Annotated in this window: 123 protein-coding genes and 1 pseudogene (1 of these 124 running past the window's edge); 51 read left to right on the top strand and 73 right to left on the bottom strand. The window is 68.2% G+C overall.

Going from position 1 to position 110,096, the window contains the following annotated elements; all coding sequences use genetic code 11:
* A protein-coding gene (locus tag QM693_RS16470) for a flavin reductase family protein (RefSeq protein ID WP_283352873.1) crosses the window boundary here: on the top strand, positions 1-458 show its 3' portion. The gene continues 139 nt to the left of window position 1, outside the view; only the last 458 of its 597 coding nucleotides appear in the window; its start codon lies off the left edge, out of view; it ends in the stop codon at positions 456-458.
* Between the two features lie 61 nt (positions 459-519).
* Complete coding sequence (locus QM693_RS16465; RefSeq protein ID WP_283352872.1) at positions 520-1,347, top strand: siderophore-interacting protein; 828 nt, start codon at positions 520-522, stop codon at positions 1,345-1,347.
* 54 nt (positions 1,348-1,401) lie between these two features.
* Here the strand turns inward: QM693_RS16465 and QM693_RS16460 are convergent, their stop codons facing one another.
* Genes QM693_RS16460 through QM693_RS16450 form a run of 3 tightly spaced genes read right to left on the bottom strand, consistent with a single transcriptional unit; the run spans position 1,402 to position 3,553 of the window.
* On the bottom strand, positions 1,402-1,848 hold the full coding sequence (locus tag QM693_RS16460) for a DUF6918 family protein (RefSeq protein ID WP_283331045.1): 447 nt from the start codon (positions 1,846-1,848) through the stop codon (positions 1,402-1,404).
* Between the two features lie 45 nt (positions 1,849-1,893).
* A complete protein-coding gene (locus QM693_RS16455; RefSeq protein ID WP_283352871.1) occupies positions 1,894-2,895 on the bottom strand; it encodes an o-succinylbenzoate synthase in 1,002 nt (333 codons plus the stop codon).
* Between the two features lie 4 nt (positions 2,896-2,899).
* Positions 2,900-3,553, bottom strand: coding sequence for a PaaI family thioesterase (locus QM693_RS16450; RefSeq protein WP_005258299.1), 654 nt, complete (start codon positions 3,551-3,553; stop codon positions 2,900-2,902).
* A 73-nt stretch (positions 3,554-3,626) separates the two neighbouring features.
* Here QM693_RS16450 and QM693_RS16445 point away from each other — a divergent pair, with 73 nt between their 5' ends.
* On the top strand, positions 3,627-4,520 hold the full coding sequence (locus tag QM693_RS16445) for a 1,4-dihydroxy-2-naphthoyl-CoA synthase (protein ID WP_005252069.1): 894 nt from the start codon (positions 3,627-3,629) through the stop codon (positions 4,518-4,520).
* A gap of 4 nt (positions 4,521-4,524) precedes the next feature.
* Here QM693_RS16445 and QM693_RS16440 read toward each other — a convergent pair whose 3' ends face one another.
* Positions 4,525-6,852 carry an arylsulfatase gene (locus tag QM693_RS16440; RefSeq protein ID WP_283352870.1) on the bottom strand — a complete coding sequence of 776 codons (2,328 nt, stop codon included), beginning with the start codon at positions 6,850-6,852 and terminating at the stop codon, positions 4,525-4,527.
* Positions 6,853-7,005: 153 nt separating this feature from the next.
* Between QM693_RS16440 and QM693_RS16435 the strand changes: the two genes are divergently transcribed.
* From QM693_RS16435 to QM693_RS16385, 10 genes and pseudogenes are all read left to right on the top strand, one after another.
* Positions 7,006-7,455, top strand: coding sequence for a hypothetical protein (locus QM693_RS16435; protein WP_037233459.1), 450 nt, complete (start codon positions 7,006-7,008; stop codon positions 7,453-7,455).
* A gap of 3 nt (positions 7,456-7,458) precedes the next feature.
* On the top strand, positions 7,459-7,854 hold the full coding sequence (locus QM693_RS16430) for a VOC family protein (RefSeq protein ID WP_280779914.1): 396 nt from the start codon (positions 7,459-7,461) through the stop codon (positions 7,852-7,854).
* Positions 7,855-7,933: 79 nt separating this feature from the next.
* Entirely contained in the window at positions 7,934-9,142 is a 1,209-nt protein-coding gene (locus tag QM693_RS16425) for an inorganic phosphate transporter (protein WP_280779913.1), read from the top strand.
* 10 nt (positions 9,143-9,152) lie between these two features.
* Entirely contained in the window at positions 9,153-9,419 is a 267-nt protein-coding gene (locus tag QM693_RS16420; RefSeq protein ID WP_105415923.1) for a hypothetical protein, read from the top strand.
* Positions 9,420-9,464: 45 nt separating this feature from the next.
* Positions 9,465-9,818, top strand: coding sequence for a DUF3349 domain-containing protein (locus tag QM693_RS16415; RefSeq protein WP_105415925.1), 354 nt, complete (start codon positions 9,465-9,467; stop codon positions 9,816-9,818).
* A gap of 2 nt (positions 9,819-9,820) precedes the next feature.
* Positions 9,821-10,120, top strand: a complete 300-nt coding sequence (locus tag QM693_RS16410; protein ID WP_009474690.1) for a DUF3349 domain-containing protein — start codon at positions 9,821-9,823, stop codon at positions 10,118-10,120.
* Positions 10,117-11,262 carry an o-succinylbenzoate--CoA ligase gene (gene menE / locus QM693_RS16405; RefSeq protein WP_283352869.1) on the top strand — a complete coding sequence of 382 codons (1,146 nt, stop codon included), beginning with the start codon at positions 10,117-10,119 and terminating at the stop codon, positions 11,260-11,262. Before QM693_RS16410 ends, menE begins: the two co-directional genes overlap by 4 nt.
* A gap of 170 nt (positions 11,263-11,432) precedes the next feature.
* Positions 11,433-12,346: pseudogene (locus QM693_RS16395) on the top strand (hypothetical protein).
* Positions 12,347-12,492: 146 nt separating this feature from the next.
* Positions 12,493-13,479, top strand: a complete 987-nt coding sequence (locus QM693_RS16390) for a daunorubicin resistance protein DrrA family ABC transporter ATP-binding protein (RefSeq protein ID WP_005252054.1) — start codon at positions 12,493-12,495, stop codon at positions 13,477-13,479.
* Entirely contained in the window at positions 13,476-14,306 is an 831-nt protein-coding gene (locus tag QM693_RS16385; protein ID WP_009474694.1) for an ABC transporter permease, read from the top strand. Before QM693_RS16390 ends, QM693_RS16385 begins: the two co-directional genes overlap by 4 nt.
* Positions 14,307-14,359: 53 nt before the next feature.
* On the opposite strand, the gene tatA is transcribed toward QM693_RS16385, so the two are convergent.
* From tatA to QM693_RS16370, 3 genes are read right to left on the bottom strand one after another with little or no spacing between them, the layout of a single operon-like run.
* Positions 14,360-14,527, bottom strand: coding sequence for a Sec-independent protein translocase subunit TatA (tatA, locus tag QM693_RS16380; RefSeq protein ID WP_005252050.1), 168 nt, complete (start codon positions 14,525-14,527; stop codon positions 14,360-14,362).
* Positions 14,527-15,201: a Rid family hydrolase gene (locus tag QM693_RS16375; RefSeq protein WP_283331036.1), complete on the bottom strand. Its 675-nt coding sequence runs from the start codon at positions 15,199-15,201 to the stop codon at positions 14,527-14,529. The genes tatA and QM693_RS16375 overlap by 1 nt, the downstream gene beginning before the upstream one ends.
* A gap of 29 nt (positions 15,202-15,230) precedes the next feature.
* Positions 15,231-16,811: a flavin monoamine oxidase family protein gene (locus QM693_RS16370; protein WP_283331035.1), complete on the bottom strand. Its 1,581-nt coding sequence runs from the start codon at positions 16,809-16,811 to the stop codon at positions 15,231-15,233.
* A gap of 226 nt (positions 16,812-17,037) precedes the next feature.
* On the opposite strand from QM693_RS16370, the gene QM693_RS16365 reads away from it, so the two are divergent.
* Positions 17,038-18,552: an APC family permease gene (locus tag QM693_RS16365; RefSeq protein ID WP_283352866.1), complete on the top strand. Its 1,515-nt coding sequence runs from the start codon at positions 17,038-17,040 to the stop codon at positions 18,550-18,552.
* Complete coding sequence (locus tag QM693_RS16360) at positions 18,552-19,295, top strand: IclR family transcriptional regulator (protein WP_280779905.1); 744 nt, start codon at positions 18,552-18,554, stop codon at positions 19,293-19,295. The genes QM693_RS16365 and QM693_RS16360 overlap by 1 nt, the downstream gene beginning before the upstream one ends.
* 9 nt (positions 19,296-19,304) lie before the next feature.
* Here the strand turns inward: QM693_RS16360 and QM693_RS16355 are convergent, their stop codons facing one another.
* Entirely contained in the window at positions 19,305-22,556 is a 3,252-nt protein-coding gene (locus QM693_RS16355) for an AfsR/SARP family transcriptional regulator (protein ID WP_283352865.1), read from the bottom strand.
* Positions 22,557-22,632: 76 nt separating this feature from the next.
* Between QM693_RS16355 and QM693_RS16350 the strand changes: the two genes are divergently transcribed.
* Entirely contained in the window at positions 22,633-23,502 is an 870-nt protein-coding gene (locus tag QM693_RS16350; protein ID WP_280779903.1) for a 1,4-dihydroxy-2-naphthoate polyprenyltransferase, read from the top strand.
* 12 nt (positions 23,503-23,514) lie between these two features.
* Here the strand turns inward: QM693_RS16350 and QM693_RS16345 are convergent, their stop codons facing one another.
* The 4 genes from QM693_RS16345 to QM693_RS16330 form a co-directional block, all read right to left on the bottom strand.
* Positions 23,515-23,895: a phage holin family protein gene (locus tag QM693_RS16345; RefSeq protein WP_009474702.1), complete on the bottom strand. Its 381-nt coding sequence runs from the start codon at positions 23,893-23,895 to the stop codon at positions 23,515-23,517.
* Between the two features lie 60 nt (positions 23,896-23,955).
* Positions 23,956-24,522 carry a Clp protease N-terminal domain-containing protein gene (locus QM693_RS16340; protein WP_283352864.1) on the bottom strand — a complete coding sequence of 189 codons (567 nt, stop codon included), beginning with the start codon at positions 24,520-24,522 and terminating at the stop codon, positions 23,956-23,958.
* A gap of 6 nt (positions 24,523-24,528) precedes the next feature.
* Positions 24,529-24,744 carry a hypothetical protein gene (locus tag QM693_RS16335; RefSeq protein WP_005258323.1) on the bottom strand — a complete coding sequence of 72 codons (216 nt, stop codon included), beginning with the start codon at positions 24,742-24,744 and terminating at the stop codon, positions 24,529-24,531.
* A 65-nt stretch (positions 24,745-24,809) separates the two neighbouring features.
* Positions 24,810-25,562 carry a lysophospholipid acyltransferase family protein gene (locus QM693_RS16330; protein WP_283352863.1) on the bottom strand — a complete coding sequence of 251 codons (753 nt, stop codon included), beginning with the start codon at positions 25,560-25,562 and terminating at the stop codon, positions 24,810-24,812.
* A 127-nt stretch (positions 25,563-25,689) separates the two neighbouring features.
* Here QM693_RS16330 and QM693_RS16325 point away from each other — a divergent pair, with 127 nt between their 5' ends.
* Positions 25,690-26,235 carry a GNAT family N-acetyltransferase gene (locus QM693_RS16325; RefSeq protein ID WP_283352862.1) on the top strand — a complete coding sequence of 182 codons (546 nt, stop codon included), beginning with the start codon at positions 25,690-25,692 and terminating at the stop codon, positions 26,233-26,235.
* Here the strand turns inward: QM693_RS16325 and cds1 are convergent.
* Complete coding sequence (gene cds1, locus QM693_RS16320) at positions 26,223-27,332, bottom strand: L-cysteine desulfhydrase Cds1 (RefSeq protein WP_283352861.1); 1,110 nt, start codon at positions 27,330-27,332, stop codon at positions 26,223-26,225. The two genes, QM693_RS16325 and cds1, sit on opposite strands and share 13 nt — an antisense overlap.
* Positions 27,329-27,706, bottom strand: coding sequence for a DUF4229 domain-containing protein (locus QM693_RS16315; RefSeq protein WP_009474707.1), 378 nt, complete (start codon positions 27,704-27,706; stop codon positions 27,329-27,331). The genes cds1 and QM693_RS16315 overlap by 4 nt, the downstream gene beginning before the upstream one ends.
* 187 nt (positions 27,707-27,893) lie before the next feature.
* Here QM693_RS16315 and QM693_RS16310 point away from each other — a divergent pair, with 187 nt between their 5' ends.
* Together QM693_RS16310 and QM693_RS16305 are read left to right on the top strand one after the other, a co-directional pair.
* Positions 27,894-28,121 carry a BldC family transcriptional regulator gene (locus tag QM693_RS16310; protein ID WP_005252019.1) on the top strand — a complete coding sequence of 76 codons (228 nt, stop codon included), beginning with the start codon at positions 27,894-27,896 and terminating at the stop codon, positions 28,119-28,121.
* Positions 28,122-28,299: 178 nt separating this feature from the next.
* The gene (locus QM693_RS16305; protein WP_009474708.1) at positions 28,300-28,503 is read left to right on the top strand and encodes a hypothetical protein; all 204 of its coding nucleotides are present in this window, start codon (positions 28,300-28,302) and stop codon (positions 28,501-28,503) included.
* 47 nt (positions 28,504-28,550) lie between these two features.
* Here the strand turns inward: QM693_RS16305 and QM693_RS16300 are convergent, their stop codons facing one another.
* The 10 genes from QM693_RS16300 to hppD form a co-directional block, all read right to left on the bottom strand.
* The gene (locus tag QM693_RS16300) at positions 28,551-29,873 is read right to left on the bottom strand and encodes a MinD/ParA family ATP-binding protein (RefSeq protein WP_283331028.1); all 1,323 of its coding nucleotides are present in this window, start codon (positions 29,871-29,873) and stop codon (positions 28,551-28,553) included.
* A gap of 94 nt (positions 29,874-29,967) precedes the next feature.
* Entirely contained in the window at positions 29,968-30,945 is a 978-nt protein-coding gene (gene ccsB / locus QM693_RS16295) for a c-type cytochrome biogenesis protein CcsB (RefSeq protein WP_283331027.1), read from the bottom strand.
* Positions 30,942-32,606 carry a cytochrome c biogenesis protein ResB gene (resB, locus tag QM693_RS16290; RefSeq protein ID WP_283352860.1) on the bottom strand — a complete coding sequence of 555 codons (1,665 nt, stop codon included), beginning with the start codon at positions 32,604-32,606 and terminating at the stop codon, positions 30,942-30,944. The genes ccsB and resB overlap by 4 nt, the downstream gene beginning before the upstream one ends.
* Complete coding sequence (locus QM693_RS16285; protein WP_037233399.1) at positions 32,603-33,433, bottom strand: cytochrome c biogenesis CcdA family protein; 831 nt, start codon at positions 33,431-33,433, stop codon at positions 32,603-32,605. Before QM693_RS16285 ends, resB begins: the two co-directional genes overlap by 4 nt.
* Positions 33,430-34,029: a TlpA disulfide reductase family protein gene (locus QM693_RS16280; protein WP_005258349.1), complete on the bottom strand. Its 600-nt coding sequence runs from the start codon at positions 34,027-34,029 to the stop codon at positions 33,430-33,432. Before QM693_RS16280 ends, QM693_RS16285 begins: the two co-directional genes overlap by 4 nt.
* Positions 34,026-34,685, bottom strand: a complete 660-nt coding sequence (locus QM693_RS16275; RefSeq protein WP_005566498.1) for a histidine phosphatase family protein — start codon at positions 34,683-34,685, stop codon at positions 34,026-34,028. The genes QM693_RS16280 and QM693_RS16275 overlap by 4 nt, the downstream gene beginning before the upstream one ends.
* A gap of 79 nt (positions 34,686-34,764) precedes the next feature.
* Positions 34,765-36,090 (bottom strand): glutamate-1-semialdehyde 2,1-aminomutase, encoded by a 1,326-nt coding sequence (gene hemL / locus QM693_RS16270; RefSeq protein WP_283352859.1) that lies wholly within the window; start codon positions 36,088-36,090, stop codon positions 34,765-34,767.
* Between the two features lie 61 nt (positions 36,091-36,151).
* Positions 36,152-36,664: a VOC family protein gene (locus tag QM693_RS16265; RefSeq protein ID WP_283352858.1), complete on the bottom strand. Its 513-nt coding sequence runs from the start codon at positions 36,662-36,664 to the stop codon at positions 36,152-36,154.
* Positions 36,661-37,425 carry an SDR family NAD(P)-dependent oxidoreductase gene (locus QM693_RS16260; RefSeq protein ID WP_283352857.1) on the bottom strand — a complete coding sequence of 255 codons (765 nt, stop codon included), beginning with the start codon at positions 37,423-37,425 and terminating at the stop codon, positions 36,661-36,663. The genes QM693_RS16265 and QM693_RS16260 overlap by 4 nt, the downstream gene beginning before the upstream one ends.
* 33 nt (positions 37,426-37,458) lie before the next feature.
* A complete protein-coding gene (hppD, locus tag QM693_RS16255; RefSeq protein ID WP_283352856.1) occupies positions 37,459-38,667 on the bottom strand; it encodes a 4-hydroxyphenylpyruvate dioxygenase in 1,209 nt (402 codons plus the stop codon).
* 115 nt (positions 38,668-38,782) lie between these two features.
* Between hppD and QM693_RS16250 the strand changes: the two genes are divergently transcribed.
* The gene (locus QM693_RS16250; RefSeq protein WP_283331021.1) at positions 38,783-39,298 is read left to right on the top strand and encodes an Lrp/AsnC family transcriptional regulator; all 516 of its coding nucleotides are present in this window, start codon (positions 38,783-38,785) and stop codon (positions 39,296-39,298) included.
* On the opposite strand, the gene QM693_RS16245 is transcribed toward QM693_RS16250, so the two are convergent.
* Positions 39,258-39,716: a MarR family winged helix-turn-helix transcriptional regulator gene (locus QM693_RS16245; protein WP_280779891.1), complete on the bottom strand. Its 459-nt coding sequence runs from the start codon at positions 39,714-39,716 to the stop codon at positions 39,258-39,260. The genes QM693_RS16250 and QM693_RS16245 overlap by 41 nt on opposite strands.
* 74 nt (positions 39,717-39,790) lie before the next feature.
* On the opposite strand from QM693_RS16245, the gene QM693_RS16240 reads away from it, so the two are divergent.
* The gene (locus QM693_RS16240) at positions 39,791-40,645 is read left to right on the top strand and encodes an alpha/beta fold hydrolase (RefSeq protein ID WP_283331020.1); all 855 of its coding nucleotides are present in this window, start codon (positions 39,791-39,793) and stop codon (positions 40,643-40,645) included.
* 16 nt (positions 40,646-40,661) lie between these two features.
* Positions 40,662-41,165: a DUF427 domain-containing protein gene (locus QM693_RS16235; protein WP_283331019.1), complete on the top strand. Its 504-nt coding sequence runs from the start codon at positions 40,662-40,664 to the stop codon at positions 41,163-41,165.
* 5 nt (positions 41,166-41,170) lie between these two features.
* Here QM693_RS16235 and QM693_RS16230 read toward each other — a convergent pair whose 3' ends face one another.
* Positions 41,171-41,503 (bottom strand): DUF3099 domain-containing protein, encoded by a 333-nt coding sequence (locus tag QM693_RS16230; protein WP_283331018.1) that lies wholly within the window; start codon positions 41,501-41,503, stop codon positions 41,171-41,173.
* 155 nt (positions 41,504-41,658) lie between these two features.
* On the opposite strand from QM693_RS16230, the gene QM693_RS16225 reads away from it, so the two are divergent.
* The gene (locus QM693_RS16225; protein WP_283331017.1) at positions 41,659-43,605 is read left to right on the top strand and encodes an acyl-CoA dehydrogenase family protein; all 1,947 of its coding nucleotides are present in this window, start codon (positions 41,659-41,661) and stop codon (positions 43,603-43,605) included.
* Here QM693_RS16225 and QM693_RS16220 read toward each other — a convergent pair.
* From QM693_RS16220 to QM693_RS16180, 9 genes are all read right to left on the bottom strand, one after another.
* Positions 43,537-43,872 (bottom strand): hypothetical protein, encoded by a 336-nt coding sequence (locus QM693_RS16220; protein ID WP_283352855.1) that lies wholly within the window; start codon positions 43,870-43,872, stop codon positions 43,537-43,539. The genes QM693_RS16225 and QM693_RS16220 overlap by 69 nt on opposite strands.
* The gene (gene mce1N, locus QM693_RS16215; RefSeq protein WP_271213146.1) at positions 43,869-44,351 is read right to left on the bottom strand and encodes a transport-regulating membrane protein Mce1N; all 483 of its coding nucleotides are present in this window, start codon (positions 44,349-44,351) and stop codon (positions 43,869-43,871) included. The genes QM693_RS16220 and mce1N overlap by 4 nt, the downstream gene beginning before the upstream one ends.
* A 255-nt stretch (positions 44,352-44,606) precedes the next feature.
* The gene (locus QM693_RS16210) at positions 44,607-45,215 is read right to left on the bottom strand and encodes a hypothetical protein (protein ID WP_283352854.1); all 609 of its coding nucleotides are present in this window, start codon (positions 45,213-45,215) and stop codon (positions 44,607-44,609) included.
* A gap of 28 nt (positions 45,216-45,243) precedes the next feature.
* Positions 45,244-46,218 (bottom strand): porphobilinogen synthase, encoded by a 975-nt coding sequence (hemB, locus tag QM693_RS16205; RefSeq protein ID WP_283352904.1) that lies wholly within the window; start codon positions 46,216-46,218, stop codon positions 45,244-45,246.
* Positions 46,219-46,296: 78 nt separating this feature from the next.
* Positions 46,297-47,862, bottom strand: a complete 1,566-nt coding sequence (locus QM693_RS16200) for a bifunctional uroporphyrinogen-III C-methyltransferase/uroporphyrinogen-III synthase (protein WP_005251986.1) — start codon at positions 47,860-47,862, stop codon at positions 46,297-46,299.
* Positions 47,863-47,937: 75 nt separating this feature from the next.
* Entirely contained in the window at positions 47,938-48,903 is a 966-nt protein-coding gene (gene hemC / locus QM693_RS16195; protein ID WP_007300748.1) for a hydroxymethylbilane synthase, read from the bottom strand.
* Positions 48,900-50,339: a glutamyl-tRNA reductase gene (locus tag QM693_RS16190; protein ID WP_016882766.1), complete on the bottom strand. Its 1,440-nt coding sequence runs from the start codon at positions 50,337-50,339 to the stop codon at positions 48,900-48,902. Before QM693_RS16190 ends, hemC begins: the two co-directional genes overlap by 4 nt.
* Complete coding sequence (locus QM693_RS16185) at positions 50,336-51,190, bottom strand: redox-sensing transcriptional repressor Rex (RefSeq protein WP_029539322.1); 855 nt, start codon at positions 51,188-51,190, stop codon at positions 50,336-50,338. The genes QM693_RS16190 and QM693_RS16185 overlap by 4 nt, the downstream gene beginning before the upstream one ends.
* Before the next feature lie 140 nt (positions 51,191-51,330).
* Positions 51,331-51,591 carry a glutaredoxin family protein gene (locus QM693_RS16180; protein WP_283352853.1) on the bottom strand — a complete coding sequence of 87 codons (261 nt, stop codon included), beginning with the start codon at positions 51,589-51,591 and terminating at the stop codon, positions 51,331-51,333.
* A 179-nt stretch (positions 51,592-51,770) separates the two neighbouring features.
* Here QM693_RS16180 and QM693_RS16175 point away from each other — a divergent pair, with 179 nt between their 5' ends.
* Complete coding sequence (locus QM693_RS16175) at positions 51,771-52,757, top strand: HAD family hydrolase (RefSeq protein ID WP_283352852.1); 987 nt, start codon at positions 51,771-51,773, stop codon at positions 52,755-52,757.
* A gap of 15 nt (positions 52,758-52,772) precedes the next feature.
* Here QM693_RS16175 and QM693_RS16170 read toward each other — a convergent pair whose 3' ends face one another.
* From QM693_RS16170 to QM693_RS16125, 10 genes are all read right to left on the bottom strand, one after another.
* Positions 52,773-53,792 (bottom strand): lysophospholipid acyltransferase family protein, encoded by a 1,020-nt coding sequence (locus QM693_RS16170; protein ID WP_016882763.1) that lies wholly within the window; start codon positions 53,790-53,792, stop codon positions 52,773-52,775.
* Entirely contained in the window at positions 53,789-54,832 is a 1,044-nt protein-coding gene (locus QM693_RS16165) for an NAD-dependent epimerase/dehydratase family protein (protein WP_009474737.1), read from the bottom strand. The genes QM693_RS16170 and QM693_RS16165 overlap by 4 nt, the downstream gene beginning before the upstream one ends.
* Positions 54,833-55,031: 199 nt before the next feature.
* A complete protein-coding gene (locus QM693_RS16160; protein WP_003402602.1) occupies positions 55,032-55,133 on the bottom strand; it encodes a 30S ribosomal protein bS22 in 102 nt (33 codons plus the stop codon).
* 220 nt (positions 55,134-55,353) lie between these two features.
* Positions 55,354-55,590, bottom strand: coding sequence for a helix-turn-helix domain-containing protein (locus QM693_RS16155; protein ID WP_005258384.1), 237 nt, complete (start codon positions 55,588-55,590; stop codon positions 55,354-55,356).
* Positions 55,591-55,715: 125 nt separating this feature from the next.
* Positions 55,716-56,531, bottom strand: a complete 816-nt coding sequence (gene proC, locus QM693_RS16150; protein WP_105415988.1) for a pyrroline-5-carboxylate reductase — start codon at positions 56,529-56,531, stop codon at positions 55,716-55,718.
* A 36-nt stretch (positions 56,532-56,567) separates the two neighbouring features.
* Entirely contained in the window at positions 56,568-57,410 is an 843-nt protein-coding gene (locus QM693_RS16145) for a thioesterase family protein (protein ID WP_283352851.1), read from the bottom strand.
* Complete coding sequence (locus tag QM693_RS16140) at positions 57,407-58,042, bottom strand: MerR family transcriptional regulator (RefSeq protein WP_283352850.1); 636 nt, start codon at positions 58,040-58,042, stop codon at positions 57,407-57,409. Before QM693_RS16140 ends, QM693_RS16145 begins: the two co-directional genes overlap by 4 nt.
* Positions 58,043-58,148: 106 nt before the next feature.
* The gene (locus QM693_RS16135) at positions 58,149-59,090 is read right to left on the bottom strand and encodes a sugar phosphate isomerase/epimerase family protein (RefSeq protein ID WP_280780020.1); all 942 of its coding nucleotides are present in this window, start codon (positions 59,088-59,090) and stop codon (positions 58,149-58,151) included.
* Between the two features lie 7 nt (positions 59,091-59,097).
* Positions 59,098-60,330, bottom strand: a complete 1,233-nt coding sequence (locus QM693_RS16130; protein ID WP_283352849.1) for an Rv0497 family membrane protein — start codon at positions 60,328-60,330, stop codon at positions 59,098-59,100.
* Complete coding sequence (locus QM693_RS16125; protein WP_105415996.1) at positions 60,327-61,280, bottom strand: Ppx/GppA family phosphatase; 954 nt, start codon at positions 61,278-61,280, stop codon at positions 60,327-60,329. Before QM693_RS16125 ends, QM693_RS16130 begins: the two co-directional genes overlap by 4 nt.
* A gap of 66 nt (positions 61,281-61,346) precedes the next feature.
* Between QM693_RS16125 and QM693_RS16120 the strand changes: the two genes are divergently transcribed.
* Together QM693_RS16120 and QM693_RS16115 are read left to right on the top strand one after the other, a co-directional pair.
* Positions 61,347-62,132 carry a DUF3109 family protein gene (locus QM693_RS16120; protein WP_280779880.1) on the top strand — a complete coding sequence of 262 codons (786 nt, stop codon included), beginning with the start codon at positions 61,347-61,349 and terminating at the stop codon, positions 62,130-62,132.
* Positions 62,133-62,201: 69 nt separating this feature from the next.
* Positions 62,202-62,537, top strand: a complete 336-nt coding sequence (locus QM693_RS16115; RefSeq protein ID WP_280779879.1) for a hypothetical protein — start codon at positions 62,202-62,204, stop codon at positions 62,535-62,537.
* A gap of 86 nt (positions 62,538-62,623) precedes the next feature.
* Here QM693_RS16115 and QM693_RS16110 read toward each other — a convergent pair whose 3' ends face one another.
* The 8 genes from QM693_RS16110 to QM693_RS16075 form a co-directional block, all read right to left on the bottom strand.
* Complete coding sequence (locus QM693_RS16110) at positions 62,624-63,313, bottom strand: winged helix-turn-helix domain-containing protein (protein ID WP_283352848.1); 690 nt, start codon at positions 63,311-63,313, stop codon at positions 62,624-62,626.
* Complete coding sequence (locus QM693_RS16105; protein WP_280779878.1) at positions 63,310-64,503, bottom strand: sensor histidine kinase; 1,194 nt, start codon at positions 64,501-64,503, stop codon at positions 63,310-63,312. The genes QM693_RS16110 and QM693_RS16105 overlap by 4 nt, the downstream gene beginning before the upstream one ends.
* A gap of 149 nt (positions 64,504-64,652) precedes the next feature.
* Positions 64,653-65,408 carry a phosphoglyceromutase gene (locus QM693_RS16100; protein ID WP_206031898.1) on the bottom strand — a complete coding sequence of 252 codons (756 nt, stop codon included), beginning with the start codon at positions 65,406-65,408 and terminating at the stop codon, positions 64,653-64,655.
* Positions 65,409-65,451: 43 nt separating this feature from the next.
* Positions 65,452-67,044 carry an AMP-binding protein gene (locus QM693_RS16095; protein ID WP_283352847.1) on the bottom strand — a complete coding sequence of 531 codons (1,593 nt, stop codon included), beginning with the start codon at positions 67,042-67,044 and terminating at the stop codon, positions 65,452-65,454.
* A 150-nt stretch (positions 67,045-67,194) separates the two neighbouring features.
* Complete coding sequence (locus QM693_RS16090) at positions 67,195-67,686, bottom strand: type III secretion system chaperone family protein (protein ID WP_105416006.1); 492 nt, start codon at positions 67,684-67,686, stop codon at positions 67,195-67,197.
* Positions 67,683-69,041 carry a D-inositol-3-phosphate glycosyltransferase gene (mshA, locus tag QM693_RS16085; RefSeq protein WP_179443231.1) on the bottom strand — a complete coding sequence of 453 codons (1,359 nt, stop codon included), beginning with the start codon at positions 69,039-69,041 and terminating at the stop codon, positions 67,683-67,685. The genes QM693_RS16090 and mshA overlap by 4 nt, the downstream gene beginning before the upstream one ends.
* Before the next feature lie 12 nt (positions 69,042-69,053).
* Positions 69,054-69,881, bottom strand: coding sequence for an alpha/beta fold hydrolase (locus QM693_RS16080; protein ID WP_283352846.1), 828 nt, complete (start codon positions 69,879-69,881; stop codon positions 69,054-69,056).
* Complete coding sequence (locus QM693_RS16075) at positions 69,827-71,029, bottom strand: MFS transporter (RefSeq protein WP_280779873.1); 1,203 nt, start codon at positions 71,027-71,029, stop codon at positions 69,827-69,829. Before QM693_RS16075 ends, QM693_RS16080 begins: the two co-directional genes overlap by 55 nt.
* 56 nt (positions 71,030-71,085) lie before the next feature.
* Here QM693_RS16075 and QM693_RS16070 point away from each other — a divergent pair, with 56 nt between their 5' ends.
* Positions 71,086-71,859, top strand: coding sequence for a PIG-L family deacetylase (locus QM693_RS16070; protein WP_283352845.1), 774 nt, complete (start codon positions 71,086-71,088; stop codon positions 71,857-71,859).
* Here QM693_RS16070 and QM693_RS16065 read toward each other — a convergent pair.
* Positions 71,796-72,440 (bottom strand): hypothetical protein, encoded by a 645-nt coding sequence (locus QM693_RS16065; protein WP_283331004.1) that lies wholly within the window; start codon positions 72,438-72,440, stop codon positions 71,796-71,798. The two genes, QM693_RS16070 and QM693_RS16065, sit on opposite strands and share 64 nt — an antisense overlap.
* Before the next feature lie 63 nt (positions 72,441-72,503).
* On the opposite strand from QM693_RS16065, the gene QM693_RS16060 reads away from it, so the two are divergent.
* Positions 72,504-72,908, top strand: coding sequence for a PaaI family thioesterase (locus QM693_RS16060; protein ID WP_005251933.1), 405 nt, complete (start codon positions 72,504-72,506; stop codon positions 72,906-72,908).
* 3 nt (positions 72,909-72,911) lie between these two features.
* Complete coding sequence (locus QM693_RS16055; RefSeq protein ID WP_280779870.1) at positions 72,912-73,943, top strand: tocopherol cyclase family protein; 1,032 nt, start codon at positions 72,912-72,914, stop codon at positions 73,941-73,943.
* Here QM693_RS16055 and QM693_RS16050 read toward each other — a convergent pair.
* Positions 73,936-74,601: a cysteine hydrolase family protein gene (locus QM693_RS16050; RefSeq protein ID WP_280779869.1), complete on the bottom strand. Its 666-nt coding sequence runs from the start codon at positions 74,599-74,601 to the stop codon at positions 73,936-73,938. The two genes, QM693_RS16055 and QM693_RS16050, sit on opposite strands and share 8 nt — an antisense overlap.
* Positions 74,602-74,721: 120 nt before the next feature.
* On the opposite strand from QM693_RS16050, the gene QM693_RS16045 reads away from it, so the two are divergent.
* Positions 74,722-75,309 carry a DUF742 domain-containing protein gene (locus tag QM693_RS16045; protein WP_283352844.1) on the top strand — a complete coding sequence of 196 codons (588 nt, stop codon included), beginning with the start codon at positions 74,722-74,724 and terminating at the stop codon, positions 75,307-75,309.
* A gap of 91 nt (positions 75,310-75,400) precedes the next feature.
* Here QM693_RS16045 and QM693_RS16040 read toward each other — a convergent pair whose 3' ends face one another.
* Both QM693_RS16040 and QM693_RS16035 read right to left on the bottom strand, forming a co-directional pair.
* A complete protein-coding gene (locus QM693_RS16040; RefSeq protein ID WP_502942645.1) occupies positions 75,401-76,675 on the bottom strand; it encodes an ROK family protein in 1,275 nt (424 codons plus the stop codon).
* Between the two features lie 633 nt (positions 76,676-77,308).
* The gene (locus tag QM693_RS16035; protein WP_283352843.1) at positions 77,309-77,461 is read right to left on the bottom strand and encodes a hypothetical protein; all 153 of its coding nucleotides are present in this window, start codon (positions 77,459-77,461) and stop codon (positions 77,309-77,311) included.
* Between the two features lie 243 nt (positions 77,462-77,704).
* Here QM693_RS16035 and QM693_RS16030 point away from each other — a divergent pair, with 243 nt between their 5' ends.
* From QM693_RS16030 to QM693_RS16020, 3 genes are all read left to right on the top strand, one after another.
* Positions 77,705-77,833 (top strand): hypothetical protein, encoded by a 129-nt coding sequence (locus QM693_RS16030; protein ID WP_272942754.1) that lies wholly within the window; start codon positions 77,705-77,707, stop codon positions 77,831-77,833.
* A gap of 80 nt (positions 77,834-77,913) precedes the next feature.
* A complete protein-coding gene (locus tag QM693_RS16025) occupies positions 77,914-78,861 on the top strand; it encodes a TauD/TfdA dioxygenase family protein (RefSeq protein WP_283352842.1) in 948 nt (315 codons plus the stop codon).
* Positions 78,862-78,870: 9 nt separating this feature from the next.
* Positions 78,871-79,617 carry an SDR family NAD(P)-dependent oxidoreductase gene (locus QM693_RS16020; RefSeq protein ID WP_037237881.1) on the top strand — a complete coding sequence of 249 codons (747 nt, stop codon included), beginning with the start codon at positions 78,871-78,873 and terminating at the stop codon, positions 79,615-79,617.
* 290 nt (positions 79,618-79,907) lie between these two features.
* Here QM693_RS16020 and QM693_RS16015 read toward each other — a convergent pair whose 3' ends face one another.
* Both QM693_RS16015 and QM693_RS16010 read right to left on the bottom strand, forming a co-directional pair.
* Entirely contained in the window at positions 79,908-81,092 is a 1,185-nt protein-coding gene (locus QM693_RS16015) for a L,D-transpeptidase (RefSeq protein ID WP_283352841.1), read from the bottom strand.
* Positions 81,093-81,124: 32 nt separating this feature from the next.
* Positions 81,125-82,216: a UDP-N-acetylmuramate dehydrogenase gene (locus QM693_RS16010; protein ID WP_280779863.1), complete on the bottom strand. Its 1,092-nt coding sequence runs from the start codon at positions 82,214-82,216 to the stop codon at positions 81,125-81,127.
* A 25-nt stretch (positions 82,217-82,241) separates the two neighbouring features.
* Between QM693_RS16010 and QM693_RS16005 the strand changes: the two genes are divergently transcribed.
* From QM693_RS16005 to QM693_RS15990, 4 genes are all read left to right on the top strand, one after another.
* Positions 82,242-82,739 carry a DUF2505 domain-containing protein gene (locus tag QM693_RS16005; protein WP_283352840.1) on the top strand — a complete coding sequence of 166 codons (498 nt, stop codon included), beginning with the start codon at positions 82,242-82,244 and terminating at the stop codon, positions 82,737-82,739.
* A 51-nt stretch (positions 82,740-82,790) separates the two neighbouring features.
* Positions 82,791-83,291, top strand: a complete 501-nt coding sequence (locus tag QM693_RS16000; protein ID WP_005560412.1) for a DUF2505 domain-containing protein — start codon at positions 82,791-82,793, stop codon at positions 83,289-83,291.
* A 21-nt stretch (positions 83,292-83,312) separates the two neighbouring features.
* On the top strand, positions 83,313-84,110 hold the full coding sequence (locus QM693_RS15995; RefSeq protein WP_283352839.1) for a class I SAM-dependent methyltransferase: 798 nt from the start codon (positions 83,313-83,315) through the stop codon (positions 84,108-84,110).
* A 337-nt stretch (positions 84,111-84,447) separates the two neighbouring features.
* Positions 84,448-85,995, top strand: coding sequence for a TROVE domain-containing protein (locus tag QM693_RS15990; RefSeq protein WP_283352838.1), 1,548 nt, complete (start codon positions 84,448-84,450; stop codon positions 85,993-85,995).
* A gap of 18 nt (positions 85,996-86,013) precedes the next feature.
* On the opposite strand, the gene QM693_RS15985 is transcribed toward QM693_RS15990, so the two are convergent.
* Positions 86,014-86,631 carry a type IV toxin-antitoxin system AbiEi family antitoxin domain-containing protein gene (locus QM693_RS15985; protein ID WP_105416033.1) on the bottom strand — a complete coding sequence of 206 codons (618 nt, stop codon included), beginning with the start codon at positions 86,629-86,631 and terminating at the stop codon, positions 86,014-86,016.
* A 113-nt stretch (positions 86,632-86,744) separates the two neighbouring features.
* Between QM693_RS15985 and QM693_RS15980 the strand changes: the two genes are divergently transcribed.
* Positions 86,745-87,512: an LmeA family phospholipid-binding protein gene (locus QM693_RS15980; RefSeq protein ID WP_105416035.1), complete on the top strand. Its 768-nt coding sequence runs from the start codon at positions 86,745-86,747 to the stop codon at positions 87,510-87,512.
* Positions 87,513-87,524: 12 nt separating this feature from the next.
* On the opposite strand, the gene deoC is transcribed toward QM693_RS15980, so the two are convergent.
* Entirely contained in the window at positions 87,525-88,190 is a 666-nt protein-coding gene (gene deoC, locus QM693_RS15975; RefSeq protein ID WP_009474772.1) for a deoxyribose-phosphate aldolase, read from the bottom strand.
* A gap of 57 nt (positions 88,191-88,247) precedes the next feature.
* On the opposite strand from deoC, the gene QM693_RS15970 reads away from it, so the two are divergent.
* Together QM693_RS15970 and purU are read left to right on the top strand one after the other, a co-directional pair.
* Positions 88,248-89,081 carry a class I SAM-dependent methyltransferase gene (locus QM693_RS15970; RefSeq protein ID WP_283352837.1) on the top strand — a complete coding sequence of 278 codons (834 nt, stop codon included), beginning with the start codon at positions 88,248-88,250 and terminating at the stop codon, positions 89,079-89,081.
* 13 nt (positions 89,082-89,094) lie between these two features.
* Positions 89,095-89,979, top strand: coding sequence for a formyltetrahydrofolate deformylase (gene purU / locus QM693_RS15965; RefSeq protein ID WP_283330995.1), 885 nt, complete (start codon positions 89,095-89,097; stop codon positions 89,977-89,979).
* Between the two features lie 13 nt (positions 89,980-89,992).
* On the opposite strand, the gene QM693_RS15960 is transcribed toward purU, so the two are convergent.
* Entirely contained in the window at positions 89,993-90,664 is a 672-nt protein-coding gene (locus QM693_RS15960; RefSeq protein ID WP_280779857.1) for a GntR family transcriptional regulator, read from the bottom strand.
* 193 nt (positions 90,665-90,857) lie between these two features.
* Here QM693_RS15960 and QM693_RS15955 point away from each other — a divergent pair, with 193 nt between their 5' ends.
* Genes QM693_RS15955 through QM693_RS15945 form a run of 3 tightly spaced genes read left to right on the top strand, consistent with a single transcriptional unit; the run spans position 90,858 to position 93,761 of the window.
* Positions 90,858-91,610, top strand: coding sequence for an HpcH/HpaI aldolase family protein (locus tag QM693_RS15955; RefSeq protein WP_280779856.1), 753 nt, complete (start codon positions 90,858-90,860; stop codon positions 91,608-91,610).
* Positions 91,607-92,959, top strand: a complete 1,353-nt coding sequence (locus QM693_RS15950) for an MFS transporter (protein WP_009474777.1) — start codon at positions 91,607-91,609, stop codon at positions 92,957-92,959. The genes QM693_RS15955 and QM693_RS15950 overlap by 4 nt, the downstream gene beginning before the upstream one ends.
* A 1-nt stretch (position 92,960) precedes the next feature.
* The gene (locus QM693_RS15945; protein ID WP_280779855.1) at positions 92,961-93,761 is read left to right on the top strand and encodes a carbon-nitrogen hydrolase family protein; all 801 of its coding nucleotides are present in this window, start codon (positions 92,961-92,963) and stop codon (positions 93,759-93,761) included.
* A gap of 70 nt (positions 93,762-93,831) precedes the next feature.
* On the opposite strand, the gene QM693_RS15940 is transcribed toward QM693_RS15945, so the two are convergent.
* The 6 genes from QM693_RS15940 to QM693_RS15915 form a co-directional block, all read right to left on the bottom strand.
* Entirely contained in the window at positions 93,832-94,863 is a 1,032-nt protein-coding gene (locus QM693_RS15940) for an alpha/beta fold hydrolase (protein WP_283352836.1), read from the bottom strand.
* 17 nt (positions 94,864-94,880) lie between these two features.
* The gene (locus tag QM693_RS15935) at positions 94,881-95,651 is read right to left on the bottom strand and encodes a MerR family transcriptional regulator (RefSeq protein WP_283352835.1); all 771 of its coding nucleotides are present in this window, start codon (positions 95,649-95,651) and stop codon (positions 94,881-94,883) included.
* Positions 95,652-95,864: 213 nt separating this feature from the next.
* On the bottom strand, positions 95,865-96,158 hold the full coding sequence (locus QM693_RS15930) for a DUF2516 family protein (RefSeq protein ID WP_005251878.1): 294 nt from the start codon (positions 96,156-96,158) through the stop codon (positions 95,865-95,867).
* Positions 96,159-96,230: 72 nt separating this feature from the next.
* Positions 96,231-97,061 carry a major lipid droplet protein TadA gene (tadA, locus tag QM693_RS15925; RefSeq protein WP_283330992.1) on the bottom strand — a complete coding sequence of 277 codons (831 nt, stop codon included), beginning with the start codon at positions 97,059-97,061 and terminating at the stop codon, positions 96,231-96,233.
* A complete protein-coding gene (locus tag QM693_RS15920; RefSeq protein ID WP_005261063.1) occupies positions 97,054-97,560 on the bottom strand; it encodes a helix-turn-helix domain-containing protein in 507 nt (168 codons plus the stop codon). The genes tadA and QM693_RS15920 overlap by 8 nt, the downstream gene beginning before the upstream one ends.
* A gap of 103 nt (positions 97,561-97,663) precedes the next feature.
* Entirely contained in the window at positions 97,664-98,935 is a 1,272-nt protein-coding gene (locus QM693_RS15915) for a DUF445 domain-containing protein (protein WP_280779852.1), read from the bottom strand.
* A gap of 145 nt (positions 98,936-99,080) precedes the next feature.
* Between QM693_RS15915 and QM693_RS15910 the strand changes: the two genes are divergently transcribed.
* Positions 99,081-99,821, top strand: a complete 741-nt coding sequence (locus QM693_RS15910; protein WP_283330991.1) for a TetR/AcrR family transcriptional regulator — start codon at positions 99,081-99,083, stop codon at positions 99,819-99,821.
* 48 nt (positions 99,822-99,869) lie between these two features.
* Positions 99,870-100,178: a DUF4873 domain-containing protein gene (locus QM693_RS15905; protein WP_283330990.1), complete on the top strand. Its 309-nt coding sequence runs from the start codon at positions 99,870-99,872 to the stop codon at positions 100,176-100,178.
* Here the strand turns inward: QM693_RS15905 and QM693_RS15900 are convergent.
* A complete protein-coding gene (locus QM693_RS15900) occupies positions 100,165-101,640 on the bottom strand; it encodes a flavin-containing monooxygenase (RefSeq protein WP_283352834.1) in 1,476 nt (491 codons plus the stop codon). The two genes, QM693_RS15905 and QM693_RS15900, sit on opposite strands and share 14 nt — an antisense overlap.
* A gap of 35 nt (positions 101,641-101,675) precedes the next feature.
* On the opposite strand from QM693_RS15900, the gene QM693_RS15895 reads away from it, so the two are divergent.
* Complete coding sequence (locus QM693_RS15895; RefSeq protein WP_280779849.1) at positions 101,676-102,536, top strand: polyphosphate kinase 2 family protein; 861 nt, start codon at positions 101,676-101,678, stop codon at positions 102,534-102,536.
* A gap of 21 nt (positions 102,537-102,557) precedes the next feature.
* Here QM693_RS15895 and QM693_RS15890 read toward each other — a convergent pair whose 3' ends face one another.
* The gene (locus QM693_RS15890) at positions 102,558-102,788 is read right to left on the bottom strand and encodes a hypothetical protein (protein ID WP_016882734.1); all 231 of its coding nucleotides are present in this window, start codon (positions 102,786-102,788) and stop codon (positions 102,558-102,560) included.
* A gap of 96 nt (positions 102,789-102,884) precedes the next feature.
* On the opposite strand from QM693_RS15890, the gene QM693_RS15885 reads away from it, so the two are divergent.
* From QM693_RS15885 to QM693_RS15875, 3 genes are all read left to right on the top strand, one after another.
* Positions 102,885-103,442 carry a DUF2231 domain-containing protein gene (locus QM693_RS15885; RefSeq protein ID WP_280779848.1) on the top strand — a complete coding sequence of 186 codons (558 nt, stop codon included), beginning with the start codon at positions 102,885-102,887 and terminating at the stop codon, positions 103,440-103,442.
* Between the two features lie 16 nt (positions 103,443-103,458).
* Positions 103,459-103,614 carry a DUF6131 family protein gene (locus QM693_RS15880; protein WP_005251863.1) on the top strand — a complete coding sequence of 52 codons (156 nt, stop codon included), beginning with the start codon at positions 103,459-103,461 and terminating at the stop codon, positions 103,612-103,614.
* A gap of 174 nt (positions 103,615-103,788) precedes the next feature.
* Complete coding sequence (locus tag QM693_RS15875) at positions 103,789-105,003, top strand: glycosyltransferase (RefSeq protein ID WP_411194622.1); 1,215 nt, start codon at positions 103,789-103,791, stop codon at positions 105,001-105,003.
* 22 nt (positions 105,004-105,025) lie between these two features.
* Here QM693_RS15875 and QM693_RS15870 read toward each other — a convergent pair whose 3' ends face one another.
* Together QM693_RS15870 and QM693_RS15865 are read right to left on the bottom strand one after the other, a co-directional pair.
* On the bottom strand, positions 105,026-105,334 hold the full coding sequence (locus QM693_RS15870; RefSeq protein WP_005251861.1) for an STAS domain-containing protein: 309 nt from the start codon (positions 105,332-105,334) through the stop codon (positions 105,026-105,028).
* Between the two features lie 358 nt (positions 105,335-105,692).
* Positions 105,693-106,457 carry a GAF and ANTAR domain-containing protein gene (locus tag QM693_RS15865; RefSeq protein ID WP_283352833.1) on the bottom strand — a complete coding sequence of 255 codons (765 nt, stop codon included), beginning with the start codon at positions 106,455-106,457 and terminating at the stop codon, positions 105,693-105,695.
* Positions 106,458-106,678: 221 nt separating this feature from the next.
* Here QM693_RS15865 and QM693_RS15860 point away from each other — a divergent pair, with 221 nt between their 5' ends.
* Both QM693_RS15860 and QM693_RS15855 read left to right on the top strand, forming a co-directional pair.
* Entirely contained in the window at positions 106,679-107,113 is a 435-nt protein-coding gene (locus QM693_RS15860; RefSeq protein WP_009474792.1) for an ATP-binding protein, read from the top strand.
* Positions 107,110-107,907: an RNA polymerase sigma factor SigF gene (locus QM693_RS15855; RefSeq protein ID WP_005251853.1), complete on the top strand. Its 798-nt coding sequence runs from the start codon at positions 107,110-107,112 to the stop codon at positions 107,905-107,907. Before QM693_RS15860 ends, QM693_RS15855 begins: the two co-directional genes overlap by 4 nt.
* 177 nt (positions 107,908-108,084) lie before the next feature.
* Here QM693_RS15855 and metE read toward each other — a convergent pair.
* Positions 108,085-110,096, bottom strand: a 2,012-nt coding sequence (metE, locus tag QM693_RS15850; RefSeq protein WP_283352832.1) for a 5-methyltetrahydropteroyltriglutamate--homocysteine S-methyltransferase, incomplete at its 5' end; no start/stop codon positions are given.

Here is a 110,096-nt window from a genome sequence, read left to right as displayed (position 1 = left end):
TCTTCTCGGTGTCCAGCACCCACCCGCCGGTCGTGCAGTTCACCTCGGTGACCCGCAAGGACAGCCTCCGCAACATCGAGGCGACGGGAGAGTTCGTGATCAACGTGGCGACCGAGCCGCTGATCTCGACGGTGAACGCCAGCTCCGCCACGTTCGACAGCGAGGTCGACGAGTTCGCCGCGCTGGGCATCGACACCGAACCCAGCGAGCGGGTCCGTCCCGCCCGGGTCGCGGGTTCGCCGGTCGCCATCGAGTGCACCCTGCACCAGGTCATACCTGTCGGTGATTCGTTCGTGGTGATGGGCGACGTCGTCACGGTCGCGGTGCGGCCCGAGGCGCTCGCCGACGACGGACTTCCGGACTTCCGGGAACTCGCCCCTCTCAGCCGCCTCGGCCGCAACGAGTGGGGTCTGCCGCCGAAGGTCGTGATGCTCGACCGACCGCGTCGCCCCGCATAACCGATCGATTGGTTAGGCTTACCTGACAAATCGCACCGATACCGGGGGAGAAGCCGACGCCATGGCTCAACGCAGCAAGTTCGTGAAACCTCAGAGTCGCCGGATCGCGTCCGCACGCGTCGTCGCGGGCAAGCAGATCAGCCCGAACTTCGTCCGCGTCACCATCGCGGGCGAGGAACTCGACTCCGTCAGCCCGATGGGGTTCGACCAGTGGTTCCGGATGTTCATCCCCCAGCGGGGACAGAGCACGCTGCGGCTTCCGACCAGCGCGAGCAACCTCTGGTACGCGCAGTACAAGCTGATGTCCAAGGACACCCGGCCGGTCGTGCGCAACTACACGATCCGCGAGATCCGGGTGGCGGGATCGGGAACGTTCGGCGACAGCACCGAGATCGACATCGACTTCGCCTCGCACGGCGACCTCGGTCCCGCGTCGGCGTGGGCGAACTCGGCCGCGGCCGGTGACGAGGTGGCGATCCTCGACGAGGGGCTGATCTACAACCCGACGCCGGATGCTGAGTGGCAATTGCTCGTCGGTGACGAGAGCGCGCTTCCCGCCATCGTCGGGATCCTGCGGTCGGCGCCGCCGGACCTGCGGGCCGAAGTGTTCGTCGAGATTCCCGATGCCGAAGACGCTCAGGAAGTTTCGGTGGGTGACGGCGTGAACGTGCACTGGCTGGTGCGCGAGGACGCCGATGCCCGTCCGGGAGTGCTCGCGCTGAACACCGTGAAACAGGCGCAGTTGCCGACCGGACCGTCCTACACGTTCGTGGCCGGTGAGAGCGAGCTGACGACGGCGTTGCGGCGCCACCTCGTGAACGAGCGCCACATCCCGAAGGCGAACATCTCGTTCACCGGGTATTGGCGCCACGGCCACGCTGCCAACTGACCACAGGTGAGTGGCACGGCACGCCGGAGCGCGCCGGGCCACTCACCTGGGTTCTCAGTTGGCGTGCTTCTGAACGAGGGCGCCCAGACGCGGAAGTGCCTCGATCACATTCTTCTTCGCCGACGGACGCAGCGACGAGTACACCTTCTTGACAGCACCGCGGTCGCTGCCCTCGATGCGCTCGTCGGTCACACCGAGGAGCGAGTCCGCGACCTCGTCGCTGCGCGCGACCAGGTACTCGGAGAATCCGGCCTCACCACTGGCGATGAAGGCCTGCCAGTACGGCTCGAGCTTGGTGACGAATGCCGGCAGCAGGCCCTCGATGGCGTCCGGCACGATCGACGGTCCCACCTTCTTGACGGCGCCGTATCCACCCTTGAGTGCCAGTCCCGAGGCCCCCGACTTGTCCGAAACCTCGGCGTCGATGAGAGCCTGGACGTCTGCGATGACCGCAGGAACGCGCGACTCGTCGAGCAGGGTTTCGTTCAGAGCTGCAACCACTTTCAATGCCTCCGTATTGACTGAGCGATCAGGTCCGGCCAGACACTATACGAAAAACCGGACTCCGCGTTGTTCGAGCAGGCCATGGCACCGGCGTGCCCGCTCGATCCACCAGCGTGAACGCTCCGCGGACGCGGCGAGGGCCGTGACGCGTTCGACGTCGGGTGCCACCGCTTCGACGGTGAGTTCGCCGTCGACGGGTTCGCGGGGGCGGGCCACGTCCGACTCGAAGAGTCCCCCGGTACCCAGACCGCACGCGAACTGCAATTCGGGGAGGGCGGCGGCAGCGGCGACACCGGCAGCGATGCCGACAGCGGTGTCCAATGCGCTCGACACGACCACCGGCACACCGTACGAGGACAACTCGTCCGCGAGCGACAGCAGTCGCCGCATTCCCCCGAGCGGGGCGACCTTCACGACGGCCACGTCGGCACCACCGGCCCGCACGACCTTCAGCGGATCCTCGGCGCGCCGGATGCTCTCGTCGGCGGCCACCCGCACGTCGGGCATCCGCCTGCGGACCTCCACCAGCTCGGGCACGCTCGCGCACGGCTGCTCGGCGTATTCGAGCGGACCGTCGACGGTCAGGGCCCGCAGCGCGGTCTCTGCCTCGTCGACCGACCATCCCCCGTTCGCGTCGACGCGCACGTTCGGAACGAGTGCGCGGACCGCCCGCACCCGCGCGACGTCGTCGTCGAGGGTCTGACCACGTTCGGCCACTTTCACTTTCGCGGTCCGCGCGCCGGGGTAACGCTCGAGCACGGCGGGCACCCGGGCGGCGTCGACGGCAGGGACGGTGGCGTTGATCGGCACCCGCGTTCGCACCGCGGGCGGCGGCCCGAGCCAGGCGTCCTCGATCGCCGACTGCAACCAGTGCGCCGCCTCGTCGTCCGCGTACTCGGGGAACGGCGCGAACTCACCCCACCCCGCGGGACCGCGCAGCAGCAACGCTTCTCGCGTCGTGATGCCGCGGAACCGCAGGCGCATGGGCAGACTCACCACGACGGCGTCGGCCAGGACCTCCTCCACCGAGGGCAGGGACGTCACGACGTCAGGGCTGCCCGGGCAGCAACTGGAGCATCAGGGCCTCGCAGTCGGCGAGCAGTGTGTCGTCCTGCATCAACCGTGCGGTGATGAACGTCTTGCGCCCCTCCACGCGGTCGACGCTGCCCTCGACGGTCAGACGCGTGTCGAGCGGTGTGATCGCGCGGTAGTTCACATGCAGGTAGGCGGTGCGGCTGATGGGCCGCCCGTACGCGTGGACGATCATGCCCATCAGGTCGTCGAACAGCAGCGGCAGCGTGCCGCCGTGCGCGGCACCGTTGCCACCGAGGTGGTAGCGCCGGAACATGCCCGCACTACGCACGCCCTCGGGCCCGAACTTCTCGATGTTCCACGGCGGCATGAGGAGACTCCCCCGGCCCGGCAACTCGATCGTGCGGCCCGCCGGCGACCGCCCCTCGGGGACGACGTGCGGTCCGAGCAGTTCGGCCAGCTTCTCCACCTGGTCCGCGGCCTGCGCGAGCACGTCGTCCGGGGCGTCGACCGATACCGCGAGGTCCTGCAACGTGCGCATTCCCTCGACGAACCGCGGCCAGTCCGGGCCGGGTGTCACCGGCTCGTATTTGGGGAACCCGCCGTGGTGCTCGTACTCGTCGTCGCCCTTGCCGTCGAGACGGGTGACGTCGGCAGCCTGTTCGCTCATACCTGCACGGTAAACCCGGGCAAAGTCCTGCGCGCGCGGACACCCGTCAACCGCACCCGATAACCTCGGAGCCGTGACTTTCAACCCGCAGCACTGGCGACCGGTTCCCGGTTTCGAGAACCTGACCGACATCACCTACCACCGGCATGTCACCCAGGGAATCGTCCGGGTGGCGTTCGACCGTCCCGAAGTGCGCAACGCGTTCCGCCCGCACACCGTCGACGAGTTGTACCAGGCGCTCGACCACGCCCGGATGACGTCCGACGTGGGCGCCGTGCTGCTCACCGGCAACGGTCCGAGCCCCAAGGACGAGGGCTGGGCGTTCTGCTCCGGCGGCGACCAGCGCATCCGCGGACGCAGCGGATACCAGTATGCGGAAGGCGAAACCGCGGACACCGTCGACAAGGCCCGCGCCGGACGTCTTCACATCCTCGAGGTTCAGCGCCTGATCCGGTTCATGCCGAAGGTCGTCATCTGCCTCGTCAACGGCTGGGCCGCGGGCGGCGGTCACAGCCTCCACGTGGTCTGCGACCTGACCCTCGCCAGCCGCGAACACGCCCGTTTCAAGCAGACCGACGCCGACGTCGGCAGCTTCGACGGTGGATACGGCAGCGCCTACCTCGCCAAGATGGTCGGCCAGAAGTTCGCCCGCGAGATCTTCTTCCTCGGTGAGACGTACACCGCGGAGGAGATGCACCAGATGGGCGCCGTCAACAAGGTCGTCGACCACGCCGAACTCGAGGATGTGGCAATCGACTGGGCCACCAAGATCAACGGCAAGTCCCCGCAGGCCCAGCGCATGCTCAAGTACGCGTTCAACCTGCAGGACGACGGACTCGTCGGTCAGCAACTGTTCGCCGGCGAGGCAACCCGCATGGCGTACATGACGGACGAGGCCGTCGAGGGCCGCGATTCCTTCCTCGAAAAGCGCGAACCCGACTGGAAGCCGTATCCCTGGTATTTCTGAGCGCCTACGTGTACTCGACCGCCATGCGGTCGATGGTGCCGTTGAACGGGAACGGCGCCCGGTCGTAGTAGTCCAGCGACACCGGGGAACCGAGGCAGGTGCCGACGTCGAGACAGTCGTTGGCTGTGAACAGCAACGGCACGCTCACCGGCACCTGCCCCTCCCCGACGACACTGCCGTCGACACAGAGCTTCACGTTCAGCGGGCCACCGGGCCGCGCCTCGATGAACTCCGTGACCACCTGCACCGTGCGGGCGCCCGGCGGGATCGGCACGGTCGAACGAATCTTGGTGCGCATCAGGATGAACAGGTTGTACTCGTAGCAGAGGTAGCCGTCGTCGACGAAGCACGTGAGTCCGCCGGCGTTGCTTCCCAGTGCGTAGAGCACTCCGCTCGGATTCTCCGGCGCGGAGAGGTCGAGGGTGACCCGGTTGTTCTTGTTGCCCAGCGCGGGAGCGCAGAACTCGGGCATCCGGATCGTGTCGCCGGAGAACTCCCAGCTCGTGTACGGCGTCGTGATCCGCTGCTCGGGATGCAGCGCGATGACCCACAGCCCGCCGCCGATGGGGAGCACGTTGTTCTTCGCGGCCTCGATCGCGAACAGTTCCCGCAGTTGCGCCAGCTTCTGCGGATGCTGCTCGGCGAGGTCCCGATTCTGAGTCCAGTCCTCGTCCAGGTTGTAGAGCTCCCACGTGTCGTCGTCCGGGCTCCAGTCGCGGATGCCACCGGGCACACCCGCCGCCCAGGGTGCGCGTGGCCCGAACGCGGACGCCATCCAGCCGTCGTGGTAGATCGCCCGGCTGCCCATGATCTCGAAATACTGGGTGAGCTTTCCCCCGGTGGCGCCGCGTTCGACGAGCGTCTGCGCGAAGCTGGCGCCGTCCACCGGGTCCTGCGGAACACCGTTCACCGTCCGCGGCGGGGTGATCCCGACGATGTCGTACAGCGTCGGCACCACGTCGTTGCAGTGCAGGAAATGCGTGCGGGGTGTCGTGTCCGGTGTCACCTTCGCCGGCCACCGCACGACCATCGGGTTGCGGGTGCCACCGAGATGGGACGCCAGCAGCTTCATCCCCTTGTAGGGTGCGCTGCCCGCCCACGCCCAGCCCGCGTGATACATGTTGTCGGTCTTCGGCGACCCCAGGACGTCGAGGCCACCGAGTTCCTCGAGGGCCGCGATGTGCTGCGCCGGTGTGGTCGGAATACCGTTCTGCGCCAACAGTTCACTGATCGTGCCGTTCTGACCTTCACCCGACGAGCCGTTGTCGCCCCAGATGTACAGGATCAGCGTGTCGTCCCGGTACCCCAGACGGTCGAGCTCGTCGAACAGCCTGCCCACCTGGACGTCACAGTGCTCGGCGTACCCGGCCGCGACCTCCATCAGCCGGCGCTGGAACGGCTTCTCGTCCTCGGGAATGTCGTCCCATGCGGCCATCGTCGGGTCGCGGTCGGTCAGCTCCGCTTCGGGGGGAATCCATCCCTTCTCCTTCGCCCTCGTGAAGACCCGCTCCCGGTAGGCATCCCAGCCGTCGTCGAACTTCCCGGCGTACTTGTCGGCCCACGGCTTCATGATGTGGTGCGGTCCGTGCAGGCAGCCGCTGGCCCAGTACATGAAGAACGGTTTGTCGGCGTCGAACGCCTTGTGCCTGCGCAGCCAGCCGATGGCGTCGTCCGCGAGATCCTCACTGAGGTGGTAGCCCTGCTCCGGGGTCTTCGGCGGCAGCACCACCGTCGTGTTCCGCACCAGGTTCGGCTCGTACTGCGACGCCTCGCCTGCGAGGAAGCCGTAGAAGTACTCGAACCCGAGACCCGTCGGCCAGTTGTCGAACGGGCCGGCGGCCGTGGTCTCCTCGGCCGGCGTGTTGTGCCATTTCCCGAAAGCGGCAGTGCTGTAACCGTAGTGGCGCAGCACCTCGGGCCCCGTCGCACTCGACCTCGGGATGTGGCCGGAGTAGCCGTCCCAGTCGTTGGCCAGCTCGGCGATCTGCCCGTTGCCGACGCGATGGTGGTTGCGTCCGGTCAGCAGCGACGCCCGGGTCGGCGAACACATTGCGGTCGTATGGAATCGGTTGTACCCGACACCGTCCTGCAACATCGCGTCGAGCGTCGGGGTGTTCACCTCACCGCCGAGGCCGCTCGGCAGGCCCGGCCCGGCGTCGTCGATGAGGACGATCAGAATGTTCGGGGCGTCGCTGGGGAGCCGCCGCTCCTTCGGAAGTGGGCTGTACACCGACTCCTGCATGGTCCGGCCGGCGATGCTTCCCGACGGCGTCGGCGGGAACGGTAACGATTCGCCACCCGGTATCGGCTCACCTGTCACACTCGATTTCATGGCCCGGTCCCCTCGTCGTCCGATGCTGTCGATCCAGTCCAGCACCGGGCGGCCGGGCGCGAGTACACCCTCGGAGGGTGAAATACGCGGACGGATTCGTCGCCTCGGCAGGAGAGGGCACGCGAGGTCTCCGATTCGGGCACACTGACCCACATGAGCATCGACCGCGAGCTCCCCGCACCGGAACATCGTCGTCCGCCCGGAGTGAGCGACGACACCGTCGCCGCGCTCGGGAAGTTGTCGGAGGCCCTCGAAACGGTCGAGCGTGCCCGCGGGCACCTCTACTCGTTCCATCAGCTGATCGGACACGCCGACCTTCAGCTCGGCGAAGCCGTCGACGCGCTCCGCGACGCGGGACACGCGGCCGTCGCAGACCGGGTGCAGTCCGAACTCGTGGGACGCAACGTCGTCGAGGGCCGATGGACGTTCCAGCTCGTCGAGGAGTTCGACGACCACTACTGGTCGCCGCTGCGCGAGCACGAGCGTGGCGCACGTCACGAACTCGCCGACGGACGGCGGCACCTGTTCGAGGCGGAGATGAAGGAAGATCGACGAACACACGGCCGGACGGGGCACGAAGCCCGGCCCGGCGAAGGAGGGTGACGGGTGGAGATCCTCAGCAGCAGGACGATTCTGCGGCCGCGCGACTACACGACGACGCTGAGCTTCTACCGCGACATCCTCGGGCTCGCGACCGCCCGCGAATACCCCGGTGGCACGGTGTTCTTCGCCGGTCAGGGCCTGATCGAAGTGGCCGCGCACGGCGGAACGGGCGAGTCGTCCTCCTTCGACGGCGCCCTGTGGCTGCAGGTTCGCGATCTCACCGCGGTGCAGACCGAGCTGGTTCTCGCCGGGGTGAAGATCGACCGCGAGGCCCGGCAGGAACCGTGGGGACTGTTCGAGATGTGGATCGCGGACCCCGACGGAATCCCGATCGTTCTGGTGCAGATCCCGGAGGATCACCCCATCCGCCGCGACTCCCGTCCGAAGGGTGAGAACTGACGGAAGGCCATACGCAGGAGTGATCCTGTACACCGGACGTCAGCTGTACATTTTCGGTTGAAATCCGCACAATCTGGGTGTGACCGCAGAGCTCGTAGTTCTCCTGGTGGTGGTCGTCACCGCCCTCGCTTTCGATTTCACGAACGGCTTTCACGACACCGGCAATGCAATGGCCACCTCGATCGCGACGGGAGCTCTGCGACCCAAGGCCGCTGTCGCGCTCTCCGCATCGTTGAATCTGGTCGGCGCGTTCCTGTCCGTGGAGGTGGCGGCGACAGTCGCCAAGGGTGTGGTCAATCTGGGAGAAGTGGGCGGCGAGGATCTGCTGCTCATCGTGTTCGCCGGCCTGGTCGGCGGCATCATCTGGAATCTGGCGACGTGGCTGCTGGGCCTGCCGTCGAGCTCGTCCCACGCACTGTTCGGCGGACTGATCGGTGCGGCCATCGCGTCCATCGGCATGAGCGGTGTCGAGTGGGGCGGCGTGCTCAGCAAGGTCGTGGTTCCCGCCGTCCTCGCCCCGGTGGTCGCAGCGCTGGTCGCCACTGCGGGCACCAAGCTGGTCTACCGGATTACCTCCGGCGTGCCCGAGGACACCAAGGAGCACGGGTTCCGCATCGGCCAGATCGGTTCCGCGTCCCTGGTGTCGCTGGCCCACGGAACCAACGACGCCCAGAAGACAATGGGCGTGATCTTCCTCGCACTCGTCGCGCACGGAAGCCTGTCCGCAGACGACGAGATGCCGTTCTGGGTGAAGCTCAGTTGCGCCATCGCCATCGCGCTCGGCACCTACCTCGGCGGCTGGCGCATCATTCGCACGCTCGGCAAGGGACTCGTCGAGATCGCCGCTCCCCAGGGCATGGCCGCGGAGTCGTCGTCCGCCGCCATCATCCTGACGTCCAGCCACCTCGGACTGCCGCTGTCCACGACACACGTCGCAACCGGTTCCATCCTCGGCACCGGTCTCGGCCGCAAGGGCGCCGAGGTCCGCTGGGGCATCGCCGGGCGCATGGCCGTCGCGTGGCTGGTCACGCTGCCGTCCGCGGCGATCGTGGGAGCCGTGTGCTGGGTCATCGCCCACATGATCGGCGGTCTGCCCGGTGTTCTCATCGTGTTCGCCGCCCTGATCCTGCTCGCCGGGTTCATGTACCTCCGCTCCCGCCTGCAGCCGGTGACGTCCGGCAACGTAAACGCCGAGTGGGAGTCGGGCGACGCCGACGTTCCCGCCGAACCCACCGAACCGGGTGTGGCCGAGACCGCGGACTCCGCCGGTCCCGCCGCGAACCGCTGAGGGGCTCGCCATGACACTGCTCACCACCACCGTCAACTCGCTCTGGCAGGTCATCCTCGTCGGTCTGCTGTTCGGTGCCGGCCTACCCGCGATCTTCGCGCTCGGACTGCGCTCGCTCGGCGGCACGGACACCGGTGAGGGAGTCTCGCAGCCGACCGTCGCAGGCCGGATCGGCGCCTGGGCCTGTTTCGCCGTGGTGCTGATCGCGATCATCACTGGGATACTTCTCTTGATGCAGGGCTTTTTGGCCAGCAGCTTCGGTATCCACATCTTCTGAGCGGCGACCACGAGTCCCGTTCCATCGACGAAAGAAGCCGAACGCGTGCCCAAGAATTCACTTCGCTCCGTGCTCGACTGGCTACGCGCCGGGTACCCCGAGGGAATCCCGGCGAAAGACCATTTCGCGTTGCTGGCCGTGCTGCGTCGCCGTCTCACCGACGAGGAAATCGAACAGGTCGTCGCGCTGTCCATCGAGACGGCCCACGAGACACCCGAACGCCACGTCGACTACGACAACATCCGCCGCCTCATCAGCGAGATCACCCACGAGGAACCCTCCGAAGAGGACGTCGCCCGGGTGACGGAGAACCTCGAGGCCGGAGGGTGGCCGGTCGGACCCGACGCCGAATGCGGCGACGGTTCCGGCGACGGGGAAGAAACCCGCGACGCAGGCTAGCCATGAGCCTTCCACCGTTTCTCTCCTCCATCATCGGCTGGCTGCGAGCCGGCTACCCCAACGGCGTACCCGAGCAGGACTACATTCCGTTGTTCGCGCTGCTCACCCGCCGGCTGTCGGAAGACGAGGTGGACGCCGTCGCCGACGCCCTCGTCGAGGAGGGCGACATTCCCATCGAGAAGACCGACATCCAGGTGCTCATCACCAAGGTCACCGACGAGTTGCCGCTGGAGTCGGACGTCGACCGGGTGCGCAGCAACCTCGCCGCCGGCGGCTGGCCGCTGGCCGGGCCCGCCCAGTGAGCGAACTGCAGGTCCTGCCCGTCCCGTCCGGTGTCGGGGTTCTCGGCCTCCTGCCGCAGCTGTCGGCGATCCTCGACGGAACCGCCCCCGCCGCGCTGCCCGTCCCCGCCGCGGACGAGCGGGAGACCCGGCGACTGACGGACGCACTGCACCCCGGGGAGCCGATCGACGACGGTGTCGCCCTCGTGGTCGCGACGTCCGGGACGACGGGAGTGCCGAAGGGGGCCATGCTCTCCGCGGCCGCACTCCGCGCGAGCGGTGACGCGACGCACGCGCGGCTCGGGGGTGCGGGCTCCTGGCTGCTGACGCTTCCCGCCCACCACATCGCGGGCATGCAGGTGTTGCTGCGCAGTGTCCTCGCCGGCACCGAGCCGGTGGTGATCGACGTGACCGACGGCTTCGACCCCGGTGCACTGCCTGCCGCAGTCGCGTCGATGAGCGGCCCCCGCCGCTACACATCGCTCGTTCCGACCCAGCTGGTCAAGGCCCTCGACCACCCCGACGCCGTGGCGTCGCTGGCCGCACTCGACGCCGTCCTCCTCGGCGGAGCCGCCACCCCCGCCCCCGTCCTACGTCGCGCAACCGACGCCGGCATCACCGTCGTCCGTACGTATGGAATGAGCGAGACGTGCGGTGGATGCGTATACGACGGGGTGCCCCTCGACGGGACCCACGTACGGATCGACGGTGACGGCCGTGTCCTCCTCGGCGGACCCATGCTCGCGTCCGGTTACCGCGGACTCCCCGACCATCCGGCGTTCGCCGAACCCGGCTGGTTCCGCACCGACGATGCCGGCGCCGTCACCGACGGCGTCCTCAGCATCTCCGGCAGGCTCGACGAAGCCATCTCCACCGGCGGTCTCACCGTCGTCCCGCAGGTGGTCGAAGCGGCTCTCGTCGCGCACCCCGGCGTCCGGGAATGCGCGGTGATCGGCCTCCCCGACGAGCGACTGGGGCGCCGCGTCACCGCCGTCGTCGTCGCCGAGCCCGGCACCGCACCGACACTCGCCGAACTCCGCTCCTTCGTCGAACGCACCCTCGACCCCACCGCCGCCCCCCGCGAACTGCACCTCGTCGACACCCTCCCCCTCCGAGGTCCGGGGAAGATCGACCGGCGCGCGCTGGAATCGCGGTTCGGCTAGCGGGTCCGCCCGTCTGCGGAGACATTGGCCAGATGCGCCCGCAATTTCCGCGCGTCTGGCCAAAATCCACGCGGATGCTGTTGTCCACAAGTCGAGCTCTATCCACAGGCTCCGCCGAAATCCCAGGTGAGCGAACCGATCACCACTGCGGGGTGGGGCACGATGTCGCCATGAGCGACGACGTGATCTTCCGACGCAGAGCCTTGGCCGACGGTTTCACCGACTCCGAGATCCGGCATGCACGCGATTCCGGGCGTCTCGTGCGAATCGCGGCGGGTGCGTACGTTTCCGACGAGCACTTCGCCGCACTCGATGCGCCTGCGCTGCATCGGGCCCGCATTGCGGCGGCCCTGCAGTCGCGCCCACCCGGCGTCGTGTGAGCCACACCTCTGCGGCACTGCTGCACGGCATGGACCTCGGCGACCTTCCATTGGAACGGGTGCATCTGACGAGGAACCACGCCTCCGGTGGTGGCCGAACCACGGGAGTCCACGTCCACGCCACACCGTTGGACGCGTCCGACGTCGTCACCCTGGGCGGGCTGGCGGTCACCTCCCCCGCCCGGACTGTGGTCGACACCGCACGCATCTCGACGTTCGACCAAGCCGTCGTCATCGGCGATTCGGCGCTGCATCGTCGACTCGTCTCGCTCGACGAGATTCTGGACGAGGTCGGCCGGGCGGGACCTCGCAAGGGCATCGCGACGGCGCGGCGGGCAGCGAGTTTCCTCGACGGTCGCAGCGAGAGCCCTGGGGAATCGCTGAGCCGCATCCGGATCCGCCAGCACGACCTGCCGTCTCCCGAACTCCAGCACGTCCTCCACGACGGCACCGGTGTCTTCCTCGGCAGAGTCGATTTCTTCTGGAGAGAATTCGGCGTGGTCGGGGAGTTCGACGGTATGGGGAAATACGGCGTCGACGGTGGCCAGGCGGCAGTGGCGGTCCACCGCGAGAAGCTCCGGGAGGACGCGATCCGCGACGCCGGGTACGAGGTCGTCCGGTGGACATGGCGCGACCTGTTCGATTTCGCTGCCGTCAAGGCGCGCTTCGACAGGGCTTGCGCGCGTGCCGGGCACCGGCGCTGACAGACGTTTGCTGAGACATTCGCCGGATTCCGCCGCAATAGCCCCTGATTCCCACCAGTGTCTGAATCCGCAGGACAACGGCGTCCGCAAGCCCGTGCAAGAGGCGTGCAAGCCCGCTGCAAGGAGTGGGCTGCATCGTCTACGGCATGAACCTCACTGCAACTCCCCCAGCCATCGAGGCCGACGGGCTCGTGAAACTCTTCGGCCGTCAGCGCGCCGTCGACGGCGTGAGCCTGTCCGTTCCGACCGGGTCGGTGTACGGAGTGCTCGGCCCGAACGGCGCCGGCAAGACCACGACGGTGCGGATGCTTGCGACGTTGTTGCGTCCGGACGGCGGCGAGGCCCGCATCTTCGGCCACGACGTGGTGCGCGAACCCAACGCGGTGCGCTCGCTGGTCGGTGTCACGGGCCAGTACGCGTCCGTCGACGAGGACCTGTCGGCGGTCGAAAATCTGGTGATCTTCGCCCGGTTGCTCGGTCTGAGCCGGGGCGATGCCCGCCGCAAGTGCACGGAACTGCTCGAGGAGTTCGACCTCACCGAGGCGGCGACGAAGCCGCTCAAGAATTTCTCGGGCGGCATGCGTCGACGTCTGGACCTGGCGGCCAGCCTGATCGCCCATCCCCCGCTGCTGTTCCTCGACGAGCCGACGACGGGTCTGGACCCTCGGACGCGCGCCCAGATGTGGGACACCATCCGCAGGCTGGTCGCGGACGGGTCGACGGTGCTGCTCACCACGCAGTACCTCGACGAGGCGGATCAGCTGGCCGATCGGATCGCCGTCATCGACCGCGGAAAGGTGATCGCGGACGGCACGGCCGACGAGTTGAAGGCGTCCGTGGGCGTCTCCTCGCTGCAGTTGACCCTGGTCGATCGCGGGCAGACCGACGACGCGCGGTCGGTGATCGCCCACACCCTCGGTGTGGAGGTCGCGATCACGCCGGAGATCGGCCGCCTCACCGCGCCGATGACCGATCCGTCGCTCACCGTGGAACTCCTGATCCGGTTGCGCGACCACGGGATCGCCGTCGACGAGATCACCGTCCAGAAGCCGAGTCTCGACGAGGTCTTCCTCACCATCACCGGCCACGGCGCAGACGCCACCGAGGCCGACACCGAACGGAGCGTCGCATGACCACCACCCTCGAATCCCGCACTCACGCGGGCCCCCAACCGATTCCGGAAGCCCGGAACCGGATCAGCCTCGAGCAGTCCGTCGCGAACACGCTGACCATGGCGTACCGGGGACTGCTCAAGATCAAGCACAACCCGGAGCAACTGTTCGACGTCGTCGTCCAGCCGATCATCTTCACGTTGATGTTCACGTACATCTTCGGTGGCGCCATCTCCGGCGACGTGGCGTCGTATCTGCCGATCATCATCCCGGGCATCCTGGTCCAGACGGTGATCACCACGTCGATCGTGACGGGCACCCAGTTGCGGGAAGACATGGACAAGGGCGTCTTCGACCGCTTCAAGTCCCTGCCGATCGCCCGCATCGCGCCGCTGTCCGGTGCGCTCCTCGCCGACGTCGTGCGGTACGGCATCGCCACGACCATCACGTTCGCCGTCGGTATCGCGATGGGGTACCGGCCCGGCGGCGGTGTCGTCGGGGTGGTGTCGGCCGGCGCGCTCGTCATCGTCTGCGCCTTCTCGATCAGCTGGATCTTCGCCCTGATGGGTGTCCTGATGAGCAAAGCGTCGTCGGTGCAGGGCATTTCGATGCTCATCCTGTTCCCGCTGACGTTCATGTCGAACGCGTTCGTGCCCGCCGACACGATGCCGGGCTGGATGCAGGCGTTCGTGAACGTCAACCCCGTGTCGCACGTCGTGACCGCGGTGCGTGAACTCGTCAACGACGGCCACTTCGGTGTCCACGTCGTGTGGTCGCTGCTCGGCGCCGCCGTGATCGTCGCGATCATGGCACCGCTGACGGTCCGGACGTACATGCGTAAGGCCTGACACCCGAAGAACGAAGCGAGCCGGTGGACGCGGGGTCCACCGGCTCGCTTCGCCTATTTCTCCAGTTCGGGGGCGTCCGCCTGCAACTCCCCCACCTCGGTCTTGAGGATCCGCATCGACCGGCCCAGGCCGCGGGCGGCGTCCGGAAGCTTCTTCGACCCGAACAGCACCACGAGCACTACCGCGATGATCGCCCAGTGGCTCGGGCTCAGCGCCCCCACTACTGGGGCTCCTCACCGTCGGGGTACACGGCGTCCACCTCGACCTCGACGAGCCAGCCCGCGGCGGGCAGGCTCGCGACCTCGAGCGCGAACCGGCTGGGACGCGCGGAGTTCCGTTCCATCGGCGCGGCCGGTTCCGCGGTGCCGAGCGGGACCAGTTCGGTGTCACCGGTGCCGAGGTTGGTGTTAGCAAAGAACTGCCGGTAGGCGCGGTTCCAGCCGGCGTAGTCGGCGCGGTCGGTGCCGGGGGCGTTGTCGAGGAACACCCGCATGGTCACGACGTCCTCGAGCGTCAGCCCCTGTGCCTCGAGATTGTCGCGAATCCGCTTCAGCGCGTTGATTCCCTGCGCTTCGGTGATCGTGACTCCGGCCGGGAGTGCGCCGCCCGCGAACACGTCGGTGTCGATGTACGACTCGGGGGTGCCCTCGGGTGCGGCCTTGTTGGACGCGCCCGGGCCGATGCCGCTCGACTTGTAGACGGCGGTGCCGCCACCGATGGCCACACCCTGCGCGATCATCGGATTCGCCTCGCCGGCTTCGAGAACGGACTTCGACACGAACGTGCTGCCGGGCGCTTCCGCCGCCGCCTCCTCGGAGGAGCACGACGTCGCCCCGGCGATCAGAGCGGACGCTGCGAGCGCGGCGGTCACGGCCTTGGTACGAAAAGACTTCACAGTTCACAACTCCTTGTTCGAGGGAAAGGTCAGGCTTCCTGGGCCACGCGCTCGTGGAGGTGGGTGACGACGTCACGGGCGGACGTCAGGGCGCCGTGCTGCCACGCGATCGCGTTGGACAGGTGGTCGCCGGCGAAGTAGATCTTGTCGACGGGTTCGAGCAGCTTCTCGTATTCGGGAGTGGCCGCCCCGCCGTGCGAGCCGCCGCTGCCCGCCCAGTTGGCCCAGGCACTCTCGGAGTACTTGGTGCGCCGCCAGCTGCCCGAGAACGACGACGAGATGTCGCGGGTGTACTTTTCGCCGTGGATCTCCGAGCCCTCCGCGATCGCCTTGGCGAGCCGCTGGCGGTGCGTGAGGGACTCGAACGCTTCCTGCCGCTTGCCGCTGCTGTAGTAGGCGACGACCACACCCCGGTCGGAGTTGTAGTGGTCGTACGGGAACATGATCTGCGAGATGTCCTTGTCGGTGTTGGATGCGCCGCCGTAGATGCGGTCCTCCGTCTCCCACCACCGGCGCGAGTACTCGATGCCGAGCTTTCCGGACGACGACGGCTTGGCCGCCTTCAGCGCGGTGAGCACGTCGGCGGGCAGATTGTTCTGCAGTCGTCCGACGAGGTGCGGCGGGATGGTGCAGATCGCGTAGTCGGCGGTGATCGACTTCTTCGCGCCGCCGGCGGTGTATTCGACGGTGACGCCCTCGGACACGTTCTTCATCGAGGTCACCTCGGCGCCGAAGACGATGTTGTCGGTGCCGATCCGGTCCTGGAACGCGTAGTAGATCCGGTCCATGCCGCCGACCGGGGTGAACATCATCATCGCCTGGTCGTAGCCGAAGTCGAAGCTGAAGTTGCGGCCGATGCCGCTGCGGATCACTTCCTGCATCGCGAACGGCTTCTTCTCGGTGCCGAAGTTCAGGCCGGCCCCGGGTTCGGAATCGTAACCGCGACGGGAGGATCCGAGGTAGCGGCCGTCGTCGGACAGGTCACCGAAGTCGCTGAGGAACTCCGACAGCGCGTCCTTGTCCTCCCGGCTCAGCACCTGGTCCAAGGCGCCCTGATCGGTGGCCTTCTTCAGCAGCTCCGACATGTAGCCGAACGTGTCGGCCTTCGCGGCCCGGTACGTGACGGACTGGCCCGACAGCGACGTGTCGCTCTGATAGTTCACGAACGTGTTGGCGTTCTGGTTTCCGAAACCCTGGATCTCGACGCCGAGTTCGCGGCAGTAGTCGAGCGTGATGTGGCTCTGCGGGATGCGGGTGGCGCCGACGTTGTAGAAGTGCCCCTCCGAGAACGTGCATTTCTGCGTCTCGCCGTTCAGGTCGGTCTCCTCGGTACCGCCCCGGGCGGTCCAGACGCGGCCACCGGGCCGGGTGCGAGCTTCGAGGACCGTCACCGTGTATCCGGCCTTCTGCAGTTCGAACGCCGAACACAGGCCGGCGGGGCCGCCGCCGAGCACGACCACGGAGTGGCTGCCCTTCACCTTCCCGATCAGGTCGCCGGCCGCGAGCGGCTGGAACGCGCGGGCGGGAGCGGCGGTCGACGGTGCGAGCCCGAGCGTCGACATCGCGCCGTACGCGAGTCCCGCGCCCCCGGTGGCCCCGAGGCCCTTCATGAAAGATCTACGTGTGAATGCCAATTCGCGCTCCCATTCTTGCGCCCGGCGACCCGGGTAACTTGTCCGGATTCATCCTGGGAGGAACGCGAGTCGGGAAGTTGTCGGCAGCGAAACAGTCTGAGGCCGGCGAGCGAGAACGGACGCGGGCCGTTCTCACTCCCGAAGCGGAGTTCGACCCGAAACCGAAACTTTTCGGCAACACGACCCGGCTAGTTTCACGCGCATGTCAGCCCTTTCCGACGCCATCGCGCGTTCGTTCGCCACCGGCGAGCCCGAACGTCAGGCCGTGTCGCCGCTGCGTGCGCTGGGCCGGCGGCAGTTGTCGGGCTTCGAGGTTCTCGCCCAGTCGGTGGCCACGACGGCTCCGGCGGTGTCGATGGTGGTCCTGCCCGTCACCATGTTCACCCACCAGATGCTGCTGAGCGGTCTGATCACGATCGTCGTCGCCACGGTGGTGGTGTCCCTGATCGCGGTGTGTGTCTCGCAGTTCACGCGACGCATGGCGGCCGCGGGCGGCCTCTACAGTTTCGTGTTCCAAGGCCTCGGCACGCGTGCCGCGCTGACCGCTGGGGTCGCCATGCTGACCAAGTACGTGGGCAGTGCGGTGATGACGCTGTACCACGGTGGCCAGGCCGTGATCGCGACGCTCGGCTTCTTCGGGCTGGAATTGCGCGAACCCGCCGAACGTCTCCTCGTGTACGCCGGGATCGCGATCGTGATCCTCGGCTGCCTGGTCCGCGGGGTGCGGTTCGCGGCCCTCGCCATCCTCGCCGTCGAATCGTGCTCGTTGCTGTTCATCGTCGGTCTGATGATCGTGACCGGTGCGGGCGGCCAGCACGCCGCGGTGCCGCCGTCCGATTCCGCGTACGGGCCACTGCTCATGACGCTGGCCGCGGTGTTCGCCCTGGCCGGCTTCGAGAGCGCCACGTTCTTCGGTCCGGAGGCCAAGCGCCCGCTCGCCACCGTCACCCGCACCGTGATGCTCACGCCGATGATCTGCGGCGGCCTGTTCATCTTCTCGGCGTGGGCCGCGTGGTCCGGTCGCACGGATACCCTGGTCAATGCGTATCTGCACGGCACCGGCACCGGGGTCGACCCGGCCGTGGTGATCGCCCTGAACCTCGGGTTGGGCACGTCGTGGCTGGCGTCGGCGATGGCGTCGTCGAATGCCGCGTCGCGCCTGCTGTATTCGATGGGGATCGAACGAGTCGTGCCGCGTCTGTTCGCCCGGGTGCACCGGAGCTACCGCACCCCGTACGCGGCGCTGGCGGTCATCGTGTGCGCCGTGTGCGTCGGTGCCGCGACATTCGCCGTCGTCGGCAAATCGACCGGATTTTCTCACGTGCAGTTGATCGCCAGGACCGCGGTGGTCGCGGCGTACGTGCTGGTCGCCGTGGCGTCGGTGCGGTTCCTCAGCCGCATCGGGGAACACACCCCTCTCGTCCTGGCGGCGGGAGTCGCGGGCAGCGCCGCCGGCGGAATCGTCCTGGCCTACATGCTGTTCGTGAACGTGGCCCACGGCTTCGCGATGGTCCCCACCGTGGTGCTGACCCTGTTGCTGTCGGGTTCGGCGTGGCAGGTGTACCTGCGATGGCGCCACCCGGCGAGTCTGCGGTCGATGGGTGTGTTCGACACGGCGGAAACGGATGATGTGCTGCCGGGAGCCGGCGTGTTCGCCACGGACGCCGCCGGAAACCTCGCGTTGACGGCGGCTGGACGTACCCCCGGGTCCCGGTGATGGGCGCCCGAGCGGGGGAGATCGCGGGCCACGAACCACGCGCCGTGCAGAAGGCACTCGCCCTGCTCGAGGCCGTGGCTCAGCTCGGGTCCGGGGCGACCGCGCGAGACATCGCCGCACACGCGGGGATCCCCCAGGCCACGGCGTACCGGCTGCTCAATCTCCTGACCGCCGACGGCTATCTGGTGCGGATCGCCGACCTGTCCGGGTTCGCACTGGGCCGCAGGACCAGACAGCTCGCGGGGGCGGAGGCGGCACCGGACCCGGTCGACCACCACGCCGTGCTCGAGGAACTGCGGGGGCAGGTGCGTTTCGGGATCCATCTGGCGTCGTTCACCGGCGGCCGGGTGCGACTGATCGACCGGGACCCCGACCACGAACTCAGCGGCGAGAACACGATCGCCGCGCACCTACACGCGTCCGCCATCGGCAAGATCCTCCTCGCGTCCCGTCCGGACCTGGTGCCGCCGAGTCTGCGCCGGGTCACGTCGCGGACCGTCACCGACATCGCCGCGCTGCGGGGCGAACTCGACGCCGTCCGTCACACCGGCTCGGCCCGAGAGGTCGACGAGGTGCGGGTGGGCCGCAGCGCCGTCGCCGTCCCGGTGCACGATGCGCAGAACGCGGTGGTTGGATGCCTTGCCGCGATCGGCAAGACCGGACGCCTGGCCGTCGACGATCCCGAACTCACCGACCTCCTGCGATCGTGTGCGGCCCGGGTGAGCGGCCGGGTCCCTGCCTGAGGCCGGCACTCACCTCGAACCGGCGAGCATGTCCAGGATTTCGGCGCGCACCGCGCGACGCGACCAGCCGCCGAACCGCTTCTGCGCCGCCTCCCAGCGGTCCTCCCCCACGCGCTCGACTGCGAACGCGACGTGCCGGGGGTGTCGCAGCGACGCGATGTCCTGCCGGGCCCGGGCCCGGACCGACAACGCCAGCAGGGCGAGGCCCCGATCCTGGTCACCGGCAGCGAGTTCGAAGCACCCCACACCGGCCGCGACGGTTCCGGTGACCGGCAGATCCTGGTAGGCATCCTGTCCCAGCCTCGACAGCGCCGCCTCGGCGAGCTTCGGCACGAACTCCATCATCATCTCCGACCGGCCGTGCAGTACATGTGCGCACACCACCGACGCCGCCAGCATCATTCCGAACGGGTCGGCGTACGGCTCGGACAGCATCCGGGGATACACCATGTCCAGCGCCTCACGGTAACGGGCGAGCCCGCGTTCCACGTCGCCGTCCGCGAGATCGATTTCCGCGAGACTGCCGGTGGCGGCGGCCCGCCATTCGTCCGGCTGGTGGTCGTCGGTCCCGGTGCCTGCACCGCGATGCTCGAGTACCGTCTCGGCCAGAACCTTCCGGCCGGCCTCCACGTCACCGGCGGCGATCAGCGCGGAGGCCTGGAAGCCCCACAGCTGATCCGCCTCCTCCTGCGCACCCAGCTTCCGCATGCCCTCGACAGCATCCTGATAGTGCCGCACCGCGTCCCGGTACTCACCGGACTGGCTCTGCAGTGAACCGAGGAACTGCGACGCCATCGCCGTGCCCCACACGTCACCGATCGCCCCGCACAGTCCGGACACGGTCGTCGCATCCTTCATCGCGCCGCGGAAGTCGCCGAGGTTCTCCCGCATGCTGGCCCGCGCGGACAGGGCGGCCGCGCGGGTCTCCGGATCCTCGGACCGCACGCCTTCCGCGACGATCCTCGCCAGCCGCCGACCCGAACCCAGCGACAGGATGAGCCGCACCGCGAACCCGGTGACCGACGGTAGGTCGGGGCGCTCCCGGAGCACGTGACGCAGCCGGATCCGGGCACGGGCGAGCGTGCGTGTCTGGCCACCGAACACCAGGTGCATCGCCGCGAGCAGGAAGGTGTACGCCACCAATTCCGAACCGACGTCCGTCAGGTCGGCGTCCGCCGTCGACCCGAGAATCCGCGGGGTCCAGTTCATCACTTCCGAGTGCGCACCCCGGATGGCCCACAGGCCGCCCAGCACCGGGAACACGGTCGCCACCGTCTCGGCGTCGTCGCGCTCGACCGCCCACCGCAGGACCGCGAGCAGGTTGTCGTGGTCGGCGTCGATGTCGTCCGCGAGCGCGACCTGGTCGGCGCGGCACCGGCGGAGCGCCTCGGACGCGAACTGGCTTGCCCAGACTCCTTGGCGAGCAAACACTTCCGTCCCCTCGCCGGCCGCCGCGAGCTGTTCCTCGCCATACTCGCGCACCGTCTCGAGCATGTAGTAGCGCAGCGTGTCCGACGTCTCCGATACGGACAGCAGGGATTGGTTGACGAGGCCCTCGACGGCGTCCACGACATCGTCGACGCCGTCCCACTCCGCGATCGTCCGGGCGGCGTCGAGGGTGAACCCGGCCGGGAACCGGCAGAGTCTGCGCAGCGCGATCTGCTGCTGCTCACCCAGAAGCTGCCAGCTCCAGTCGATGACGGCGTGCAGGGTGCGGTGCCGCTCGGGCGACGTCGGGTCGTGGGATCGCAGTAGCGCGAACCGATGCTCGAGCCGTCGGCCGATATCCTCGACACTCATGCTGCGCACCCGGGCGGCGGCCAGTTCGAGCGCGAGCGGGAGACCGTCGAGGGTGCGGCAGACGCTGCGCACCGTCTCCGGGTCGAGGCGCGCGGTGGGCCGCACGGCGCGAGCCCGCGCCGTGAACAGTTGCACGGCGGGCGCGTCCTCGTCGTCGATCGCGAGCGGCGGCAGCGGGTACACGGCCTCGGACGCGAGCATGAGGGGTGACCGGCTGGTGGCGAGGACGGTCAGCTGGTCGCCGGCCGCCACCAGGTCGGCCACGACCTCGGAGCACGCGCCGATGACGTGCTCACAGTTGTCGAGGATCAGGAGCATCGGCCCCGCCGACAACGCTTCCCGGAGCCGTTCCCGCGCCGAATGGACGCGGCTGACGGTGAGCCGGCCCGGCGCGATGTCGACCTCGCTGAGCCCGAGTGTGCTGCTGATCGCCGCGACGACGTCCTCGCTGCTGCGCAGCGACGCGAGTTCCACCAGGGCCACCGACGTCCCCGTGGCTGCCCGCGCACCCAGTTCGTGCGCGAGTCGCGTCTTGCCGGCACCGCCGGGCCCGAGGATGGTCACCACGCGCGAGGACGTGAGCGACCGCTCGATCTCGGCGATGTCCGAATCGCGTCCCAGGAGGGCGTTGGGTGCCGCGCGGAGCCCGATCGCCGTCCGATCCGGCGACACGAGGAGCGGAGCCGCCACGGCACCGGGACGTCCGCCGTGCAGGATCTCGGTGTGCAGAGCGACGAGCGCGGGCGACGGATCGGCCCCCAACCGGGACACCATCCGCTTGCGGAAGGTCGCGAACACGTCCAGCGCCTCGTTGTCCCGCCCGAGCCCGGCGAGCGCCCGCATCAGGTGCGCGTGCCCCTGCTCGTCCAGAGGTTCGGCGGCGACGTGGGCCAGCGCCTTCGGGAGGGCGGCGTCCCAGTCTTCGACCGCCACCAGCGCCGCCAGTTCCGCGGCCTCGAGTTGCCCCCGGACCCCTGCGGCATCGGCGGCGAGTTCCGTTGCGGCGGCACCGCCCGGAAGGTCCGCGCCCGGGTCGCCCCGCCACAACGCGAGGGCATCGCGGATCTCGTCCGGCCCGACGCTGCGACCGTTCCCCCGGCCCTGCAGCCGGCGTACCACGTCCTCCGCGCGCGCCAGATCGACGGCATCCCTGGGCACCGCCAGCCGGTACCCGGCCGGGCCGATCTCCAGCGCTCCGTCCGGCAACGCCGCGCGCAGACGGGAGACCTGCGTGTGCAACGCATTCATCGGGGACCGCGGCGGATCCTCGCCCCACACCTCGTCGATGAGGGCCTGCGCCGACCGGCTCCGGCCGGGATCGCGGGCGAGAGCGACCAGCAGGCTGCGCGCGCGGGTGCCGGGCAGCGGCGCGAGCACGCCCGATCGCCACGTCGATATTTCACCCAACAACGCGACCTGGATCGGTGTGCTTGCCGGTGCCACTCTCTCGTCCACGCTCATGTGCTGGTCCACCGCGTTCGATGGTATTGCACGGCGTGGGTGCGGGCGTCTTCTCGCACGGTGCAAAGATCGGTGCATGGCAACGGCTGCTCAATGGATCGAAGGCGCTCGTCCGCGCACCCTCCCGAACGCGATCGCCCCGGTGCTCGTGGGCACCGGCGCCGCGGCGTCGCTCGGCGGCGCGGTGTGGTGGAAGGCAGTACTGGCACTGGTGGTCTCTCTCGCGTTGATCGTGGGCGTCAACTTCGCCAACGACTACTCGGACGGGATCCGCGGCACCGACGACGAGCGGGTGGGCCCGCTGCGGCTCGTCGGGTCCAAGCTGGTGAAACCGTCGGCGGTGAAGGCTGCGGCCATCGCCTGCTTCGCCGTCGCCGCGGTGGCCGGTCTGGCCCTCGCCGCCACCACCGCGTGGTGGCTCGTGCTCATCGGCGCCCTCTGCATCGTGGGCGCCTGGTTCTACACCGGCGGCAAGAAGCCGTACGGGTACAGCGGGTTCGGCGAGGTCGCCGTCTTCGTGTTCTTCGGTCTCGTCGCCGTGCTGGGCACCCAGTACGTGCAGGCCGAGACGGTGGACTGGGCCGGTCTCGTGTCCGCGATCGCCGTCGGTTCGTTCTCGAGCGCGGTTCTCGTCGCCAACAATCTGCGGGACATTCCCACCGACACCGAGTCCGGCAAGCGCACGCTCGCCGTCCGGCTCGGCGACTCGCGTACCCGAATCCTGCATCTCGTCACGCTGACGGTCCCGTTCGTCGTGACGCTGGTCCTGGTGCTGCGCACCCCCTGGTCGCTCGTCGGACTGCTCGCGCTGCCTCTCGCGGTCCGGGCGAACGCGCCGGTCCGCTCCGGCGGCCTGGGCCTCGCACTGATTCCGGCGCTTCGGGATTCGGGGCTGGCGATGCTGATCTGGGGCGCCGCCACCGCCGTGGCCCTCTCGGTCGCCTGAGCGGCCGCCCGGTCAGTCGCCGTCCGGTAGGACGATGCCGAGGATGAAGTTGACGATCGAGATGATCAGGCCTCCCCACACGGCGGTCCAGAAGCCGTCGACGGTCAGGCCGTAATCGGTCTGGGAGCTCAGCCATGCGGTGAGCAGCAGCATCAGGGCATTGATCACCAGGGTGAACAGGCCGAGCGTCAGGATCAGCAACGGCAGCGACAGCAGCTTCACCAGTGGTTTGACAAAGATGTTGACGACGGTGAACACCGCCGCGATGCCGAGCAGCACCACGATGTCCCATCCGGTTCCGTTGCCCGAACTGGAGATGTCGATGCCCGACACCCAGGCTGCCGCCAGCCAGATCGCGAACGCGTTGATGACGAGGCGTACCAAGAAGGTCATGGGTGCATGCTGGCACACCGTTCGGACAAACGGGAACCGGATAACCCGGGACCGGGAGGGTCAGGCGGCGCGGTCGTCGAGTGCCGCGTGCACGCGACGGCGGAGTTCGCCGACACCGACCTGGACCTCGAGGATCTCCCGCGTCGTGCCGTCGGCCACTCGCAGCACTCCGAGGAAGATGTGCTCGGCGCCGATGTGATCGTCCTTGCGCGCCAGCGCCTCCCGCAGTGACAGTTCGATCGCCTTCTTGGCGTCGCGGGTGAACCCGATGTGCCCCGACTTCCGGCCGAACCACCCGCGCTTCTCCGACGGCTCCTCGGGATCGAGGACGCCCTTGCCGAAGTTCTGCTCGAGGCTCTGCCGCACCGCGTCGAGGTCGATCCCGATCGATTCGAGCGCTTCCGCGTCGGCGTCGCTCAACGCCGTGCCGCGCGTCGCGACGGTCGATCGCGACTTCTCCTCCTCGATGCCGGCGTCGGCGAGGATGCCGTGGACGGGTTCGGTTTGCACGGACAGCAGCGCGAGCACGAGGTGTTCGGGCCCGATCTGGGGCGACTTCAGTACGCGCGCTTCCTGTTGCGCGCCGATCACCACGGCCCGGGCGTCCGTCGAGAATCGTTCGAACATGCGCCGTTACCTCCCTCTCCGGTTGTGCTTCTGATGGACGGCCTGCCTGCTCACCTCGAGGGAGTCGGCGATCGCCTGCCAGGACCAGCCCTGGGCGCGGGCGTTGGCGACCTGGATGGCCTCGAGCCGTTCGAGGAGACGCCGCAGCGCACGCACGGCCCGCAGCCCCTCGGCGGGGTCGGGGCTGCCCGCGGCTGCGGCGAGCGTGGTTGCTTCGGTCATGCATGTCAATTTAGGTTGACACCGACCGGGTGTCAACCCTCCTTGACAGATCCCGGGGGGGGCCGTCAGTACGCGGCGACCGCCCCGTCGACAGCGATCTGCAGTTCCTTCTGCACGACGTGGGCGATGTCCATCGGCTTCGCCGGGAGGTCGAACAGCGGTTCCCCGACGAAGACGCTGGCCGACTTCACGTTCTCGGGGTCGGGCCCATGAGCGTCCGGCCCGTAACTGAGGCCGATGGACAGCAGGACGGGTGAGACTCCGCGATCCGCCGCACGTTTCGCGATGTGACCGATGCCGCTGTTGATGTGCTGCAGGCGGGTCGGGTCGTCCTCGTTGCACGTGCCCTCGGGGAAGATTGCCAGGTTGTCACCGCGACACAGTCGTTCGGCGGAGACGTCCATCATGAGCCGGCCCGCGTCGGCGACCGCCCGGAGTCCGTAGTTCTTGCTGCGGAACACCGGGATGCCGCCCATCATGTCGACCTTCTTGTGCAGGTCGGGGTCGACGAACAATTCATCCTTGGCGAGCACCCGGGTGCGTCCGATCGCGCGGCGCAACGGCGTGTTCCATGCCGTGGCCGCAAGCGTGTACTGATCGCTGTGGGTGATGTGATTGGCGGCGACGATCAGCACCCTGCCGGACTTCACCAGCCCCGCCAGCTGCGCCTTCGCGTCGTCCGCGTACACGACCCGCGGCCGGTACTTCGCATACAGCGACGCGTACGCCAGCTTGGCGAGCATTCGATTCTGCTGATGGTCGCGGTAGTACGCGTACACCGCTTCGTAGTTCTCGAGAGTTACCTCGGGCTTGTCCATCCTCGTCCCCGCTCCGTCGTCCTATCGCCAGGCTACCAACCTACGGTTGCGTAGCCTACGGTGGAGTAAGTTTTGGGAAAGTGCAGGGAAACTGTGCGAACAGCACGATTTCGGGTACAAAAGACCTGTGATCCGCCCGGCCATTTCCACCGACCTGCCCGTTCTGCAAGACATCGAAATCGCGGCGGGTGCGCCGTTTCGTGACATCGGAATGGACGCCGTCGCCGACGATCCCCCGTTCACACTCGACGAGTTGACCGAATACCTCCAGCTGGAATGCATTTGGGTTGCGGTCGACGCAGACGATGCCCCGGTCGCATACGCACTCGTCGCCGTGGTCGACGGGGCCGCCCACATCGAGCAGGTGTCGGTCCACCCCGGCCACGCCCGCCAAGGGCTCGGCGCCCTGCTCCTCGACGAGATCTCGTCGTGGGCGGCCTTCCGCGGACTGCCCGCCCTCACCCTCACCACGTTCGTCGACGTCCCGTGGAACGCCCCCTACTACGAGCGGCTGGGTTTCCGCCCCTTGCCGGAAGACACCCTGACCCCGGGCCTGTCGCGCATCCGCGCCGACGAGGCCCGGCACGGCCTCGCCGCATGGCCGCGGGTCACGATGTCCCGCGCGGTGACGGCGCCGGTGCGGACCGCCGCGACCGCGCCTCAGCCGGGCTGACCCGGCCACTCCCCCGTCGCCGCGAAGCGGTCGAGCACCGCGGCCGGACCCATGAGGTCGATACCCTCCCCGGCCACCCAGTCGTCGTCGAAGTAGGTGTCCGCGTAGCGTTCGCCGCCGTCGCACAGGATCGTGACCACACTGCCGGACCGTCCGGCCGCGAGCATCTCCGCGACGACGGTGAACGCACCCCACAGGTTCGTGCCCGTGGAGCCGCCGACCCGGCGGCCCAGCACCGAACTGGCGTGCCGAGCCGTGGCGATGGACGCTGCGTCGGGCACCCGCATCATCCGGTCGATGACCTGCCCGACGAACGACGGCTCCACCCGCGGCCTGCCGATGCCCTCGATGCGCGAGGGCATCCCCGTCGCGTAGTCGCAGGAGTTGGTGTCGTAGCCGCCGAAGAACGCCGAGTTCTCCGGATCCACCACGAGCAGACGGGTCGCGTGCCTGCGGTAGCGGATGTACCGGCCCAGCGTCGCGCTGGTGCCGCCGGTGCCGGCGCTCATGACGAGCCACTCCGGCACCGGGTGCTCTTCACGAATCATCTGGTGGTAGATCGACTCGGCGATGTTGTTGTTGCCCCGCCAATCGGTGGCCCGCTCCGCGTGCGTGAACTGGTCCATGAAGTGACCGCCCGTCTCCGCGGCGAGCCGTCGGGCCTCGCTGTAGATCTCCGGCGGCCGGTCGATGAAGTGGCAGCGACCGCCCTGCGCCTCGATGAGGGCGATCTTCGCGCCGCTCGTGCTGCGCGGCATGACGGCCACGAAGTCGAGTCCGAGCATCTTCGCGAAGTACGCCTCGCTGACGGCCGTGGACCCCGAGGACGCCTCGATGACCGTCGTCCCCTCGGTGATCCATCCGTTGCAGATCGCGTAGAGGAACAGCGACCGGGCCAGGCGATGCTTGAGGCTGCCCGTGATGTGGGTCGACTCGTCCTTCAGATAGAGCTGCACACCCCATTCGACGGGCAGCGGGTACCGCAGCAGGTGTGTGTCGGCGCTGCGCTGCGCGTCGGCGTCGATGAGGCGGACGGCGTTGTCCACCCAGTCACGCGGAAAGCTCCGGTCGATGACGACGCAGTCGCCGTCCGTCACCGGGACGTGCCCTCACCGCGGAGCCTGGCACGCAGGTCGGCCTGGTCGGCGCGACGCTGCGCGTCGAACGCGGCGATCCCCTCGTTGACCCGCCGGCGGAGTTTCGCGAACAGCAGCAGCGACAGCGGGAGGGCGATGAGGACCGCGAAGATGGCCGCGACGAGCAGCGGCACGGCGACTCCGACGAGTGCGGCCACCCCGAGGATGATGGCACCGATGACGACGACCAGCAGTAGCCGGGCGATCGAATAGATCGCGACGTCGCGCGCCAGCTGCCCCTTGGTCACCCGCCCGTCCGGCTTCGCCGGTGCGCTCGAATCGGCTGCGACGGGGCGCTCGACCTGGTCTTCTGGCTTCTCGGATGACTCACTCACGCCCCCAGGTTACCCATCGCCGAGGCCACCCCTCACACGTCCGACTTATCCGATTTGTCTATTACCTCCCCTTTACCAACATTAGATCGTTCGAGTACCCGGGGTGCCAGATGTCACGATGACCGAGTTCAGTCGCAACAGCGGCCGGCTTCAGCACAGACCAGTCGAAAGCAGTGGAGGACCGTCGATGAGCGCACCCACCTACAACGGACCCGGATTCAGCGGATCCAACGAAGCCCTCATGACCCCGGGCCAGGTGGCTGCCCTGTTCCATGTCGACCCGAAGACCGTGACGCGATGGGCGCACGCGGGCCGGCTCGGATCGCTGCGCACCCCCGGCGGGCACCGCCGCTTCCGCGAGGCCGAGGTCATGCAGCTGCTCCGCTCCCTCACCACGGAGGCGGGCCGACCCTGACGCTGGGCGGGCCGACCCTGACGCTGGGCGGGCCGACCCTGACGCTGGGCGGGCGGCCGTAGGGCTGACCGCGACCGCACTACCCGGGACGCACTGCGACCGGGTAGATGCCCTCTGCCGCCGACGCGGCTACGCTCAGGGATACCGGCTACCCTCGAGCGGTGTAAGGAGGTGCGCGGTGATCTATCTGTTGGCACTCATCGGGCTCGTGACAGTGGCGGTCCTGCTCTGGAAGGCATTCGGCCCGAACACCAGGCCCGTGCTCAGCAATCGGGTGCAGGGACCCGACGACGATCCGGATTTCCTCTGGAAGGTGGATCGGGAGACCCGTCGGAAGAAGTCCGACGAACCCGAGGCCGGTCCGGCGGACCCCGCCGGGTGAGCCGAAGCCGGGGTGCCGGTCGATCCGGCACCCTCGGCGTCATTGCCTCAGCGACGATCCTGTAGCGCGAAACTGGACGCCGGGAAGTCCGACGCCACCGCGGCCGCCAGTTCGAGAAGAGCGGTGCGCGTCTTGGGACGCAGCCGCTCGAGTTCGATCTCGGCGCCCTCTTCGAGGTGCGGATCGAACGGAATCAGCCGGACCAGGCGGCACCGCTGCTCGAAGTGCTCGACGACCTTCGGCAGATCCACCTTGCCCGACCGTGGTCGGACCGCGTTCACGACGGCCACCGACCGGGACACCAGTTCGCGGTATCCGTGGGCGTCGAGCCAGTCGAGGGTCGCGGAGGCGCTGCGGGCGCCGTCGACGGAGCCCGAGCTGACCACCACGAGCGCGTCGGCCTCTTCGAGGATGGTCTGCATGGCGGAATGCATCAGTCCGGTGCCGCAGTCGGTGAGGACGATGCTGTAGAACTTCTCGAGCATCGTGACGGTCCGCGAGTAGTCGTCCGCGCTGAACGCCTCCGACACCGCCGGGTCGCTGTCGGACGCGAGCACCTCGAGCCGGTGCCGGCTCTGCGACGTGTAACTGCGGACGTCGCTGTACTTTTCGATGCTCTGCTCGTCGCGCAGCAGATTGCGCACTGTGGCCGGGGTCTCGAGGGGAATCTTCTGACTGAGCGTGCCCCGGTCGGGGTTGGCGTCGACGGCGATGACGCGGTCGCCGCGCAGTGACGCGAACGTGGAGCCGAGGGTCGCGGTGGTGGTGGTCTTGCCCACTCCGCCCTTGAGGCTCAGCAGCGCGATCTTGTAGCACCCCTGCAGCGGCTGGTTGACCTGCTTGGTCAGCTCGATCCGACGCTGTTCCTTCGCGCTGTTGCCGACGTTGATGTAGCGGCCGGACAGTTGGTACAGCGCCTTGCGCCACCCCGTGGTGGGGGCCGGCTTGACCTGCTTGAGGAGCAGCGACGTCGACAGGTCACGCGCCGACACCGCGTACTGCTGATCGGCATTCGTGTTGTTCGGGCGGGGATGCTGGGGCGCGTGCTGGACCGGCGCCTGCTGCGGCGGCGTGAACGTTCCCTGAGCGGGCGCCTGCTGGGGAGCCGGAGTCTGCTGCGGGGCCGGGGCCTGCTGAGGGGCCGGGGCCTGCTGCGGGACGGGAGCGGTAGCCGGGGCCTGGGTCTGCGGCCGCGCGGGTGCGGCGGAGGGGGCCTGGGCACCGGGCTGCGCGAACGGGTTGGGACCCTGCGGCTGAACGTACGGGGCCTGCCGCGCGGCGTTCCACGCGGCGGCCGATGCGTGGTCGTCCCCGGGCGGATTCGATGCAGGCCGTACCGGCTCCCACATGCCGGCGTTGTTTTCGGACATGGCTGAACATCCCCCTCGTGAAGTCTCCATCGTCTCCACCGAATCACACCGGTCGGAGACGTCGCGGCGGAAGGATATCAGTCGGTGACTACCGTCAGTTGAGGCCCGCGTACGAGTGCAATCCCGACACCACCATGTTGATGATGAACAGGTTGAACAGCATCGCGACGAAGCCCGCCACGTTGATCCATGCAGCCTTGGTGTCGCGCCAGCCCGACGTCGCGCGGGCGTGGAGGTAGGCGGCGTAGATCACCCAGGCGATGAACGACACCGTCTCCTTGGGGTCCCAGCCCCAGAATCGGCCCCAGGCGGCCTCGGCCCAGATGGCGCCGAGGATGACACCCGCGCCGAACAGCGGGAACCCGATGATGGTGGTCTTGTACGCCAGCCGGTCCAGGGTCTGCGCGTCGGGCAGCCGCTCCGCGATCCGCGCGAACACGCCCGTTCCCTCCTCGCCGCGCGGGTACCGCATGCGCAGCAGGAACAGCAGGCTCGCGATGCCCGACACCAGGAACACACCGGAACCGACGCTCACGATGGTGACGTGGATGGGCAGCCAGTACGACCGCAGTGCGGGCACCACGGGCGCCGCGTCCGCGTACAGCACGGTGGCGGCGAGGAACATCAGGATCAGGACGGGGACGAGCAGGAACACCCACATCGACCGGTACGCCGGCTTCGACAGGAGTGCGAGACCGACGACGAGTGCGGCCGCGCAGGCCATCGTCACGAACTCGTACATGTTGCCGAGCGGGAACCGTGCGGTGGCGAATCCGCGCAGCACGATCGACGCGAAGATCAGCACCGTGCCGACGACGAGCACGGCCGCGCCCATGCCGCCGAAGCGCTCGGCCATGGGCTTCTTCGGCTGCTCGACCACTCGGCCGGGAACCGACGGCGCATCGGCCGGACGGGCGCCGGAGCCTGCCGACACGAGTTCCCGGTCCTGCACGGCCTGCGCCCGGCTGGACGCGTACTGCACGATGAGCAGCACGAGTGCCAGCACCAGAACGGTGAAGGCTGATCGGAAGGCCCAGTCGCTGTACTGCGCCAGTGTCTCGTTGGTCGTCATCGTTGGCTCTCCTGCGCGTCAGGCTTCGTGTCGTCCGTGAGCAGACGGGTGCAGAGTCGGCCGAACTCGTCGCCCCAGCCGGCCTGATCGGTCCGGGCGAGTCCACCAAGCTCTACTACAGTACGTCGTGGGTCAAGATCGGAAGCGTCCGCGGGGTAGATGCGGGCCCAGACGCGACGACGCTTGACCAGCAGCGAGACGAGCAATCCGGCCATCATCGTCAGCGCCGACACCAGCACCCACTGCTGCGCCGGGTCGTGCGAGACCTGCAGGTTCACGAAGTCCACCGCACCGTCGAACCGCACCTGGGTGCCGTCAGCCAGCGTCGAACTCTCCCCCGGTTTCAGATTCACCCGGTCCTGCTTCACGAGCCGGCCCTGATTGATCAGTTCGGTGTTCAGCGAGAACAACGACTGCGGATTGCCTGTGTCGAGGCCGGTGTCGCCCTTGTAGATGTCGATGGCCACGGCCGGGTCGTTCATGGCCGGGTAGCTCGACGCCAGCAGATTGCCGTGGAACAGCGCGGTCGGGGCGAACAGTCCCTCGATCGCGATCTGATTCTTCCGGCGCTCGTCGGTGTCCGTGTACATGCCGCCGGGCGGGTCGAACCGCATCGCGCCGCTGCTGAGGAACGTCGTCGCGTCGTCGGGCCGCCACTGCAGCGTCTCGGTGCGGGTTTCCCCGTTCGGGAACGTGACGGTGAACGTCGGCGCGTACCCGTGCCCCTGCAGGTAGACGCGGTCACCGTCGACGCGCAGCGGGTGATTGACCTGCAACTGTCCGTCCCGCCACGTGTTCGTCTCGAGGTCGTCGCCGGCCTGGTAGGCGATGTTGGATGTGAACATCTCGGCCTGACCGCTGTCGAGGTAGTCGGCCGCGAAGTCCTTGACCTTGACGCACAGCGGCGTCATGCCGGTGCCGTCCTGCGTGTTGCCCGCCTTGAACGAGTCGAAGACCGCGGGCGACGTGGTGCAGAAGCCGGGACCGTTGTTGGCGACCACGATGACGTTGCCCTCGTAGCCGAACAGCTTGCCGACGGCGATCGCGACGAGCAGCGCCACGAGCGACAGGTGGAAGACCAGGTTGCCGAGCTCGCGGAAGTAGCCCTTCTCCGCGGAGATGGTGATCTCGCCGTCGTGCGCGGCGCGCTCCCCGCCCGCGCGGGTCTCGACCCGCCACCCTTTCAGGTGGGTGCGGATGCGGGCGGCGAGTTCCTCCGGTGACTCGTCGACCCGGTCCTCGTGGTGGTGCGGCAGTCGCGCGAGGTTCCGCGGGGCAGGCACCGGACGGGTGCGCAGTGCCTTGGCGTGGTCGACGCAGCGCGGCAGGATGCAGCCGACGAGGGAGATGAAGAGCAGGACGTAGATCGCGGTGAACCAGAAGCTGCCGAACACGTCGAACAGCTCGAGCTTGTCCATCCACGGTCCGAGGGTCGGCCGGTTCGAGATGTACTCGTCGACCTTGCCCGCGTTGAGGCTGCGCTGCGGGAGCAAGGCGCCGGGAATGGCCGCGAGGGCCAGCAGGAACAGCAGCACCAGCGCGGTGCGCATCGACGTGAGGCCACGCCAGGTGTTGCGGACGACCGCGAACGCGCGGCCGGGCAGCGATTGGCGGGGCACCGGTGTGGCTTCCGGGGCCTCGGGGGTCTGGGTGTCGCTCATATCGGCAGAGTCACTTCCGAGATAAAGGCGTCGCGAACCCAGCCGACGAACTGGTCCCACGCGCCGGTGACGAGGGCGATGCCCACGGCCACCAGCATGATTCCGCCGAAGATTTGAATGGTCCGCGCGTTCCGGCGCAGCCAGCCGACACCGCGCAGCGCGCGGGACGAGCCGAGCGCCAGGATCACGAACGGCAACCCGAGGCCGAGGCAGTACGCGACGATCAGGGCCACTCCGCGGGCGGCGGTGGCACCGTCGGTGCCTGCGGCCAGGGAGATGACACCCGCCAGGGTGGGGCCGAGGCACGGGGTCCAGCCCAGCGCGAACACGGCACCGAGCAGCGGGGCCCCGGCCAGACTGGAGATGCGGCGCGGCTCGAGCCTCGTGTCGCGCTGCAGGGCCGGGATCAGGCCGATGAACACCAGGCCCATGGCGATGGTGACCACCCCGCCGACCCGCATCAGGATGTCGCGGTTGATCGCGAGCGCCGAGATGGCGCCGAACACCGACGCGGTGGCCAGCACGAACACCACGGTGAAACCGGCGACGAACAGGGCCGCGGCGCCCGCGACCCGCAGCCGACCGTCGGCGACCGTCTTCGTGCGGGTGGCCGCCTCCTCCGCGGTCACGGCCGGGGCGTCCGCGCCGACCACACCCGCGAGGTAGGACAGGTATCCGGGAACGAGGGGCACGACGCACGGCGACGCGAACGACACCAGACCGGCGAGGACGCACGCACCGAGCGCGAGCAGCAGCGGTCCGGATGCCGCGGTGGACTGGAAGGCGTCGCCGACGCCGCCGGCGAGAAGGGTAGTGCTGGTGCTCACGATTCCTGCGCCACCCGTTCGACCACCGGCTTCAGGTCCTCGGCGAGCAGTTCCTTCAGGAACACCGCGGCCACGCGGTGGTCCCGGTCGAGCACGATCGTGGTGGGGATGACGCTCGTAGGGTAGTTCTGCCCCAGCGCGATCATCGTCCGCATGGCGGGGTCGTAGATCGACGGATACGACACCTTGTTGTCGATCACGAAGTCCTGCGCCTTGTCCTGCTGGTTGTCCCGCACGTTGATCCCGAGGAACGACACTCCCTGATCCTTGGTCTCCTCGTACACCTGCTCGAGGTCGTTGGCCTCACCCCGGCACGGGCCGCACCACTGCCCCCACACGTTGAGTACCACGACCTGCCCCTCGAAATCGTCGAGCGAGGTGGTCTTGCCCTCGGTCATCAGGTCGGGTCCGGACACCGTGCCGATGGTGCCGCGGTCAGCAGGCGGGTCGTAGAAGATCTCGGTCTGCCCGCCCGGCGACACGAAGTCGAACGTGCCGCCCTGGGCCACGGCGTCGTCGCCGGACGCACACGCCGACAGCGACACCGCGGCCGTACAGATCACCGCGAGAAGCCCGGCGAAGCGCCCCCGACTCATGCCCCGGTCACCCTCGGATCCGACGCGCCCGCGGGCTCCGAGTACACGATGTCGATGAGGGTATCGCCCTCGTAGACGAGGGAGGTCAGCGACGCGAGACCGCACTGACGGTGCCGCGGGTCGTGCCACAGCCGCTCCCCCTGCAGGAATCGGCGGAGGGTCCAGACGGGGAGTTGGTGGCTGACGACGACGGCTTCGTGGCCCACCGCCGACACGCGGGCGCTGTTGACGGCGGCCAGCATGCGGTGCGCGATCTGCAGGTACGGCTCGCCCCACGACGGGGTGAACGGGTCGCGCAGTTTCCACCAGTGCCGGGGACGGGACAGCGCGCCGTCGCCGACGGACACCTTGAGGCCCTCGAATTCGTTGCCTGCCTCGATGAGGTTCTCGTCGGTCGCGATCTCGACGCCGTGCGCGTCGGCGATCGGAACCGCCGTCTCCTGCGCGCGCTGCAGCGGCGAGGACACCACGTGGGTGATGTCGTGCTTGGCCAGCACCGACGCCACCGCGCGGGCCTGCGCCTCACCCGTCACCGACAGCCGGAACCCGGGGAGCCTGCCGTAGAGGATTCCTCGCGGGTTGTGCACCTCGCCGTGCCGGAGCACGTGCACGATGGTGCGGGTCTGTGTGTGGTCGGGATGATCGGCTTCGGTCACGTTGCGATTCCTCGGGTCGGGACGGGAGGGCGGGTGGGTGTCGGCGGCAAGGCTGCCGGCCGCGAGGGGGGAGGACACGTCAGGGCTGGACGGCCGCGGCGGCGGCCTTCGCGGCGTGCGGCAGGGCGTCGGCGATGATCGAGAAGGCTCTGTCGTCCATGGCGGCGGAGACGAACCACGCCTCGAACGCGCTCGGCGGCGGGTACACACCGCGTGAGAGAAGCCCGTGGAAGAACGCCGGGAAGCGCCAGGTCTGGGCGGCCTTGGCCTCGGCGTAGTTGGTCACCGGGTCCTCGCTGAAGAACACGCTGAGCATCGTGCCTGCGGTCTGCACCCGGTGCGGCACACTCTCGGCGGTCAGCGCGTCGGACAGCAGGGTCCGCAGGGTGGCGCTGTTGCGCTCGAGTGCGTCGTACACGGCCTGGTCCGCGGCGCGCAGGCTGGCGAGCCCGGCGGCGACGGCGACGGGGTTCCCGGACAGGGTGCCCGCCTGGTAGACGGGTCCGGCCGGGGCGAGATGGGCCATGACGTCGGCGCGGCCACCGAATGCGGCGGCGGGCAGACCGCCGCTCATCACCTTGCCGAACGTGTAGAGGTCACCGGCGACGCCGTCGAGCCCGAACCAACCGGCGGAGCTGACGCGGAACCCGGTCATCACCTCGTCCATGATGAGTAGGGCGCCGTTGTCGCTGGTCAGCTTCCGCAGGCCCTCGTTGAATCCGGGGTGCGGCGCCACTGCGCCCATGTTGCCGGCGGCGGCCTCGGTGATGACGCACGCGATCTGGCCCTCGTTCGCGGCGAAGGCCTGGACGACGGCGTCGAGGTCGTTGTAGGGAACGACGATGGTGTCCTCGGCCTGCGCGCCCGTCACGCCGGGCGATGTCGGGAGGCCGAAGGTGGCGAGCCCCGAGCCGGCGTCGGCCAGCAGCGCGTCGACGTGTCCGTGGTAGCAGCCGGAGAACTTGAGGACCTTGGTTCGGCCGGTGAATCCGCGGGCCAGGCGGACGGCGCTCATGGTGGCTTCGGTGCCGGAGTTGACCAGGCGCACCTTCTCCACCGGCGCAACCCGGCCGACAATCTCCTCGGCCAGTTCGATCTCGCCCTCGGTGGGCGCGCCGAACGACAGGCCGGTGGCGGCCGCCTTCTGCACTGCCTCGACGACGGCGGGGTGCGCGTGACCGAGGATCATCGGTCCCCAGGAGCAGATGAGGTCGACGTAGTCGTTGCCGTCGACGTCGGTGAGCGTGTAGCCGGACGCTTCCTTGATGAACCGCGGGGTGCCGCCGACCGAGTGGAAGGCTCGCACCGGGGAGTTGACGCCGCCGGGAATGACCAGATCAGCCCTCTCGAAGAGCTGGGCGGAGCGGGATGCGTGCACGTCGGGGTCACCGGAGGAAACAGTCACGGCCACCAGTGTCCCAGTTCTGTCGAATTTGCCAACGACAGGGTGTAGTGGGTGGCCAGGATCACTCTGCCCGATCCGTCGCGCCGGGTGGTTCCGGGACGAGCGAGGCGAACATCGCCCTCATCTCCTCGGACAGTTTCAGCAGTTCCACGTATCCGCCGAGCGGGCCGCCCTCGAGGTACGCGAACTCCATCCCGACGCCCTCGAACCGGCCCCGCTGCACCACCGGCAGTCCTCGACGTCCGGCTTCGGCGAGGGTGTCCTCGAAGTCGTCGGGGACCCAGGCCACGTGATGGACGCCGGGACCGGTGGTCTCCAGCTGTTCCGTGTAGAGGTTGCGTCCCGACACCGGCTGGATCAGCTCGAGCTGCTGTCCGCCGGCGTATCCGAGGGACACGTGGACCACGTAGTCGGCGGGCTGCGCGCGGTACGTGCAGTGCTCGGGTCCGAAGTGCACGTCCGGGAGCCGCAACCATCGCGCGACGCCGAGCTGCTCGGTGAAGTACCGCTCGGCAGCCTCGATGTCGTCGACGACCCAGCAGATCTGGAAGATCGGGCCAGCGACGAGGCTCACGCCATCTTCCCGTTGTCCACCGAGTACACGGCTCCGTGGATGGCGGACGCGTCGTCGGATGCGAGGAAGGCCACCGTCTTCGCCACGTCCTCGGGTTCCATCAGCCCTCTCGGGGAGGCCGACTTCAGGACGAGCTCGAAATCGACGCCGTCGGGGAACGCGAAATTCGTGACCTGCGGTGTCATCATCCCGCCCGGGCAGACGGCGTTGATCCGCAGCGGTGTGCCGGTGAACTCGAGTGCCATCGCGCGGGTGAGACCCACCAGTCCGTGCTTGGCGGCGCAGTAGCCGGCCGAGTACGCCTGCCCCTGCAGTCCGGCGACGGATGCGACGTTGACGATGTTGCCTCCGCGGTCGAGCAGATGCGGCAGCGCTGCCCGCGACAGGTAGAACGGCCCGTTCAGGTTCACGGCGAGATCGTGTGCCCAGTCCTCGTCCGTGACGTCCGCGGTGTGCCGGAGGGTGTGCGAACCGGCAACGTTGATCAGGACGTCGAGACCGCCGAGCCCGGCGACGCAGGCTGCCACGGCCGCGCTGCACGCTTCCGGCGACGCCACGTCCGCCGGTGCACAGCGCCCCGCGGCCTCCGGCCCGGCGATCCCGATCATGGCCTGCCGCAGCGCATCCCCGTCCCGTGCGACCCCGAAGACGAGGGCTCCCCGGTCGGTGAGGAGCCGGGCCACGGCGTGCCCGAGCCCCGAGGAGGCCCCGGTGACGAGAGCGACTTTCCCTGCGAACGTTCCCCGATCCGTGTCATCCATCAGTCGATGATGCACTGCGTGCCGATCGGAGGTTCACAGATTGCCGCGCGCCGCCTGCTCACGCTCGATGGATTCGAACAGGGCCTGAAAGTTGCCCGCCCCGAATCCGAGCGAACCGTGCCGTTCGATCAGCTCGAAGAACACGGTCGGCCGGTCGCCGAGCGGCTTGGTGAAGATCTGCAGGAGGTATCCGTCCTCGTCGCGGTCGACGAGGATTCCGCGCTTCTGCAGTTCCTCCACCGGCACCCGGACCCTCCCGATCCGGGCACGCAACCGCGGGTCCTCGTAGTACGCGTCGGGTGTGTTCAGGAATTCGACGCCCTCGGCCCGCAGCGCGTCCACCGTCGCGAGGATGTCCCCGGTCGCGAGGGCCAGATGCTGGCAGCCCGGCTCACCGTAGAACTCGAGATATTCGTCGATCTGCGACTTCTTCTTTCCCACCGCGGGTTCGTTGAGCGGGAACTTCACCCGGTGGTTGCCGTTCGCCACGACCTTCGACATCAGCGCCGAGTACTCCGTGGCGATGTCGTCGCCGACGAATTCGGCCATGTTCGTGAATCCCATGACGCGGTTGTAGAACCGGACCCAGTGATCCATCCGGCCCATCTCGACGTTGCCGACGGCGTGGTCGAGCGCCTGGAACAACCGCGGGGGTTTACCCGGTCGCGCCGCGAAACCGCTGGAGCGCGCGACGAATCCGGGGAGGTAGGGGCCGTCGTACCGGCTGCGGTCGACGATGGTGTGCCGGGTGCTGCCGTACGTGGCGATCGCCGCGAGCCGCACGGGGCCGAACTGATCCGTGACGTCGCGCGGCTCCTCGAGAATGGCGGCCCCCTGCGAGCGGGCGTGCGCGATGCAGCGGTCGACGTCGAGCACTTCCATCGCCAGGTCCACGACGCCGTCGCCGTGCGCCCGGTGATGGTCCGCGAGCGGGCTCTTCGGATCGACGGCGCCGTGCAGCACGAACCGTGCCGACCCCGACTCGAGGACGAAGGACTTGTGCGAGCGCTGACCGGTCTCCGGCCCGGCGTAGGCGACGAGGGTCATGCCCCAGGTGGAGACGAAGTACTGCATGCTCTGCGTCGCGTTGCCGCACGCGAATACCACGGCATCCATCGCGACCACGGGAAACGGATCCGACGCGTCGTCGTGTTCGACGAGCCCGACCAATTGCCGGAGCTCGTCGGTCTCCAGATGTGCGGCCACCTCGCGGGGCGTCAGGCGAATGTCGGCGATAGTCATATCTCACTGTGATCCAGCACACATCACTGCGCAACGGTGCCTCTTGACGCTGTTCAATCTGTACAGAATGCTGGACGAAAAGACGGTTGGACCCTACATATTGACCAGGGACGCCATGAGTATCGATCAACTCGACGCCACACTGCTCGACCTGCTCCACGCCGAGCCGAAGGTCGGGGTGCTCGAGGCGTCGAGACGCCTGGGAGTGGCGCGTGGCACCGTTCAGGCGCGTCTCGACCGGCTCGAACGCACCGGCGTGATCACCAGTTCGGCACCGACCCTCGACCCGGAGGCACTGGGGTTTCCGGTGGTCGCGTTCGCCACCCTGGAGATCGCCCAGGGCAACGGGCACGCCGCGGTCGTCGAGCATCTGACCGCCATCCCCGAAGTTCTCGAAGCGCACACGATTACCGGAGCCGGCGACGTCCTGGTCCGCGTGGTGGCGCGCACCCACGCCGACCTGCAGCGGGTGATCAACTCGATCGTGGACGGGCACAACGTTCTTCGCTCGTCGACCGTCATCGCGACGCAGACCCAGATCGCCCTGCGTCACGAGCAACTCGTCCGCGCGGCGGTCCCTCCGCCCACGGTCAGCGGTCCTCGGGACTCAGCTCGTCCAACAGTGAATTGAGCACGGAGCAGGCGTCGTCGAACCGGTCGTGGCCGACGATGCCGCCCCAGTGGTGCTCGATCTCGGCGACCCGTACGGCGGCGTCCTGCAGCGCCTGCCGTCCCCGCGCGGTCGGGACGACCAGTTTCGCCCGCCTGTCCCGCGTGTCCGGAACCCGCTCGACGTACCCGAGGTCCTCGAGATCGTTGATCAGTTCGGACGCGGCGGACAGACTCAGTTCGGCCCGGGAGGCGATCTCCGTCAACCGCCGGCCCTCCCAACCGATGTTGCCGAAGATCTGCAGATGCGGCGGGCGGATGTCGCCGTAACCGCGTTCCGCCATGGGCTCGCTCAACTCCCGGCGGAACTCGTGCAGCAAACGAACCAGCAACTGCCCCACCGCAGGGCGATCGGACGGCAGACCTCTTGACCGTTCCATGACACAGGAGAATACTACGGTTACCGAAGTTTCGGTTTCCGAAGCATTACTCGACACAGCACCTGGGGCATCCCATGGACACACAATCGATCACCCGGACCGTCCCGACGAGCGTCGGGAACCTCGCCGTCCACGTCACCGGTAGCGGACCGCCGACCGTGCTGTGGCACAGCCTTTTCGTCGACTCGACGACGTGGGCACCCCTGCGCAGCCATCTGGTCGCGCACCGGCAGTTGATCTCGATCGACGGACCCGGCCACGGAGCGAGCACCGCCGTACCGCGCCGGTTCACGATGGAGGAGTGCGCGGAGGCGGCGATCACCGTCCTCGACGTACTCGGCGTCACCGAGCCCGCCGACTGGGTGGGCAACGCCTGGGGTGGACACGTCGGGCTCGTCGCGGCCGCCGACACTCCCGACCTGTGCCGCACCGTGGTCACCATCGGGACACCGACCCAAGCCCTCACCCGCAGGGAACGCGCCAGGATCGTGCCGATGGTGTGGGCCTACCGCATCGCCGGGCCGATTCCACCGCTCACGAATGCGGTGATGAACGTCCTTCTCGGCACCGAGCTTTCACGAACGCAGCCGCAACAGTTCCAGGCCGTCTCCCGGACCTTCCGGCAGGCACCACGCCGCGGCATGCACCAGGCGATGCAGTCGATCATGCTGCACCGCAAGGGCCTCGGCCCTCTCCTCCCCCGGATCGGAGCGCCGACGCTGATGGTCGTCCCCCGCGCAGACACGATGATCTCCCTCGAGCAGGCACGGGCCGCCGCGGCGACGATGCCGCACGCCGCAGCCACCACGGTGGACGGCGCCGGCCACATCACACCATTGATCGCCGACCCGGCCGCACTCGCCGACCTGATCACCGCGTTCTGGCGCGACCCCGTGGGATATCTCGCGATGATCAGCACCTCGGCCTGACTCGACTGGTCCACGCATGACGAGCGGCCACCCGATCCCGGACCCCGTCGGTCCGGGCCAGGAATCGGTGTGGGACTACCCGCGGCCACCCGTGGTCGAGCAGAGCGGCGAGTTGGTGGAGGTGCGGTTCGGCGGGCAACTCGTCGCACGCACACGCAACCCGCTGCGCCTGCTCGAGACGAGCCACCCGCCGACGTACTACCTGCCGCGCACGTGTTTCGCCGAGGGGGTCCTGCGTCCGGTTGCCGGGAGCACGGTGTGCGAGTGGAAGGGGCGGGCGGATTATTTCGACGTCGTCGCGGGCGGACACGTCGCCGAGCGTGCGGCGTGGCACTATCCGCGGCCGGTCGCCGGGTACGAATCTCTCCTCGGGCACGTGGCGGTCATGCCGGGATCGGTGGACGGCTGTTTCGTCGGCGGCGAGCGGGTTCGGCCCCAGACGGGGGGCTTCTACGGCGGGTGGATCACCGATCAGGTGGTCGGCCCGTTCAAGGGCGGGCCCGGGAGTCGCTTCTGGTGAACGCCTCACCCACTACCGTGGGACTCGTCCGTCTCCCACGGCGGCAGGTCGTCGACGATCAGGGCGACGAGCCACGGCAGGGGCAGCGACACACCGATGATCGCCACGGCCACCCACGGGTTACCGGACAGACCGTAGACCACCGCGGACAGCACGAACGCGAGAATCCTGAACGACGCCACGATCACGTACTTGCGCACCCGCACCCGATGCTGTTGTTCGAGTGACACCGATGCCGTGGTGATACTGATCGGGTGGCGGGCGGTGCCACTCGGTGCGGACGTCCACCGGAAGGTCGGGCCCGTGACGAGGGACCGTAGTGCGTGGGAAATGCTCACCACACCGGAATACCCAGAGCATTGCCGCATGCAACGCCCATCACCGGTGTTACGGCCGGCCGGAGGAAGGCTTCGGCACCTTCGGTGTCCCCTGATCGCCGGACCTGTTCCTCGACCGACATCACGCGCCTCGGAGCGACCGCTACTGTCGAGTCATGGCCACCACAGCTGACCACCTGAGAAGCACCCTCGACGGACGCTGGCGGGAGGTACGCGAGCGCGTCAGGGCGGAATTGTCCGGATCCCCCGACTTCGCACCGCACTACACCCCCGACCTCGACGAGGCCCGCGCCAAGACGCTGGCGCAGTTGCGTCTGCTCGCGAGCAACGGCTACGCCGCCGACGGATTCGCGAAAGACCACGGCGGCACCGGTGACGCCGGCGCCGCAGTCACGAGCATCGAGATGCTTGCGATGTCGGACCTGTCCCTGATGGTCAAGGCGGGCGTGCAGTGGGGACTGTTCGGCGGCGCGATCGAGAACCTCGGTACCGCGCGCCATCACGAGGCGTACGTGAAGCGTCTCGTCGATCTGGATCTGCTGGGGTGTTTCGCGATGACCGAGACGGGTCACGGCAGCGACGTGCAGGCCCTCGAGACCACCGCGACGTACGACGCGGACGCGGGCGAATTCGTCATCCACTCCCCCACACCGTCCTCGCGCAAGGACTACATCGGCGGGGCGGCGCAGCACGCGACGATGGCGGCCGTGTTCGCGCAGTTGATCACGGGCGGCGAGTCGCAGGGCGTGCATTGCTTCGTGGTGCCGATCCGGGACGAGGACGGCAACGACCTCCCCGGCGTCCACACGTCGGACTGTGGCTACAAAGGTGGACTTCCCGGCGTCGACAACGGCCGAATCACGTTCGACCAGGTCCGAATTCCGCGGGAGAACCTGCTCAACAAATACGCCGACGTGGAACCCGACGGCACGTACACCTCGCCGATCGACAACGCGAACCGCCGATTCTTCACGATGGTGGGCACTCTCGTGCGGGGACGCGTCACGGTGGGCGGGTCCGCCGGCGCCGCCGCCCGCGTCGCATTGTCGATCGCCACCCGATATGCGTTGCAGCGCAGGCAGTTCAATGCCCCGCAGGCCGAGGACGAGGTGCTGCTCATGGACTACCTCGTCCACCAGCGCAGGCTGTTCCCGTTGATCGCACGCTCCTACGCTCTGCAGTTCGCGCAGAACGAGCTCGTCGCCAAGATGCACGAGATCCAGAGCAGTGCCGACGCCGACCCCCAGGAACAGCGTGAACTCGAGGGCCGCGCCGCCGGGCTCAAGGTTGCGAACACCTGGCACGCCACCCGTGCGATCCAGGAGGCCCGTGAAGCGTGCGGCGGCGCCGGGTACATGGCCGAGAACCGTCTCACGGCGCTCAAGGCCGACACCGATGTGTTCACCACGTTCGAGGGCGACAACCACGTCCTGACGCAGCTCGTGGCCAAGGAACTGCTCACGTCCTACGCGGACGAGGTGCGCGGCATGAGCCCCGTCGAATGGATGCGCTTCGCGGCCACCACGGTTTCCGACGTCGTCAAGAAGCGCACCGCCGCGCAGCAGATCATCCAGACGATCCTCGACACGCGGCAGGACAACGAGGAGGACGGCAGCCTCTTCAACCGCGGCACGCAGCTGACGATGTTCGAGGACCGCGAGCAGTACCTGCTCGCGACCGCCGCCCGTCGCCTCCAGGCTGCGCAGAAGCGCGAGGAGAACCCGTTCGACGCCTTCAATTTCGTGCAGGATCACGTGCTGCACGCCGCGCAGGCGCACATCGACCGGGTGGTGCTCGAGGCGTTCGTCGCCGGCATCGACGAATGCGAGGACGACGACGCCCGCGACCTGCTGAGCGATGTCTGCGACCTCTACGCGCTGAGCGTGATCGAAGAAGACAAGGCATGGTTCATGGAGCACCGGCAGCTGTCGGTGGAGCGGTCGAAGGCGGTGCAGCGGGGAATCAACGAGCGCTGCCGGTCGCTGCGGCCGCACGCCCAGACGTTGATCGAGGGCCTCGGGGTTCCCGAGGCGCTACTCGGCTCCGCGATGCTCGACGGTCCCGGGACCGACACCGTCCGCAAGACCCAGATCTTCCGATGACGAGGACGGCTCGGCGGGTTCGCCCGCCGGGCCGGACCGGAGCCGGCGCACCGAATCGATCACCAGCAACCCCGCGACCGTCAGCAGTCCGGCGGCGACGGCGATCCACGACCCCGAGTACGCGGTTCCCTCGAAGGAGGGTGCACCCGGCGCCACGGGACCGAACTCCGATGTGACCTGCGCGTGGTTCCAGCACCACACCGCGGCGACGACACCGGCCACGGCACCGACCCACTCCGCTGTCACCACCGCGGTCCGGCGGTTCATTCCGCCGACCCGCCCGCCGACTTCGCGAGCAGCGATTCGAGCTGCGCGCGCAATGCCTCGTCGTCCTTCGCCCACGCCTGCACCAGGGCGCCGCCCCGCAGTCGCAGTCCGATGCCCGTCCGCCGGCGGGGAACCGCGGACAGCTCCCCCAGACTCCGGGCGGTTTCCCACGGCTGCTGCTCGTACGACTCCGGGTCGGCGGGGGGCATGATCTTCACGATCTCGGTGATCGGCACGTCTTCGGTGCCCTGCCGCAACGACGACGTCGTGAGTTCGACGCTGGCATGCCTACGGGCGGCCACCACCTGCACGTAGACGAAACCGCTGAGCAACACTGCGAACAACGACAGCGCGAACCAGTGCACCACCGGGCCGGTCAGTAGTTCGATGATCAGCGCGATCAGGCAGAAGACCGGGCCGAACGCCACCATCCGCCAGCGGGCGCCGGGCTCACTGAACAGGACGGCTGGTTCGCTCACACGCTCATCCTGCGACATCGTGGCGCGCGAGGAAAACGTGGGGCACGTCAGGAGAGGGCGCCCGGGATCACGACGAGCAACAGAGTCAGCAGCACGAAGGCCACGATGATGGCGAACATCAGTGCTTCTTTGCGAGACCCGTGTGCTCGATCGTCAGCGCGCATGGAGAAAAGTCCTTCGGTCGAAATGAAGTCTGCGGTCTGCCCTTGTGACGTACTTCACGGTACATCTTTATATTTCACGAGCAAATCGAAGCTACTCGTCGGAGGGGGGCAACCTCAAAAAGTAGCTGTTGGAATCCTTGCGGTGCATCAGCACGACGGCTCCGACGGCCACCACGGCCTGGAGGATCTGCACGCCGCCGAGAGCGAGCGCGGTGCCGCTTCCGTCGGATCCGATGCCGAAGAGCACCGGGACGGTCCACACCACCACCATCATCACGCACGCGATGGTGAGCAGCATCCTGGCCCAGTTCCGGCCCTTGCGCATGAAGTGCACGAACAGGAGGAACAGCCCGGTGAGGATCAGGATGAGGACGACCGTGAACCCGATACCCACGTAGAACAGTTTCTCCACGCTGTCGCGGCTCATGTCGACCTCGCCGGATGTGACGCTGGGGTTGTTCATCAGTTCGTCGACGAACGTCGACTTCTCCCCCACCACCAGAACCATCGCGGCCAGCGCCTGGATCAGCCCGAGCCCGGCCACCGCCCACAGCAACTGGGCTGCCGTGCCCACGTCGACCGGTGCCGGACGTTCGGGCTTCGGCTGCGGCACCGGCGGGGGGTACGGGAAATCGTGCGGAGACGGGCTCTGCTGATGCGGAGCCTGGTGCGGCGGTGTCGGTGGCCACTGCTGGGTCATGGCACTACCGTATCCGCCGACGAGACGATCACAACCAGCCGGCCGCTTCGGTCGCCCAGTACGTCAGCACGACGTCCGCGCCAGCGCGGCGGATACTGGTCAGCGATTCGAGGATCGCGGCGTCCCGGTCGATCCAGCCGTTCTGCGCGGCGGCCGTGATCATCGAGAACTCGCCCGAGATCTGATACGCCGCAACGGGGACGGGAGAGCGGTCCGCCGTCTCGCGCAGGACGTCCAGGTAGGACATCGCCGGCTTCACCATCACCATGTCGGCGCCCTCGTCGATGTCGAGGTCCACCTCCCGCAGCGATTCCCGGCGATTGGCCGAATCCTGTTGGTACGTGCGGCGATCACCCTGCAACGAGGACCCGACGGCCTCCCGGAACGGGCCGTAGAACGCCGACGCGTACTTCGCCGAGTACGCGAGCTGACCGACGTCGGTGTAGCCCGCGTCGTCGAGGGCCTTGCGGATGGCGGCGACCTGGCCGTCCATCATTCCGCTCGGACCGAGCAGGTGCGCGCCGGCCTCGGCCTGCGCGACCGCCATGTCGACGTACCGCTGCAGCGTGAGGTCGTTGTCGACCGCACCGCTCTCGTCGAGAACTCCGCAATGACCGTGGTCGGTGAACTCGTCCAGGCAGGTGTCCGCCATGATCACCGTCGCATCGCCGACTTCGCCTGCGAGCCAGCGCAATCCGCGGTTCAGGATGCCGTCCGGGTCGGACGCGCCGGACCCCTCGGCATCCTTGTCGTCGGGACGGGGCACCCCGAAGAGCATGAGTCCACCGAGTCCCGCCTCGACCGCTTCCGTCGCCGCCCGACGCAGCGAGTCGGGTGTGTGCTGGAAGACGCCGGGCATCGACGAGATCTCACGAGGCTCGTCGATACCGTCCGCGACGAACATCGGCAACACGAGATGCCGTGGCTCGAGCGAAGTCTCGGCGACGAGACGACGCAGCGCCGGTGTCCGGCGGAGGCGTCGCGGTCGGTGGGTCGGGAACAAGGACATGCCCTCCTTCGTCGGGCCCGTGCGCCTTTTTGGTAGTGGGAACAACCAAAAAGGCGCACGGGCGCGTAGCGCCTATCGCCGAGCGCGGGACTTCTTGCGCGGCGGGGGCAGTGCGCCCTCGGCACGCAGACGCGCGGCGTGCTCGGCGAGAGCCTCCACCAGCGGGCCGACCTGAGCGGTCTCCGGCTGCACGTCCACGCGCAGGCCGAATTCGATGGCCGTCTCGGCGGTCTTCGGACCGATGCAGGCGACGAGGGTGCGCGCGTGCGGCTTTCCGGCGATGCCGACGAGGTTGCGGACGGTCGAGGACGAGGTGAAGCAGACGGCGTCGAACCCACCGGTCTTGATCATCTCGCGGGTCTCGGCCGGCGGCGGCGCAGCCCGGACGGTGCGGTAGGCGGTGACGTCGTCGATTTCCCAGCCACGTTCGCGCAGGCCCTCGGCCAGCGTCTCGGTGGCGATGTCGGCGCGGGGCAGCAGAACCCGATTGACCGGGTCGAACACGTCGTCGTACGGGGCGAATTCGGCCAGCAGGCCTTCGCTCGACTGCTCACCGGAGGGCACGAGTTCGGGGTTGATTCCGAACGAGCGCACCTTGGCGGCCGTGGCCTCACCGATGCAGGCGATCTTGACGCCGGAGAACGCGCGGGCGTCGAGCCCGAACTCCTCGAACTTCTCCCACACCGCACGCACCGCGTTGGTGGACGTGAAGACCACCCACTGGTAGCGGCCGTCGACCAGGCCCTTCACGGACCGTTCCATCTGCGCCGGGCTGCGGGGCGGCTCGACGGCGATGGTGGGCACCTCGATCGGGATGGCGCCGTGCGTGACGAGGCGGTCGCTCATTTCGCCTGCCTGATCCTTGGTGCGCGGCACCAGGACCTTCCAGCCGTACAGTGCGCGCGACTCCCACCAGGACATCTTGTTGCGCTGGGCGACGACCTTGCCGACCGTCACGACCAGCGAACCGACCAGTTCGGAACCGGCCTCGTTCAGCGTCGCGAGGGTTGCCTCCACGGTGCGCTGCTGCCGGGTGGTGCCGCGAACCGTGATGGCGGCCGGGGTCTGCGGAGCCAGGCCGTGCTCGACGAGGGCGCTCGCCGTCTCGGCGAGGTGACCCGACGTGGCATGCAGGACCAGCGGTCCGGGTGCGGCGGCCAGGGCAGCCCAGTCGACCTCGCCGCGGACGTCGGCCTCGGTGTGTCCCGATCCCAGTGCCATACCGGCGTAGGACGGGACGGCGGACGCGGACGGCAGGCCCGGCAGGACCTCGAACTGCACCTGGGTGCGGGCGACGGCGGTGACCTCGGCGATCACGGAGTCGGTGGTCAGCGGGTCGCCGGACACCAGACGCACGACGTCGTGGCCGTTCCTCGCCTCGTGGACGAGGGTCTTCGCGACCTCCGCCGGCTCACCCAGTGCCGGACGGACCTCGGCGAGCGGCTCACCGGTCTCGGCGTCGACGCCCAGGTCGGTGCCCACCAGGACCGTGACGCCCTTGTCGACGTCGGGGTCGGTGAAGGCGAGGGTCGCTGCGGCAAGGACGTCCCGTGCGTGCACGGTGAGCAGTGCCGGATCGCCCGGTCCGGATCCCACGAACAGGATTCGTCCGGGGGTGTTCTTACGGACTCGGCTCATCGGTAATTCTCCAGTGCGATCATGTGTCGAGATGGGTACAGGAAGCGGATCGGCCGATCAGTCGGCCTTCGCACATCAAACATCGGCATCACCGGCCTCGGTGACATTCATCAGCTCCCGCGCACCGAGCTCGAGAAGCTCCCGCGCGACGGAGCGGCCGAGTTCTTCGGCGTTCTCCGGGGAGCCCACGGCCCCCGTGCGAATGACGTCGGAACCGTCGATGGCTGCGGCGCAGCCCCGGACGGACAGTTCGTCGAAGATGCGGCCGTCGTCGTCGAGTGATTCGACGACCTCGGCGATGGCGCCGACGGGCGCGGTGCAGCCGGCCTCGAGCTCGGCGAGCAGCGCGCGTTCCGCAGTGACGGCGGCGCGGCTGTTCGGGTCGTCGAGCTCCGACAGGATCGCGACGAGCGCCGTGTTCGCGGACAGGCATTCGACGGCGAGCGCGCCCTGCGCGGGTGCGGGCAGCATCTGGACCGGTTCGATGGACTCGGTGATCAGGTCCAGACGTCCGATCCGCGCCAGGCCCGCGCGGGCCAGGACGACGGCGTCGAGTTCGCCGGACTCGACCTTGCCGAGGCGCCGCTGCAGGTTGCCGCGCAGCGGACGGATGTCGAGACCGAGGCCCAGCGCCCGGAGCTGCGACGTGCGCCGCGGTGCGGACGTGCCGACCTTCGAACCGGCGGGCAGTTCTCCGAGGACCAGTCCGTCGCGGGCCACGAGCGCGTCGCGGGGATCCTCGCGCGGCGGAATGGCGGCAATGGTGAACCGTTCGTCGGGGGCGGTCGGCAGGTCCTTGTAGGAGTGGACGGCCACGTCGACGCGGCCGTCGGCGAGCGCTTCCCGGAGTTCGGCGGTGAAGACGCCGACTCCGATCTTCTCCACCGATTCCATGGACTGGTCGCCCTTGGTCTTGATGATGACGAGCTCGGCGTCGTGCCCGGCCGAGATCAGTGCGTCGCGCACGGTCCCGGCCTGGGTGGTCGCGAGCTCACTCCCACGGGTTCCGATCCGCAGCGTACGGGTGCCGACGGCGCTCATGCCTGCGATTCCTTCCCATGGTTGTCGTCTGTGACGAAGCGGCGCAGGCGCGGGTCCTGGCCGGCGATGAAGCCGTCGGTGATGTCGATGGCGCTCAGGTCGGTGGCGCCGCCGAGGTCGGTGGGCTTGGCGACGGCCTCGACGGATCCGGGGCTGAGTTCGAACAGCTCGCGCAGGGCGGCGGCGTAGGAGTCGCCACCGGGTGCGGAAGCGAGCTGCTTCACCCGGACGGTGGGCGCGTGGAGAAGCTTGTCGACCACTCGCCGCACGGTGCGGGCGACCTCGTCGCGCTCGGGGTCGTCGAGTCCGGGCAGACGCGAATCCAGTCGCATCAGCTCCGCCTCGACCACGTCCGCGGCGCGCTGGCGCAGGGCGGTGACGGTCGGCGTGACCTCCGCCAGCCGCTGGCCGGCGAGGTAGTTGGCGAGCTCGGCGGCGACGATCGTCCGGGCGGCATCGGCGTCGGATGCGGCGGCGCCTGCGGCGGGATCGCGCTGCAGCGATTCCATGTCGAGGACGGTGACCCCGGGCAGACCCGACACGGCGGGCTCCACGTCGCGGGGCAGTCCGAGGTCGCAGATGACGAGGGGGCGTTCGGCGTCGCGGCCGGGCTGTGCCAGCGCGCGGTGGGTGTCCGCGAGCGTGACGACGGCGCCGACCGCGCCGGTACAGGTCACGAGGACATCCGCCTGGGCCATCGCGGCGGGGAGTTCGCTCAGTTCGAGGGCTTCCGCCTCGACGCCGTTGGACCGGGCCGTGTCGGCGAGGTGCTCCGCACGCTCCTTGGTGCGGTTCACGACGACGATGCGGCCGATCCCGGCCCGCGTGAGGTGGGCGACCGACAGGCCGCCCATGGATCCGGCACCGACCACGACGGCGGTGCGTCCGGTCAGTCCGCCGTCGCCGACGATGCCGGCGGCTCGGTCGAGGGCCACGGACACGACGGAGGCGCCCGCCGAATCGATACCGGTCTCCGAATGCACCCGCTTGCCGACGCGCAGCGCCTGCTGGGCGAGTTCGTGCAGGGTGCGGCCGGCGGCCTGCTGCGCGTCGGACGACGCGTAGGCGGTCCGGATCTGCCCCAGGATCTGCTGCTCGCCGATCACCATCGAGTCGAGGCCGCTGGCCACGGCGAACAGGTGCTCGGCTGCAGCCTCGCTGTAGCGGACGTACGCGTGCCGGTGCAGATCGGTGAGATCGAGCCCGGAGTGGTCGGCGAGCAATTCGCCGACCTCGGCCAGCGCACCGTGGAACGCATCGACGACGGCGTAGATCTCCACCCGGTTGCAGGTGGAGACGATCATCGCCTCCGAGATGTGCGACGACGCCAGAAGCTTGTCCGTCAACTTCGGGCGATCGGTGTCGGTGACAGCTACCCGCTCGAGAACCGGCACCGGGGCCGTTCTGTGCGAGACCCCGACAAGCAGAACACTCACGGCGCGATCACTGATCCGTTTCTTGGTGCGGTGGACGGGACAGCCGAATGTCCGATGCGGACGCGGGGAGCGGTGGGGACCGACTCCGTGTTGCGTGCGCTGTTGAACGAGAGAACCTGCATTTCGACCGCGAGGTCGACGCGGCGCATCTCGACGTGATCGGGGACGTCGAGCGAGGTCGGCGAGAAGCTGAGGATGCAGCGCAGTCCGGCGCGCACCAGACGGTCGGCGACTTCCTGCGCCGCCTCGTCGGGCGTCGAGATGACGCCGATGGTGGCCTCGAGTTCGGCGCAGGCCTGCTCGAGTTCGTCGACGTGCCGCACGGTGAGGTCGCCCACCGGCGCACCGACCCGCGCCGGGTCGCTGTCGAACAGTCCGACCATGGAGAACCCGCGACGGCCGAAGCCGCCGTAGCCGGCGAGCGCCTGGCCGAGGTTTCCGACGCCGACGAGCACCACCTTGTGTCCGCGGTCAAGGCCGAGCGCGCGTTCGATGCGGGCCCGCAGGCGCGTCACGTCGTAGCCGACGCCGCGCACACCGTTTGGCCCCAGGAAGGAAAGGTCCTTGCGGAGCTTCGCGGAGCCGACACCGGAGGCGGCGGCGAGTTCCTCGCTCGAGACGATGATCGTGCCGCGTTCCGTCAGCACTCCGAGGACCCGCAGGTACGTCGCGAGGCGCGTCACCGTAGCCTGGGGGATGTCCCGCGATTCGGGGAGCGGAGCTGCGCCGGCGACCGAGGGGGCCGGAGACCCGACCATCGACTGCCCGACCGCCCCCGTGACGCCAGGGGCCACAGACCCATGCGTCTGGTGCGTTTCGGTCACGTCGTTGGCTCCTCGTCCGACCGGCATTCGATGCCGTTCTTCACGATGCTCCGGGGAATTGTTCACACCACGGTAACTGCTTGTGAACCCATGCACAAAGTCGCTGCGACTGCGCGACATGCGGTCCTACCTGCACGGCATCGGAAGATCCCACTTTTAGGGTTCCCTTACTTGCGTAAATCCGAGCGAAGGCGCTCTTCGTCGACCTCCCAGTAACTGTGCTCACGTCCGTCGAGCAATACCACCGGCAATCGGTCACCGAATTCGGCCCGCAATTCGGGGTCCGTGGTCGCCGCCTCGTCGACGTCTATGCACGTCAGTTCCAGCCCGAACTCCTCGCACAGAACCAGCAGCAGCTCGCGGGCCGGCGCGCACGCACCGCACCCCGCCCTCGTGAGAAGCGTCACCTCGTGTCCGCCCGTGCTCATGCCTCGTCACTTCCTTTCGACGCCTCCGGTGGAGTCACTGTGCCGTTTCGGGGTCCGCAGACGCCAATCGGCTCGGAGATGAACGTCACACAGTTCCCTCAGCGCGGCCATCCACCCGCCCCGTCCCCGATTCGGGGGATAGGCTGCTCCCAGAGGCTTCTGCGATACGGGAGGTGCGAGTGCCTGCGCGATCACTACCGAACGGCACGGGTTTCGGTTCAGGTCTGGCGGGGATCATCCTCCCGGGCCGACGCCAGTTCAGGAATCCGCTGGGACCCAGCGAAGCCGAGGTACGTGCCAATGTCGCAGGTGAGGCGAGTGCCGATGCGGCCCTCGCGCTCCACGTCGCGTCCGGCGAGGAAACCGAGCTGGTGGAACACGACGTTCCCCTCGACCTCACTGCGGCCGCGTTCTTCGACGTCGACAACACGATGGTCCAGGGCGCCTCGATCATCCACTTCGCCCGCGGCCTCGCCGCCCGCAAGTACCTGAAGACGTCCGACCTCGTCGACTTCGCGTGGAAGCAGATCAAGTTCCGCATCACCGGCAAGGAGAGCAGCGACGACGTCGCCTCCGGCCGGGAGAAGGCCCTCTCGTTCGTCTCCGGACGGTCGACGGCCGAGCTCGCCCGGCTCGGCGAGGAGATCTACGACGAGGTGATCGCCGACAAGATCTGGCCCGGCACCCGCGCGCTGGCGCAGATGCATCTGGACGCCGGGCAGCAGGTGTGGCTGGTCACCGCGACCCCGGTGGAGCTGGCCCAGGTCATCGCGAAGCGCCTCGGCCTCACCGGTGCCCTCGGCACGGTGGCCGAGAGCGAGGACGGGATGTTCACGGGACGTCTGGTCGGCGACATCCTGCACGGCCTCGGCAAGGCGCACGCCGTGCGCGCCCTGGCCGTCCGCGAGGGGCTCAACCTCAAGCGCTGCACCGCGTACTCGGACAGCCACAACGACGTGCCGATGCTGTCGCTGGTCGGCACGGCCGTCGCGATCAACCCCGACACCGACCTGCGCGAACTCGCCAAGAACCGGGGCTGGGAGATCCGCGACTTCCGGACCGGACGCAAGGCCGCCAAGATCGGCGTCCCCACGGCGCTGCTCCTCGGCGCTGCCGGCGGCGCACTCGCCGCGATCGTCGCGCGCCGCCGCGAACAGGCGGCCTGAGCCGCCCGCGGCGGTTCAGCCGAGGAACACGTTCCGGCGCTTCGCGAGGAGCCGGTACAGCGTCTGCTGGATGGTCTCCCGGACGTGGTCGGTGACCTCGAACAGTTCCATCGGGTCGTCGGCCGCCGCCGCGTCGTAGGTGTCGGTGACGATCGGCTTGCCGAACTCGATGTACCACTTCGACGGCAGCGGGACGAGTCCGAGCGGTCCGAAGTGCGGGAACAGCGGGGTCACCGGGAAGTACGGCATCCCCAGCAACCGGGCGAGCGTCCCGAGTTCGCCGATCTTCGGGTAGATCTCCTCGGATCCGACGATCGAGCACGGAATGATGGGCGCACCGGTCCGCATGGCGGCGGACACGAAGCCGCCGCGGCCGAACCGCTGCAGCTTGTAGCGTTCGCTGAACGGTTTGCCGATGCCCTTGAAGCCTTCGGGGAACACGGCGGCGACCTCCCCGTCCTGCAGGAGGCGCACGGCGTCCGGGTGGCATGCGAGGGTGTGCCCGGCCTTGCGGGCGACACCGCCGACCAGCGGCATCTCGAAGGCCAGATCGGCGGCCAGCATCCGCAGCGGGCGGTGCGCGGGGTGATGGTCGTGGACGGCGACGGACGTCATCAGACCGTCGATGGGCAGGACACCGGCATGGTTGGCGACCACCAGCGCGCCACCGGTAGACGGGATGTTCTCCAGACCGCTGACCTCGACGCGGAACCACTTGTCGAACAGTGGCCGCAGGATGGGGAGCCACACGTTCTCGGCGAAGTGCGGGTCGTATCCGAAGTCGTCGACGTGATAGTCGCCCGACAGCCGGCGGCGCACGAACTCGGCGGTGTTGACGATCTGCTCGGCCAGGGCGTTGCGGACGGCGTCGACGGCCGAAGTCTCGGTGACGGGCTCGGGTGGGGTGATCACGGCGGGTGGAGGCATCGCGGACGGATGTCGGCTCTCGCTCTGCTCACGCCTCGAACGTCCGATAGCGGCCCCGCGCGCGGCTGTCGCACCGTGCAGCGGAATGACCTTCGCCACTTCGTTCACCTCTCTCCTTTCGCCGTGCCGGTAAGAGCGAGTAGTGCGTTTTCTGCTGCGTCGACCCATTCGTTCTTGATGATCGCCTTGACGCCTGCCGCGCGAGCGAAGTCGTCGAGCGCCTGCATCGAGGTCCACCGTGGCTCGAAGGATAGTTCGCTTCGCATGCGGGTGGTGTCGAGTCCGCAACCGAAGTGGAAGTACTCGAGTTGCTCGGTGGTGTACGACCGCATTACCGGACCCATCAGCGCACGTCCGACGTTGCGGAACAACCCGAACGGCATCGGGACCTCGATCCGCCCGGCGCGGCGGATGGCCTGGGACATCATGACCACGCCGTCGCCGGCGACATTGAACGTGCCCGCCGGGCCCGATACCGTGGCCCGTTCCAGGGCGGCGAGCGCGTCCTCCTCGTGCAGCACCTGCAGGCGTGCGTCGCGTCCGAGAATGGTCGGCACCACCGGTGAGGTGAGGTACTGCGCGACGGTTGCGTTGAGGCGGGGACCGACCAGCGGTGCGAGGCGGAGAATCGACACCGCGATGTCGGGGCGCCTGCGCCCCATTCCCCGCAGATATCCCTCGATCTCGATGCAGTCCCGTGCGTAGGCGCCCGCGGGACGCCGCCGGGCGCTCATCTCCTCGGTGAACTTGGCAGGGTCCTTGGCGCTGCAGCCGTACACCACGGAGGCCGACCGCAGCACGACTTTCCGGACGGTCGGCGCCTTCTGGCAGACGGCGAACAACTGCATCGCGCCGATGACGTTCATGTCCTTCATGGCCGCGCGACTGCCCGACTTCGGCGGGCGCGCCAGCGTCGAGGCGTGCACGACGGTATCGACCTCGGCGTTGCGAATGACCTTGCCTATCAGGGGATTCCGAATATCGGCGCGCACGAACTCGGCGCGGCCCATGCGGCGCAACATGTCCTTGCTCGGCGACACCGCGTCCACCGCGATGACCCGCTCGATGTCCGGATTCTGAGCGAGCCGGGTGACCAGGTACCCACCCAGAAACCTGCTTGCCCCAGTGACCAGCACGACGCGCGGCACCGCCGTCCGCGTAGTACTGTCTCCGTCACTCACAACCACTAGGACCCCCGATCACGTAGCGAGTGACGTCAACGATACGTGCAGGAGGGGGATGGCGCTCCGCACAACGACAATTGGTCGGTCCGCCCACTACGCGGAGAGTGCCGGGGAAACGACGGATGCCCGCCACCGGAGGTGACGGGCATCCAGACGCAACTCTTTACTTACCGAGTTTCCTGCGCTGCACTCGGGTGCGGCGAAGCAGCTTGCGGTGCTTCTTCTTCGACATGCGCTTGCGTCGCTTCTTGATCACTGAACCCATAGCGGGTGTCCCTCACGTTCTTCTCTAGCGTTCCTGCGCACGCCGGTCACGTACGCCTGCGCCGCTCTGGCGCCTGGGCCTCGTTTTAACTAGCTCAGCGCCTTACGACACCAGCTGGCTGGTACGACAGTCGCTAATCGTACCGGTGCGGGTCCGCTCTCTGAAAACTAGGTCGCACCGTTGCCGGCGAAACCGAGGTGACCCTCTTCGTGCCGATCGGTCAACCGGCGTCGAAGTACGAGGTTTCGAGGTAGTCGTGCACTGCTTTCGCATGCACTCTGAACGAGCGGCCCACACGGACGGCGGGCAGTTCGCCGCTGTGCACCAACCGATACACAGTCATCTTGGACACTCTCATCAGCGTCGCTACCTCGGCGACGGTGAGAAATTGCGTTCCGGCCAGGGCCGGTTGTCCGTCCGGGGCCGAGCCCTTGGACGGCTTTTTTGCAGACGTCATCAACCACTTACCTCCGGCACGTCTCGCGCCGCCGGCTTCCCCTCCGGCGGAACAGACACGCACGTGCTACTTCGAGCTTAGCGGGACGGATGGGGTTACTGCGACGGGTGTGGGCAATCGAATATTCATTCGGTCGACGTGCCGAGTTCGGCGGAACGAATCTTCGCGGCTTCGAGAGCGTCGAAAAAGGCTGTTCGGAGCCCGTTTCCCTCCAGTCGGCGGATCGCGGCCGCGGTGGTTCCGCCGGGCGAGGTCACGGCGGCACGGAGTTCGGTCGCGCTCTCCCCCGACCTGTCGAGCATCGCCGCGGAGCCGACCATGGTCTGCACGACCAGCTCGGAAGCGGTCGCCCGGGTCAGTCCGAGCCCGACGCCCGCGTCGATCATGGCCTCGGCGACCAGAAAGAAATAGGCAGGACCGGAGCCGGAGACGGCGGTGACGGCGTCGATCTGCGATTCGGGGACGACGACGACCTTGCCGACCGACGACAGGACGCCGCGCACCAGTTCGAGGTGCTCCTTCTTCACGTGCCTGCCGGGGGCGAGCACGCTGACGCCCTCACCGACCAGCATGGGCGTGTTGGGCATGACCCGGACCACCGGGAACCCGGCGGGCAGTCTCGTCTCGTAGAAGGCGGTGGGGATCCCCGCAGCGAGCGACACGAGCAGCTGCTCGCGCTCGCCGTCGAGCTCCACCTTGGACACCTCGGTGAGCGCGGCCTCGACGTCGCCCGGCTTGACGGCCATCACGATGACGTCGGCGCCTTCCGCGGCGTCGGAGGGGGTGGTGACCCGCACCGCGTACGCCGCGGCCAGCTCGTCGGCGCGCGCCGGATGCTGCTCGGCCACCACCAGATCCTTGACGGCGTGACCTGCCTGCAGAAGCCCCGAGATGAGGGCCTCGCCGATCTTGCCGCCTCCGATTACCGCAATTCTCGTCATGCCGAACAGCCTGCCACGACGCTCCGCGGCGCCTTCCTAGCGGGGGATCATCGCCAACTGCCGGCTCTGCACGACGATCGCCCCGGTCGAGTCGAGCACGGTGTGATCCTCCTCGAACCACGCACCGCCGAGCACCGTGCTGCTGGCCATCACGCGCAGCCACCCCGGCGCCGGCTGCCTGCGCAGGTACGTGGTCAGCTGCACCGTGGGCGCCCAGCCGAACATGCCGCGGTTCATCGTCACGGGGGCGCTGATGTCTCCGGTCATGATCGCGAACAGGGCAGCCGTGTCGGGATCGTCCTCGTCGCCCGCGCGCGGTCGCACCCACATGCGCACCTCGGGTTCGCCCTGGTTGCCGGTGAGGAAGTGCGCCGACGTCCCGTCCACCCGCATGTCGCAGCCCTGCGACACGTGGACGATCTTTCCCATCGGATGGTCGGCCGTGAGCACGACGGCGTCGGTGGGCGGTTCCACCGGGAGCTGGGACAGGGCGTGGACTCCGCTGTACTGCGGCTCCCCCGCGTCGGGGACACCGAGCGTGACCGACGCGTGCACGGCCACTCGGTCGCCCTGCTTCAGCTCCACGTCGACGAACGACACCTGCTTGCCCTGCTTGCGGACCGTCGTCGACAGCGTCACCTCGCCGGGGTCGGGGGCGGACAGGTAGTTGGCACCGACCGCGAGGGGCTGCACCCGGGACAGCTCGGCGTCGCCGCTCTCGTCGAGCAGTCGCCTGCGGGCGGCGGCCGCGCAGAGCGACATCATCGAACCGCCGTGCACCTTGGGGCCGATCGTCCAGATCGGGTCGATCGACGCCCGATAGGTCCCGTCACCGGCAGCGGTGAGGACGTTGAGGTCGCGGAAGGGAGTTGAGCTCACTGCTGATCCTGTTCTTCGGGGTTCCGGAGGCGCTTCTGCGCGAGGTCCTGGTGTGCGAGGCGGCGCATCGCGGCGATCACCGGCTCGTAGATGGCGGTGCCGAGCACCGCGTAGCGGATCGCGTCCTCGGTCGATTCGGTGGGCATGAGTCCGATGTCGATCTCGGCGATCCCGCGCACGTGCCGCCCGTAGGCGTCGAGTCGCTCGTCGGTCATCGGGATGCCGGCCTCTTCGAGCCCCTCGAGCGCACGTTCGAGCTGTCCGACCGCGACGTACCGCGGGTCGTACACCTGCCCGAGCCTGTCGAGGACGGCGCGTGCCCGCGGGAACTCGTCCCCGTCGTCGACGGCGGCGTCGAGGTAGGGCGGGAGTTGCGCGATGGCCTCGCCGAGCACCTCGAACAGCGAGCCGCCGGGATGGTCGACGAGCCGGAGGATCTCCCGGATGCGCGGAATCGGGAGTCCGGCCCCGGCGAGCGCCTTGACGAGGCCGAGTCGCTCGACGTGCTTCTCGCCGTACCGGGCCTGGGTGGCGCTCGTCGCCTCGCCGGGCATCAGCAGACCTTCGCGCAGGTAGTACTTCACCGTCGCGAGCGGAATGCCGGTACGGGCGACCAACTCGGAAACGCGCACGGCCCTCCTCCGGCTCATCGACTGTCGACTTCAGATACCCAGCACTAGATACTGAGACTATCCAATATGGCGACGAGCTTACCGCAGCAGGAAGGCGGCAGATAGGTCAGGTGTCGTCGTGATCGCCACCGGAGTGGCTGCGGGGCGACCCCGAGGCGGCGCGGCCCGGCTCGAGGTGCTCACGGGCGAAGGCCAGCGCCTGCGCGAGCATCGACGACCGTTCCCGCTGCGTCCGGGCGTTCTGCGTGTTGATCTCGATCACCGCCTGCCCGTCGAATCCGGTGTCGACGAGATGCCGGCACAATTGCGCGCAGGGCTGGGCTCCGTGGCCGGGGATGAGGTGCTCGTCCATCGACGCGCCGCGGCCGTCGGCGAGGTGGAGATGAGCGAGGCCCTCCCCCATACGCTCCGCCAGCTTCATCGCATCCATGCCTGCCGTCGCCGTGTGCGACAGGTCGAGGGTGTAGTGGGCGTGTCCCGAATCGGTGGGGTCGTAGGACGGGCTGAACGCCGACAGCGCCGCCCCCGGTCCGCCCCGCCTCCGGAGCCGCTGCGCGGATCGCTCCTTGCTGCCGAAGAAGCCGTCCGCCCGCATGGGGAACATGTTCTCCACCGCAACGATCACGTCGCTGCGCTGTTCCAGGTCGGCCACCTGATCGGCGAAACCCTCGGCGTACCGGCGCTGCCAGCGGAACGGGGGGTGCACCACGACACTCGTCGCCCCGAGCGACTCGGCGGTGCGCACGGAACGCTCCAGCTTCGCGACCGGGTCGGCGCCCCACACCCGCTGCGAGATGAGCAGGCACGGCGCGTGGATCGCCTGAACCGGAATCGCGTACCTGCGCACCAGCCCGGCCACGGCCCCGACGTCCTGGCTGACCGATTCGGCCCACACCATCAGTTCGACGCCGTCGTACCCCAGATCGGCTGCGTACCGGAACGCCGCCTCCGTGTTCTCCGGGTACACCGAGGCCGTCGACAGGCCCACCAGTACCTTCCGCCCGCGCGATGACCGTCGAACCTGCCCGTGCCCACTGTCCCCGACCATGAGCAACTCAGCCCGACGCAAGCATGAAGGCCAACGGCCCCAGAGTGACGATCATCCCGACCACGACGGCGATCACGAAGCTGGTGATGTCGTCGGTGCGACGCAGGATGCGGACCATCGCGACCAGGCCCACGATGACGAGCAGCGCCAGGATCAGCGCGACCCACGGAAAGACGTCCCACAGCTTCTCGAAGCCCTTGAAGAGCAGGGCGCCGGCGATCACGGCTACGACACCCTGACCGATGAGGACGGCCCACTCACGAGTGGAGTTCTCGCCTGCCTCGTCCTTCTTGCCTGCCTTCTCCGCTTTCGCGGCCTCGGCCTTCTCGGCCTTCGCCTCCTTGCGGGAACGGCGAGGGCTCTCGGGCTTCTGAGTGTCGCCCTCGTGCTTCTCCGTGTCCGCGTCGTCGGTGGCGGCCTCGATGAGTTCCGTCTCCTCGCCCGCGTTCGCCGCCTCCGAGTCCCGGGACTGCCGCATCAGGTCGCCGGCCAGCGTCGAGCCGGACAGCAGTGCGGGTTCCGGCTTCGCCTTGGCGGAAGCCTCGGGCTTCGGCGTCTTCACGAACTTCGACGCGCCGTTCGACGGTGCCGCGGCACCCGCCGTCGCGGGGGTTCCGGGCTTCGCCGGCGCCTCGGGCTTCGCCGGGACCGCGGGCTTCGCGGGCGCTTCGGACTTCGCCGCCGGTGCGGTCTCGGCCGCCGGGGTGTCGGTCTTCGGCGCCGGCTTCACGCGGGGAGCGGCGACGGCCGGGGCGGGCTCCGCCTTCTTCACGGCCGGGGCGGCCACGGTGGGCGCCGGTGCGGGCGCGGCGGCCTCGGGCGCCGGCCGTTCCTTCTGGACGGATCGGCTGACCCAGGTTCCCTGGTGATCACGCGACGTCCCACCCGCCACCACTCCGCGGCCGCGGCCGGCGGGGCGACTGGCGATGGGCTCGTCGTCATCGTCGTCGTCGACGGGAGCCTTGAACGCTGCGGTGCGCTCGTCGGCGCGCGCGGACGGTGCCGACGGTGCGGACGCGCGGGGCGGCTCGGGCGCGGCAGGTTCCGGTTCGGGTTCGGGTTCGGGGTCGAGCGCCCGCGAATCGGACGGATCCCGGACCACCGGAATTTCACCGGTCAGCTCGGCGACGGAGATTCCCCCCTTGACGCCGCGACGACGCCGCCCGCCCCGGGACTCCACCTGCTGCCCGTTGCGTTTGAGCAGCTCTGACACAGAGATCTGCTGACTGTCCTCGGTCATCGAGCACCCACCATCAATTCACCGCCCATTTCCGTATCGAGCTTGCGGAGGATCAAACCCTCACGCAGAGCCCAGGGGCAGATTTCCAGTTCCTCCACGCCCAGTGCTCTCATGCTGGCCTCCGCAACGAGTGCTCCGGCCACGATCTGCTGCGACCTGTCGGAGCTCACCCCTTCCAATTCTGCACGGTCCGAGGCCGTCATCCGCGAAATGAAAGCTATGAGTTGCCTGAGACCGCTGGCGGTGAGGGTGCGCTTGACCCGCGGGCCGGCGCCGGACGGCGCTGCGCCCGTCAGCCGGGCCAGCGAGCGGAACGTCTTGGACGTGCCGACCGCCCGATCCCACTGCCCCGCCGCGCGCAGTTCCTTCGACGGGACGGTCAGTTCGGCGTCCAGCCAATCCCTCAGCACCGCCACGCGACGCTTGCCCGGCGGGTCGGCCTCGAGCCAGTCCCGGGTGAGCCGTCCCGCGCCGAGTTGCAGCGACAGCGCGACGTCCGGGTCCTCGTCGCCGCCCGCCGTCAGCTCGAGGGACCCGCCGCCGATGTCGAGATTCAGGATGCGGCCCGCGCTCCACCCGAACCAGCGGCGCACGGCGAGGAACGTCAGCCGAGCCTCGTCGACACCCGACAGAACCTCGAGCGTCACTCCGGTCTCGGCGTGTACCCGCTCGAGCACGGCGTCCGAGTTGTTGGCGTCGCGCACGGCGGACGTGGCGAACGCCATCAGCTCACCGCACCCCGACGTCTTCGCGATGCTGGCGAAGTCTGCCACCGTCGAGACCAGGCGATCTGCACCCTGGGAGGTGATGTCACCCCGGTCGTCGGTGTTCTCCGCCAACCGCAGAGTCGACTTGGTCGAACTCATCGGTGTGGGGTGGCCGCCCCTGTGGGCGTCCACTACGAGAAGATGGACGGTGTTGCTTCCGACGTCGAGTACCCCTAGTCGCACATTGACACGGTACTGGGTCTACCGTCGGGCTTTGTGACAGCACGTAAAGCAGGGCGTTCACACAAGATGACACCCAGCCCGGAAGTACCCCTCGACTTCGCTCGCGAATGGGTCGAATTTCCCGATCCCGACAACAGCGAGCACATCATCGCCGCGGACATGACGTGGCTGCTCTCCCACTGGACCTGCGTGTTCGGCACCCCCGCCTGCCAGGGCATCATCGGCGACCGGCCGGACGACGGCTGCTGCTCCCACGGCGCGTTCCTCTCCGACGAGGAGGACCTGGAGAAGCTGAACAAGTCAGTGAAGATGCTCACACCCGAGGACTGGCAGTTCATGGAGAAGGGTCTCGGCAAGAAGGGTTACGTCGAGGAGGACGACCTCGAGGACGAGCCCGCGCTGCGCACCCGCCGCTACCACGGCGCCTGCATCTTCCTGAACCGTCCCGGCTTCGAGGGCGGCGTCGGTTGCGCGCTCCACTCGATGGCCCTCAAGCGCGGGATCGAGCCTCTCGAGGTCAAGCCCGACGTGTGCTGGCAGCTCCCGATCCGCCGCACCCAGGAGTGGGTGGAACGCCCGGACGGCGAGCAGATCCTCAAGACCACCATCAGCGAGTACGACCGACGCGGCTGGGGCGAGGGCGGCTCGGACCTGGACTGGTACTGCTCCGGCTCCCCCGACGCCCACGTCGGAGTCAAGGCCGTCTGGCAGTCGTACGCACCCGAGTTGACGGAACTGCTCGGCAAGGCGGCGTACTCGGAGTTGGCGAAGATGTGCAAGCGCAGGGCAGGCCTCGGCCTCGTCGCCGTGCACCCCGCCACCGCCGCCGCCCAGCGGAAGGCCGCCGAGTAACGCATCAGACCCATCGGTCGATTTACCCGTCACGGCCCCATTCCGGGCACAGCCATGACGGGAGAGATCATGTTCGCTCGAATTCTGACAGGTGCCCTGTTGACCGCCGCCGCGACGCTTGCCCTCGCGCCGACCGCGTCCGCCCAGCCGACCCCGGACTGGAACACCTTCTACGACAAGACGGCGAACTTCGTCGCACCGTTCGATCCGGGTGCGTTCGGCGACAAGGGTGACCGGGCGCTCGTGCTGAGCCCGTACGGAACCGGCCGGGTCATCGAGTGCAAGGGCGACGGGCACTACGTCGCGGTCTACTGCAGGCAGTTCGACGACCAGGGAGGCGAACACGCCCTCACGCAGGTCATCTCGGCGCCGTTCCGCGGTGTCTACGTGTACAACCCGTTCTGACGCACGCCCACGAATTCGTCAGCCGCACACGCAATTGCGTGTGCGGCTGACGAATTCTTCTGTAACCGTGGCGGATCGGCGTCCGCTCACGCCTCCAGTTTGTAGCCCAGGCCTCGGACGGTGACGAGATGCTCCGGCCTGGCCGGGTCGGTCTCGATCTTCGAACGCAGACGCTTGACGTGCACGTCGAGGGTCTTGGTGTCGCCGACGTAGTCCGCGCCCCACACCCGGTCGATCAGCTGCCCGCGGGTGAGCACCCGGCCCGAGTTCCGCAGCAGGTACTCGAGGAGGTCGAACTCCTTGAGCGGCAGCGTGACAGCCTCGCCGTTCACCTGGACCACGTGACGTTCGACGTCCATCCGGACCGGCCCCGCCTCGAGGACGGCCGAGTCCTGCGCGACGTCGAGTTCGCTGTCGACGCCGCGGCGCAGCACCGCGCGGATGCGGGCGATCAGTTCCCGCGCCGAGTACGGCTTGGTCACGTAGTCGTCGGCGCCGAGTTCGAGGCCCACCACCTTGTCGATCTCACTGTCCCGTGCCGTCACCATGATGACGGGGACACCGGACCGGCTGCGGAGTTGCTTGCAGACGTCCGTGCCGCTCATGCCGGGCAGCATGAGGTCGAGGAGGACGATGTCGGCACCGGCCCGGTCGAACTCGGCGAGCGCGGACGGTCCGTCGCCGACGATCGTCGTCTCGAACCCTTCCTTGCGTAACAGGAATGCCAATGGGTCGGCCAGTGACTCCTCGTCTTCCACGATCAGCACACTTGTCATCGCTTGGCCTCCATACCGGTTTCTCTCTTCCCGACGTTTCCGCTCTCGGCGTCCACTGTCTCGATGTGTGCAGGAATCTGCAGGGTAAACGTCGAACCTGTTCCGGGCTTGCTCCACAGGTCGATGGATCCGTTGTGGTTGGCGGCCACGTGTTTGACGATCGCAAGACCGAGTCCCGTTCCGCCGGTCGCGCGGGCGCGCGCCTTGTCGACGCGGAAGAAGCGTTCGAACACGCGCTCCTGGTCGGCCTTGGCGATGCCTTCGCCGCGGTCGGTCACCGAGATCGCCACGTTGTCGCCGCGGATCGACCGGCTCACCGACACCGGGGCGCCCTTCGGCGAATAGGCGATCGCGTTCTGGACCAGATTGGACAGGGCGGTGACGAGCAGGGCGCGGTCGCCGAGCACCTCGTAGCCGCTGTTGTGGTCCGTGGTGACGGCGATCCCGGCGGCTTCCGCGGAGATCTTGCAACGCTGCAGCGCCTCGTCCACCACCTCGTCGACGGAGACGGCTTCGAGGTCGGGCAGTTTCTCGGCGCCCTGCAGCCGCGACAGCGCGATCAGTTCGGTGACCATCTTGCCGAGCCGGACGGATTCACTGAGCACGCGTTCGCCGAAGTGCCGGACCGACTCGGGGTCGTCCGCCGATTCGAGGAGTGCCTCCGCCAGCAGACCCATCGCGCCGACCGGGGTCTTGAGTTCGTGGCTGACGTTGGCGACGAAGTCGCGGCGGGTCGCTTCCATCCGGACTTGCTCGGAGTCGTCGTCGGCGAACAGGACCACGAAGTTGTGGTCTTCCTTGCTGAGCAGACGTGCGGTGCCGCGCACCGCGATCCGATCCCGTCCCCGCTGCGGGTTCTTGGTACTCAGGTCGACCTCGACGGGTTCGCCGGTTTCGAGGACCCGGAGCGCCGCCACCCACGCACGGTCGTCGACGAGCCGGTTCCGCACCAGGCCCAGCTCCTCCGCCCGGGGGTTGAACAGGACGACGTCGTGGAACTGGTCGACCACGGCGATGCCGCTCTCGGATGCCAGCACGATCAGGTCGAGGACCTGCGACATCGTGAGCCCGGACTTCTCTTCCATCCGCTGCGCCTGCCGGGTGGACAGCATGGGGATCAGCACGCCACCGACGAGGTAACCGACGAAGCCGCCCACGATGGCAAGCAAGACGGCTTGAACAACACTCACGCCTGAATCGTACGTTCGCGCGGCGGGCCGGTTACGCAGGGTCCAGGCATTTCCGCGCACGTCACACGCGGGAACCGGAGTCTTCGTCCGTAGTTAACCTGCCGTTGGCCGGACGTCCCGCGAACGGGACGTCCGGCCGGACGCACGGGTTACTTCCCGCCCTGGTTCGCGACCGCGGCGGCGCCCGCGGCGGCGGCTTCGGGGTCGAGGTACGTGCCGCCGGGGTTGAGCGGCTTCAGGTTCTCGTCCAGGTCGTAGCGCAGCGGGATGCCCGTCGGGATGTTCAGGCCCGCGATGTCCTCGTCGGAGATTCCGTCGAGGTGCTTGACGAGGGCGCGCAGCGAGTTGCCGTGCGCGGTGATCAGCACGGTCTTGCCGGCCTTCAGGTCGGCGGAGATGGTGTCTTCCCAGTACGGGATCAGGCGGACGACGACGTCCTTCAGGCACTCCGTCAGCGGGACCTCATCGAGGTTCGCGTAGCGGGGATCGGTGTCCTGGCTGTATTCGCTGCCTGCCTCGATCGGCGGCGGCGGGGTGTCGTAGCTGCGGCGCCACAGCATGAACTGCTCGTCGCCGTACTTCTCCTTGACCTGCGCCTTGTTGCGTCCCTGCAGGGCACCGTAGTGGCGCTCGTTGAGACGCCAGTCGCGGGTGACGGGAATCCAGTGCCGGTCGGCGGTGTCGAGCGCGATGTTGGCGGTGCTGATCGCGCGGCGCAGCAGCGACGTGTACAGCACGTCGGGGAGCAGGTTGTGCTCGAGCAGCAATTCGCCGGCGCGCTTGCCCTCGGCGATGCCCTTATCGGTCAGGTGGACGTCCACCCAGCCGGTGAACAAGTTGAGCGCATTCCATTCGCTCTCGCCGTGGCGGAGCAGCACAAGGGTTCCGGTACTCATGCCGTTCATCCTGGCATGCCTCCCGGAACCCTCGCGCCGTGAACCCCTGCCGTCAGCTCCGGCCGGCCTCGCTGGCCCGCAGATCCTTGCGGAGGATCTTGCCCGCGGCGGACTTCGGCACCAGGTCGATGAACTCGACCTTGCGGACCTTCTTGTGCGGCGACACCCGCTCGGCGACGAACGCGATGACCGCAGCCTCGTCCAATTCGGCACCGGGCTGGCGGACGACGAACGCCTTCGGCACCTCCTCACCCTCGTCGTCGAGAACCCCGATGACGGCGGCGTCGGCGATCTGCGGGTGCGTCAACAGCAACGCCTCCAGCTCGGCGGGCGGCACCTGGTAGCCCTTGTACTTGATCAGCTCCTTCATCCGGTCCACGATCGTCACGACGCCCTCGGAGTCGACGGTCGCGATGTCGCCGGTGTGCAGGTACCCGTCCCCGTCCAGGGTCTCCGCGGTGGCCTCGTCGTTGCCGAGGTACCCGGCCATGATGTTCGGGCCCTTGCACCACAACTCACCCGGTGCGCTGACACCCTCGGCCGGGTAGGCGACCTCCTCGCCGGTGGCCGGGTCGACCAGCTTGCATTCCATGTTCGCGATCGACGGACCCACCGAATCCAGGGCGATGTCGTCACGGTCGAACGGAATCGCATGCGAGACCGGGCTCATCTCCGACATCCCGTAGCCCTGCCGCACCCGGCAACCCAGCCGGTTCGCGACGGCCTTGCCCAGCTCCTGATCCAGCGGGGCGGCGCCGGAGAAGATCGAATGCACACTCGACAGGTCGTAATCGTCGACCAGCGGATGCTTGGCCAACGCCACCGCGACCGGCGGGGCGATGAACACATACGTGCACCTCTGGCCGGACACGATCGACAGGAATTCGACCAGGTCGAACTTCGGCATCGTCACCAAGCTCGCCCGGTTGTACAGGGCCGCGTTCAGCAGCACCGTCATCCCGTAGATGTGGAAGAACGGCAGCACCGCCAGGAGCTTGTCGTCGGCGCCGATGCCCATCCGCGGGTTGATCTGACACACATTCGCCACCAGGTTGCGATGCGTGAGCATCACCCCCTTCGGCCGGCCGGTGGTCCCGGACGAATACGGCAGCACCGCCAGCTGGGTCGCCGGATCGAACGACACCTCCGGGGCGGAGGCGCGCTCGGCCAGCAGATCTTTCAGCGACGGGTGCCCGTCGGCGCCGTCGAGGACGATCACGTTCGCTACCGGAATCCCGACCTTTGCGGCCGCGGCCTTGGCCTGCGGCAGCAGCGGGGAGACGGTGAACAGGAACTTCGCCTTCGAGTCGGTGAGCTGCTTGGCGATGTCCTCGGCGGTGTAGAGGGCGTTGATGGTGGTCGCGACGCCACCGGCCCGCAGGATCCCGTGGAACACCGACGCGAACGCGGGAACGTTCGGCGAATGCAGACCCACCACCTCGCCGACGGCGAGACCGCGCGCGGCCAGCGCCCCTGCCACCCCGTTGATCTGGGCGACCAGCGACTGGTACGTGGTGACCGCGCCGGAGGCACCGTCGATCAGCGCGGGCCGGTCCCCATCGGCCGTGTCGACCTGGCCGAAAAGGAAATCGTAGACACTGAGGTTCGGAATCTCGACGTCCGGAAACGGGCTCTTGAAGCTCACTGGGGCCTCTCCCTCGAAGTGTTGCAGCAGCAGTTGTCGGTACAAGTTTCTGTGAACATCAGGCACATGTACCTAACCTGTGACAACAGTCACAAGCTCGCCGCAACTCTACCCGCGCGTATTTCCCGTCCGCGGGCGGTCGACCAGCACTCAGGCCTGCGAGTCCTCGATGAGATGCTCGAACGGTTTCAGGTTCGCCAGCGACTCCCCGCGTGAGACGCGCCACTCCCATTCGCGCTTGATGGACTCGGCGAATCCGAGCTCGAGGAGAGTGTTGAAGTCGCCGTCGGCCGCCTCGAGCACCTGCCCGAGAATCCGGTCCAGTTCGTCCGCGGTCACCGCGTGCTCGGCGATCTGACCGACCAGGTAGATGTCGCCGATCTTGTCGATCGTGTACGCCACCGAGTACAACCGGCGATTGCGCCGCAGCAGGTACTTGTAGACGCCTTCGAAGTTCTCGTCGGGTTTGCGGCAGACGAACGCCTCGACGCGCAGACCGTGCTTGCCGACGGTCAGGAGCGTGGTGGTCTTGAGCTTGCGCTCGCCGGGCAACTCGACGATGAAGTGCGTCGAGTCCTTCCTGGTGAAGTCCATCTCACGTTCGGTCAGGGCGGACTCGATCACGTCGGCCAGCTCGCTCATGCGCGCACCCCTCCGGCCCTGCGCAGCTTCCACAATCCGCGTCCGCGACGCGGGGAGAATTCGCTGGGGCCGTGTCCGTAGTTGTAGTTGACGGTCGCCATCCGATAGCTCTCGAGGAGGCCGTCGGCGGTGTGTTCCCAGGAGAAATTCTCCGCGTGACGCGGAGCCTCGGCGGCCAGCGCGGCGAGCCTGCCCGGCTCGGAGACCAGCGACTGCAACGCCGTCGCCCAGTCCTCGGTGCGGTGCCCGTCCACGAGAAGCCCGGTTTCGCCGTTCCGGACGGCGACGCCGAGACCGCCCACGTTCGCGGCGATCACCGGAGTGCCGCAGGCTTGCGCCTCGATGGCCACCAGCCCGAACGACTCCGAATAGCTCGGCACCGCAACGAGATCCGAAGCCCGGTACACGTCGACGAGCCGGTCGGGCGCCTGCGGCGGCAGGAACGTCACCCGGGCGGCGATGCCGAGCGAAGACGCGAGTTCGATCAACGCATCCGGCCGGGCCAGCCCGGACCCGGACGGGCCGCCGACCACGAGCACCCGCAGTGTCGATTCGGGATCTCGGGCGATCAGCTCGGCGGCGGCGCGGAGCAGGACGTCGGGCGCCTTGAGCGGCTGGATGCGTCCGACGAACGTCACGACGGTCTCACGCGGGTCGAGCCCCAGCTTCGCCCGGGCGGCGGCCCGGTCGCCCGGCCGGTACCGCGTCAGATCGGCGCCCGGCGCCACCACGTCGATCCGGTTCGGGTCGGCGCCGTAGTGGCGGACCAGCTGATCGGATTCCTCGGTGGTGTTGGCCACGAGCCGGTCGGACTCGGCGACCACCTGCTGCTCGCCGATCTGGCGGGCGGCCGGTTCGGGAGTGTCACCATCGGCGAGCGACAGATTCTTGACCGCCGCGAGCGTGTGCGCCGTGTGCACGAGCGGCACACCCCAGCGGTCGCGGGCGAGCCAGCCGACCTGCCCCGACAACCAGTAGTGCGAGTGCACCAGGTTGTAGTAGCCCGGTTCGTGGCGGGCCTCCTCGCGGAGCACCCCGGCGACGAACGCGCAGAGCTGCGTGGGCAGATCCTGCTTGTCCAGCCCCTCGAACGGGCCGGCCACCACGTTGCGGACGAGGACCCCCGGGGCCGCTTCTTGGACCGGTGCGTCGGCGGACGACGTGGCCCGGGTGAAGATTTCCACCTCGACGCCGCGACGCGCCATTTGGATGGCGGACTGCAGCACGTAGACGTTCATGCCGCCCGCATCGCCGGTACCGGGCTGCGCCAGTGGTGAGGTGTGGACCGAGAGGACGGCCACCCTGCGGGGGCGCGAATTGTGCATGGGCGTCACCACTCCATAGTGCTCCCTCACCGATCGGCCCCTTTAACCGAGGTTGTCGACGAACTCGCCGACCTCTTTCACGAACCTGTCGGGATCCTCCACGAACGGTCCGTGATCGCAGCCTTCCCAGAACGACGCCCGCGCCTGCGGGATCAGCTCTGCAGCGTGCCTACCAGCTGAGACGTCGACGACGGAGTCCTCGGTGCCGTGCAGGACGAGCACCGGCACGTCGAGCGAGCGGAGCAGCTCGTCGTGACTCGCGGACCGGTTGAAGAGGGCGGCCCGCACCCGGGGCGGGGTGGCGAGGCTGGCCCCGAACAGCGCCTGCGACTGTGCGCCCTTGCCTTCCGGCGGTCCGGTGAGCGCGTTGCCGAACGCGCCCAGCGCGCGGATCGCGTCGCGCGGCTCCTCGGACATCGCGCCGGGGATCGCCGCGCGCATCGCCGCGCCGACCTTGCCGCCTGCCTCCCTGCGACCGATGCTGGTGATGGCTCCGACGAGGACCACGCCGTCGACGGCGGACGTGCCGTGCGACGCCAGGTAGTCGCAGATCACGAGGCCGCCGTAGGACCAGCCGAGGAGCACGGCGCCGGACGTGACGCCTTCGGCCGTGAGTACCGCGTCGACGTCCCCGGCCCAGATCGCGGAGTCGTCGTAGCCCGCGTCGGGTGCACCTGAGTAGCCGTGTCCGCGCAGGTCGACGGCGATGACGCGGTAGCGGGCCGCGAGTTCGTCGAGCACCCCGGGGCCCCAGCACTTCGAGGACTGCGCCCAACCGTGCAGGAGGACCAGGGTCCGCGCGTCGGGGGCACCGGTCACCGAGTAGACGAGGGGCGTTCCGTCGACGCCGACTGTTTCACGAATAGCCATGGGGTCACCATAGAGGCCAGCAGCGCGGCGACCGCCGCCACCGCGTAACCCGCGGTCGTGCCGAATTCGTCGATCATCCGGCCCGCGAGTGCCGACCCCATCGCGACGCCGACACCCAGTCCGGTGACGATCCAGGTGATGCCCTCGGTCAGCGCGGCCGCGGGCACGATCTGCTCGACGAGACCGGTCGTGACGATCATGATCGGCGCCACCGTCATCCCCGCCACCGCGTAGGCGACGGCGAGCGCCGGGATGCTGTCAGCCAGAAGCAGCGGAACCGTCAGGACCGCCACCGCGAGGACCGCCACCATCAGCTGTTTCCGGAGCGACGCCGACACCCGGATCGCGCCGAACACGATGCCCGCCACCGCGGAACCGGCCGCGAACAGGGCCAGCACCACGGTGGCGGAGGCGGGTGCGTCGTGGCTTCGGGTGAAGGCGATGGCACCGACGTCGATGACGCCGAAGATCGTGCCCATCGACACCATGACCGCCACGAGGATCCACACGGCGGGCGTCCGGACGACGGACGGGCGGCCGTCGTGCGTTGCGGCATGCACGGGCGGTTCGGTGCCGCGCTGCGCGACGAGCGCGAGGGTGCCGACCACCAGCAGGACGAGGCCCGCGAGCGGCCCCGCCTCGGGGAACACCGTGACGGACAATCCGACGGAGACCACCGGCCCCGCGATGAAGCACAGTTCGTCCACCACCGCCTCGAACGCGAACGCCGTCCGCAGCAGTGGCGTGCCGCGGTACAGCTCAGTCCAGCGGGCGCGCACCATCGCACCGATCGTGGGCATGCAGCCGGCGGGGACGGCCCACACGAACAGCACCCAGTCGGGCGTCCCGAACCGGACACACAGCAGCATCGCAGCGATGGACGTCGCGCTGATCCCCGACGCGACGGGAAGGACACGGGACTGCCCGTACCGGTCCACCGCCCGCGACACGACGGGGGTGATGAACGCGTACGTCAGTGCGAACACCGCGGCGAGGGCTCCGGCCAGTGCGTAGTCGCCGCGCAATTCGGACAGCATCGTGACGATGCCGATGCCGACCATGGCGATCGGTACGCGCGCAACGAATCCTGCGGCGGAGAACGCTGCGGAGCCGGGGGCGGCGAAGATCTGACGATAGGTACCGAGCACGCGTCGAGCCTCACAGATCGTGGCCGCGACTTCCAGCACGTGCAAGTATTGCGCTCATGAGTGTCCTGGTGTGTTTCCACGCCCATCCCGACGACGAAGTGTTCACGACGGGCGGCGTGATGCGTCAGGCCGCCGACGCCGGTCATCGCGTCGTCGTGGTCACCGCGACGGACGGGGCGCTCGGCGAGGCCCCCGACGGGATCCTGACCGACGGCGAATCACTCGCCGAGCGTCGGCGCCGCGAGCTGGAGGAGTCGACGTCGCTGCTCGGCGCCCAGCGCGTGGTGCTGCTGCACTACGCGGATTCCGGGATGGCGGGAACGCCGGAGAACGACAACCCCGCCGCGTTCTGCAACGTCGACGTCGAGGATGCCGCTGCCCGGCTGGCCGCGATCCTCGTCGAGGAATCCGCCGACGTGATCACCATCTACGACCCCAACGGTGGCTACGGCCATCCCGATCATGTCCAGGTCCATCACGTGGGCATCCGGGCCGCCGAACTGGCCGGTGTGCCGCACGTCTACGAGGCCGCCGTGAGCCGCGACCACATCCGGCGACTCATGGCCGCGAATCCCGAGTGGTCCGAGAACGCCCAGCCACCGGACCTCGACACGTTCGGTCTGCCGGACTCCGAGATCACCACGGTCGTGGACGTCACCTCGGCCATGGACGCCAAGCGCGCCGCGATGCACGCGCACGCCACCCAGATCGGGGACTTCGGCCCGTTCCTGCAGATGCCCGAGGAGCAGTTGCGCGCGGCGTTCGGTCAGGAATGGTTCCGCCGTCGCGGGGCGCCCGCCGGGCTCGCGGAGTCTTCGCTGCCCCTCTGATCGACCGGCCCGGGTGTCCTCCTGCCGGAGAACCGCTTCCCCGCCAGGGTGAGGACGGCTGCGGCGAGGAGGCATCCGCCCGCCCCGATCCCGGTCACCGTGCCGGGTGCCACGGTGGTCGTCAGACCCACGACGAGCCCGGCAGCGGCGACCACGACGAGCAGCGCACCGAGGACGGTCAACGACGACTCGCCGAGTACGCCGGCCAACGGCACGAAGTGGACGCCGACGGCGAAGCACACCCAGACCGGTATCCACGCCGACAGACCCGTGTTTCCGAGAACGGCGGCGCCCGCCCAGATCACCGCGAACTCGACCACCACCACGAGGGTGTACCGCCGCCGGACCGCCCGGTCCGCCAACGCGGAACTCTCGGCGGGACTACGCACGGCGAGTACCGCTCCCAGCACGGCGACGACGAGCGCCACCACGATGGCGGCGTCGAGGAGCACGGTGAGGGGGCGGCGAAGGTCGACGGCCATGGCCCAGCCGAACCAGCCTGCGGCGAAGAATCCGACCACCGCGGCGGCGCTCCCCCGCGCCCGGCCCGACCGGCGGGCGGCTTCCGACAGACTGGACATCCCGCCAATCTAGCCCCGCGAACCGCCTGCGCGGGTGTGGTTCCGCGCCTAGCATCCACGGGTATGGATCCCGCTGATCTCGTCGCGACCATGCCGTTCGCCGTGCACACCGGGGTTCGTCTCACCAAGGCCGCACCCGAGGAGGTTGTCGGGCACCTCGAGTGGGAACAGCACCGCACGACCGCGGGAAACGGCATGCACGGCGGGGCGCTGATGACGCTCGCCGACAGCGTCGGAGCCGTCTGCGCGTTTCTCAACCTTCCGGCGGGAGCGTCGACGTCGACCACGAGTTCGAGCACGGTGTTCACCCGCGGCGTCCGCAAGGGCACCGTCACCGCGACCGCGCGTCCGCTGCACGCCGGACGAACCACGGTCGCCGTCGTCACCGAACTGCGGGACGACGAGGACCGTCTCGTGGCGCAGGTGACGCAGTCGCAGGCGGTGCTTCACCCCCAGCCGGGAAGCTGACCGATGTCACGACTGCTGCGGGCATACCGCGCCACGGGAGCGGATCTGCCGTTCGGCAACCTCCTCGCCGCGCACGACGTCGCGATGGAAGGCTATTTCTGGCGGTTCACCCAGCCCGCGACGGGACAGGTCGTCATCGCGCTGGCGGGGATCAACCGGGCCGCGGACGGGCACTGGGCGACGCTCGGTCTCGCCGGTCATCCCACCCGGTTCCTGCGGACCGCCGCGCATCCGGAGGGCTACGCCAACCCTGCCGGACTCGGCGCGTTCGCCGGCGACGCGTTCCGCGGGTCCGTCGACCGCGTGCGGGTGGATCTCGGGCCGGACGCCCGCCTCGACGTCCGGGTCGGCGCCCAGGTTCCGTGGCCGCGGCGCAGGCTCGGCGGGTCGAGTGTGTTCCAGACCGTGCCCGCACTGAACCAGTACTGGCACCCGTGGCTGCTCGGCGGCCGGGCCGAGGGCACGGCCGTGCTGGGCGGCACCGAGATCGACCTCGACGGCGCCCAGGTCTACGGCGAAAAGAATTGGGGCAAGGGCGGTTTCCCCGACTCCTGGTGGTGGGGCCAGGCTCAGGGTTTCGCCGACCGGCAGGCATGTGTCGCGTTCGCGGGCGGCGAGATCACCGCGGGTGGGCTGCGCACCGAGGTCACGGCCGTCGTCGTCGCGCTGCCCGACGGCACGGTGTTCCGCCTCGGCAACCCGGTCACCTCCCCCGTCCGGGCGCACGTCACGGACGATCGGTGGTCGCTGCGGGGCCGCAATCGCACGTGGAGCGTCGAAATCGAGGGCGGTTCCCCGCTGGGCTCGGCGCACGTGCTGCCGGTTCCGCTTCCTGCCGAGCGTCGCAACATTCCCGGCGCCCTCGAGCACCTCGCCGGCTCGATGAGTGTGACGGTCCGCCGTCGCGGTGAGCTCGTCTGGGCCGACGAATCACCACTCGCCGCGTTGGAACACGGCGGTATCGGGCGGGCGCGGGCGGAGCTGCGCAGGCGGGGCGCGCCACCGGACGCGACATCCGCGCCGCCGCTCAGCTGATCACCTCGAGCTCGGGTGGCTGCAATGCCTCGACGATCTCGTCGGTCTCCGCGTGGAGAACCCCTATTCGCCCGGCCTCCTCCAGGTGACGCGCGTCGACGCCCGAGATCGCGTCGGCTGCGACGAGCACCTTGTAGTCGCGTTCGCTGGCGTCGACGATCGTGGCGCGCGGGCAGTTGGGGTAGTTGCATCCCGCGATCACCACGGTGTCGACCCGCCACTGGCGCAGGCGGTCGTCGAGTTCGGTGCGGTAGAACGAACTCCACCGGGGTTTGAACAGGATGTGCTCGGTGGGCGAGACAGTCTGGAGACCGCCGCCGAGGAGCGACTCGGGGTCGAGCGGCGGCACCCCCAGCTCCGGCGCCACCTGGGAGCCGGCGGTGCCCGGTCTGGCGATGTCGAGTCCGGCCGCGATCACGCGGCGCCGGCACAGGTCCACGTCGTCGCCCTCGTACAACCGGACGACGTGCACGATCGGGGCCGAGGCCTCCCGGTAGGCGTCCACGAGACGCGCGATCGCGGGCAGCACCGCCGAGGTGCCGGGAATCGGGGCGGTCCCGCCGTCCACGAAGTCCACCTGCGTGTCGACGACGAGCAGCGCGGACCGGCCGAGATCGGGAGCGAGGAACGGATCCGAGTTCTGCCGCCAGTGGGTCACGCAGCAAATCTAACGCTCACGCACACCCTGTAGCGGGAATCACAGGGACCGGTTCGTTCGCACGCAACGCGGGTTTGGGACCATGGAGCGGGTGGGGTAGTGCGAGAAGGGTCCCAACCGATGACTGTGAGCGATGAGAACTGGCCGTTGATCGGCGCGACAGGGGCGCGCTTCGGATCAGCCGGCCGGCGCCGCAGCGCCAGGAAAGAGCAGGACCCGAGCCCGACGCAGTCGGCCGAATGGGTGGAGCCCGTCCCGGCCGAGGCCGCTCCCGAGCAGGTCGAACCCGTGCCCGAACCTGCCGATCGGACTCCCGAGGCGGCCGACAGTGCTGCTGTCGAGTCCACCGAGTGGGTGGCGCCCGAGGACACCGTCTCCATCGTCCGGCCGTTCATCCTCACGGGCGGGCGGACCGAGTCCGGGGTCGATCTGCCACTCGAGGCGGTCATCGTCGCCCGCGCGGACGGCGACACCGTGGTGGACGGGATGCTTGCGCCGGACGAACTGCGCCGCGTCTTCGCGCTGTGCGCCGAACCGCGGTCGGTGGCCGAGATCGCGTCGCTCGCGTCGATCCCACTCGGGGTCGCGCGCGTACTCGTCGGCGACCTCGCGGCGGCCGGGGCGGTCACCGTGAACGAGACCGCCGGGTCCACCGGCCCGGACCGGAATCTGATGGAACGCGTCCTCGACGGGCTGCGCAAACTCTGAGCCTGCCGGGGAAGTCGGCGCCCGGAGCGATGCACACGAATTCGTCAGCCGCACAGCCTATTGACTGCGCGGCTGACGAAGTGCTGTGACGCTAGATCGACGTCCGGCGCATCGCTCCGACCGGATCGGAGTAGATGGTGCTCAGCGACACCACCGTCGAGGCGTACTCCTGCACCCGGTTGCCGAATCCGGAGATGCGAATGTCCCTGCGCTCCAGCGACGATGCCTGCGCGAAGGCCTCGGCGACGTGCGGGATACCGGCCGGGTACTCGGTGAACGCCTGGCCCCCGAGGATCACCCGGTCCGGGTTGAACAGGTCCCGCAGCATGGCGACCGTCTTCCCGAGCACCTGAGCACGTTCCACCAGAAGTTCATGCGCGGGAACGGAACCCGACGACGCCGCCTTGTAGAGGGCACTCATCGTCGGCCGCTGGTTCGACTCCGCGAGGATGCCCGCGTCGAGGGCTGCGGAGATGACCGCGCGATCGCTGATCGTCGCCTCGAGGCACCCGCGTGAACCGCACGAGCACCGCGCCGACGAGCCCGTCGGCAAGTGCGCGATCGATCCGGGACCGCTCGACGGAGTGTGAACACGGCCGTCGATGGTGATCGCGATGCCCGCCGTCTCACGGGCGTAGAAGTACAGGCCCGTTTCGCCTTGCGCGACACCGTCTTCGCTGTCCGGGCTCAGCAGCAGTTCGGATGCGGCCATCGCCTCGACGTGCGCCGCGACGGAGACGGGCAACCCGAGTCCGGTCGCGATGATGGCGCCGACCTGGGCGGACTTCCATCCCAGCCGGGGATGGTCGACGACACCGGTCTGCGGATCGACCCGACCGCCGAGTGCGACACCCGCCCACAGCGGGCGACGCCGGTGCCAGCGGGAGGCGAAGACCCGCGCGCTGCGTGCGATGCCGGCGAGTGCGTCGGCGGACGCTCCCTGCGGGGTGGGTACCTCGACCGCGCCGAGGACCTTCCCTCGCAGGTCACTGGCGATGATGCTGGTCACGACCGCGCCGATGTGGATGCCCACCGTCAGGTAGGGCTCGTGGTTGACCTCGAACGGAACCCGCGGACGACCGATGGCGCCGGACGGCGTGAGGTCGCCGCGTTCGCGCAGCAGCCCGAGGTCGAGGAGCGCCGACACCTGACGGTTGACGGTGGCGATGCTCAGGCCGGTCGCTTTCGCGGCGACGTCCCTGGACAGCGGCCCGCGAGACCGGGCCACCCGCAGTACACCGGCGGCCGGGCCGTCGCTGATCCGCAGCTCAGGGGGAACGATGTGGAGACGGGGACGGGACACGGGCCGCTGGAATCGAGATGCGGAGCCGGTCCGGGTGGGGCTGGAAAGAGTGGGGGTAGACACGTGGCAGTCCTTGCAAGCGGAGGCGGTGCGCACCTTCGTCCGAACGCTGCATCCGTCCCGGGTCGAGAGTGGGACGACCGAGGACGATCGATCAGGAGAAGACTGCGCGAATTAGCTGCAGATGCTGAGACAGCGACAACACAGTTCCCGCGCCAAGGGCAGCCGCGAGCCCAGCGCGGAAGTCACATAGGTGACCCGCGGAGCGGTCGACTGGCCTGAAGACATGACACGAAACTAGCAGCTTCGGTCGGTTTCACCAATCGGAGGGCGCGTCGGCGTGTGGATCCGCGCCGCGCCACTTCCGCAGTTCCCGCCGTTGCGAGGCGCCGCCTGCGGCGCACATCGGAGAGCATCGCCACTCTTGACTACAAGAGTGTTTCACCACACGATACGCCGAGATACCAACCGAACGTACGGTTACAGGGGTGAGATGTACCGACGTGATCGCCTCCGCGACGACGCGGATCAGACGGCAGAGATCGCCATCCTGACCGAACAGTCGTTCGTGCCCTCGAAGGAAATCGACATGACCTCCACCCAGATCTCCGTGACACCCCGGGCGACCGTCCGGCCGCCGAAGGTGGCCGGCGCCAGTCTCATCGGGACCGCCATCGAGTTGGACGACTACTTCATCTACGGCATGGCCGCGGCAATCGTGTTCGGCCCGTTGTTCTTCCCGTCCTTCTCCTCCATCGCGGGCACGCTGGCCACGTTCGCGACGTTCTCCGTCGGCTTCATCGCACGGCCGATCGGCGGCGCGGTAATGGTGCTGATGGGGCTCGTCATCAGGTTCACCATCACCGAGAGCCCCGACTTCGAGAAGGTCAAGAGCACCCACCGCGATCAACGACTGCCGATCGTCACCGTACTGCGGGAGAACCTGCGCGAAGTGCTGCTGGCGGCGGGCGCGTTCATCGGCATCAACACGGTCGGATACATCTTCATGGCGTACCTGCTGTCCTATTCGACGAAGGTCCTGGGCATGAGCAAGACACTGGTGCTCGTCTTCACGCTTATCGCCTCGTTCGTGTGGCTGATCGTCATCCCCGTCGCGTCGATGCTGTCGGACCGGTCTACCTCACCGCGGTCACACTGCTCAGCCTGCTCTGCGTCGTCGCGATCACACGGAAGGTCCGCGGCCCGTTGCGATCAGGGTGACGCAAATCCTTCCGGCGACACACCGCCCGATGGTTCGGTTACGGGACTCCACACCGTCTCCGGTATCCGAAAGGCTCACCATGTCCATCGATTTCGCGCCCGAGCACGTGACAGACGCCGAGGGTTCCCCGAACGCGGCGAGCGTCGTCAAGCTCGGTGCACACATCGGCGCCCGGATCGACGGCGTCCGGCTCGGCGGCAACCTCGACCCCGCCACCGTGTCGCTCATCCGTCAGGCCCTGCTCGAGCACAAGGTGATCTTCTTCCGTGGCCAGGAACATCTGACCGACGACTCGCAGTACGAGTTCGCGGAGCTTCTCGGCTCCCCCACCACCGCGCATCCGACCGTCACGTCGCGTGGCACCAAGGTGCTGCCCATCGACTCCGACTACGGCAAGGCCAACAGCTGGCACACCGACGTCACGTTCGTCGATCGCATCCCGAAGGCGTCGATCCTGCGCGCCGTGCAACTCCCCACGTACGGCGGATCCACCACCTGGGCGTCGGGTGTCGCCGCATACAACGCGCTGCCCGAGCCGCTGAAGGTCCTCGCCGACAACCTGTGGGCGACGCACACCAACGTCTACGACTACGCGGCGACCAGCGCGGAACGCGCGCAGGACGACAAGGCGAAGGAGTACCGCGCCGAGTTCCAGTCCACCTACTTCGAGACGGAGCACCCGGTGGTGCGGGTGCACCCCGAGACCGGCGAGCGCACACTGCTGCTCGGTCACTTCGTCAAGAGCCTGGTCGGCCTGAGCAGCACCCAGTCGCAGGCACTCTTTCGGGTTCTGCAGGATCACGCGATCTCGCTCGAGTTCACGGCCCGGTGGAACTGGCAGTCGGGCGACGTGGCGATCTGGGACAACCGTGCCACTCAGCACTACGCCGTCGCCGACTACGACGATCAGTACCGGCGACTCAACCGCATCACCCTGGCCGGCGACGTCCCCGTCGACATCCGGGGCGAGCGCAGCCGCAGCGTCGCCGGCGACGCGAGTGGCTACTCCGTCATCGACGAGCCCTAACATGTCGGCATGACCTTTTCACCTGACACCCGCATCGCCGTCGTCACCGGGGCGAGCTCCGGAATCGGAGAAGCCACCGCCCGCACCCTGGCCGCGCAGGGATTTCATGTGGTCATCGGGGCCCGGCGACTGGATCGTCTGGAGAAGATCGCCGAAGACATCGGCGGTACCGCGCTCGAACTCGACGTCACGGACCAGGATTCCGTGGACGCGTTCAGCGCGGTACTGCCGAGGGTCGACGTGCTCGTGAACAATGCGGGCGGCGCCAAGGGACTGGCCACCGTCGCCGAGGCCGATCTCGACGACTGGCGGTGGATGTGGGAGACCAATGTCCTGGGCACCCTTCGGATCACCAAGGCACTGCTGCCGAAGTTGATCGAGTCGGGTGACGGTCTGGTCGTCACCATCACGTCGCTGGCCGCGCTCGAGGCGTACGACAACGGTTCCGGATACACGACCGCCAAGCACGCGGAGGGCGTCCTGCACCGCACGCTGCGCGGAGAACTGCTCGGCAAGCCGGTCCGTCTCACCGAAATCGCGCCGGGCGCAGTAGAAACCGAGTTCTCGCTGGTGCGTTTCGAAGGCGACCAGGAGCGTGCCGACAAGGTCTACGAGGGCATCACCCCGCTCGTCGCCGCGGATGTCGCGGACGTCGTCGGGTTCGTCGCCTCGAGGCCCTCCCACGTGAACATCGACCAGATCGTCGTCAAGCCACGAGATCAGGCTTCGTCCGGGCGTTTTCACCGCACGACGTAGACGCGTTCGCGGCTGACCGCCGGTCCTGGTGCTCGAGCACCAGGACCACGGTCCACAGTCCCGCCACGATCGTCACGACCCCCAGCAACATCCATCCCATCCCACAGCCCCCTGCCGATCAACGACTTTCGACCGAATCGGACTGTCGGGGTCGTCCGTCGACCCCTCGACAGCGGACGACTCCCCACAGTTGTGTGAACCGAGAACACGGCGCCGTCGACGCGTCCTCATTCAGGTAGACGCAGCGGCCCCGGTTTCGGTTCCACCGGGTGTGAAGAAAGTTCGCTCGCCTATGCGAGGGCCGACATGGACTGCCATTCGGACCAGCTGAGGGCCCAGTCGTAGATGTCGCCGTCAGCGGCCGACAGGTCGATGGACGTTCCGGTCACCTCGACGGGATCGCCGTACATCGCGGTGCCGAAGTACTGCTGGGCGTCCGCGAGGGACAGGTTGATGCAGCCGTTGGTGACGTTCGACGAACCCTGGACGCCGGTGGTCTCGGGGTTCGCGTGGATGAACTCGCCGTTGTTGGAGATGCGGACCGCCCAGCGCTCGCGCACGTTCTCGTAGAACGGCGGGTTGGACATGAGGAAGTCCTCGTGCTTCTCGGTCACCATGTGGATGCCACTGCGGGTGACGTTGCGGGCCTCGTTGCCTTCGCCGTAGCTGACGGGGATGTCCATGATGGTCTCGCCGCCGCGCACCACCTGCATGCGGTGGCTGGGCGCGTTCGCGATCACGATCTGGCTGCGCCCGACGGTGAAGTTCAGCGACAGATCCTCCGCGCCGTACGCGCCGCCGCCGAAGTCCAGTCCGTACAGCCGGGCGTCGAGGCTCACGGTGGTGCCGGGCGCCCAGTAGTTCTGCGGACGCCAGTGCGCGCGCGACCCGTTGTCGTCGGGCAGCCACGCCCAAGAGCCCGGTGTCGGCGGGTTGGTCGTGACGGTCATCGCCTTCTCGACCGCCGCCTTGTCCTCGACGGACTCGTGGAACTGGACGATGATCGGGGCGGCGATCCCGACTTCCTGACCGTCGCCGATGTTGAGTGTGGCGCCGATGGTCTCGTCGGGGTCGACCGTGGTGAAGCTGCCGTCGACGGCAACGGACTTGCCGTCCGTGCCGAGCGCCGTGCCCTTCCACGTGTACGTGGCGCCGTAACCCAGTGCCTCCCCGACGGTGAACGTGGTCCGGTCGGGTGACAGCACACCCTGCACGGCACGCCCCTCGGCGTTGACGAGGGAGATGTCGGTGAACGTGCCCTGCGACGCGGTCGCGGAGATCGGCGCCACCGGATTGACGTCCTCGGTGCCCGACGCCGGATTCTGGGTGACCTCGACCGCCGGTTCGGGCGGCGCGGTGGCGGTTCCCGACTCGGAGCCGACCGTGCATCCGGTCAGCACAACGAGAAACGCGATCAGCGCCGCCGCGATCAACGCGACGCGCGACCGACTTGTCCGAGAACCCAGTTCATGCACAGCTAACAGGTTACCTGCGCTACGGACCTGTCTCAGATCGCGCAGCCCACCGTCACGGGTTCGGGTTCGAGCCGGACACCGAACGCCGCCTGGACGCCGTCCCGGACGTCGCGAGCCAATGCCAGCAGGTCCTCGCTCTTCGCGGCACCTCGATTGGTCAACGCGAGAGTGTGCTTGGTCGACAGCCGCGCGACGGCGTTCTCGCCGGGATACCCCTTCGAGAAGCCGGCCCGCTCGATCAGCCACCCCGCAGACAACTTGGTTCCGCCGTCGGCCGGGTATTGAGGAACAAGCACGTCGCCGAGGCGGGTCTCGATCGCGGCGAGGACACCCGCCAACTCGCCGTCCGCAACGACGGGGTTGGTGAAGAAGGAGCCCGCGCTCCAGGTGTCGTAATCCTCGGGATCGAGCACCATGCCCTTGCCCCGCCGCAGGTCCAGCACGGCGTCGCGGACCTGCGCCGACGGCAACCGGTCGCCCTCGGCACTGTTCAGCGCCGACACCAGTTCGCGGTAGCGCAGCGGCTCGCCGAGCCCGTCGGGATGCACGGTCAGTTCCACGGCCAGCACCAGGGCGGCATCGGAGTGCTTGAGGACGCTCGTGCGGTAACCGAGACCGAGGGCCTCGGGTTCGACCCAGCGCGCCTCACCGGTGCGTCGATCGAGGAGGTGGACCCGCCGCAGCATCGACCCCACCTCGACGCCGTACGCGCCCACGTTCTGCACCGGGGTGGCCCCGGTCGACCCGGGAATCCCCGACAGGCATTCCAGCCCGCCCAGCTCGGCGGCGACGGTCTGCGCGACCACCTGATCCCACTCGGCGCCCGCCTCGGCAGTGACGAATCCCTCCTCCAGACCGACGGTGGTGTTGCACACACGCACCACCACACCGTCGAATCCGCCGTCCCCGACCACCAGATTGGAACCGCCGGCAAGGATCAGCGTCGGGATGTGCGCGGCGTCGAGAAGGCGCACCACGTCGACGAGGACCTGCGTGGTCGGGCACTCCGCCACGATCCGCGCCGGCCCGCCCACGCGCAGCGTGGTCATCCCCGACAGTTCGAGGTTCTCGGACACGAATGCGCCCGAATCGACGAGTTGACTGACAATGCTCACGTCCCACACAACCGCAAACGGTAGCCTGCGGATCGTGAGTCGCCGCATCGAGCATTCGTCGTCCTATGCGTTTCCCGTCGCCCAGGTCCATGCGGGCCTGATCACCGAGCAGTACTGGCGCGACCGTCTCGACCGGGTCGGAGGACCGGGGGCAACCCTGGACGAGGTCACGACCGGCCCGGGCACCATCTCGGTGGCCATGTCGCAGTCGATCCCCGCCGAGCACCTGCCCAGCATCGTCTCGAAGGTCCGGTCGGGCGATCTCGTGATCAAGCGCACGGAGACATGGGGCACGCTCGACGGTGATCACGCCGAGGGCACGTTCACGGCCGAGGTCCAGGGTGCGCCCGCGACGATCTCGGGGACCCAGACCCTGACGGCTTCCGGTTCCGGGTCGAACGTGCAGGTCGAAGGCAAGGCCGACGTGAGGATCCCGCTGATCGGCGGCAAGATCGAGAGCGCGATCGCGGACGAGGTCCTGCGCCTGATCGAGAAGGAGCAGGGCTTCACGCAGCAGTGGCTCGGGGCCTGACCTGGGGCGGGTGTCCCTTGTGTTCCGTCACAGCCGGTAACCTTGGCGATCATGGCTCGCCGCATCGACTACTCAGCCCGTTACAAGCACACCCCGAAAGAGGTGTACAACGCGTTCACCAACCGTGACTACTGGGATGCGCGCATCGAGGAGATGCGGAAGTACTCCGAGAACCACATCGAGCACTTCGACGTGAACGACGACGGGATCGACATCGTCCTGCACCACATCCTGCCGCGGTCGGAACTCCCCGAGATCGCGCAGACCGTGATGAAGAAGGACATGGTCATCACACGCAAGGAGTCGTACACGCCCTTCGGTGAGCCGACCACGGGCACGTACGAAGCCTCGATCCCGGCGGGCCCGGGCAGCCTGACGGGCACCATGAAGCTGTTCGCCACCGAGACGGGCTGCACGTTCCGCACCTCGTCCGAGGCCAAGGTGTATCTGCCGTTCATCGGCGGGAAGCTCGAGCAGCTGATGCTCGTCAACCTGATCGACCTCTTCCGCGCCGAGGCCGAGATCACCGAAACGTGGTTGTCGCAGCACTAGCAACCACCGCACGGATTTCCCATGACTTCAGCGACGCTGAAGCGGCCTCACGGTGTCATCACCCGGGGTACGACAGGCATCAATCGGCTGCGACGCAGCGACCGCTGGCTCGTCCACGACGCGCTGGTGCGCCGGACGCTGCACGCATCCGCCGACCCGCTCGTCGTCGACCTCGGGTACGGCGCCCGGCCGCACACCACGTTCGAGCTCGCCGACCGGTTGACCGCCGTGCGCGGCGACCGCCGGGTGGTGGGGCTCGAGATCGATCCCGAGCGTGTGGTCGAGAGCAGGAACGGAGTGAGTTTCGCCCGCGGCGGGTTCGAGCTCTCCGGACTGCGACCCGTCCTGGTCCGCGCGTTCAACGTGCTGCGTCAGTATCCCGAGGATGCGGTCGGGCCGGCCTGGGCGCGGATGCAGTCCGGGCTCGCACCGGGCGGGCTGATCGTCGACGGCACGTGTGACGAGCTGGGCCGCCGCTGTGCGTGGGTGCTGCTCGACGCCACCCGCCCGCTGTCGCTGACGCTGGCATGGGATCCGTTCGCCGTGGAGAAGCCGTCGGACATCGCCGAACGGCTACCCAAGGCGCTGATCCATCGCAACGTCCCGGGTGAACCGGTCCACGCCCTCCTCGCGGCAGCGGATCGTGCGTGGGCCACCGCGGCGCCGCACGGCTCGTTCGGACCGCGGGTGCGGTGGCGGGCCGCCCTCGCCCTGCTGCGCGCGCAGGGACTTCCCGTGCAACCCCAGCGCCGCCGGCTCCGCGACAACATCCTCACCGTTCCGTGGCACCTGGTCGCGCCCGGTTCCGGCACGAATTAATTCACGCGACATCCCCCACAGCGCGCCGTAGAGTCACTTCACGAAACATGTTGTGCCGGTGCGCAGGCGAGGGCTACTTCGACTGTGGATCGCGTGGTCGCCGGTTCGAATCCGGTCAGGGACGCAGGTCCCTGTAGCTCAGTGGTAGAGCGCGTCCGTGCCTCCGCCGACTCCGAACTCGGCACGACATGCGTGCGCGCCACCCGGTGCGCAGACGACGGATACTTCTCAGGTGAAGTGCGCAAGCACGCGGTTCGACTCCGCACCCCGTCGTCGCCTCGATCTCGGGTGGCGCGCACCCCACGAGCACCGACACCTCCCGGAAGGAGGAACACCCATGAGCAAGTTCAACCTGAAGACGCTGCGCCGCACCAAGGTACAGAGCCCCGTCACGTCGGAAACGCAACCGGCCGGCCGCACGTTCGAGGGCGGCAGCGGCTACGCCCGCGACGCGAAGAGCGAGCTGTTCCTCCTCGCCGTCACCAACATGGTGGGTGAGCACACGTTCTACGAGTCGGCTCCGGACCGCGACGGCCGGTTCGTCCAGCTCGTCCACGAGGTCACGCTGTCGGACCCGGAGTGGACCGCCCGCCTGATCGGGTGGCTGCGCCGCGACGCGCATCTGCGTTCGGCGTCGGTGGTGGCCGCGGCCGAGTTCGTCCGTGCCCGGCTGGGCGCCGGTCTGCACGGCGGCAACCGCGCCGTGATCTCCTCGGCGCTGGAGCGGGCCGACGAGCCGGGTGAGATCCTCGCCTACTGGATTGCGCGCCACGGTCGTTCGATCCCGAAGCCGGTCAAGCGCGGTGTCGCCGATGCCGCTGTCCGCCTGTACTCGGAACGCTCACTGCTGAAGTGGGATTCCGATTCCAGGGACGTCCGCTTCGGCGACGTCCTCGAGCTCACCCATGCGTCGCCGTCGGCGACGTGGCAGGGCGAGCTGTTCCGGCACGCGATCGACCGGCGGCAGGGACGCGAGAACACGATCCCCACCGGCCTGCGGATGCTCACGGAACGGGCGGCGCTGGCGGTGCTCCCGCCGGAGGATCGGCGTGCCGTCCTCCGGACCCCGGAGCGGCTGTCGGCGGCCGGCATGACGTGGGAGTCGCTCGCCGGCTGGCTGCAGGGACCGATGGATGCGGCAGCATGGCAGGCGGTGATCCCGTCCATGGGGTACATGGCTCTTCTGCGCAACCTGAGGAACTTCGACGAGGCCGGGATCCCCGACCACGTCGCGGAACAGGTAGCGGCCCGGATCGCCGATCCGGGGGAGGTCGCGAAGTCGCGGCAGCTGCCGATGCGGTTCCTCGCGGCCTACCGGAACGCGCCGAGCCTGCGGTGGGGACACGCACTCGAACGGGCACTCGGGGCGTCGCTGTCCGCGGTCCCGTCGCTGCCCGGCCGCACCCTGGTGCTCGTCGACCGGTCCGGATCGATGTTCTACAGCCGCGTCTCGGCGCGGTCGGAACTGACGCGGGCGGACGCGGCCGCGGTGTTCGGCACCGTACTGGCGGCGCGCGCGGAGCGGGCCAACCTGGTCGAGTTCGGCTCGGACAGCCGGTTCGTGCCGTTCAAGCACCAGCCGGTGCTGCGGGTCGTCAACAGTTTCGGCGACCTGGGCGGCACGGACACGGCGTCGGCGGTGCGGAAGCATTACCGCGACCACGACCGCGTCGTCATCGTCACCGACGAGCAGGCGGCGTGGGGCGATCCGACCCGGCACGTCCCGGCCGACGTCCCCGTGTACACGTGGAACGTGGCGGGCTACCGCCACGGACACGGTCCGACGGGGTCCGCGAACCGCCACACGTTCGGCGGACTGTCGGACGCCGGATTCTCGATGATCCCGCTCCTGGAGGGCACCCGGGACGGCGAGTGGCCGTTCTGATCCCGGAGCGGTGATCCGTCAGGTGCAGGTGGCCAGTGCGTGTTCGACGCGCTGCGCCACCTGCGCCGGCAGGGATCCGCACTCCCCGTGCAGTGCGCGCGCATTCAGTCGCCCGATCGCGACGCCGTCGGCGACCACCTCGTCGAGCAGTTCCTGCGAGATGCCGCTCGCGGCGAGGTCGAGTGCCGTGCACAGCGGCGTGGTAATGCGCAGGGGGCCCACCTGCTCGCAGTCCTCCGGGCGGAGCGACCGCCGGTGCAGCGCCAGCTGCTGCGTCGGCGACGGCGGTGACAGCACCGTCGAGAGGTGGATGAACCGCGGGTACAGGTGCCCGAGGCCGTGAAGTTCGGCGGCACTCTGGTGGGAGACCGCGGCGGCGGCACCGAACCAGGTGCACCACTTAGCGAACTCCTCGAGATCGGAGTGCGGACAATCCTTCAAGCGGAACAGATCTCGCTCGACCTTGACCCACGAGCCGTCGGCGACGCGCTCATCGATCTCGTCGGCGGCGAAACCGAGGCGCAGCACTTGCGCAGTGGTGAAGAAACCCGCCTGAGCCGTCGCGACGCGTGTCAGCTCTTCACCGACACCTTCGCGCTCCGGGTCACCGGGACGTGGAGCCAACCATCCGGACATTCCCCTAGATTACTGGGCGTTTGTGGCACGCATCACAATTTCTGCGGATCTCGGCGACCCGCCGCGGGCGCATTCACAGAAATTGTTCAGAGTTGTCGGGAAGAATCCGTGTAATGGCAGCCCGAACGAACTCCGCACCCCGAAGTAACCGTGTGCTCGTCATCTCTCTTGTCGTCATCGCCGCGCTCGTGGCGGTCCTCGTCGGCGGCGAACTCTTCGTGCGCAACAGAGTGAAGACCTGCATGGCAGACCAGTTCGAGAGCCAACTCGGCTCACAGGTGGACGTGGGCCTGAGCTGGAAGCCGGTCCTGCTCCAGTCGGTCGACAAGAACGTCCCGTACATCACGATCGACAGCGACGACACCAAGTTCGGCCCCGCCCAGGGGATGCAGGTGCACGCTCAGGTCAACGACATCCGGATCGAGAACACCGCGGACAGCAGCGGCACCATCGGCAGTTCCGACGCGGACATCACCTGGTCCACCGCGGGAATCCTCGCGACGCTGCAGCAGCAGGCGTTCGGCTCGCTCATCAGCGGTGTCACCGCCGATTCGAGCGCGGGCACCCTGCGGTTCTCCGTCGGTCCGGCCGGGCTCGCGGACCTGACCGTCAAACCGGAGGTCGTGAACGGGACCGTGAAAGTGGAGACGGTGGGTGCGGCGATCCTCGGTTTCGGCCTCCCCACCGACCTGGTGGACGGGGTCGTCCAGATTCTGACTTCGAGCCTGCAGACCTACCCGCTGGGCATGCAGCCGACGTCGTTGAAGGTCACCGACGACGCCATCGAGATCACCCTCGAGGGTGGCGCCTACACGATGCCTGCCGCCGGCACCCAGCAACAGCAGCAGGAACAGCAGAGCAGCTGCGGCCTCCTGGTCTGATCGACCGTCGGGTCAGTCGGGCAACCCGTCCAGGACGGCACGGGTTCCCGACAGTCCCAGCCGCGTCGCACCGGCCGCGATCATGTCGAGCGCGGCCTGTGCGGTGCGGATCCCGCCGCTTGCCTTCACGCCGATTCGCCCTCCGACGGTCTGCGCCATCAGCCGCACCGCCTCCACGGTCGCTCCCCCGGCCGGATGGAATCCGGTGGACGTCTTCACGAAGTTCGCCCCGGCCCGCTCGGCGGCCCGGCACGCTTCCACGATCGCCTCGTCGCTGAGCGCGGCGGTCTCGAGGATCACCTTCAGGACCGTGTGGTCGCCGACCGCCTCGCGGACCGTGAGGACGTCGGCCAGCACCGCGTTGAAGTCGCCGGCCACGGCGGCCCCGATGTCGATCACCATGTCGATCTCCTGCGCGCCCTGGTCCACGGCGAGCCGAGCCTCGGCCCCCTTGACCAGCGAGTGGTGCTTGCCCGAGGGGAACCCGACCACCGCGGCGGTCACCAGACCCGGCGCCTTGACCGGCAGCATCGACGGCGACACGCAGACGGCGAGCACCCCGAGCGAGCGCGCCTCGGCGATCAGCGCCGTCACGTCGTCGGTGGTGGCCTCGGGCTTGAGGAGCGTGTGGTCGACGAGGTCGGCCACCTGGGAGCGGGTCAGTGCAACGTCGGACATACCTGTGAGCTTCGCACAATGCCTTCCAGGGCTTGCGGCACGGCCTAGCATCGCCGTATGAGCGATCCGGGATCGATCTTCGACGAGGCGCGGCTGGAGTTCGACCGGCTGACGACGGCCGTGTGGACGCCGGCCGGGCAGTCACTCGCCTTCCAGCTCGGACTGCGTCCCGGCGACGCCGTCCTCGACGTGTGCTGCGGCGCAGGCTCTTCGGCGCTCCCCGCAGCCACCGCCGTGGGTCCGTCGGGCCTCGTCCACGGCGTCGACCTGGCCGACGAACTGCTCGAGCAGGGGCGGCTGAAGGCGTCGGAGCGTGGATTGCAGAACATCGAGTTCGTCTGCGCGGACGCCACCACCTGGGAGCCGCCGAGCACCGTCCCGGAAGCGGGCTACGACGCGCTGGCCTGCTCGTACGGCGTGTTCTTCCTGCCCCACATGGATGCCGCGTTCACCCGGCTCGCCGGCCTCGTCCGGCCGGGCGGCAAGGTCGGGATCACGGTGTGGCGGCGGGGCGCGTTGCGCGACTTCGCGAGCGCGTTCCAGGACGCCGTGGCCCGGCACCGGGAACCCGAGCCAGAACCGGCCGGGTCGCCGTTCGATCCACTCGAACGCATCGACACCCCGGACGCGCTCCACCAGTGGCTGGGCGAGCTGGGCGCGCACTCGACCGAGGTCCGGGAGCTGTCCAACATCATTCCCGCCACCCCCGAGTTCGCCTGGGACCTCGTCCTGGGTGGGAACTTCCGTCGCGCGCTCGCCCCGTTCGACGCCGGGACGGTCGAGCAGATTCGCCTCGATCTCCTGCAGCTGCTCACCGAACGCGCGATTCACGACATCGACGCCGGCACCCTCGTCGGCACCGCCGTGGTGAACGGCCGGAGCGCGACCTGAAAGACTGTTGCCCATGAGCGCTGCTTCGACCGAGGACCACCGGTACGTTCTTTCTCTCGGCTGCCCCGACCGCACCGGCATCGTCGCCCGGATCTCGACGTTCCTCGCCGAGGTCGGCGGCTGGATCGTCGAGGCGGCGTACCACGCCGACGCCGACACCGGCTGGTTCTTCACCCGGCAGGCAGTGCGTGCCTCCTCGGTAGACATCTCGATCGAGGAACTCCGGGAGCGCTTCGCGGCCGTCGCCGCCGAACTCGGCCCCGAGACCGAGTGGACCGTATCCGACACCGGTGAGCGAAAGCGGGTGGTGCTGCTGGTGAGCAAGGAAGCGCACTGCCTCCACGACCTGCTCGGCCGCGCGGCCGGAGGCGAGTTGCCCGCCGACATCTGCGCGGTGATCGGCAACCACCGCGATCTCGAGACCGTCACCAGGCAGCACGGCATCGACTTCCATCACGTCCCGTTCCCGAAGGATCCCGCCGAACGCGGGCCCGCATTCGAGCAGGTGCGTGAACTGGTCGACGCCCATGACCCCGATGCCGTCGTGCTGGCGCGTTTCATGCAGGTGCTGCCCTCGGCACTGTGCGAGCACTGGGCCGGCCGGGCGATCAACATCCACCACAGCTTCCTGCCGTCCTTCGTCGGGGCCCGCCCCTACCACCAGGCATTCGCCCGCGGTGTGAAGCTGATCGGCGCAACCTGCCACTACGTGACGGCCGAACTCGACGCGGGCCCCATCATCGAGCAGGACGTGATCCGCGTCGACCACGCAGACGAGGTCGCGGACATGGTCCGGCAGGGTCGCGACATCGAAAAGCTCGTGCTGTCCCGTGGCCTGCGCTGGCATCTCGAGGACCGCGTCCTTGTCCACGGCCGTAAGACGGTGGTGTTCAGCTAGTTTCGTCGTCCCGCTACTGGGACGGCAGCAACGCCAGCACTTCCGGGACGGGCCGCAGGTGGGCGGTGAGGATCTCCAGCGCCTGGTCGGCGTCGACGGCGTCGAGTGCGGCGACGAGCGCCCGATGCTGCGCGTTGATGGTGTCGAGCCGCTGGGGTCCGACGTTCAACGCGCGGACGGCGACGCGTTGCTGCCGCGACCGCAGCGAATCGTAGAGTTCGGTGAGCACCGAGTTCTGCGCTGCGCTGACCATGGTCAGGTGGAATTCGCGGTCGAGGCCTGACACCGCGAACCAGTCCTGTTCGCGGCCCGCGGCTTCCATCGGCTCGATCAGATCGACCATGTGCGCGGGTGCGCCGACTCCCCGCGCACACAGGGTGGACACCGCATGGCCTTCGATCAGCAGCCGGGTCTGGTAGACCTCTTCGAGTTCGCGACCGGTGACCGTGCGCACCTGCGCACCCTTGCGCGGAAGCAGCGTGATGAACCGTTCGGCGGCGAGCCGGTGAAACGCCTCTCGCACCGGGGTGCGTGAGACTCCCATCGTCCCGGAGACCCAGAGCTCGTCGAGGAATCGGCCGCCTTCGATGGACCCGCGGATGATCTCGTCCCGCAGCCAGACATAGACCCGATCTCGTGCCGGTCCGGATTCACCGGTGGGCCCGGCGAGCGTCGATGCCGACATCTCGATCCCTTCGTCGAACGGTCCATCGGATTGACGGACTCGTAACAAATTGATCATACAAGCTATGGACACACCAAGTATTCTCTGTGTATACATGACATATACAGAGCGATGTGGGGGCGGTCACAGCGCAGTGACCGCCGAGAGCCACCCGCTTCCGGCAAGCGACCCCCCGAAAAAGGAGACCACCAGCATGTACAGCACCCCCGCCGATCGGCGTTACGCGATCTGGCTGTCCGACCCGAGCTTCGCCGCAGCGGAGATCGCGCGCGGCATCGGCTACGGCGCCGTGGTCCTCGACATCGAGCACGGATCCTTCGACCTCGCGGATCTCGAACGGTTCATCCCGTTCCTGCGCAGCCTCGGCATGGAGGTCCTGGCGAAGGTGCTCGGACCCGAACGCGGCCCCATCCAGCAGGCGCTGGACTTCGGCGCGACGGCTGTCGTCATCCCCCACATCGAGAATGCGGCTCACGCAAAGGAAGTCACGGCATTCGCGAAGTTCCCGCCACTCGGCGACCGGAGTTTCGCGGGCGGCCGCACCACCAACTACGGCGGTTTCACCGACGAGTGGGTCACGGAGCAGGACACGTTCACCCGGTGCTACCCGATGATCGAGGACGCCGGAGCGATCGAGAACATCGCCGAGATCCTGGCACTCGACACCGTCGACGGCGTGTTCGTCGGACCGTCCGACCTCTCCCTCCGCCGCGAACGCGGGGCATACTCACGCGAAGAGGGTGACTTCACCGACCTCGCCGCGGTGGCCACGGCCGCCGCCGAGGCGGGCAAGCCCTGGGTGCTCCCGGCATGGAGCGTCGAAGAGAAGGAGTTCGCGGTGCATTACGGGGCCGACCAGATGGCGCTGATCATGCAGCACGGCGCACTCGCCGCAGGATTTGCGGCACCGTTCGAGCAGATCAAGCAGATCAGGGAGTCACGATGACGACCCAGACGTCGGGACCGGTATCCCCCGACAGCGCGGAAGCGGCGGCCCACCCCAAGGTGGGCCGTGCCCGGTGGACCATCGCCGGCGTTCTCGGCGTCGGCATGTTCGTCAACTACATCGACCGCGTCAACCTCTCGATCGCCGCCCCGGAGATCATGCGCGACTTCGAGATCAGTGCGTCGCAGATGGGCATGGTGTCCTCCGCATTCCTCTGGACGTACGCCATGCTCCAGATGCCGATCGGATCGTTCATCGACAAGATCGGCGTCCGGTGGGTCAACCGGGCGGCGGCGTTCCTGTGGGCGGTCGCCTCGTTCGCGTCCGCCGCCGCAGGTGGTCTCGGCATGCTGCTCGTCGCCCGTCTGGTCCTCGGCGTCGGCGAGGCGCCGACGGTGCCCGCAGGCTGGAAGGCCATCGGTCAGTGGTTCCCCCGGCAGGAGCGTGGAACCGCCACGGCCATCTTCGACGGGTGCGCGAAGATTTCCAACGTCATCGGCATCCCGATCATGGCCTTCCTCGTCACCACGTTCAGCTGGCACGCGGCGTTCATCTTCACCGGCATCCTGTCCGTCGGTTACCTGGCCGTGTGGTGGCTGCTCTATCTCACCCCGAAACAGGCTCTCGCCAAGGGCCGCCTCAGCCAAGCGGAATTCGACTTCATCCGGGCCGGCGGCGCGGAGGACGAAGACGCCGAGACGGCCGGGTCGCTCAACGGACTGGGTTACCTGCTGCGCCGGCGCAAGACGTGGGGCCTGGCGCTCGGCTACGCGTCGTACACCTACGCCTACTACGTCCTGCTCACCTGGCTGCCGGCCTATCTGGAGAAGCAGTTCGGGGTGAATCTGCTCAAGGGCGGTATCTACACGATGATTCCGTGGCTGGTCGCCGTCATCGCGCAGTTCCTCATCGCGGGCATCCTGATGGACCGATGGCTGGCGCGGACCGGCGACGTCACCAAGGTGCGCCGAACCGTGCTGGTGGTCAGCCTGCTCGCGTCCCTCGCGGTGACGGGCGCAGCGTACGCGGGATCGATCGCCGTCGCGCTGATCTTCCTGTCGATCGGCGCAGCCGGACTGGCTGTGTCCGTTCCCGCCGGTTCCAGCATCGTCGCCCTGATCGCCCCGCAGGGGTACACAGGATCGCTCGGCGGAATAGTCAACTTCGTCGCCAATCTCCTCGGGATCGCGGCGCCCATCGTGACCGGCATGGTGGTCGACTCCACGGGCTCGTTCGCGGGGGCCTTCCTCGCGACCGGAGCGGTCTTGATCGGCGGAATCTTCTGTTACACCGTGGTGCTCGGCAAGATCGAACGGATGCCGGCACCCGTCACTTCGGAAAGGCACTGACATGGTCGACATCGCAATCGCTCAATTCGCACCGGGTTCGGACAAGCAGGACAATCTCGGCCGAATCGCGAAGTTCGCCGAGGAGGCGGCGGCGGGCGGCGCCCGGGTACTTGCAGCACCCGAATACGCGATGTTCACGGTCCCGACGATGGACGAGCGGTTCGTGGACTCCGCCGAATCCCTCGACGGCGAGTTCGTCACCGGGCTCGGCGAGATCGCCGCCCGCCACCGGTTGATCCTCGTCGCGGGAATCAACGAAGCGATCCCGGGCGAGCGCCGCATCTTCAACACCCTCGTCGCGGTTGCCCCCGACGGCAGTATCGCCGCCGCGTATCGGAAGCTGCACCTGTACGACGCATTCGGTTACAAGGAGTCGGACTTCGTGCAGGCCGGCTCGATCGGCGAACCCGAGACGTTCACCGTCGACGGCGTCACCTTCGGCATGCAGACGTGTTACGACCTGCGGTTCCCGGAGGTGACCCGGCGCATCGTCGACTCGGGCGCGGACGTCCTGGTCCTGCCCGCCGAGTGGGTGCCCGGCCCGCTCAAGGAAGACCACTGGACCACGCTCGTCCGCGCCCGGGCCATCGAGAACACCATCTACGTCGCCGCGGCCGACCAGAGCGCCCCGGCCGGTTCGGGTGCGTCGATGATCGTGGATCCCATGGGGGTGGTGATCGCGTCCCTCGGTGAACGGGTCGGGACCGCGATCGGCACCGTCTCCCCCGAGCGCATCGCAGAGGTCCGCGCCAAGAACCCGGCGCTGTCGCTGCGCCGTTTCGGTGTGGTCGCCAACCAGTAGATGCCGACGAATTGGTCAGGCTCACAGGCTATTGCGTGTGAGCCTGACAAATACGCGGGCAACTGTCGGATCAGAGATTGCGGAGCCGGACGATCTCCTTGTCGAACTCGTCGATGCTCTCGACGGAGCTCATGTGGCCGACGCCGGGCAGGACGATGAGCCGCTCGAGGTGACCGGCCTCGTCCAGGACGCGAGCGAGCTTGCGGGCGTGGACAGGTGGGGTCAGTCGGTCCATGGAGCCGACGAGCACCGTGGTCGGGACGTCGAGGTTGTCGAGAGCCTCGTGGATGTCGAGGCCGCTGAGCGCGGCGCCCCAGCCGCCGCGGATGCGCGGCTTGCAGTCCCGGACGATGTTCTCGCAGAACTGGACTTCGGCGCGGGAGGCGTTCGGCGACATCGACACGTACTGGAGTGCGCGCGTCATCACCGGCGACGACACCAACGGAACCGGGGTGCTCAGGACGGCGCGGCCGACCGGAACCGGCACGCGCGGAAAACGATTCGGCAGCGGGATGACGGTGGTCTCGGCGATGAGCCGATCACAGGCGGTGCTGGCGAGCAGAACTGCCGACGCGTACTTCTTCACCTCGTCGGGGTGACGGCCTGCCCACGCCATGATGCTCATGCCACCCATGCTGTGACCGACGAGCACGGCCTTCTTGTCGTCACGCACCGTCGCCTTCAGCACCTCCGACAGGTCATCGGCGAGGACGTCCGGGCCGAGCGGGAGCGAGCCGACGGTGCTGCGGCCGTGCCCACGCTGGTCGTAGGTGATGACCCGGTACTCGTCCGCCAGCGCGTTCACCTGCGGGTACCAGTATTCGGTGGAACAGGTCCAGCCATGGCTCAGCACAATGGGATCGCCGTCCACCGGACCGTAGGCGCGGACGTACAGCGTCGCTCCGTCGTCGGTGAGGATCTCCGTCACGTCCGGGCGCAGGTTCGGGGTGCGCAGCAGCTCGTTCGGCGCCACCTCGGTCGACAACGTCAACCCGCGGGTGGCGCGCTTGTGGCGGATCGCCGCTGCCGCGGCGACGACGGCGCCCACTCCGGCTGCGCCGGCTAGTGCCCGGAAGGCGATGGCGCGCGAACTGCTGGTCATTCCTGCCCCTGTCCTGTCTAACTTGCTCTGTTGGTGTCTGTGCTCGTCGCCGGGCCCGGTGTCTCACCGAGTTGCCGGGCCGCCCGTTCGAGTGCCTTGGAGATCTGTTCCTCCATCGCCTCTTCGAACAGCGACTGGACGGCATCGCGCGTGAGGGGACGCATCTGGTCGACGAGCCGCGCGATCTCCGAGACTTTCGCCTCGTCGAGTTCGAGCGGCTCGCCCTCGGCGGCGAGGTAGCGGTCCGCGACGACGGCGACGAACCGCGCGGCGACGTCCGAGAGGTCTCGTCGCACCGCCGCGGTCTGTTCGAGGACGTCCTCGAGCGGGATGCCAGCGGCGACGAGGACCTGCGCCGCCTCGACCAGTCGTGGATTGTTCACCGAGTAGTCGCCTCCGGAGGGAACGAGCACTCCGAGTTCGGTGCCCTTGGCGATGTTGGCCTCGGTGGTCTGCGCACCGAACATGCATTTCAGCTCGACGATCGTGAGGCGGGCCGCTCGCCTGCGCTTCTTCCATCGGCTGCCCGGGTCGTCGGTCTCCAGAACGTCCTTGACCTGGAGGCCGTAGTGCGCAGCCGTGAGAAGTTCGCTGATGGTGGCGAACGTGTAGCCGCGATCGAGCATGCGCCCGATCAGGTGCAGACGGGCGAGGTGCGATTCGTTGTACCACCCGGTGCGCCCCTGCTTCCGTGGCGGCGGGAGCAGTCCGCGGTCCTGGTAGACGCGCACGTTGCGCACGCTCACCCGCGCCTCGCGCGCGAGGTCGTCGATCCGGTATTCCTTCATCGGACGATGTGCGCCCGTCGGAGCAGCAGCCGCGACGGGCCGCCGACGAGTCCCGCGGCCGGGTGGGCATCGCTCACTGAGTCACGCAGATGGACGACGGACATGTCAGCTCCTCGGTAGCCGTGTCACCACAATAGCATTGTCACAATGCCCATTGTCATCGTTTGGGTGCACGAGAGCCACGCCTTCACGTGCTCATGGGGTGGGGAGCGGCTACCAGCGAGGCCCGCGCTGCACGTCGTCGACGCGCGGGCGCACGTCCACGAGATAGACGCACACCGCGACGACCGCGACGATGCCGAACAACTGCACGGCCGGGAACAGCAGGAGGACGAGGAACGCGACGGCGAGAATGCTCAGCCAGATCGGTTTGCTCAACTTGTCCACGGCGGTGAACGCGTCTTTGCGCTGGCGAGCCGCGTGGAACAGCGCGTACGCAGCACCACCCAGGGCGACGATGCGAATCACCAACAAGATCACCGAGACGACGCCGTCAACTTGAATCACAGCCCCATCCTACGAGGTCGACACGCAAACGGCCCCCGCACCGAACGTGCGGGGGCCGAAAAGCGTGAAGGATCAAGCCTTCTTGACCGGAGCAGCCTTCTTGGCCGGAGCGGCGGCCTTCTTGGCCGGAGCCGGGGCCGGAGTTGCCGCAGCCTTGGCCGGAGCAGCCTTCTTGGCGGGAGCGGCGTGCTTGGCCGGGGCAGCCTTGTCGGCCTGAGCCTGGACGTCGGCAGCGGTGGCGTCGACGCGATCGGCAGCGCCCTTCGACGCTTCCTCGGCCTGGTCGCCCAGGTCGAGAACCTTCAGGGCAGCCTCGTCGCCGGCGTCGGCGATGGCCTCCCCGAGCCCCTCGGCGGTGTCGGAGATGCGACCCGAAGCGCGGCCCGCGAGCTTCGCGGCCTGCTCGCCGACGGCGCGCGTCTGGCGTGCAACGGTGCCGAGAGCTTCCTCGGTCAGCTCGACGGCGTCACCGAAGGCGGTCTCGGCGCGGCCGATGCCCTCCTCGACGACCGGCTGCTTGCGGATGCGCTCGACGGTGTCCTCGCCGCGCTCGGCGAGCGACGTGTACAGGTCGGAGGCGACCTTCAGGTAGGCCTCGGCGACCTTGCGCAGCTCGTCGGCGGTGAACTTCTCACGCAGCTCGGCAAGCTCCTCGGGCAGCTCGGACGGCAGTCCGGCGAGGCGGTCGCGAAGGTTCTCGACACCCTCGGTGACCTCTTCCTGGAGTCCGGCGATGCGCTCCTTGGCGCCGCCGACACGCTCCTCGACGTCGCCCTGGGTGGACTCGGCGCGCGAGCGGACCTGGGCGACGACGTCGGCCACGGCCTGCACGACGACGTCGCCGGCGCCTACGGCCGCGTACAGCGAGGTCTTGACGCTGTCGATGGTCTTCTGGTCAGTCATCGGCTTTCTCCTGTTCAACGGTGGGGGGTTCTGGTTCCGGCGTCTGGGAATCAGAACGCTGGTGTTCTTCTGTCCGAAGCTCGGACGTCCGGGATTCGGCCGCTTCCGCCGATTCGTTCTCACGACAGAACGACTCGTAGATCTCGAGCAGCACTTGCTTCTGCCGCTCGGTAATGGCCGTATCCGCGAGCAGAGCGTCACGGAGTGGACCGTGTGGCCGCTGCTCGAGGTAACCCGCCTGGACGTACAGGACCTCCGACGACACCCGGAGACCCTTGGCTATCTGCCCAAGCACCTCGGCCGAGGGCTTGCGCAACCCACGTTCGATCTGACTCAGATACGGATTACTGACACCGGCCAGCTGCGCCAGCTGCCGCATCGACACCTGGGCCGCTTCGCGCTGGGCACGAATGAAACCTCCGATGTCGTGAGCGGCGTTGCTGACTACGCGAGCTGCCAGATCTCCTGCACCGGCTGCGTCGCGATCATCGCTTGCCATCAGTCCTCCGTGTTGCTGGGCAGAACCAAGCCTAAAGCAGGGTGCTAGCAATTGCAAGCACTCTGTTAGCACCCAGCTAGCGGACCCTCCGCCGAGGCCGATGTCAGCCGAACAGCAACGTCGAGAACGTGTAGATCAGCAGCCCCGCGATCGACCCGACCACGGTGCCGTTGATGCGGATGAACTGGAGATCCCGTCCCACCTGCAGTTCGATCTTCTTGGACGCCTCCTCGGCGTCCCAGCGCTCGACGGTGTCGGAGATGATCGCGGTGATCTCGTCGGTGTAGTGGACGACGACGTAGCGCGTGCCGGCGAGCACCCACCCGTCGACCTTGGCCCTCAGCTCGTGGTCGTCGCGCAGCCGCTCACCGAATCGCACGACGTTCTCCGCGACCTTCGTGCGCAGCGTGCTGTTCGGGTCGTCGACGGATTCCATGATCAGGCGCTTGGCGACCGTCCACGTAGCCGCAGCGAGACCGGTCACCTCCTCGCGCCCCATGATCTCGGCCTTGATCTTCTCGGCCTTCTCCATGGTCGCGGGGTCGTTCTGCAGGTCGTCGGCGAAGTCGACGAGGAAGCGGTTGGCCGCCTGCCGCACCTCGTGCTCCGGGTTGGATCGCACCTTCCAGGTGAATTCGACGAGCTCCCGGTGGATCTTCTCGCCGAGCATGGCGTCGACGAACTTGGGCGACCAGGCGGGCGAATCGCGGCTGACGATCCGGTCGATGGTCTCCTGACTCCCGAGCGCCCACTGGTGCGCCCGCTCGGCGAGCAGATCCAGGATCGGCAACTGCCGGTTCTCGCGCAGGAGTTCGCCGAGTACGCGCCCGATCGGCGGCCCCCACTGGGGCTCGGCCAGCCTGCGCACCAGGGTGCTGTCGATGATCTGCTGCACGTCCTCGTCGCGCAGGATCTCGACGAAGCCGCGCAGGATGGTGGCCGTCTCGGCAGCGACACGCGCGGCGTGCTTGGGCTGCGCCATCCACCTGCCCAGCCGCAGCGGGATCTCCGCGGCCTCCACCTTGGCGGACACCACCTCGGGGGCGAGGAAGTTCTGGCCGACGAAGTTGCCGAGGCTCGCCCCCAGCTGGTCCTTCTTGCGCTTGATGATCGCGGTGTGCGGGATCGGCAATCCGAGCGGATGCCGGAACAGGGCCGTCACCGCGAACCAGTCGGCCAGCGCACCGACCATGCCTGCCTCGGACGCGGCCCGCACGTAGCCGACCCACGCCCCCGCGCCCCGCGATTCCTGCCACCTGCACACGAGGTACACCACGGTGGCGAACACGAGAAAGCCCGTCGCGACAGCCTTCATCTTGCGGAGATCGCGACGCTTCGCGTCGTCGTCGAAGGCGGAAAGGCTCAGTTGATCCACAGACGCCATTGTGCCCAAGGACGGCGGGAAGGCGGCAACCCAGCCGCTGGACGCGCGCCCGCACAGACGGCGTTGTGCCGTGCGACAAGACCGGAGCACTAAGCTGACAGGAGATCGCGACACGAAACGGATGTGAAGAGACTCAGTGGCGAACGACGACGTGAAGGATCCTGAGCAGGTGACCGAGTCGATGACGAAGCTGGACAAGGCGGCAAAGCCCGATGGGCGCAAGCGCCGCTGGCGTGAGCACAAGATCGCGCGCCGAGAAGAACTCGTCGACGGAACGATCGCCGCCATTCGCTTGCGTGGACGCGACATCGGCATGGACGAGATCGCATCCGAGATCGGTGTCTCCAAGACGGTGCTGTACCGCTATTTCGCGGACAAGAGCGATCTGACGAACGCGACCATGGCGCGTTACGTGGAGACCACACTCGCCCCGCGGATCTACGAGGCCATCGGCGGCGACCTCGACGACTTCGAGCTGACCCGCGCCACCATCACGGCGTACGTCGAGACGGTGGCGTCGGATCCCGACGTCTACCTGTACATCATGGCGAACGGCTCCGGCCCGGGCCGCGAAACGGTCGCGGACTCGGAACGGATGATCGCGGAGGTGCTCTCCACGGTTCTCGGCGAGCGGCTGCGGCAGATGGAGATGGACTCCGGCGGCGCCGTCCCCTGGGCGTACGGAATCGTCGGCGGTGTGCAGCTGGCGACGCACTGGTGGATCTCCAACCGGTCCATGTCGGTCGAGGATCTGATCAACTACCTGACGATGATGACCTGGGGTGGCGTCACCGGTATCGCCGCCGTCAACGGCTCGCCCGCGCGATTCAATGCGATCCCGCACCCGCTGCGCCCGCCTGCGGCCGAGGCCGACTAGCGCCGAACGTTTCTTGTGTAACTATCAGTTACAGGTAAACTCGCCTGTGTGAACGAACACGAGGAAGAAGAAGAGGGCTACCGCGGCCCCGCCGACGTCGTCGTCGGCGACCGTCCTGCCGTGACCGTGCAGGTCCAGTTGGCGGGAAACTTCGAACCCATCAGCGGTCGGTACGTCTGGCACGGCCGCGTACGCACCCTGACCGACGTCCTCGGCGCCGATGCCGACCTGTCCGCGGGCACCGAGCTGCAGATCACGGGCCCGGATGGCACGGCCACCGCCCGGATCACCGGGATGGACCTCTGGGGAAGCCATCTCGTCGACGGAGTGACGCCCCCGCCGTTCAGCCGGGTGTGAACTCGAAGTCCGCCGGTTCGACCGACCGCGTCCGTCGCCAGTAGCGCACGGTCGAACCCGGCCAGATAGTGCGGTTGACGCCGTGCGAGTCCAGGTACCAGCTCACGCACCCGCCGGTGGACCACACGCCCTTTGCCAGTTTCCGTTGGATGTCGGTGTTGAAGCGGCTCTGCACGGCGGGCCGGACGGCCGCGGAATCGGCGCCGCGCCGGTCGACGAGATCCATCAACTCCAGTGCATAACGAATCTGCGACTCGATCATGAAGACCACCGAATTGTGACCGAGCCCGGTGTTGGGGCCGAAGAGGAAGAACGCGTTGGGGTAACCCGCGACGGTGATACCGAGGTGGGTGCGGATCCCGTGTTCCTCCCATTCGTCGGCGAGGCGTCGGCCCTCGACCCCGGTGAGGTCGACATTGTCGAAGCCGTCGGTGACGTGGAATCCGGTGGCGTAGATGATCGCGTCCACCGCCCGCTCAGCCCCGTCGCCCGCGACGATACTGTGCGGGCGTACCTCGGCGATGCCCTCGGTGATCACGACCGTCTTCGATGAGATCAACGCCGGGTAGTACACGTCCGACCCCAGGATCCGCTTGCAACCGATGCGATAGGACGGGGTCAGCTTCCGGCGAAGTTCGGGATCGGTGACGGTCCTGTTCAGGTTCTTCCGCGCCGCGCTCTCGATCGGCCGCATCAGGCGGGAGTGCCCGTTGAACCCGAGCGCGAGCGATTCGTAAGTCCAGTAGACCGCGGCACGCACCATTCGACGGGCCAGCGGGACCCGGCCCAACAGGCGCCGCGCCTCCGGCGGAATGCCGAAGTTCAGGCCGGGTATCACCCAGGGCGGCGTCCGCTGATACAGCTGCAACTCGGCTACGTCGCCCACGATCTCGGGAACGAACTGGACTGCGCTGGCGCCCGTGCCGATCACCGCGACTTTCTTGCCCCGCAGGTCGTAGTCGTGGTTCCACTGCGCCGAGTGGAACTCCGTTCCCTCGAAGGTGTCGGCGCCGGGCAGATCCGGGACGTTCGGGATGTGGAGGGCGCCGATCCCGGACACGACGAACTGGGCGACGTACTCGTCGCCCGACTCGGTGTGGACGTGCCACCGTTGCCGTTCGGCGTCCCAGTGCCCGCCCGTCATCGTGCGGCCGAAATGAATGTTGCGCCGCAGGTCGTACTTGTCGGCCAGGCCGCGCAGATAGTCGAAGATCTCCTCCTGTCCCGACCACATCCGCGTCCAGTCCGGGTTCGGCTCGAACGAGAACGAGTACAGGTGCGAGGGCACGTCACACGCACAACCCGGGTACGTGTTCTCCCGCCAGGTGCCGCCGACCTCCCGCGCCTTCTCCAGCAGGATGAAGTCGTCGCGTCCCCGCTTGCGGAGCTGGATGGCCGTGCCCAGACCCGAAAATCCCGTCCCGATCACCAGGACACGACACCGGTGCACCTCGCCGCCCACGACTCCATGTAACGCTCCTGTGGCACTGTTTGTACATGGCAGACAAGGCACGCGGATTGTGGAAGACGCCAGCGATCGAGGCCCTGCGATCGCGCCCGGGTCAGCGGATCGCCGAACTCGATTGCGGGAGCACACCGGGGTTCGTCGGCGACAAGTCGGACGGGGTCGCGCTGCTCGAGGAACGCGGTGCGGTGCTGTCGTCCCTCCAGGAGAAGCTCTACGCCAACGGACGATCCGGCGACGGCCGGTCGGTGCTCCTCGTGCTGCAGGGCATGGACACCGCGGGTAAAGGCGGGATGGTCCGCCACGTCATCGGGCACGTGGATCCGCAGGGCGTGGATCACGCGTCGTTCGGCGTGCCCACACCCGAGGAGAAGCGCCACCACTTCCTGTGGCGGATCGACAACGCCCTGCCCCGCGGCGGGCAACTCGGCGTGTTCGACCGGTCGCACTACGAGGACGTGCTGGTGGTCCGGGTTCACGATCTCGTGCCCGCCGAAATCTGGAGCGGCCGCTACGACGAGATCAACCATTTCGAGAAGGAACTCGTCGCCGGCGGCACGACGCTGGTGAAGGTCGCGATGTTCGTCTCACTCGACGAACAGAAGTCGCGGCTGCGCGAACGGTTGGAACGCCGGGACAAGTACTGGAAGTACAACCCCTCGGACGTCGACGAGCGCAAGCTCTGGCCCGCGTACCAGGACGCGTATCAGGCGATGCTCGACGAGACGTCGACCGATTACGCGCCGTGGTACGTGGTTCCGTGCGACCGCAAGTGGTACAGCCGGATCGCGGTCAGCGAGCTGCTGATCGACGCCCTGGAGAAGCTGGACCTCGACTGGCCGCCCGCCACTTTCGACATCGACGCGGAGAAACGGAGGCTCGCGGACTCCTGAGACCTTCCGGAAATGCCGCCGTCAGAAGAGGTGCGGCGTTTCGTGGTGCAGCCTGTGATCGTGACGCACGGCTCCTCCGTACAGCGCCATCGCTCCGGCCAGCGCGACGACGCACAGAGATCCGGAGATCACCGCCCAGCCGCCCTGCCCCGAGCCTGCGGCGACGAGGAATCCGCCGAGACAGACCACCGACAACAACACGAGAGCGAAGCTGACCCAAGCAGCGAAGAGATTGAGTTTCACGGCACTCACCTCACCTTCGAGAACGTGGTCCCGACGCTACGCCCGACCTGCATCGACGACAAGGCAGGCCGGTTTTCTTCGCGCCGCCCTGGGTAACCGGGAGTCATGAACCTCGAGAGCCTGTTCCGGAAGGCGGAATCCGCCGGGTTCCTCGACGGCGGCAGCCGGTTCCTGCAACAGCGGATCCAGGGGGCGCTCGGTTCGTCCGGCGCGGGTGCGATATTGCGCGGATCCTGGCTCGGGCACCCCGTGCATCCCGTTCTCGTCAGCCTCCCCATCGGTGCGTGGGTCGGCGCGACCGTCTTCGATCTGGCGTTCCGCGATCACGTCGGCGCACGCAGGCTGATCGGCCTGGGACTGCTCGCCACTCCCCCGACGTTGGTGACCGGCTGGGCGGACTGGGCCGAACGCGATACGCGTCAGCGCCGCGTCGGCCTGATCCACGCCGAGGCCAACGCCATCGGCATCACGGCCATGCTCGCGTCCTACCTTCGCCGCAGACACGGAACGGACGCACGCGCTGTCGTCACGAGCACCGCGGGACTACTCGCGATCGGTGTCGGCGGCGCGCTCGGCGGCCATCTGACCTACGCAATGGGCGCAGGAGTCGACGGGGTGCGGGAGGGTCCGGGATCGGACTCTCGCCTCGCCCCGGTGGGATGAAGAATCGAGGAACGTCATGATCGTGCTCGGACTGATCTTGCTCCTGATCGGATGGCTCACCGGCCTCACTTGGCTGTGGACCATCGGCATCATCCTCCTGGTGATCGGCGCGATCTTGTGGATTCTCGGCGCCACTGGTCGTGCGGTCGGCGGTAGGCGGCGTTGGTATTAGAACGCAACACCGGCCTGCCTGTGCCACCTGTCCTGTGACAGAGTGCTAGCCGGTCGGTTTACAAACCCGAAGTTCGGGAATCCCCGTGGCATGACGGCCATTCATCGCGAACCCAGACCTCCCGTGTGCGGCGGGCAACCGATGAGAACGGCAGCCGTCGGCACCTCGAGACGATTGAGGATTTCGATGGTCTCGGCCAACGCCAGTCCTCTCGACGTCTCGGACGGCGCCGATGTCGGGGGGCAGAGCATTCACCTCGCCGAACTGTCGGCAGCCCTCACACGAGAGGGTCACGACGTCACCGTCTACACCCGGGCGGAGAGCGAGGACGCCCCGGCGCGGGTCACGACCCCCGGCGGATACACCGTGGTGCACGTGCCGGTCGGGCCTCCGCGGCGGATGTCCGAGGCCGAGATCCTGCCGCTGATGGGGGCGTTCGGCAGCGTTCTGAAGGCCGAATGGGAAGCCGAACGGCCCGACATCGTCCACGCCCACTACTGGATGTCCGGGATCGCGACGCAACTCGCCGCCCGCACCATGGGCATTCCGGTGGTCCAGACGTTCCATGCGCTGGGGGTGGTCGAGCAGCGGTTCGAGCGCGCGGATTCGTCGAGCACCCACAACCGAATTCACTTGGAACAGTTGATCGCCCGCGGCGCCACCCGGGTGGTGGCGACGTGTACTGACGAGGTCTTCGAACTCTCCCACCTCGGCCTGCCGCGCTCGCGCACGTCCGTGGTTCCGTCCGGCGTCGACGTCGCCGAGTTCACGCCCGACGGCCGCGCCGACGAGAAGGGCAAACGCCATCGCCTCGTCATGGTCGGCCGCTTGGCGCCGAGCAAGGGGTTCGACACCGCGATCGAGGCGCTCTCCCACTTCCCCGACACCGAACTCGTCATCGCGGGCGGGCCGGCCGCCGACGACGTCGCCGACGACCCCGAAGCGTCGCGATTACTGACCCTGGCCCGGGAGACGAAGGTGCGCAACCGGGTACGGATCGTCGGGCGCGTGCCGAGGAACGCCATGCCCTCGCTGCTGCGCTCGGCGGATGCCGTCGTGTGCACCCCCTGGTACGAGCCGTTCGGCATGGTTCCGCTCGAGGCGATGGCCTGCGGCACACCGGTGGTGGCGTCCGCCGTCGGTGGTATGAGGGACACGGTGGTCGACGGCATCACCGGGCGCCTCATCTCACCGCGCAACCCGGTCCGCCTGGCCGAGGCCCTGCGACAGATCTTCGACGACGACGCCCTGCGCACGGGATACGGCATGGCGGGCTGCGATCGCGCCCGCGCCCGCTACTCGTGGGACCGGGTCGCCACCGATACCCTCCGCGCCTACGGCCGCTGCGTGTCGGCCCCTCCGCGCACGAGTCGAACCGGCGCCCACTGACGTCGGGCGCCGGTTCGGACGGTCAGGCCGTTCGGCCGTGCCAGGCCCCGAGGGCACTGTCCACGGAAGCGAAGCAGGGGTAGCTCGACTCCTGGCCCGCGGCTCTGAGCAGCCGATATACCGGCCGGCCGCAGATCATCGCCCATGTCCGCCCGTCCCGGACGTTCGTCGCGTGGACGGTGTCGAGCACCGACAGCCCCGCGGTTCCGATGAAATCCACCTTCGACATGTCGAGGATGAACTGCCCCTCGGGCGAAATCCGCGTGCACACGTAGTCGCGGAACCCCGGTGCACTGAACAGGTCGATTTCGCCTCGCACCCCTACCAACATCACCCCGGACCCGACTCGCTCGGAAGTGAATTCCGCGCTCGCACAGCGTGTCGGAGCGGAACCGACAGCCGAGAGCGTTACCCTCGGCTTGTACGTGGTACCGAACTCCGTGCCCGAACACGCCATTTCAGGTTCTGGGACCCCTGGACCAACAGACATGGCTCACCCCATCTCGAACATTGAGAGGGGAAGCGGAGCACCTGCAGACAGACCCGACCTCGGACACATGACACCGTCTGCTACGGCAGCGCTTCCCGACATCGGCTGTGTGTTCAACCTCGGTTCGAGACTACTCCCGCCTGTGGTGTGTCACAAGGAAATAACAGATACTCGAGCTCTCATTTGCCCTGGTGAGCGATTACAAACCGTTACGCACGGTTGTCCGCGCCGAAACAGCCGCGACGACACGTTCTGCGACCACGCGCAGTTTGACGTTCTCCCGCTGCGAACGCGTGACGAGGACGTCGAACGCGGTCTCGGCGTCGAGACCCCGCAACGCCATCACGATTCCCTTCGCCTGATCGATGACAGCGCGGGACCGGAGGGCGATACGGAGTTGCTCGATCAGATTTCTCGCCTCGCCGTACCGCCGGGCATTGCGCACCGCGACCGCAGCCGCCTCGACGTACAGCTCCAGCACCGACTCGTCCATGCGATGGAAGGCGTGCGGCAACAGTCCGTACAGATTCAGCGCGGCGGACTGATCCGCGACAGGTAGTGGTACGGACAGATAGCTGTGGACGCCTGCCGGCTCGGAACTCGCGGCGTACGCCGGCCACCTCTCGTACGCCGCGGCACGGTCGGCCCGCACGGTCTCGCGGGAGCGCACGGCGTCGAGCGCAGGCCCCTCACCGAAGCGGTACTGCAACTCCTCGAGCGCCGCGAGCTCGTCCGACGTCGCGGCCACCGTGACGGGACCCGTCGGCCGGAGAACGGTGATCCCGGCCATCGCCGCACCCGGGAACACCTCGACCACCCGACGGCACAGCGTGTGCAGCACCACGTCGGTCTCGTCCACGGGTTCGAGCAACTCGAGCACAGCGTCGAGCGACACGGTGACCGCGTCGGCGTCCGCGGTCTCGACGTCATTCGTCAACGTGTGCAGGTGAATCTCGTCAGGCATCCCACTCGTCTCCCGTGACCACCATGACCCTGCCGAGGGCCTCAGGAACGCTGATCGTGCGGCCAACACTACTCGGGCAAACGTACTGATCGGACTGGTTTGATCGGTCCTGTTCTGCGGTATTCCACCTGCGGTGTCGCCGGATCGCTACCCTGACTTCTCAGCAGCGCGGGCCGACCCACCGCCCGCCGACAGCACGGTACGCCCGACCCGGAGGTCTCATGGCCATCGCCAAGACAATCGAACCCGACCAGGATCACACACATCCCGTCGTCGAACTGCGCGTGCGAGCAACGCCCGATCAGCTCTCCGTACTGCGCGCCCTGGCAGCAACCGTTGCCATTCACGAAGATTTCGACCTCGACTCCATCGCCGACATCAAACTCGCCATGGACGAGATCTGCACCCAACTGATCGTCCGCGCGACACCGGATGCGGTCCTGGTGTGCCGGCTGCAGTATCTCGACAACACCCTGCGAGTCGACGTATCGAGCACCACCACCTCGGTCGACTCCCTCGGCGAGCGTTCGTTCGCCTGGCACGTGCTCAACGCCCTCACCGATTCGGTCGATCTGAAACAGGAGCCAGACTCCGCCACCGCGGGTTTCGTGACCACCATGGAATTCACCAAGGTGAAGAACGGCCTGAGTCTGTGACGTCCCATACTCACAGTGGGGGGCACACGGCCCGTTGGCCGGACGAGTATCAGGACGTCACAGCACTCTTCGAACAGATGGCAGCCCTCGACGAGGACGATCCCCGGCGCAGCAGACTGCGCGACGCCGTCGTGACGCGCTGTCTCCCGCTCGCCGAGCACATCGCACGCCGCTTCGACGGTCGCGGCGAGGCGCACGACGATCTGGTTCAGGTCGCGCGCCTCGGCCTGGTCAACTCGGTCGACCGGTTCGACGTGGAGCGGGGATCCGACTTCGTGTCCTTCGCGGTCCCCACCATCATGGGCGAGGTGCGACGGCACTTCCGCGACACCGGGTGGGCCGTGCGGGTGCCCCGCCGGATGAAGGAACTGCACCTCGCGCTGAGCCAGGCCGTCGCCGAACTGTCCCAGAGTCTCGGCCACGCTCCCACTGTCAGCGAACTCGCCGAGCACCTGGACCTCGAACAGGAGGAGGTGGCGCAGGGGCTCCTCGCCGGCAACGCGTACCAGACCGTCTCCGTCGACAACACGTCGTCGGACCGGACCGGCGAACTGTCCATGGTGGAGACGCTCGGCGACTACGACGCCGCGATGGACGACGTCGAGAACCACGAAACCCTGCGCCCCCTGCTTCAATCCCTCCCAGAACGGGAGCGGACCGTCCTCATGCTGCGATTCTTCGGCAACATGACACAGACCCAGATCGCCGACCGGGTCGGTATCTCGCAGATGCACGTGTCCCGGTTGCTGGCGAAGACACTGGCATCACTGCGAGATCAACTCGGTGACGCGTAGGTCAGATCGTTGCCGTGTCGATCACGAATCGGTACCGCACGTCGCTGCCGACCACGCGGTCGTAGGCGCCGTCGCGTGCTGCCCCACTCGTGGCGGCCTACACCTCGACATGTTTGCCCGACCGAAAGCACGTTCGGGGCCACCGCTGAGGCGGTGACCCCGAACACGCCGGAGAAATCAGGCCTCGGATTCTTCCTTCTCGGCCCGCCTGCGGAGACGCTTCGCCGCCGCCACCATATTGCGCAGCGAAGGCTCGAGCTGCCAGTAGTGACGCGTCTTCAGGCCGCCGTCCGGGTTGGCCCACAACCGTTCGAGTGAGACCGACTCGCTCGCCTCCGTGAGCAGTTCGTCCAACTCGTCGATGTCCGGAATCCGGGCCGACCGGCTCTCGTACACACCCGGACCGACACCGTGGGTCAGCGCCCGCTCCTTGATGGCACCGAGCACCCACGTGATGGAGCGCGTCGCCACGATCGCCGTCACGTCCGCGTCGAGCCGTTCGATGGCGTCGACCACCGACGCCCGGCTCGTGTACGTGATATGCGTGTGGATCTGCGTCTCCGGCTTCGCCCCGCCCGTCGCGAGACGGAATGCGTCGACCGCCCACTCGAGATACGCCTCGCGGCCGTTCTCGCGCAACGGCAGCAGTTCCCGGATCGCCGGCTCGTCGACCTGGATGATCGCGATGCCCGCCGCCTCGAGGTCGGCGATCTCGTCGCGGATCACCAGCGCCAACTGGTCGGCCGTCTCGTACAGCGGCTGATCCTGGCGGACGAACGACCGCGCGATCATCGTCACCGGACCCGTGAGCATGCCCTTGACCGGCTTGTCCGTCAGCGACTGCGCGTACGAGATCCACTCGACGGTCATCGGCTTCGGCCGCGACACGTCCCCGTAGAGGATCGGCGGACGTGTACACCGCGAGCCGTAAGCCTGCACCCACCCGTTGTGGGTGAAGGCATACCCCTCGAGAAGCTCCGCGAAGTACTGCACCATGTCGTTGCGCTCGTGCTCACCGTGCACGAAGACGTCGAGCCCGATGTCTTCCTGCAACCGGATCGTGCTTTCGATCTCGGCCTGGATCCGCTTGTAGTATTCCTCCCACTCGAGGCGTCCCTCACCCAACTCGTACCGCGCCTGCCGGATCGCGTCCGTCTGCGGGAACGAGCCCAGCGTCGTCGCCGGAACCAGCGGCAGGTTCAGTCGCTCCTGCTGGGCGACCCGCCGCTCCTCGTACGGAACCCGGAAGCGGTCGCCCGGCTTGATCGCGTTGACCCGTGCCCGCACCGCGTGCTTGAGCTTGAAGTGCACCGACGTGGGACGCTTGCGCCACTTGTCGGACGGCCCCTCGGTGAGCGCCTTGGCCAGCGAGACCACCTCGCCGACCTTCTGCTTCGCGAACGCGAGCCGGTCTGCGACATCACCCGGGATGTCGTACTCGGACAACACGTCGTACGGAACGTGCAGCAACGACGTCGACGTCGAGACCACGAGATCCGGCACGACGTCCTTCAGCGTGTTCAGGTACGTCAGCGTGTTGTACCGGTCGACGCGCCACACGTTGCGGCCGTCGACCACACCGGCGTAGATGCGCTTGCGCTTCATGCCCGGGATCTTCGCCAGCTCGTCGGCGCTCAGCCGGTGACTGACGAGATCGAGGCCCAGAGCCTCCACCTTGGTGGAGGCGAGGATGGCGAGCGCCTCCCCGAGATGCCCGTACGGACCGGTGACGAGGATGCGGGGCCGCAGCGGTGCGTGCGACAGCTTCTCGTACGCCTTGGCCAGCGCGGCCAGTTCTTCCGGTGCGCGGTCCTCGGTGAACGACGGCTCGTCCAGCTGGACGCATGTGGCACCGGCCTTCGCGAGCTGCTCGAACAGCCTCTCGTACTCCGGCAGCACCTTGTCCAGCAGGTCGAGGGTCGAGAAACCGTGCCGCTTCGACGTCGGACCGACCTTCGACAGCAGCAGCAGCGACACGGGCCCCAGCACGACCGGACGCAGTTCGATCCCGCGCGCCTTCGCCCGCTCGAACTCGTCCATCACGGTCTCGGACCGCAGCGAGAACTCGGTGTTCTCGTCCAGTTCGGGCTGACGGTAGTGGTAGTTGGTGCCGAAGAACCGCACCAGCTCGAGGGGCGGGAAGTCCGGCCGGCCACGCGCCAGCGTGAAGTAGAAGTCCAGCGGATCGA

The organism is Rhodococcus sp. IEGM 1305 (assembly GCF_030058635.1).
GTDB lineage: Bacteria > Actinomycetota > Actinomycetes > Mycobacteriales > Mycobacteriaceae > Rhodococcus_F > Rhodococcus_F opacus_D.
Note: the sequence above shows the minus strand (reverse complement) of the source record. Positions and strands in the feature narration are given on the sequence as shown.

What these genes read in the sequence shown, in the direction of transcription:
- QM693_RS16225 (WP_283331017.1), top strand. Translation starts at nt 41,659, where the DNA reads ATGGCCACCACAGCTGACCACCTGAGAAGCACCCTCGACGGACGCTGG.
- QM693_RS16410 (WP_009474690.1), top strand. Translation starts at nt 9,821, where the DNA reads ATGAGCCTTCCACCGTTTCTCTCCTCCATCATCGGCTGGCTGCGAGCC.
- QM693_RS16345 (WP_009474702.1), bottom strand. Translation starts at nt 23,895, where the DNA reads ATGACCTTCTTGGTACGCCTCGTCATCAACGCGTTCGCGATCTGGCTG.
- QM693_RS16100 (WP_206031898.1), bottom strand. Translation starts at nt 65,408, where the DNA reads ATGAACGGCATGAGTACCGGAACCCTTGTGCTGCTCCGCCACGGCGAG.
- QM693_RS15940 (WP_283352836.1), bottom strand. Translation starts at nt 94,863, where the DNA reads ATGACCAGCAGTTCGCGCGCCATCGCCTTCCGGGCACTAGCCGGCGCA.
- QM693_RS16300 (WP_283331028.1), bottom strand. Translation starts at nt 29,873, where the DNA reads ATGTCCGAAAACAACGCCGGCATGTGGGAGCCGGTACGGCCTGCATCG.
- QM693_RS15950 (WP_009474777.1), top strand. Translation starts at nt 91,607, where the DNA reads ATGACGACCCAGACGTCGGGACCGGTATCCCCCGACAGCGCGGAAGCG.
- QM693_RS15990 (WP_283352838.1), top strand. Translation starts at nt 84,448, where the DNA reads ATGAGCAAGTTCAACCTGAAGACGCTGCGCCGCACCAAGGTACAGAGC.
- QM693_RS16000 (WP_005560412.1), top strand. Translation starts at nt 82,791, where the DNA reads ATGGCTCGCCGCATCGACTACTCAGCCCGTTACAAGCACACCCCGAAA.
- QM693_RS16355 (WP_283352865.1), bottom strand. Translation starts at nt 22,556, where the DNA reads ATGAGCGTGGACGAGAGAGTGGCACCGGCAAGCACACCGATCCAGGTC.
- QM693_RS15980 (WP_105416035.1), top strand. Translation starts at nt 86,745, where the DNA reads ATGGCAGCCCGAACGAACTCCGCACCCCGAAGTAACCGTGTGCTCGTC.
- QM693_RS15995 (WP_283352839.1), top strand. Translation starts at nt 83,313, where the DNA reads ATGACTTCAGCGACGCTGAAGCGGCCTCACGGTGTCATCACCCGGGGT.
- QM693_RS15935 (WP_283352835.1), bottom strand. Translation starts at nt 95,651, where the DNA reads ATGAAGGAATACCGGATCGACGACCTCGCGCGCGAGGCGCGGGTGAGC.
- QM693_RS15895 (WP_280779849.1), top strand. Translation starts at nt 101,676, where the DNA reads ATGGCAGACAAGGCACGCGGATTGTGGAAGACGCCAGCGATCGAGGCC.
- QM693_RS16130 (WP_283352849.1), bottom strand. Translation starts at nt 60,330, where the DNA reads ATGACCGAGGACAGTCAGCAGATCTCTGTGTCAGAGCTGCTCAAACGC.
- QM693_RS16420 (WP_105415923.1), top strand. Translation starts at nt 9,153, where the DNA reads ATGACACTGCTCACCACCACCGTCAACTCGCTCTGGCAGGTCATCCTC.
- purU (WP_283330995.1), top strand. Translation starts at nt 89,095, where the DNA reads ATGAGCGCTGCTTCGACCGAGGACCACCGGTACGTTCTTTCTCTCGGC.
- ccsB (WP_283331027.1), bottom strand. Translation starts at nt 30,945, where the DNA reads ATGACGACCAACGAGACACTGGCGCAGTACAGCGACTGGGCCTTCCGA.
- QM693_RS16160 (WP_003402602.1), bottom strand. Translation starts at nt 55,133, where the DNA reads ATGGGTTCAGTGATCAAGAAGCGACGCAAGCGCATGTCGAAGAAGAAG.
- QM693_RS16020 (WP_037237881.1), top strand. Translation starts at nt 78,871, where the DNA reads ATGACCTTTTCACCTGACACCCGCATCGCCGTCGTCACCGGGGCGAGC.
- QM693_RS16465 (WP_283352872.1), top strand. Translation starts at nt 520, where the DNA reads ATGGCTCAACGCAGCAAGTTCGTGAAACCTCAGAGTCGCCGGATCGCG.
- QM693_RS16340 (WP_283352864.1), bottom strand. Translation starts at nt 24,522, where the DNA reads ATGTTCGAACGATTCTCGACGGACGCCCGGGCCGTGGTGATCGGCGCG.
- QM693_RS16280 (WP_005258349.1), bottom strand. Translation starts at nt 34,029, where the DNA reads ATGAGTCGGGGGCGCTTCGCCGGGCTTCTCGCGGTGATCTGTACGGCC.
- deoC (WP_009474772.1), bottom strand. Translation starts at nt 88,190, where the DNA reads ATGTCCGACGTTGCACTGACCCGCTCCCAGGTGGCCGACCTCGTCGAC.
- QM693_RS16390 (WP_005252054.1), top strand. Translation starts at nt 12,493, where the DNA reads ATGAACCTCACTGCAACTCCCCCAGCCATCGAGGCCGACGGGCTCGTG.
- resB (WP_283352860.1), bottom strand. Translation starts at nt 32,606, where the DNA reads ATGAGCGACACCCAGACCCCCGAGGCCCCGGAAGCCACACCGGTGCCC.
- QM693_RS16310 (WP_005252019.1), top strand. Translation starts at nt 27,894, where the DNA reads ATGAGCGCACCCACCTACAACGGACCCGGATTCAGCGGATCCAACGAA.
- QM693_RS16260 (WP_283352857.1), bottom strand. Translation starts at nt 37,425, where the DNA reads ATGGATGACACGGATCGGGGAACGTTCGCAGGGAAAGTCGCTCTCGTC.
- QM693_RS16450 (WP_005258299.1), bottom strand. Translation starts at nt 3,553, where the DNA reads ATGAGCGAACAGGCTGCCGACGTCACCCGTCTCGACGGCAAGGGCGAC.
- QM693_RS15985 (WP_105416033.1), bottom strand. Translation starts at nt 86,631, where the DNA reads ATGTCCGGATGGTTGGCTCCACGTCCCGGTGACCCGGAGCGCGAAGGT.
- QM693_RS15870 (WP_005251861.1), bottom strand. Translation starts at nt 105,334, where the DNA reads ATGTTGGTAGGGGTGCGAGGCGAAATCGACCTGTTCAGTGCACCGGGG.
- QM693_RS16250 (WP_283331021.1), top strand. Translation starts at nt 38,783, where the DNA reads ATGAGTATCGATCAACTCGACGCCACACTGCTCGACCTGCTCCACGCC.
- QM693_RS16080 (WP_283352846.1), bottom strand. Translation starts at nt 69,881, where the DNA reads ATGGCTATTCGTGAAACAGTCGGCGTCGACGGAACGCCCCTCGTCTAC.
- QM693_RS15880 (WP_005251863.1), top strand. Translation starts at nt 103,459, where the DNA reads ATGATCGTGCTCGGACTGATCTTGCTCCTGATCGGATGGCTCACCGGC.
- QM693_RS16365 (WP_283352866.1), top strand. Translation starts at nt 17,038, where the DNA reads ATGTCAGCCCTTTCCGACGCCATCGCGCGTTCGTTCGCCACCGGCGAG.
- QM693_RS16185 (WP_029539322.1), bottom strand. Translation starts at nt 51,190, where the DNA reads ATGCCGGTCGGACGAGGAGCCAACGACGTGACCGAAACGCACCAGACG.
- QM693_RS16055 (WP_280779870.1), top strand. Translation starts at nt 72,912, where the DNA reads ATGTCACGACTGCTGCGGGCATACCGCGCCACGGGAGCGGATCTGCCG.
- QM693_RS16385 (WP_009474694.1), top strand. Translation starts at nt 13,476, where the DNA reads ATGACCACCACCCTCGAATCCCGCACTCACGCGGGCCCCCAACCGATT.
- QM693_RS16120 (WP_280779880.1), top strand. Translation starts at nt 61,347, where the DNA reads ATGACACCCAGCCCGGAAGTACCCCTCGACTTCGCTCGCGAATGGGTC.
- QM693_RS15945 (WP_280779855.1), top strand. Translation starts at nt 92,961, where the DNA reads ATGGTCGACATCGCAATCGCTCAATTCGCACCGGGTTCGGACAAGCAG.
- QM693_RS16090 (WP_105416006.1), bottom strand. Translation starts at nt 67,686, where the DNA reads ATGAGCGAGCTGGCCGACGTGATCGAGTCCGCCCTGACCGAACGTGAG.
- QM693_RS16360 (WP_280779905.1), top strand. Translation starts at nt 18,552, where the DNA reads ATGGGCGCCCGAGCGGGGGAGATCGCGGGCCACGAACCACGCGCCGTG.
- QM693_RS16370 (WP_283331035.1), bottom strand. Translation starts at nt 16,811, where the DNA reads ATGAAGGGCCTCGGGGCCACCGGGGGCGCGGGACTCGCGTACGGCGCG.
- QM693_RS16155 (WP_005258384.1), bottom strand. Translation starts at nt 55,590, where the DNA reads ATGACGTCTGCAAAAAAGCCGTCCAAGGGCTCGGCCCCGGACGGACAA.
- QM693_RS15960 (WP_280779857.1), bottom strand. Translation starts at nt 90,664, where the DNA reads ATGTCGGCATCGACGCTCGCCGGGCCCACCGGTGAATCCGGACCGGCA.
- QM693_RS16220 (WP_283352855.1), bottom strand. Translation starts at nt 43,872, where the DNA reads ATGAACCGCCGGACCGCGGTGGTGACAGCGGAGTGGGTCGGTGCCGTG.
- QM693_RS15920 (WP_005261063.1), bottom strand. Translation starts at nt 97,560, where the DNA reads ATGGCAAGCGATGATCGCGACGCAGCCGGTGCAGGAGATCTGGCAGCT.
- QM693_RS15955 (WP_280779856.1), top strand. Translation starts at nt 90,858, where the DNA reads ATGTACAGCACCCCCGCCGATCGGCGTTACGCGATCTGGCTGTCCGAC.
- QM693_RS16350 (WP_280779903.1), top strand. Translation starts at nt 22,633, where the DNA reads ATGGCAACGGCTGCTCAATGGATCGAAGGCGCTCGTCCGCGCACCCTC.
- QM693_RS15865 (WP_283352833.1), bottom strand. Translation starts at nt 106,457, where the DNA reads ATGCCTGACGAGATTCACCTGCACACGTTGACGAATGACGTCGAGACC.
- QM693_RS16435 (WP_037233459.1), top strand. Translation starts at nt 7,006, where the DNA reads ATGAGCATCGACCGCGAGCTCCCCGCACCGGAACATCGTCGTCCGCCC.
- QM693_RS16210 (WP_283352854.1), bottom strand. Translation starts at nt 45,215, where the DNA reads ATGACCCAGCAGTGGCCACCGACACCGCCGCACCAGGCTCCGCATCAG.
- QM693_RS16115 (WP_280779879.1), top strand. Translation starts at nt 62,202, where the DNA reads ATGTTCGCTCGAATTCTGACAGGTGCCCTGTTGACCGCCGCCGCGACG.
- QM693_RS16035 (WP_283352843.1), bottom strand. Translation starts at nt 77,461, where the DNA reads ATGACGAGCCCCATCAGCACCATTACCGCGCCGCCGATCGGCCGTGCG.
- QM693_RS16135 (WP_280780020.1), bottom strand. Translation starts at nt 59,090, where the DNA reads ATGGTCGGGGACAGTGGGCACGGGCAGGTTCGACGGTCATCGCGCGGG.
- QM693_RS16240 (WP_283331020.1), top strand. Translation starts at nt 39,791, where the DNA reads ATGGACACACAATCGATCACCCGGACCGTCCCGACGAGCGTCGGGAAC.
- QM693_RS15970 (WP_283352837.1), top strand. Translation starts at nt 88,248, where the DNA reads ATGAGCGATCCGGGATCGATCTTCGACGAGGCGCGGCTGGAGTTCGAC.
- QM693_RS16235 (WP_283331019.1), top strand. Translation starts at nt 40,662, where the DNA reads ATGACGAGCGGCCACCCGATCCCGGACCCCGTCGGTCCGGGCCAGGAA.
- QM693_RS16025 (WP_283352842.1), top strand. Translation starts at nt 77,914, where the DNA reads ATGTCCATCGATTTCGCGCCCGAGCACGTGACAGACGCCGAGGGTTCC.
- QM693_RS16065 (WP_283331004.1), bottom strand. Translation starts at nt 72,440, where the DNA reads ATGTCCAGTCTGTCGGAAGCCGCCCGCCGGTCGGGCCGGGCGCGGGGG.
- QM693_RS15860 (WP_009474792.1), top strand. Translation starts at nt 106,679, where the DNA reads ATGGCCATCGCCAAGACAATCGAACCCGACCAGGATCACACACATCCC.
- hppD (WP_283352856.1), bottom strand. Translation starts at nt 38,667, where the DNA reads ATGACTATCGCCGACATTCGCCTGACGCCCCGCGAGGTGGCCGCACAT.
- QM693_RS16200 (WP_005251986.1), bottom strand. Translation starts at nt 47,862, where the DNA reads ATGAGCCGAGTCCGTAAGAACACCCCCGGACGAATCCTGTTCGTGGGA.
- QM693_RS16440 (WP_283352870.1), bottom strand. Translation starts at nt 6,852, where the DNA reads ATGAAATCGAGTGTGACAGGTGAGCCGATACCGGGTGGCGAATCGTTA.
- QM693_RS16245 (WP_280779891.1), bottom strand. Translation starts at nt 39,716, where the DNA reads ATGGAACGGTCAAGAGGTCTGCCGTCCGATCGCCCTGCGGTGGGGCAG.
- QM693_RS16335 (WP_005258323.1), bottom strand. Translation starts at nt 24,744, where the DNA reads ATGACCGAAGCAACCACGCTCGCCGCAGCCGCGGGCAGCCCCGACCCC.
- proC (WP_105415988.1), bottom strand. Translation starts at nt 56,531, where the DNA reads ATGACGAGAATTGCGGTAATCGGAGGCGGCAAGATCGGCGAGGCCCTC.
- hemC (WP_007300748.1), bottom strand. Translation starts at nt 48,903, where the DNA reads ATGAGCGCCGTCGGCACCCGTACGCTGCGGATCGGAACCCGTGGGAGT.
- QM693_RS15885 (WP_280779848.1), top strand. Translation starts at nt 102,885, where the DNA reads ATGAACCTCGAGAGCCTGTTCCGGAAGGCGGAATCCGCCGGGTTCCTC.
- QM693_RS16330 (WP_283352863.1), bottom strand. Translation starts at nt 25,562, where the DNA reads ATGGACAAGCCCGAGGTAACTCTCGAGAACTACGAAGCGGTGTACGCG.
- QM693_RS16110 (WP_283352848.1), bottom strand. Translation starts at nt 63,313, where the DNA reads ATGACAAGTGTGCTGATCGTGGAAGACGAGGAGTCACTGGCCGACCCA.
- QM693_RS16070 (WP_283352845.1), top strand. Translation starts at nt 71,086, where the DNA reads ATGAGTGTCCTGGTGTGTTTCCACGCCCATCCCGACGACGAAGTGTTC.
- QM693_RS16180 (WP_283352853.1), bottom strand. Translation starts at nt 51,591, where the DNA reads ATGAGCACGGGCGGACACGAGGTGACGCTTCTCACGAGGGCGGGGTGC.
- QM693_RS16045 (WP_283352844.1), top strand. Translation starts at nt 74,722, where the DNA reads ATGACTGTGAGCGATGAGAACTGGCCGTTGATCGGCGCGACAGGGGCG.
- QM693_RS16060 (WP_005251933.1), top strand. Translation starts at nt 72,504, where the DNA reads ATGGATCCCGCTGATCTCGTCGCGACCATGCCGTTCGCCGTGCACACC.
- tadA (WP_283330992.1), bottom strand. Translation starts at nt 97,061, where the DNA reads ATGACTGACCAGAAGACCATCGACAGCGTCAAGACCTCGCTGTACGCG.